Source organism: Nocardioides sp. YR527, assembly GCF_900101045.1.
Classification (GTDB): Bacteria; Actinomycetota; Actinomycetes; order Propionibacteriales; family Nocardioidaceae; genus Nocardioides.
This window is the reverse complement of record NZ_FNFN01000007.1, coordinates 225,996-324,488: the sequence shown is the minus strand read 5'-3', so window position 1 is coordinate 324,488 and position 98,493 is coordinate 225,996. Positions and strand designations below refer to the sequence as shown.

General features: G+C 70.2%; 87 protein-coding genes (1 of these 87 cut by a window edge). 61 read left to right on the top strand and 26 right to left on the bottom strand.

The features are described from left to right. Positions 1-171: 171 nt before the first annotated feature. The 4 genes from BLT25_RS22565 to BLT25_RS22550 all read left to right on the top strand — a co-directional run bounded on the left by BLT25_RS22565 (position 172) and on the right by BLT25_RS22550 (position 3,751). A complete protein-coding gene (locus tag BLT25_RS22565) occupies positions 172-975 on the top strand; it encodes a biotin--[acetyl-CoA-carboxylase] ligase (protein WP_256328739.1) in 804 nt (267 codons plus the stop codon). Between the two features lie 24 nt (positions 976-999). Beyond that, positions 1,000-1,950, top strand: a complete 951-nt coding sequence (locus tag BLT25_RS22560; protein ID WP_091050793.1) for an adenylate/guanylate cyclase domain-containing protein — start codon at positions 1,000-1,002, stop codon at positions 1,948-1,950. 249 nt (positions 1,951-2,199) lie between these two features. Then, positions 2,200-2,499, top strand: coding sequence for a winged helix-turn-helix domain-containing protein (locus BLT25_RS22555; RefSeq protein ID WP_229788189.1), 300 nt, complete (start codon positions 2,200-2,202; stop codon positions 2,497-2,499). Positions 2,500-2,593: 94 nt separating this feature from the next. Further along, entirely contained in the window at positions 2,594-3,751 is a 1,158-nt protein-coding gene (locus BLT25_RS22550) for a 5-(carboxyamino)imidazole ribonucleotide synthase (protein WP_091050789.1), read from the top strand. A gap of 182 nt (positions 3,752-3,933) precedes the next feature. Here BLT25_RS22550 and BLT25_RS22545 read toward each other — a convergent pair whose 3' ends face one another. The 4 genes from BLT25_RS22545 to BLT25_RS22530 are packed head-to-tail and all read right to left on the bottom strand — an operon-like array spanning position 3,934 to position 10,859. Continuing rightward, positions 3,934-6,654, bottom strand: a complete 2,721-nt coding sequence (locus tag BLT25_RS22545; protein ID WP_091050787.1) for a DEAD/DEAH box helicase — start codon at positions 6,652-6,654, stop codon at positions 3,934-3,936. A 59-nt stretch (positions 6,655-6,713) separates the two neighbouring features. Further along, positions 6,714-7,376: an ATP-binding cassette domain-containing protein gene (locus tag BLT25_RS22540; RefSeq protein WP_091050785.1), complete on the bottom strand. Its 663-nt coding sequence runs from the start codon at positions 7,374-7,376 to the stop codon at positions 6,714-6,716. Further along, on the bottom strand, positions 7,369-8,202 hold the full coding sequence (locus tag BLT25_RS22535) for an ABC transporter ATP-binding protein (RefSeq protein ID WP_256328738.1): 834 nt from the start codon (positions 8,200-8,202) through the stop codon (positions 7,369-7,371). The genes BLT25_RS22540 and BLT25_RS22535 overlap by 8 nt, the downstream gene beginning before the upstream one ends. Positions 8,203-8,207: 5 nt before the next feature. Next, positions 8,208-10,859 (bottom strand): FtsX-like permease family protein, encoded by a 2,652-nt coding sequence (locus tag BLT25_RS22530; protein WP_091050780.1) that lies wholly within the window; start codon positions 10,857-10,859, stop codon positions 8,208-8,210. An 89-nt stretch (positions 10,860-10,948) separates the two neighbouring features. Here BLT25_RS22530 and purE point away from each other — a divergent pair, with 89 nt between their 5' ends. Next, positions 10,949-11,443, top strand: coding sequence for a 5-(carboxyamino)imidazole ribonucleotide mutase (gene purE / locus BLT25_RS22525; RefSeq protein WP_091050777.1), 495 nt, complete (start codon positions 10,949-10,951; stop codon positions 11,441-11,443). A gap of 3 nt (positions 11,444-11,446) precedes the next feature. Here purE and BLT25_RS22520 read toward each other — a convergent pair whose 3' ends face one another. Continuing rightward, a complete protein-coding gene (locus BLT25_RS22520; RefSeq protein ID WP_091050858.1) occupies positions 11,447-11,929 on the bottom strand; it encodes a DUF2000 domain-containing protein in 483 nt (160 codons plus the stop codon). A 110-nt stretch (positions 11,930-12,039) separates the two neighbouring features. On the opposite strand from BLT25_RS22520, the gene BLT25_RS22515 reads away from it, so the two are divergent. Next, positions 12,040-12,489 (top strand): Lrp/AsnC family transcriptional regulator, encoded by a 450-nt coding sequence (locus BLT25_RS22515; protein ID WP_091050776.1) that lies wholly within the window; start codon positions 12,040-12,042, stop codon positions 12,487-12,489. A gap of 2 nt (positions 12,490-12,491) precedes the next feature. Here the strand turns inward: BLT25_RS22515 and BLT25_RS22510 are convergent, their stop codons facing one another. Then, a complete protein-coding gene (locus BLT25_RS22510) occupies positions 12,492-12,944 on the bottom strand; it encodes a CoA-binding protein (protein ID WP_091050773.1) in 453 nt (150 codons plus the stop codon). An 84-nt stretch (positions 12,945-13,028) separates the two neighbouring features. Between BLT25_RS22510 and BLT25_RS22505 the strand changes: the two genes are divergently transcribed. Both BLT25_RS22505 and BLT25_RS22500 read left to right on the top strand, forming a co-directional pair. Next, on the top strand, positions 13,029-14,201 hold the full coding sequence (locus BLT25_RS22505) for an acyl-CoA dehydrogenase family protein (protein ID WP_091050772.1): 1,173 nt from the start codon (positions 13,029-13,031) through the stop codon (positions 14,199-14,201). A gap of 123 nt (positions 14,202-14,324) precedes the next feature. Then, positions 14,325-14,846 (top strand): GNAT family N-acetyltransferase, encoded by a 522-nt coding sequence (locus BLT25_RS22500; RefSeq protein WP_091050769.1) that lies wholly within the window; start codon positions 14,325-14,327, stop codon positions 14,844-14,846. A 579-nt stretch (positions 14,847-15,425) separates the two neighbouring features. On the opposite strand, the gene arfB is transcribed toward BLT25_RS22500, so the two are convergent. Both arfB and BLT25_RS22485 read right to left on the bottom strand, forming a co-directional pair. Continuing rightward, on the bottom strand, positions 15,426-15,851 hold the full coding sequence (gene arfB / locus BLT25_RS22490; protein ID WP_091050767.1) for an alternative ribosome rescue aminoacyl-tRNA hydrolase ArfB: 426 nt from the start codon (positions 15,849-15,851) through the stop codon (positions 15,426-15,428). Positions 15,852-15,874: 23 nt separating this feature from the next. Next, a complete protein-coding gene (locus tag BLT25_RS22485; protein ID WP_091050765.1) occupies positions 15,875-16,906 on the bottom strand; it encodes a LacI family DNA-binding transcriptional regulator in 1,032 nt (343 codons plus the stop codon). Positions 16,907-17,010: 104 nt separating this feature from the next. Between BLT25_RS22485 and BLT25_RS22480 the strand changes: the two genes are divergently transcribed. From BLT25_RS22480 to BLT25_RS22440, 9 genes are all read left to right on the top strand, one after another. Continuing rightward, the gene (locus BLT25_RS22480; protein WP_218131448.1) at positions 17,011-18,252 is read left to right on the top strand and encodes an amino acid ABC transporter substrate-binding protein; all 1,242 of its coding nucleotides are present in this window, start codon (positions 17,011-17,013) and stop codon (positions 18,250-18,252) included. A gap of 4 nt (positions 18,253-18,256) precedes the next feature. Continuing rightward, positions 18,257-19,141 carry a branched-chain amino acid ABC transporter permease gene (locus BLT25_RS22475; RefSeq protein ID WP_091050763.1) on the top strand — a complete coding sequence of 295 codons (885 nt, stop codon included), beginning with the start codon at positions 18,257-18,259 and terminating at the stop codon, positions 19,139-19,141. Next, complete coding sequence (locus tag BLT25_RS22470) at positions 19,125-20,216, top strand: branched-chain amino acid ABC transporter permease (protein ID WP_256328737.1); 1,092 nt, start codon at positions 19,125-19,127, stop codon at positions 20,214-20,216. The genes BLT25_RS22475 and BLT25_RS22470 overlap by 17 nt, the downstream gene beginning before the upstream one ends. Continuing rightward, positions 20,213-20,959: an ABC transporter ATP-binding protein gene (locus BLT25_RS22465; RefSeq protein ID WP_091050760.1), complete on the top strand. Its 747-nt coding sequence runs from the start codon at positions 20,213-20,215 to the stop codon at positions 20,957-20,959. The genes BLT25_RS22470 and BLT25_RS22465 overlap by 4 nt, the downstream gene beginning before the upstream one ends. Beyond that, positions 20,952-21,710 carry an ABC transporter ATP-binding protein gene (locus tag BLT25_RS22460; protein ID WP_091050758.1) on the top strand — a complete coding sequence of 253 codons (759 nt, stop codon included), beginning with the start codon at positions 20,952-20,954 and terminating at the stop codon, positions 21,708-21,710. Before BLT25_RS22465 ends, BLT25_RS22460 begins: the two co-directional genes overlap by 8 nt. A 14-nt stretch (positions 21,711-21,724) precedes the next feature. After that, positions 21,725-22,444, top strand: coding sequence for a hypothetical protein (locus tag BLT25_RS22455; RefSeq protein WP_256328735.1), 720 nt, complete (start codon positions 21,725-21,727; stop codon positions 22,442-22,444). A gap of 31 nt (positions 22,445-22,475) precedes the next feature. Continuing rightward, positions 22,476-24,806 (top strand): PQQ-dependent sugar dehydrogenase, encoded by a 2,331-nt coding sequence (locus BLT25_RS22450; RefSeq protein WP_091050755.1) that lies wholly within the window; start codon positions 22,476-22,478, stop codon positions 24,804-24,806. A 117-nt stretch (positions 24,807-24,923) separates the two neighbouring features. Next, positions 24,924-25,559: a hypothetical protein gene (locus tag BLT25_RS22445; protein WP_143033829.1), complete on the top strand. Its 636-nt coding sequence runs from the start codon at positions 24,924-24,926 to the stop codon at positions 25,557-25,559. Further along, the gene (locus BLT25_RS22440; protein WP_091050749.1) at positions 25,556-26,731 is read left to right on the top strand and encodes a PrsW family intramembrane metalloprotease; all 1,176 of its coding nucleotides are present in this window, start codon (positions 25,556-25,558) and stop codon (positions 26,729-26,731) included. Before BLT25_RS22445 ends, BLT25_RS22440 begins: the two co-directional genes overlap by 4 nt. Positions 26,732-26,746: 15 nt before the next feature. Here BLT25_RS22440 and BLT25_RS22435 read toward each other — a convergent pair whose 3' ends face one another. Beyond that, positions 26,747-27,433 (bottom strand): GTP pyrophosphokinase, encoded by a 687-nt coding sequence (locus BLT25_RS22435; RefSeq protein ID WP_091050747.1) that lies wholly within the window; start codon positions 27,431-27,433, stop codon positions 26,747-26,749. A gap of 233 nt (positions 27,434-27,666) precedes the next feature. Between BLT25_RS22435 and BLT25_RS22430 the strand changes: the two genes are divergently transcribed. The 10 genes from BLT25_RS22430 to BLT25_RS22385 all read left to right on the top strand — a co-directional run bounded on the left by BLT25_RS22430 (position 27,667) and on the right by BLT25_RS22385 (position 37,174). Beyond that, complete coding sequence (locus BLT25_RS22430) at positions 27,667-29,322, top strand: enoyl-CoA hydratase-related protein (protein ID WP_091050745.1); 1,656 nt, start codon at positions 27,667-27,669, stop codon at positions 29,320-29,322. A 73-nt stretch (positions 29,323-29,395) separates the two neighbouring features. Then, positions 29,396-30,544, top strand: a complete 1,149-nt coding sequence (locus BLT25_RS22425) for a phosphotransferase family protein (protein WP_091050743.1) — start codon at positions 29,396-29,398, stop codon at positions 30,542-30,544. Further along, complete coding sequence (locus tag BLT25_RS22420; RefSeq protein ID WP_091050740.1) at positions 30,541-31,689, top strand: Rv3169 family protein; 1,149 nt, start codon at positions 30,541-30,543, stop codon at positions 31,687-31,689. Before BLT25_RS22425 ends, BLT25_RS22420 begins: the two co-directional genes overlap by 4 nt. Before the next feature lie 23 nt (positions 31,690-31,712). Continuing rightward, positions 31,713-33,152, top strand: a complete 1,440-nt coding sequence (locus tag BLT25_RS22415) for an aldehyde dehydrogenase (protein ID WP_091050737.1) — start codon at positions 31,713-31,715, stop codon at positions 33,150-33,152. A 112-nt stretch (positions 33,153-33,264) separates the two neighbouring features. Continuing rightward, a complete protein-coding gene (locus BLT25_RS22410; protein WP_091050735.1) occupies positions 33,265-34,326 on the top strand; it encodes an ABC transporter substrate-binding protein in 1,062 nt (353 codons plus the stop codon). After that, positions 34,326-35,177, top strand: coding sequence for an ABC transporter permease (locus BLT25_RS22405; RefSeq protein ID WP_091050732.1), 852 nt, complete (start codon positions 34,326-34,328; stop codon positions 35,175-35,177). Before BLT25_RS22410 ends, BLT25_RS22405 begins: the two co-directional genes overlap by 1 nt. Continuing rightward, positions 35,150-35,902: an ABC transporter ATP-binding protein gene (locus BLT25_RS22400; protein WP_091050730.1), complete on the top strand. Its 753-nt coding sequence runs from the start codon at positions 35,150-35,152 to the stop codon at positions 35,900-35,902. The genes BLT25_RS22405 and BLT25_RS22400 overlap by 28 nt, the downstream gene beginning before the upstream one ends. Positions 35,903-35,952: 50 nt before the next feature. Next, positions 35,953-36,270: an ArsR/SmtB family transcription factor gene (locus BLT25_RS22395; protein ID WP_091050727.1), complete on the top strand. Its 318-nt coding sequence runs from the start codon at positions 35,953-35,955 to the stop codon at positions 36,268-36,270. Continuing rightward, on the top strand, positions 36,267-36,791 hold the full coding sequence (locus BLT25_RS22390) for an SRPBCC domain-containing protein (protein ID WP_091050724.1): 525 nt from the start codon (positions 36,267-36,269) through the stop codon (positions 36,789-36,791). Before BLT25_RS22395 ends, BLT25_RS22390 begins: the two co-directional genes overlap by 4 nt. After that, positions 36,791-37,174, top strand: coding sequence for a VOC family protein (locus tag BLT25_RS22385; protein WP_091050722.1), 384 nt, complete (start codon positions 36,791-36,793; stop codon positions 37,172-37,174). Before BLT25_RS22390 ends, BLT25_RS22385 begins: the two co-directional genes overlap by 1 nt. A gap of 57 nt (positions 37,175-37,231) precedes the next feature. Here the strand turns inward: BLT25_RS22385 and BLT25_RS22380 are convergent, their stop codons facing one another. Next, positions 37,232-38,320 (bottom strand): LCP family protein, encoded by a 1,089-nt coding sequence (locus BLT25_RS22380; protein WP_176884174.1) that lies wholly within the window; start codon positions 38,318-38,320, stop codon positions 37,232-37,234. 248 nt (positions 38,321-38,568) lie between these two features. Between BLT25_RS22380 and BLT25_RS22375 the strand changes: the two genes are divergently transcribed. Next, entirely contained in the window at positions 38,569-39,324 is a 756-nt protein-coding gene (locus BLT25_RS22375; RefSeq protein WP_091050718.1) for a sensor histidine kinase, read from the top strand. Then, positions 39,308-39,985 carry a response regulator transcription factor gene (locus BLT25_RS22370; RefSeq protein ID WP_256328734.1) on the top strand — a complete coding sequence of 226 codons (678 nt, stop codon included), beginning with the start codon at positions 39,308-39,310 and terminating at the stop codon, positions 39,983-39,985. The genes BLT25_RS22375 and BLT25_RS22370 overlap by 17 nt, the downstream gene beginning before the upstream one ends. 19 nt (positions 39,986-40,004) lie before the next feature. Here the strand turns inward: BLT25_RS22370 and BLT25_RS22365 are convergent, their stop codons facing one another. From BLT25_RS22365 to BLT25_RS22350, 4 genes are read right to left on the bottom strand one after another with little or no spacing between them, the layout of a single operon-like run. After that, complete coding sequence (locus BLT25_RS22365) at positions 40,005-40,625, bottom strand: acyltransferase (RefSeq protein ID WP_091050713.1); 621 nt, start codon at positions 40,623-40,625, stop codon at positions 40,005-40,007. Positions 40,626-40,685: 60 nt separating this feature from the next. After that, positions 40,686-41,717 (bottom strand): TolB-like translocation protein, encoded by a 1,032-nt coding sequence (locus BLT25_RS22360; protein ID WP_091050710.1) that lies wholly within the window; start codon positions 41,715-41,717, stop codon positions 40,686-40,688. Continuing rightward, the gene (locus BLT25_RS22355; protein WP_091050708.1) at positions 41,714-42,955 is read right to left on the bottom strand and encodes an MFS transporter; all 1,242 of its coding nucleotides are present in this window, start codon (positions 42,953-42,955) and stop codon (positions 41,714-41,716) included. Before BLT25_RS22355 ends, BLT25_RS22360 begins: the two co-directional genes overlap by 4 nt. Before the next feature lie 4 nt (positions 42,956-42,959). Next, positions 42,960-43,631 carry a hypothetical protein gene (locus BLT25_RS22350; RefSeq protein ID WP_091050706.1) on the bottom strand — a complete coding sequence of 224 codons (672 nt, stop codon included), beginning with the start codon at positions 43,629-43,631 and terminating at the stop codon, positions 42,960-42,962. A 164-nt stretch (positions 43,632-43,795) separates the two neighbouring features. On the opposite strand from BLT25_RS22350, the gene BLT25_RS22345 reads away from it, so the two are divergent. From BLT25_RS22345 to BLT25_RS22325, 5 genes are all read left to right on the top strand, one after another. Then, positions 43,796-45,364, top strand: a complete 1,569-nt coding sequence (locus BLT25_RS22345; RefSeq protein ID WP_091050703.1) for a class I adenylate-forming enzyme family protein — start codon at positions 43,796-43,798, stop codon at positions 45,362-45,364. A gap of 1 nt (position 45,365) precedes the next feature. Continuing rightward, positions 45,366-46,112 (top strand): hypothetical protein, encoded by a 747-nt coding sequence (locus BLT25_RS22340; protein WP_091050701.1) that lies wholly within the window; start codon positions 45,366-45,368, stop codon positions 46,110-46,112. Position 46,113: 1 nt separating this feature from the next. Continuing rightward, positions 46,114-46,548 (top strand): holo-ACP synthase, encoded by a 435-nt coding sequence (locus BLT25_RS22335; RefSeq protein ID WP_091050699.1) that lies wholly within the window; start codon positions 46,114-46,116, stop codon positions 46,546-46,548. After that, a complete protein-coding gene (locus BLT25_RS22330; protein ID WP_143033828.1) occupies positions 46,541-46,942 on the top strand; it encodes a VOC family protein in 402 nt (133 codons plus the stop codon). The genes BLT25_RS22335 and BLT25_RS22330 overlap by 8 nt, the downstream gene beginning before the upstream one ends. Before the next feature lie 374 nt (positions 46,943-47,316). After that, a complete protein-coding gene (locus tag BLT25_RS22325) occupies positions 47,317-48,591 on the top strand; it encodes an HNH endonuclease signature motif containing protein (RefSeq protein WP_091050694.1) in 1,275 nt (424 codons plus the stop codon). A 1,156-nt stretch (positions 48,592-49,747) separates the two neighbouring features. On the opposite strand, the gene BLT25_RS22320 is transcribed toward BLT25_RS22325, so the two are convergent. The 4 genes from BLT25_RS22320 to asnB are packed head-to-tail and all read right to left on the bottom strand — an operon-like array spanning position 49,748 to position 53,759. Continuing rightward, complete coding sequence (locus BLT25_RS22320) at positions 49,748-50,083, bottom strand: ArsR/SmtB family transcription factor (RefSeq protein WP_091050691.1); 336 nt, start codon at positions 50,081-50,083, stop codon at positions 49,748-49,750. Between the two features lie 4 nt (positions 50,084-50,087). After that, positions 50,088-50,729: an SRPBCC family protein gene (locus tag BLT25_RS22315; protein WP_091050689.1), complete on the bottom strand. Its 642-nt coding sequence runs from the start codon at positions 50,727-50,729 to the stop codon at positions 50,088-50,090. A 16-nt stretch (positions 50,730-50,745) separates the two neighbouring features. Next, positions 50,746-51,747: an NAD(+) synthase gene (nadE, locus tag BLT25_RS22310; protein ID WP_176884171.1), complete on the bottom strand. Its 1,002-nt coding sequence runs from the start codon at positions 51,745-51,747 to the stop codon at positions 50,746-50,748. Positions 51,748-51,758: 11 nt separating this feature from the next. After that, positions 51,759-53,759 (bottom strand): asparagine synthase (glutamine-hydrolyzing), encoded by a 2,001-nt coding sequence (gene asnB, locus BLT25_RS22305; RefSeq protein ID WP_091050685.1) that lies wholly within the window; start codon positions 53,757-53,759, stop codon positions 51,759-51,761. Positions 53,760-53,971: 212 nt separating this feature from the next. Here asnB and BLT25_RS22300 point away from each other — a divergent pair, with 212 nt between their 5' ends. From BLT25_RS22300 to BLT25_RS22240, 13 genes are all read left to right on the top strand, one after another. Then, positions 53,972-54,238: a phosphopantetheine-binding protein gene (locus BLT25_RS22300; RefSeq protein ID WP_091050683.1), complete on the top strand. Its 267-nt coding sequence runs from the start codon at positions 53,972-53,974 to the stop codon at positions 54,236-54,238. A gap of 52 nt (positions 54,239-54,290) precedes the next feature. Further along, the gene (locus BLT25_RS22295) at positions 54,291-54,890 is read left to right on the top strand and encodes a serine O-acetyltransferase (protein WP_091050680.1); all 600 of its coding nucleotides are present in this window, start codon (positions 54,291-54,293) and stop codon (positions 54,888-54,890) included. A gap of 45 nt (positions 54,891-54,935) precedes the next feature. After that, positions 54,936-55,781 (top strand): glycosyltransferase family 2 protein, encoded by an 846-nt coding sequence (locus BLT25_RS22290; protein ID WP_176884168.1) that lies wholly within the window; start codon positions 54,936-54,938, stop codon positions 55,779-55,781. Positions 55,782-55,843: 62 nt separating this feature from the next. Then, complete coding sequence (locus BLT25_RS22285) at positions 55,844-60,571, top strand: DUF4082 domain-containing protein (protein ID WP_256328733.1); 4,728 nt, start codon at positions 55,844-55,846, stop codon at positions 60,569-60,571. An 82-nt stretch (positions 60,572-60,653) separates the two neighbouring features. Next, positions 60,654-61,724 carry a Gfo/Idh/MocA family protein gene (locus BLT25_RS22280; RefSeq protein WP_091050674.1) on the top strand — a complete coding sequence of 357 codons (1,071 nt, stop codon included), beginning with the start codon at positions 60,654-60,656 and terminating at the stop codon, positions 61,722-61,724. Beyond that, on the top strand, positions 61,721-62,722 hold the full coding sequence (locus BLT25_RS22275; RefSeq protein WP_091050671.1) for an NAD-dependent epimerase/dehydratase family protein: 1,002 nt from the start codon (positions 61,721-61,723) through the stop codon (positions 62,720-62,722). Before BLT25_RS22280 ends, BLT25_RS22275 begins: the two co-directional genes overlap by 4 nt. Further along, positions 62,719-63,870: a DegT/DnrJ/EryC1/StrS family aminotransferase gene (locus BLT25_RS22270; protein WP_091050848.1), complete on the top strand. Its 1,152-nt coding sequence runs from the start codon at positions 62,719-62,721 to the stop codon at positions 63,868-63,870. The genes BLT25_RS22275 and BLT25_RS22270 overlap by 4 nt, the downstream gene beginning before the upstream one ends. Continuing rightward, entirely contained in the window at positions 63,867-64,493 is a 627-nt protein-coding gene (locus BLT25_RS22265) for a NeuD/PglB/VioB family sugar acetyltransferase (protein WP_091050668.1), read from the top strand. The genes BLT25_RS22270 and BLT25_RS22265 overlap by 4 nt, the downstream gene beginning before the upstream one ends. After that, positions 64,493-65,542 carry a glycosyltransferase family 2 protein gene (locus BLT25_RS22260; RefSeq protein ID WP_143033827.1) on the top strand — a complete coding sequence of 350 codons (1,050 nt, stop codon included), beginning with the start codon at positions 64,493-64,495 and terminating at the stop codon, positions 65,540-65,542. Before BLT25_RS22265 ends, BLT25_RS22260 begins: the two co-directional genes overlap by 1 nt. Continuing rightward, the gene (locus tag BLT25_RS22255; RefSeq protein ID WP_091050662.1) at positions 65,539-67,005 is read left to right on the top strand and encodes an oligosaccharide flippase family protein; all 1,467 of its coding nucleotides are present in this window, start codon (positions 65,539-65,541) and stop codon (positions 67,003-67,005) included. The genes BLT25_RS22260 and BLT25_RS22255 overlap by 4 nt, the downstream gene beginning before the upstream one ends. Beyond that, on the top strand, positions 67,002-68,120 hold the full coding sequence (locus tag BLT25_RS22250; protein ID WP_091050660.1) for a DegT/DnrJ/EryC1/StrS family aminotransferase: 1,119 nt from the start codon (positions 67,002-67,004) through the stop codon (positions 68,118-68,120). Before BLT25_RS22255 ends, BLT25_RS22250 begins: the two co-directional genes overlap by 4 nt. Continuing rightward, complete coding sequence (locus tag BLT25_RS22245; protein ID WP_091050658.1) at positions 68,117-69,376, top strand: rhamnosyltransferase WsaF family glycosyltransferase; 1,260 nt, start codon at positions 68,117-68,119, stop codon at positions 69,374-69,376. The genes BLT25_RS22250 and BLT25_RS22245 overlap by 4 nt, the downstream gene beginning before the upstream one ends. Positions 69,377-69,385: 9 nt before the next feature. Next, on the top strand, positions 69,386-71,158 hold the full coding sequence (locus BLT25_RS22240) for an asparagine synthetase B family protein (RefSeq protein ID WP_143033826.1): 1,773 nt from the start codon (positions 69,386-69,388) through the stop codon (positions 71,156-71,158). On the opposite strand, the gene BLT25_RS22235 is transcribed toward BLT25_RS22240, so the two are convergent. Further along, complete coding sequence (locus tag BLT25_RS22235; protein WP_091050653.1) at positions 71,142-71,849, bottom strand: hypothetical protein; 708 nt, start codon at positions 71,847-71,849, stop codon at positions 71,142-71,144. The two genes, BLT25_RS22240 and BLT25_RS22235, sit on opposite strands and share 17 nt — an antisense overlap. A 172-nt stretch (positions 71,850-72,021) precedes the next feature. Here BLT25_RS22235 and BLT25_RS22230 point away from each other — a divergent pair, with 172 nt between their 5' ends. Together BLT25_RS22230 and BLT25_RS22225 are read left to right on the top strand one after the other, a co-directional pair. Continuing rightward, positions 72,022-72,810, top strand: a complete 789-nt coding sequence (locus BLT25_RS22230) for a hypothetical protein (RefSeq protein ID WP_143033825.1) — start codon at positions 72,022-72,024, stop codon at positions 72,808-72,810. 6 nt (positions 72,811-72,816) lie between these two features. Continuing rightward, positions 72,817-74,199 (top strand): O-antigen ligase family protein, encoded by a 1,383-nt coding sequence (locus BLT25_RS22225; protein ID WP_143033824.1) that lies wholly within the window; start codon positions 72,817-72,819, stop codon positions 74,197-74,199. Here the strand turns inward: BLT25_RS22225 and BLT25_RS22220 are convergent. Beyond that, positions 74,134-75,726: a DUF4082 domain-containing protein gene (locus BLT25_RS22220; protein ID WP_176884163.1), complete on the bottom strand. Its 1,593-nt coding sequence runs from the start codon at positions 75,724-75,726 to the stop codon at positions 74,134-74,136. The two genes, BLT25_RS22225 and BLT25_RS22220, sit on opposite strands and share 66 nt — an antisense overlap. Positions 75,727-75,934: 208 nt before the next feature. On the opposite strand from BLT25_RS22220, the gene BLT25_RS22215 reads away from it, so the two are divergent. After that, a complete protein-coding gene (locus tag BLT25_RS22215; protein WP_091050643.1) occupies positions 75,935-76,600 on the top strand; it encodes a methyltransferase type 11 in 666 nt (221 codons plus the stop codon). After that, positions 76,597-78,180 (top strand): acyl-CoA ligase (AMP-forming), exosortase A system-associated, encoded by a 1,584-nt coding sequence (locus tag BLT25_RS22210; protein ID WP_091050640.1) that lies wholly within the window; start codon positions 76,597-76,599, stop codon positions 78,178-78,180. Before BLT25_RS22215 ends, BLT25_RS22210 begins: the two co-directional genes overlap by 4 nt. Positions 78,181-78,200: 20 nt before the next feature. Here BLT25_RS22210 and BLT25_RS22205 read toward each other — a convergent pair whose 3' ends face one another. Then, positions 78,201-78,866: a polysaccharide deacetylase family protein gene (locus BLT25_RS22205; protein ID WP_256328732.1), complete on the bottom strand. Its 666-nt coding sequence runs from the start codon at positions 78,864-78,866 to the stop codon at positions 78,201-78,203. Positions 78,867-78,988: 122 nt separating this feature from the next. Here BLT25_RS22205 and BLT25_RS22200 point away from each other — a divergent pair, with 122 nt between their 5' ends. Genes BLT25_RS22200 through BLT25_RS22185 form a run of 4 tightly spaced genes read left to right on the top strand, consistent with a single transcriptional unit; the run spans position 78,989 to position 82,271 of the window. Then, positions 78,989-79,927: a glycosyltransferase family 2 protein gene (locus tag BLT25_RS22200; RefSeq protein ID WP_091050635.1), complete on the top strand. Its 939-nt coding sequence runs from the start codon at positions 78,989-78,991 to the stop codon at positions 79,925-79,927. Next, positions 79,924-80,778 carry a GNAT family N-acetyltransferase gene (locus tag BLT25_RS22195; protein WP_143033822.1) on the top strand — a complete coding sequence of 285 codons (855 nt, stop codon included), beginning with the start codon at positions 79,924-79,926 and terminating at the stop codon, positions 80,776-80,778. Before BLT25_RS22200 ends, BLT25_RS22195 begins: the two co-directional genes overlap by 4 nt. Then, positions 80,778-81,977, top strand: coding sequence for a pyridoxal-dependent decarboxylase, exosortase A system-associated (locus tag BLT25_RS22190; protein WP_218131446.1), 1,200 nt, complete (start codon positions 80,778-80,780; stop codon positions 81,975-81,977). Before BLT25_RS22195 ends, BLT25_RS22190 begins: the two co-directional genes overlap by 1 nt. A gap of 27 nt (positions 81,978-82,004) precedes the next feature. Beyond that, positions 82,005-82,271, top strand: a complete 267-nt coding sequence (locus BLT25_RS22185) for a phosphopantetheine-binding protein (protein ID WP_091050629.1) — start codon at positions 82,005-82,007, stop codon at positions 82,269-82,271. 175 nt (positions 82,272-82,446) lie between these two features. On the opposite strand, the gene BLT25_RS22180 is transcribed toward BLT25_RS22185, so the two are convergent. Then, entirely contained in the window at positions 82,447-83,832 is a 1,386-nt protein-coding gene (locus tag BLT25_RS22180; protein ID WP_091050626.1) for an AMP-binding protein, read from the bottom strand. 123 nt (positions 83,833-83,955) lie between these two features. On the opposite strand from BLT25_RS22180, the gene BLT25_RS22175 reads away from it, so the two are divergent. Further along, positions 83,956-85,296 carry a glycosyltransferase family 4 protein gene (locus BLT25_RS22175; RefSeq protein WP_176884161.1) on the top strand — a complete coding sequence of 447 codons (1,341 nt, stop codon included), beginning with the start codon at positions 83,956-83,958 and terminating at the stop codon, positions 85,294-85,296. A gap of 136 nt (positions 85,297-85,432) precedes the next feature. After that, a complete protein-coding gene (locus tag BLT25_RS22170) occupies positions 85,433-86,530 on the top strand; it encodes a DUF1972 domain-containing protein (RefSeq protein ID WP_256328731.1) in 1,098 nt (365 codons plus the stop codon). Positions 86,531-86,536: 6 nt separating this feature from the next. Here BLT25_RS22170 and BLT25_RS22165 read toward each other — a convergent pair whose 3' ends face one another. Continuing rightward, on the bottom strand, positions 86,537-87,727 hold the full coding sequence (locus BLT25_RS22165; protein ID WP_176884159.1) for an MFS transporter: 1,191 nt from the start codon (positions 87,725-87,727) through the stop codon (positions 86,537-86,539). 695 nt (positions 87,728-88,422) lie between these two features. Here BLT25_RS22165 and BLT25_RS22160 point away from each other — a divergent pair. Further along, a complete protein-coding gene (locus tag BLT25_RS22160) occupies positions 88,423-89,502 on the top strand; it encodes an HNH endonuclease signature motif containing protein (protein WP_256328730.1) in 1,080 nt (359 codons plus the stop codon). A gap of 405 nt (positions 89,503-89,907) precedes the next feature. Here the strand turns inward: BLT25_RS22160 and BLT25_RS22155 are convergent, their stop codons facing one another. Both BLT25_RS22155 and BLT25_RS22150 read right to left on the bottom strand, forming a co-directional pair. Then, a complete protein-coding gene (locus BLT25_RS22155; protein WP_091050619.1) occupies positions 89,908-91,809 on the bottom strand; it encodes a glycosyltransferase in 1,902 nt (633 codons plus the stop codon). After that, on the bottom strand, positions 91,806-92,573 hold the full coding sequence (locus BLT25_RS22150) for a CDP-alcohol phosphatidyltransferase family protein (RefSeq protein WP_091050617.1): 768 nt from the start codon (positions 92,571-92,573) through the stop codon (positions 91,806-91,808). Before BLT25_RS22150 ends, BLT25_RS22155 begins: the two co-directional genes overlap by 4 nt. Before the next feature lie 171 nt (positions 92,574-92,744). On the opposite strand from BLT25_RS22150, the gene BLT25_RS22145 reads away from it, so the two are divergent. Together BLT25_RS22145 and BLT25_RS22140 are read left to right on the top strand one after the other, a co-directional pair. After that, positions 92,745-93,866: a glycosyltransferase family 4 protein gene (locus BLT25_RS22145; RefSeq protein WP_176884156.1), complete on the top strand. Its 1,122-nt coding sequence runs from the start codon at positions 92,745-92,747 to the stop codon at positions 93,864-93,866. Next, complete coding sequence (locus tag BLT25_RS22140; protein ID WP_256328729.1) at positions 93,863-95,344, top strand: lipopolysaccharide biosynthesis protein; 1,482 nt, start codon at positions 93,863-93,865, stop codon at positions 95,342-95,344. The genes BLT25_RS22145 and BLT25_RS22140 overlap by 4 nt, the downstream gene beginning before the upstream one ends. Here the strand turns inward: BLT25_RS22140 and BLT25_RS22135 are convergent. Then, positions 95,331-96,416 carry a right-handed parallel beta-helix repeat-containing protein gene (locus BLT25_RS22135; protein ID WP_091050614.1) on the bottom strand — a complete coding sequence of 362 codons (1,086 nt, stop codon included), beginning with the start codon at positions 96,414-96,416 and terminating at the stop codon, positions 95,331-95,333. The genes BLT25_RS22140 and BLT25_RS22135 overlap by 14 nt on opposite strands. Positions 96,417-96,616: 200 nt before the next feature. On the opposite strand from BLT25_RS22135, the gene BLT25_RS22130 reads away from it, so the two are divergent. Beyond that, positions 96,617-98,493, top strand: partial view of a phage tail protein gene (locus BLT25_RS22130; RefSeq protein WP_091050612.1) — the 5' portion only. 421 nt of this gene lie beyond the right edge of the window; 1,877 of the gene's 2,298 nt are visible here — the first part of the coding sequence; the start codon lies at positions 96,617-96,619; its stop codon lies beyond the right edge, outside the window.

The following is a 98,493-nucleotide window of genomic DNA, read 5'->3' as shown; positions in this document are numbered from 1 at the left end:
TGCTTCTCCACCGCCTTGGCCGAACCAGCATGGACGGCCTCGTCAAGACGACGCTCCAGCTCGGCCAGCTTCCCGGCAGTCGTGTGCAGATCGATGACTGGCTCGTTGCTCGGTTCGGCACTCACGTCGGCTCCTCTGGACTTCGTGCGGTCTGGGGGCCAATCTAATCCCGTGCCACCTTCTGCGATGCGACGCCCGTCACTTGACCGCTCCCGGCTCGATGCGCTGCCGGGCGGGTGGCGCGTCGAGATCCTCGACCAGACGCCCACGACCAATGGCGTGCTTGCCGAGCGTGCGCGCGCAGGCGAGGAGCCGGGCCTGGTGATCACCACCGAGCACCAGACCGCCGGTCGCGGGCGCCTCGACCGGGGGTGGACCACTCCGGCGCGATCAGCGCTGACGGTCTCCGCACTGCTGCGGCCCTCGCCCTCGATCCCGGTGGAGCGGTGGCCTTGGCTGCCGCTGATGACCGGTGTTGCGGTCGCGTCGGTGCTGCGGACGAAGGGGTACGCGGCCGGGCTGAAGTGGCCCAACGACGTCCTCATCGAGGGTCACAAGGTCTGCGGGATCCTGATCGAGCGGATCGAGACGACCGAGGGCGCGGCCGCCGTGATCGGGTTCGGGCTCAACACCTCGCTGACGCGCGAGGAGCTGCCGGTCGAGACCGCCACCTCGTTGGAGCTGGAGAGCGGGGCGCCCGTCGACCGCACCGAGATGCTCGTCGCGCTGCTGGAGGAGCTGGGGGCTGCGTACGAGATCTGGGGGTCGGATCCCGACGACCTCGCTCGCCGCTACCGGGAGCTGTCGGTGACCATCGGCGAGCAGGTACGCGCCGAGCTTCCGGGCGGGGAGGTATGGGAGGGCGTGGCCACCGAGATCGACGACTTCGGCCGGCTGGTCATCGCGACCGACGCCGGGCCGAGGGTGGTCGGCGCGGGCGACGTCATCCACGCCCGGCTCCGCGGGCAGGCGTGACGTACCGAATGGCATGATCTGTTCGTGGCGAAATCGAAGCAGCCCGTCAACCTGACCTCGGCGGAGGTCGCCGAGAAGGCCGGCGTGAGCCTGGACCAGGCGAAACGTCTGTGGCGTGCTCTCGGGTTCCCGGAGATCGGGGACGACGAGGCGTTCTTCGACGAGGCGGACGTGCAGGCCCTGGCCAAGGCCAACGAGATCGCCGGCAACGGGCTGGTCAGCTTCGACCTGGTCGTCAACCTGACCCGCGGCATCGGGCAGTCGATGGCGCGCCTGTCCGACTACGAGGTCTCCGCGCTGCTGCACCACGTCGAGACCCAGAACGAGGACGACCGGACGCCCGCCGAGCTGCTGAAGGCGACCGTCTCGGTCTCCGAGCAGTTCGAGAGCGCCTTCGAGGAGATGATGATCTTCGCCTGGCGCCGGCACACGCGCGCCGCCCTCGCCCGGGCCGAGGCGTCGGTCGCGGGCCCCGAGGAGCAGCTGGGCACCGTCTGGCAGACGGTCGGGTTCGCTGACATCGTCTCGTTCACCGCGTTGTCGAACACGCTGACCGAGGAGAAGATCGGCGACCTGGTCGAGCTCTTCGAGTCGCGGTGTGCCGACGTGGTGGCGACCTGGGGCGGCCGGATCATCAAGTCGCTGGGCGACTCGGTGCTCTTCGTCAACGACGACCCACTGCAGGCCTATGGCACCGCCGAGGGGATCATCAACGTGATCGGCCGGGATCCGCGGATGCCGGACGTACGTGTCGGGCTCGCCTCCGGCAACGTCGTCTCGCGTCTCGGAGACGTCTTCGGGCCGCCCGTGAACATGGCCGCACGGCTGACCGCCGTCGCTCGCCGCAACCGGATCATCGTCGACGAGGCGACCGCAGGGACGATGCCCGCGGACGAGTTCGAGACCCGGCGTCTGGCCGCTCGACCGGTGCGAGGTTTCGGGATCGTGGAGCCCGTCGCGGTCCGTCGTGTCTGAATCGTGACCTTCGAGGGCGCTGCTGACCTGCGACTTCGCAGATCTGTTCACATTCCGTTGTAATTAACAGTCGATCAACGCGGGGTGGCGACTGCTTTACCTGGCCATGCCTTCGTGGGCATGGTTGAGTGCGCTGTTCGGGGGCGCACGTTTGGCATGCCCAATTCGTTGCACCTTGGCATGAAGATGTCAGTGGCAATATCGTGCAATCCTTTGCCAAGGGCTCTTTACCTCCCTAATGTCGGTCTCATGATCGAGGTACAGGAGATCAAGCTCGACCCGGAGACCCGGCGAGCATGGCGGAACGATGAGGAGCTGACGCTCTCTCGCAAGGAGTTCGACCTGGTCCACGCCCTGATCAAGAGGGCTGGCAACGTCGTCTCCCGCGACGAGTTGATGAGGGACGTGTGGAACGCGACCTTCTACACATCGTCGAAGACCATCGACGTGCACCTGGGATGGGTGCGTCGCAAGCTGGGCGACGACCCCCGGAAGCCCCATCTGATCACCACTCTGCGCGGCAAGGGCCTGCGCTTCGAGAAGGCCTGACCTTCGTCCAACTGCCGGGGGTCAGGTTTCGCGGATTGCGTGAGGGGGATCCGCGAAATCGGCCCCGGCGGGGCAGTCTCATTACGCTGTCGTCGTGACCCTCGCACCGACACTCGCGATCATCGGCGGCGGCCAGCTGGCCCGCATGATGGCCCAGCCCGCAATCGCGCTCGGCCTCCCGCTCCGGCTTCTCGCCGAGGGCGAGGGCGTCTCGGCCGCTCAGGTCATCCCCGACCAGATGGTCGGCGACTACCGCGACCTGGACACGTTGAAGAAGGTCACCGAGGGCTGCGAGGTGGTCACCTTCGACCACGAGCACGTCCCGACCGAGCACCTGCACGCGCTCGCGGCCGCCGGAGTGGCGGTCCGCCCCGGCCCGGAGGCCCTCGTGCACGCCCAGGACAAGGGCGTCATGCGCGCTCGGCTGACCGAGCTCGGTATCCCGTGCCCGCGCAACGCCATCGTGTCGTCCACCCCCGAGGTCGAGGCGTTCGGGTTCCCGTGCGTCCTCAAGACCACCCGCGGCGGCTATGACGGCAAGGGCGTCTGGGTCGTACGTGACGTCGCCGATGTCGCCGAGCCGCTCCGTGTCGCCGAGGAGGCGGGCGTCCAGGTTCTGGCCGAGGAGCTCGTCGACTTCCGCCGGGAGCTGTCCGCGATCGTCGCCCGTTCGCCGAGCGGCCAGGCCGCTGCGTACCCGGTCGTGCACACCTACCAGGAGAACGGCGTCTGTAAGGAGGTCATCGCTCCGGCGCCCGACCTCTCGCCCGAGCTCGCCGTCGAGGGCGAGCAGATCGCGCTGCGTATCGCCGGTGAGCTCGGTGTCGTCGGCATCCTGGCGGTCGAGATGTTCGAGACCGTCGACGGCCGGCTGCTCGTCAACGAGCTCGCCATGCGCCCCCACAACACCGGCCACTGGACCCAGGACGGCGCCGTCACCTCTCAGTTCGAGAACCATCTGCGTGCGGTCATGGACCTGCCTCTCGGCTCTCCCGCGCCCCGCGCGACGTGGTCGGTGATGGTCAACATCCTCGGCTCGACCCGGGACAACGTCGGCCGCCTCTACGACGGCTACCCCCACGCCATGGCCCGCGACCCCCACCTCCGCGTCCACCTCTACGGCAAGGAGATGCGCCCGGGTCGCAAGGTCGGCCACGTCAACGTCTACGGCGACGACCTCGACGACTGTCTCGAGCGCGCCCGCCACGCCGCCGACTGGTTCCAGGGCGACCTCGGCAACGACTCCGACTGACCGTCGAGGCGTCACCCCCGATGGCCGAGGCGTCACGCCCGCCGGTCGAGAGGTCGCTCGGGTCGGCCGAAGTGGCACCGACTGCCGTCTCGGCCGACGGGCGTGACGCCTCAGGCGACGTACCTGACGCCTCGACCGTCCTGGCTGACGCCTCGATCGACGTGCCTGACGCCTCGGCCGGGTCAGAGGCCTAGGCGCTGGCGTTCGGTGGCGACGACGTCGCGGGCGATCTCGGCGTCGGAGGCTTCGGTGGCCAGGGCGGTGGCGGCGTCCTCGGGGTGCGAGGTCTCGTACGCCTCGGGGCTGCTGGCGGCGGTGGCGCTGACCCGGGCGAAGTCGTCGAAGAGCTCGGCCTTGGCCGCGAGGATGTCGTGGACGCGCTGGTCGACGCCGACCTCGGAGAGCAGGCGGTGGACCTGGACGGACTGGAGCTGGCCCATCCGGCGGGCGCGGGCGATGGCCTGCCACTCGATGGTCGGCTTGAGCTGGGGCTCGCAGATGACCACGACCGACGCCGACTGGATGTTGAGGCCGACCCCGCCGGCGACGATCTGGGTGACCAGCACGGCACCGTGGCCGGCCGCGGAGAACTCGTCGACCATGTGTTGGCGCTCCTCGGCGGGCACCGACCCGGTCAGGGGCCCGAAGACCTCGCCCGGCAGCAGCGTGACCAGGTCATCGAGGACCTTCCTGAAGTGGGAGAACACGATCACGCGGCGGCCGTTCTCCTCGGCCTCGCCGACGATCTCGACCAGCCGCTCGACCTTCGCCGACGAGATGCCCTGAAGCATCGCGGCCTGCCGCATGGCCATGAAGTTTCCGTCGCGGACGCACTCGGCGTACGCCCTCTCGTCGGCGGCCGAGAGCGGCAGCCAGTCCTCGACCTCGACGAGGTCGGGCAGCTCGGTGAGCACGTCCTCCTGGTTGCGGCGCAGGTAGACCGGGGCGACCTGCTTGCGGAACCGGTGGGGGTTGAACTCGTCGGCGGAGAGCAGCAGGTCGGGGCGGAGATAGGAGACCAGGTTGCGGAACTCGTCGATGCGGTTCTCCATCGGCGTGCCGGTGAGCAGGATGGCGCGCTCGGAGGCGTCGAGGACGCGGCGTACGCGTTCGGTGCGCTGGGTGCGTGGCGACTTGATCATGTGTGCCTCGTCGACCACGACGCAGGCGACCTCGACCTGGTCGAGGAACGGCTGGATCGCGTTGAGCGTCTCGTAGGTGGTCACCGCGACGCCGCCCTGCTCGACCCAGATCTTGGCGGCCTTCAGGCGGCGGTTGCCGTGGAGGCGGTGGGGGATCAGGGTCGTCTTCGAGTCGGTCTCGCGCACCCAGTTGGTGACCACGGCAGCGGGGCAGACGACCAGCGTGTGGGACGCGCCCATCGCGTGCAGATGGGCGAGCACGGCCAGCGACTGGAGCGTCTTGCCGAGCCCCATCTCGTCGCCGATGATCACCTTCATCTGCACCAGCGCGAAGCGGACGCCGAAGTGCTGATAGCCGCGCAGAGACGCGGTCAGGTTGTTGGTGCGCAGTTCCTGGGCCCGGACCGCCTCGATGATCTCGGCCGACAGGTCGCCGTGGATCTTGTCCTCGTCCTCGGTGAGGAAGCCGAGCTCGGAGAGCATCGCGTAGTAGTCGGCCGGCCGCTTCTCGAAGTCGTCCCACGGGTCGGCGGGCCGGTTGCCGGGACGGATCCGGCGGGCCATCTCGGCTCGGTGGGCGATCGCCCGCAGCGCGCCCTGGAAGTCGTCGAGGCTGGCCGCGTTGGCCAGGATCAGATGGAACCTGGCGCCGCTGTCGAGGGACCGGGTCAGCGGCCGCAGCGACTGGACCAGGGCGAGCTCCGCCCCCGCGTCCTTCGTACGCCTCCCGGCCTCCCACTCCGCCAGCCGCGCGAGCAGCCTGGTGGCCGCCGGGGTGCGGCGCTCGTGGTCGATGGCCAGCGGCATCTCGTCGTAGGTGCGCTGCCACAGCGCCTGCGCCGCCTCCTGCATCCGCATCGCGGTGGCCGGCCCGACGCCGGGAAGCTCTCGCAGGTCAGAGGTGGGATGGATGACCTCGTGGACGGTGCGGATCCCGGCGTCGAGGAGGGGCTCGATGCGTACGAGGTCGGCGAGATCGTCGACCGGCAGCGACCTGACCGCGGTGTCGGTGTCCGCGCTCCGGACCGCGTTCGCGGCGTCGGTCGCGGCACGGCGCGCGGGTTCCTCGGAGCGCCTGGCCTCGTTGAGCGTCTCGCCCTCGTTGCGCAGCACGAGGACGCCCTTGCGCGGCGCCAGCACCGCCTCCGAGCCCAGTCCCGCGAGCGCATCGAGGAGGCCGACGCTCGGCAGCAGCGCCTCGCGGATCCGTACCCGGCGGCGCGCCGGGAGCCCGGCCAGCTGGTCGAGCCGAGTCGGAGCCTGGACCTCGCTCGCCCACTGGTGGAGGTCGAGGATCCGCCGTCCTGCCAGCTCCGCGTCCTCGCGTCGGTTCCCTCGGACGAACAGCCGCCGGGCGCCGGACGCCCTCCTCGCTCGCGCCACGTCCTCCGTGGCGCCGGTCAACATGGAGACGAGCTCCTGAGTGGTCTCCTCGACAGGGTCGAGCGCGTGCCGCCGCGCGATCGCGGCCAGCCGCGGTCCGTCGTTCCGGTCGAGCCCGATGCTGCGCCAGGCCACCTGGGCCGCGCGCTTCAGCTCGGCCGCGCTCTCCCGGTAGTGGTCGACCGCCTCGGCCGCCTCCTGCTCGATCTCGGCCCGCGCGCGCGTCGCCGCGGCCGCCTGCCGGGACCAGGACGCGACCTGTCGCACCCGGGACGGCAGCGCCTTGCGCTCCGCCTTGGTCAGCCCGGTGAACCGCTCGACCGCGGTCGGGTTCGGTGGCGCGCTGACGACGACATCGGTGCTCGTAGGTCGGTCCATCTGCCTTTGTGGGGTCGGTGGGGGAGAGTGGCCAGCACACTAGCGGGCAGGACCGACAATCAGATGACAGGCAGAGGTCGGGGCCATGATGCGACCCCCTCGTCGAGCGCCAGCTCGGCGTCGGCCTCGGCCGCCGCCTCCGGGTCGTGGGTGGCGAGGACGACGATCGCGCCGCGGGCCGCCTCGGCGCGGAGCGCGGCGATCATCCGCTCCCGGTTGCCGGCGTCGAGGTCGCTGGTGGACTCGTCGGCGAGGATCACCGCGGCCCGCATCGCGAAGGCTCGAGCGAGCGCGACGCGCTGCTGCTGGCCGCCGGAGAGCTCGTCGACGAGATGGCGGCCGGACTCCTGCAGGCCGACCAGCTCCAGCGCCGCCCGGGTCCGGGTGCGTGCCTCGGCGGCCGTGGTGCCGAGCGCGAGCAGCGGAACAAGGACGTTCTCGGTGGCGTTGAGCGACCCGGCCAGCCCGTTGCCCTGCGGGATCAGCGCGACGCCGAGCCGCGCGGCCGTGTCCCGCCCGTCGAGCCGAGCCCCGTCCAGGCTCACGGTGCCCTCGGCCGGTGCGATCGCGCCGCCGAGCGCCCACAGCAAGGACGACTTGCCGGCTCCCGACGGGCCGGTGACGGCGAGCACGGTGCCCGGGGCCACCCGCAGGTCGAGCGGGCGCAGCGCGACCAGTTCGTCGTACGCCACGCTCAACCGCTCCGCGACCAGATCACTCATCCTCGGCACCTTCCCGTTCCGGAACCAGCTCGTAGTGCCCATCGACCGGATGGAACCGGACCAGCGTCCCCGGCGGCAGGTCGTCGCGTACGTGGCCCGGCAGCGGCAGGAACCCGTCGGCCGTCACCACTGCGTACTCCTCGCCGCTACGGCCCTCACCACCGATCCTGCCGTCGCGGATGGTCACGGTCCGGGGGAGGAAGGCGGCGACGTGCGGGTCGTGGGTGACCAGCACGACCGTGGTCCCGTGGGTGCGGTTGATCTCGGCCAGGCGCTCGAGGACCAGGTCGCGGGCGCCGTGGTCGAGCTGGCTGGTCGGCTCGTCGGCGAGCACCAGCCCTGGACGCGTGCCGAGCGCGACCGCCATCGCCACCAGCTGCAGCTCACCGGGGGTGAGCCGGTCGAGCGGGCGATCGGCCACAGCCGGGATGCCGAGCTCGTCGAGCACGGCCTCCGGCGGGGGCAGGTCGAGGCCGGCCCGGCGCGCGGTGTGCTGCGCGAAACGTACGTTGGCCGCCGGGGTGGCATAGGGCAGCAGGTTGCGTGCGGCGCCCTGCAGGATCAGCGACACCCGGGTCGCCTGGAGCCGGTCGAGCTCCTTGGTCGAGGCGGCCGAGACCTCGTGCTCGCCGACGAAGATCTTGCCGGCGCTGGGCCGGAACAGACCCGCGAGCAGACTCATCAGCGTCGACTTGCCTGCTCCCGACGGCCCGAGCAGACCCATCAGCTCGCCGGCGCGGACATCGAGGTCGACGCCGGAGAGCGCGGCCACGTCATGGCCTTCCGCGTGGTAGATGTGCACCAGTCCGTGGGTGCGGATGGACATTCCGTTCATGCTGCTTCCCGGAGTCGGTCGAATCGAACCATGGCAGCCACCGCGTGGCCGAGGAGCGCCGCGGCCGCGCCGAGCACGATCAGGCACCCGATGGTGGTCATCGCGACCGCAGCCCAGGGGATGCTCAGATCGGTGACGTCGACGTCCGGTGGTACTGCGAGCAGCGGGACGTCGGGCAGGGTGAGTGCGGCGCAGATCGCGCCGCATCCGGCACCGGCGAGGACCCCGACGAGCACCGGAAGCAGTCGGGCGTAGGTGGGAATGCCAGCGACCGTACGCTGGTCGACGCCGGCCAGCCTCAGCGCCGTCAGATCCAGGGCCAGGACGCGCCAGCCGGTGACGGTGAGCACCGTCAGTGCGACCACCGCGAGGAGCACAGCGGCGAATCCGACCACGACTCCGAGCCAGAGGCTCCACGACGGTATCGAGGCATCCAGGCTGTGACGTACGCCGGTCAGGGTGCGGGTGTCAGCGGCGAACACCCCCTCGCTCGCGAGCGTGTCCACGACCGTGTCGACGAACGCCGGGTCCTCGGTGGCGAACCAGAGCGCGATGCTGGACTCGTAGTCGGGCGTGGCGAGTTCCGTGGCGGTGGAGAGGTCGACCACGGTGACGTTGGGGCCGTCGCCGGGGATCCGGTCGGCCACCGCGACCCGGGTGGCCTTCTGGTGGACTCCGTCGACCCCGAGGACCGTCACCTCGCCGGCCCCTTCCTCGGCCGGCGTGCCGGCAGTGATGGTCGGGACCGGCTCCCGTGAGGACCCGGCAGAAAGGGCCGACCAAGCCTTCTGGCTGGGCGCGCCGTCGGCGAAGAGCGCGATCCGGCTGAACGCCTCGGGGTCGACCGCGAGGGTGGAGATCTGTCCGCTGGATGAGGCGGTGCGTACGACCGGAGTCACCCGCTTCCCGTCAGGATCCAGATCGGCCAGCACCGTCTCGACCACCTGCAGTCGGCTGTCGGTCAGGGAGGCGCTCTGCACCTGAACCACCACAGGTGCCCCGATGGCCTGCTCAGCGGCGAGCTCCCGGTTGCGGTCGCCGACCACCAGCCCGCAGACCGAGAAGACCGCGAGCGAGCCGGCGACGGTGGCCAGAGCGACGGTGCGCCGCGTCATGATGCTCCGCGAGGCGTCCAGCAGCGAGACCCCGGCCCGCAACCGGCCTTGGTGCAGGAGCGTTCCACCCAGCCGGGCGGCAACCGGAGGAAGTAGATGGGCGAGCACCAGACCGACGAACACCGAGAGCAGGGCCGGTGCTGCCAGAGCCAGGGCACCGGTGAGGCTGCCGGTCGCGAAGGCGACCACGCCGGCACCGGAGACGGCGATCGCGATCGCGTCGCCGACTCCCAGGCGCCAACCAGGGCGACGGCCACCGGTCCGGTGCAGGAGGGTGCCGAGTGGTTCGCGAGCGACCCGGACCACGGCGACGTACGTCACCAGCACCAGCATCGCCACCGCGATGAGGACGGCGGCGACGAGACTGCGAGGCAGCTCGAACGGTGGATCGCCCGGCAGGACGAGAGCGCGCGCCGGCCACGCGCCGAGCAGCGCGATCACCACACCCGGCACGACGCCGAGCAGCACTGCCGGAAGCAGCTCGCGCATCAGCAACGTCCTGGCGCCCGCGGTGCCGCGGCCGCGCAGGCGGGCGACCACGACCTCGGAGCGGCGTTGGTCGGTGGCCGCGAGCAGCATCAGCCAGAGCACGATCACGCCGAGGAGCCCGAGCTGGCACAGGAGCAACGGGACGGTGGTGCGGCTCTGCTGGATCTGCGCATCGACCCGATCGGCGAGCGCCGGGAGCGACGAGACGATCCCGGAGGACGGGTCGCCGGCATCCGGGGAGCCGCCGACCGTGCCCGAGGAGTCCTCCTCGAGCGTGGCGCTGAGCTGGACCAGGTCGGTCTTGAGAGCAGCGAGCTCGTCGACCCCGACCTCATCCGTACGCAGCCGATACCCGACCCACGCGTGCTCCCGGGGCAACACGGGTGTGGGCGTCGAGAACGTCGACTGGTCCGTCAACCAGGCGTCGTGCCGCGGGAGGTCGCTGGCGGCGACTCCTGCCCGACCGTCGAGCTGTAGTCCCTGCCACCAGTCCGGGTCGGCGGCACGGTAGATGCCGACGATCTCGTAGTGGACGATCTCCGGTTCCGCGTTGTCGACGGTGGCCAGCAGCGAGGCTGCCTTGGCCTTCACGACCGTCCCCACGGTGAACCCGTACTCCTCGGCCTCGGCCTCGGTGACCATGATCTGTCGGCTGGCGGCCGGGCAGGAGCCGACCGCGATGTCGACGTGGTCGCACTGGCCGGCACGCCACCACAGCTCACCTTCGACAGGGGCGACCCGATCCAGGTCCAGCCTCGTGGTCGCCGTGCTCCCCAGCACGGGCTTCTGGAACAGATGCTCGGTGCTGGGAAGGAGCCCGACGAGTTCGCCCGGCTCGGTGCGCCGAAGGGACCATTCGGCGTCCGGACCGTAGATCTGCAGGTCGCGCAGCGCGCTCGGTGCGTCCTCGAGCGCCACCGCGACCGCCGCCTGCTGCATCGCCCGGTCATAGAGGGGAGCGAACGCCGCACACGTCGTGACCAGGGCGGACAGGAGCGCGATGACCACGACCTGGCCGGCGCGGTATCTCAGGGCCGACAGCATCGGGTCACGATGTCGCAGGTCGGCGGTCGCGCGAAAGTTAAATACGGGCCGATCCGTCTCTCCGGGCCGGGCGCGCCTAGCCTGTCACCATGAGTGCACGCGTGGGAATCGTGATGGGGTCCGACTCCGACTGGCCGACGATGAAGGCCGCGGCCGAGCTCCTCGACGAGTTCGGGATCGAGTGGGAGGCCGATGTGAAGTCGGCCCACCGGATGCCCCAGGAGATGCTCGACTACGGCCGCGAGGCTGCCGGTCGAGGGCTGTCGGTGATCATCGCGGGCGCCGGCGGTGCCGCGGCGCTTCCCGGGATGCTCGCGAGCGTCACCCCGCTGCCGGTCATCGGCGTCCCGGTGCCGCTGAAGTACCTCGACGGCCTCGACTCGTTGATGTCGATCGTCCAGATGCCCGGCGGCATCCCGGTGGCCACGGTCGCCATCGGCAACGCCAAGAACGCCGGCATCCTCGCCGCCCGCATCCTCGGGGTCAGCGACCCCGAGCTGCAGCAGAAGCTGGTGGCGTACGAGAAGTCGCTGGCCGAGCTCGCCGCGGCCAAGGGCGAGGTCGTACGCAACGCCACCTCCTGACCCTCAGGGCAGGAGCGAGAGCCCCTTGACCAGCTTGTCGATGATCCGACGGGGGCCGAAGAGGCTGATCGCGCAGTAGGACAGGTCGGCGCCGCGACTGTTCCCGACGGCGAACAGGTAGTCGTCGTACACCCTCGTGTGCTGCGCCTGCGTGGGCATGTCGACGACGGCGACGCCGGGCTGCGCGATGGCCTGCCGCCGCAGGTCGGTCAGCCGCTGGGCCGGAGCGCCCAGCACCGTGCAGCCGATCCAGGGCAGGCCCGGGTGGGTCGACTCGTCGGCGTCCACCGCGTCCTGCCCGAGGAGTCCGGACGTACGCTGCGTGGTCGCTCCGGCGACGCAGACGGCCGCGTTCACGGCACGCCCGGCCGGAAGGTCCTGGTCGACGACGACCACCCACTTGAAGGGCGCCTCGCGGGTGCTCATCGACTGGTCGATCTCGTCGGGAGCGAACCCGATCCGCGCCGCCTCGACACCTGTGCTCATCATTCTGACTCCTGTCATTCGACAACTGATCCGGAGCCAAGTCTTGGGAATGTCAGGACAGATCGCAATCGGACCGTGCAATGTCAGACGGATCGACTAATCTGGCGTGCATGGACGAAGTCGACCGTCAGATTCTGGCCGCCTGGACGATGGATGCACGGCGGAGCCTCCGGGACATCGCCGCCGAGGTCGGCGTCTCGGCGACCACCGTGCACGACCGCGCGCGGGCGATGCAGCGGCGTGGGCTCATCCGCGGTGCGTACCTCGATCTCGACCTCCGTCAGATCGACCGCGGCGTGCAGGCGCTCGTCGCCGTCCGCATCCGGCCGCCCTCGCGCGCCAACATCGAGTCGTTCCGCGACTGGGTCGGCGGGCTCCCGGAGACGGTCGGCGTCTTCGTCACCTCCGGGCGGATGGACTTCATCGTCCATGTGGCGGTCCCCGACAACGACGCGCTCTACGCGTTCGTGATCGACCGGCTCACCTCACGAGCCGAGATCGCGGACGTGGAGACCTCGGTGATCTACGAGCACCTGCGGACGATGGCGTTCGAGTCGTAGCCCTACGTCAGGGCGCCGGCCCGGGCGCGCTGGAACCAGATCTTGCTCGGGCAGGTGTCCATGACCATCGGCACTCCGGCCGCGGTGGTGCGTTCGAAGGCCGACTCGTCGACCACGCCCATCTGGAACCAGACGCCACCGGCGCCGATCGCCACGGCCTCGTCGGCGAACTGGCCGGCGGCCTCGGAGCGACGGAAGACGTCGACGACATCGATCTTCCCGACGGCCGCGGCGGCGTCGGCCAGGGTCGCGTAGACCTTCTCGCCGAGCACCTCCTTGCCCTCCGCGGCGGCACCGGGGTGGATCGGAATGATCCGCTTGCCGTGCTGCTGGAGCTCCTGGGCGATCGAGTAGGCCGTACGCCACGGATCGCCCGAGAGGCCGACGACCGCCCAGGTCTCGGAATCGTCGAGAAGCTTGTCGATGGTGTCCTGGTCGAGCCACGCAACGGTCATGTAGTGCCCAACAACAACGTGGCGCAGCGGATTCCGTGACTCGTCGACTTACTGGCCAGTAGCAAAAGGCATAGACTCCGGGACATGAGTGCCGAGTACCCGTTGTTCGCCCTCTCCGAGGAGCACCAGGAGATCCGCAAGGCCATCCGCGAGATCTGCGACGCCAAGATCGCTCCGGCCGCCGCCGCGGTCGACGAGGAGGCCCGCTATCCCCAGGAGGCGCACGACGCGTTGGTCGAGACCGAGTTCTTCGCGCCGCATGTGCCGGAGGCGTACGGCGGTGTCGGTGCCGACGCGCTCGCGACCGTCCTGGTCATCGAGGAGATCGCGCGGGCGGACGTCTCGGCGTCTCTCATCCCGGCCGTGAACAAGCTCGGCTCGCTGCCGGTGCAGATCGGCGGCTCCGAGGAGCTGAAGAAGAAGTACCTGGGCAAGCTCGCCGCCGGTGAGGGCAACTTCTCCTACTGTCTCTCCGAGCCCGACGCGGGCTCGGACGCCGCCAACCAGAAGACCCGCGCGGTCCGGGACGGCGACTTCTGGGTGCTCAACGGTGTGAAGCGCTGGATCACCAACGCAGGCGTCTCGGAGTACTACACGGTGCTGGCGCTGACCGACCCCGAGAAGCGCTCCAAGGGCATCTCCGCGTTCGTGGTGGAGAAGTCCGACGAGGGCGTCTCCTTCGGCGCCCCGGAGAAGAAGCTCGGCATCAAGGGCTCCCCGACGCGCGAGGTCTACTTCGACAACGTACGCATCCCCGCCGACCGGCTCATCGGCGAGGAGGGTCTCGGGTTCACCTATGCGATGCAGACCCTCGACCACACCCGGATCACGATCGCGGCCCAGGCCGTCGGTGTCGCGCAGGGCGCGCTCGACTACGCGCTCGGCTACATCAAGGAGCGCAAGCAGTTCGGCAAGCCGATCGCGGAGTTCCAGGGCGTGGAGTTCATGGTCGCCGACATGGGCATGAAGATCGAGGCCGCCCGCCAGCTCACCTACGCCGCCGCCGGTCGGTCCGAGCGCGGCGACAAGGACCTCACCTTCTTCGGGGCTGCTGCGAAGGCGTTCGCGAGCGATGTGGCGATGCAGGTGACCACGGACGCCGTGCAGCTGCTGGGTGGCTACGGGTTCACCCGTGACTATCCGGTGGAGCGGATGATGCGCGATGCCAAGATCACCCAGATCTACGAGGGCACCAACCAGGTCCAGCGCATCGTCATGGCTCGCCAGCTCCTCGCCGGCATCCAGTCGACCCTGTGACCGATCGGTGCACTCGGCGCCCGTCGCCGAGTGCACCGATCGTTCATGTGCACGCTCCATGCATGGTTGATCTCCTCAAAGGTGCACGGATCGTGCACGGTGGTCAGCGCTATCGTCTGCTGCATGAGGAACGACGGGTTTCGGCTTCGTGAGTGGGAGGAGTCGGACGCGGCGGTCCTGCTCGCTGCGTACGACGGGGTCGGCATGGAGACCGAGCGGCCGGCGGATGTCGCCACCGTCGCGGACGCCGAGCGGTTGATCGCCGACTGGGCCGAGGATGCGGTGGCGGACCGGGGCTACACCTTCGCGGTGGTCGACGGCGACGAGATCGTCGGGCAGATGCGGGTCACCACCCAGCTGCGTGTCCATAGCATCGGCTGGATCTCCTACTGGACCCTCGAGAAACACCGTGGGAGGGGCGTCGGCAGCACCGGCCTGAAGCTCCTGTCGACGTACTGCTTCGACGAGCTCGACCTCTTCCGCCTCGAGACCGGCCACCGGCTCGACAACCCCGGATCGTGCCACGTCGCCACCGCCGCCGGCTTCCTCGTCGAGGGCCGCGAACGCCAGAAGCTGATCTACGACGGCATCCGCTACGACACCGAGACCCACGCCCGCCTGGCCACCGACCCCGACCCCGCCTGACGCCGAGACGTCACGTACGTCGGTCGAGACGTCGCCTGCGCTGGGCGAGAGGTCGCCTGCGCTGTCGAGACGTCGCTCCGGTCGGTCGAGACGTCACTCGGGTTGGTCGAGACGTCGCTCCGGTTGGTCGAGACGTCGCTCCGGTTGGTCGAGACGTCGCTCCGGTTGGTCGAGACGTCGCTCCGGTTGGTCGAAGCGTCGCTCCGGTCGGCCGAAGCGTCATCTTGCGGAATCGAGATGTTCTTGGTGACGTCTCGGCCGACGTACGTGACGCTTCGACGGCCGTACGTGACGCTTCGCGCAACGGGGCTGACGTCTCGACCGGCGGGGCTGACGCTTCGACCGACGGGGTGTCGTCTCGCCCGACGTACGTGACGTCTCGCCCGACGTACGTGACGTCTCGCCCGACGTACGTGACGTCTCGCCCGACGTACGTGACGTCTCGCCCGACGTACGTGACGTCTCGCCCGACGTACGTGACGTCTCGCCCGACGTACGTGACGTCTCGCCCGACGTACGTGACGTCTCGCCCGACGTACGTGACGTCTCGGTCGACGGGGGTGACGCCTCGACGGGATGTCAGTCCTGGACTCGACCGCGGAGCTGTTTGGTCTGGCCGCGCTGGCGTTTGGCGTCGAGGCGGCGCTCCTTGGAGCCGCGGGTGGGCTTGGTGGGGCGGCGGGGCGGGGGTGGGGGTGCGAGGAGCTGGCGGATGCGGTCGGCGAGGCGCTCACGGGCGGCTACCCGGTTGCGGTGCTGGGAGCGCTGCTCGTGGGAGACGACGACGAGCGGACCCGGGGAGCGGGTGAGGAGGCGGGCGCGCTGACGCTCGTCGAGAGCGACGGAGGCGGACGGGTCCCAGGAGAGCTCGACGCGGGAGTCGGTGGTGTTGACCGACTGCCCGCCGGGTCCGGGCGAGCGGGAGAAGCGTTCGACCAGCTCGGTGTCGGGGATGACGAGACCCTCGGGCAGCCCGGGGCCCGGTGGTACCCGAAGATCCTTCACTCCAAGAACCCTAGACCGCCGGGCTACGGAACGGCGGGCCCGGTCGAGTCGCGCACCACGAGCTCGGCGGGGACCCGCTGTCGCCGCGCGCGCGAGCCGGGCTCCTTCAACGCCAGCGTCAGCGCCCGGGCTCCCATCTCGGCCATCGGCAGCCGGACGGTGGTGAGTCCGGGGGAGAGGTCCTGGGCGACGGCGACGTCGTCGAACCCGCTGACCGAGACCTGGTCCGGCACCGAGACCCCGGCGCTGCGCAGCTGCGAGAGACACCCGATGGCCATGTCGTCGTTGAGGGCGATGACAGCGGTCGTACGCGGGTGGTCGGCGAGCATCCGGCGGATGCACTCGCGCCCGCCCTCGCGGGTGAACGGCCCCTCGAGGACGGGTACGTCACCCGCGTCGAGCCCCGCCGCCGAAAGCGCGTCGCGCACCCCGTCGAGACGGTCGGCGACGGTGGTCAGCTCCAGGGTGCCCGAGACGACCACGATGCGCCGGTGGCCCAGGCCGAGGATGTGCTCGGTGACCGCGCGACCGCCGGGGCGGTTGTCGGGCAGCACGCTGTCGACCCCGAGGTGGTGTCGACCGACGACGGCGACGCGCCCACCGGCTTCCGCGTAGCGCTGCACCTCGAGCCGCATCGGTGCCTCCACCGAGGCGTCCACGAAGCCCGACCCCGCGATCAGGATCGCGCCGACGCGGTTGGCCACCAGGCTGCGTACCTGATCCACCTCGGCCTCGGGGTCGCGACCGGTGTGGCAGATCTGCACGGTGCGCCCGTGTTCGGCGGCGAGGCTGAGCACGCCGCTGGCGATCTCGGAGAAGTAGGGGTCGCCGATCTCGTGCACGACGAGCCCGATGGTCGCGGTCGATCCGCTGGCGAGCGAGCGGGCATGGAGGTTGGCGACATAGCCGAGCTCGCGTGCCGCCTGGCGGACCTTCTCGGCCACCGAGTCGCTGACACCGGGGGTTCCGGAGAGCGCGCGGGACGCGGTGGCGATCGAGACGCCGGACGCATGCGCGACGTCGATCAGGCGGGGGGAGCGGTTGGTTCGGACCATCGATGCCCCTTGTCGTCAGGAATGTGACTCTTGCCACACTAAGCGAGAGTCGGTAACGTCATCGTAAACGCTTACGTAAGCGCTTTCGTAGAGGAGACCCGCAGATGCGCTTCACGAAGACCCCCACCGCGAGCAAGCGGTCCAGAGCAACCCTGGCTGCCGCGGCGGCCGTGACTCTCGCCTCCACCCTCGCCGCCTGTGGTGCAGCCGAGGAAGGAGGCGGTGACGACGAGATCGTGATCGGCATCTCGCTGCCCCTGACCGGCGACTTCAGCGAGCCCGGCAAGGGCATCCAGCGCGGATACGAGGCCTGGGCCGAATACGTCAACGACAACGGCGGCCTGCTCGGCCGTGACGTACGACTGGAGATGCTCGACGACCAGTCCAGCGCCGAGCGTGTCGCCGCCGACTACGAGAAGCTGATCAACCAGGAGCAGGTCGACCTGGTCGTCGGCCCGTTCTCCACCCGCCTGGTGATCCCGGCCGCTCAGGTCGCCCAGGACTACGGCTACCTCTTCGTCGAGCCTGCCGGCGCGGCGCCCGAGGTCTTCGAGGAGGGCTTCGAGAACCTCTTCTACGCCGCCCCCGCCGTCGCCGACGACCACTACAAGCTCCTTGCCGAGCACATCCTGGCGATGCCGGAGAGCGAGCGACCCAAGACCGCTGCGTACGCCTCCATGGACGACCCGTTCGCCCAGGGCACCGCCTACGGGCTCAAGGACGCGCTGGAGGAGGGCGGCATCAAGACCGTCGCGGACGAGGTCTACCCGCCCAACACCACCGACTTCAGCAGCATCGCGGCCAAGATCGCCGACACCAAGGCCGACATGGTCGTGGGCGGCAGCCAGTACCAGGACGGTGTCAACCTGATCGTCGCGCTGCAGCAGCTCGACTACCAGCCCAAGCTGGCCGCGTTCTCGACCGCGCCGACCGAGACCGAGTTCGCCGAGGCGATCGGCGACAAGACGCAGGGCATCATCGCGCCCACCGGCTACACCACGAAGGCGGACTACCCCGAGAACCAGGAGTTCGTGAAGTTCTACGAGGAGAAGCACGGCGAGGCGCCGGGTGAGGACGAGGCCAACGCCTGGACCACCGGTCAGGTCGTCGCGGCAGCGGTCGAGGCGGTCGAGTGCGCCGAGCCCGACCCCGACTGCCAGTCCAAGCTGATCGACTGGCTGCACGAGAACGAGGTCGAGACCGTCGTCGGGCCGCTGAGCTGGGACGACAAGGGTCGCCCGCAGAGTGCCCACATGATCCAGCAGTGGGTGGACGGCGAGATCAAGATCGTCCTGCCCGAGGACCAGGCCGAGGCCGAGTTCGTCTACCCGAAGCCGGCGTGGTGAGCCGATGTCGGGTTCACTCCTTCTGCAGAGCCTGATCCTGGGGCTGCTGCTCGGAGGCCTCTATGCCCTGCTCGCCGCCGGCCTGACGCTCTACTTCGGCGTCATGCGGGTCGTGATGATCGCCCACTCCGCGTTTCTGATCCTGGCTGCGTACCTGGCCTGGTTCTTCACCACGCAGACCGGGCTCGACCCGCTGCTCTCGCTGATCATCACGGTGCCGCTCTTCTTCGCGGCCGGCTACGGGATGCAGCGTGCGCTGCTCTCGCGGCTGCGGCCGGCGACACTGACGATGATGTCGGTGCTGCTGACCTTCGCGATCGCGCTGATCATCGAGGGTGGCCTCGGCTACCTCTTCTCCGGCACCCAGCGGCGGATCCAGCTCGGCTACTCCAGCGCGAGCCTGGAGCTGTGGGGAGCGCGGATCGCGGTGGTCAAGCTGGTCGCCTTCGGGTTGGCCGCGGTCTCGCTCCTGGCTCTCTACCTGCTGCTCAAGAAGACCCGCTTCGGCCAGGCACTGCGGGCCACGATCCAGCACCGCGAGGCCGCCCAGCTGCTCGGCATCGACACCGACCGGATCGCCGGCTTCGGCTTCGGGCTCGGCCTGGCGACCGCAGCGGTCGGTGGCACCGCGCTCGCGCTCGACGCCACCATCTACCCCTCGCTGCACTGGCACTGGATCGGACCGCTGATGGCGATCATCGTGATCGGCGGCCTCGGGTCGATCCCCGGTGCCGCCGTCGCGGCGATGCTCCTCGGGGTCACCCAGGCCCTCCTGCAGATCCCGATGGGCACCACCTGGGCGCAGACGGTCTTCTACCTCGCCCTCTTCGCCACCCTCATGTTCCGCCCCCAGGGTTTCTTCGGAGGTCGCCTTGCTCAGCGCTTCTAGGCACAAGACTGCGACACACCAAGCAGGCCGTACGTCCCAGGGCCGCTCCGTCCTGCTGACCAAGCTCGTCGTGGCCGCCGTCCTGCTCGGCCTCGTGCTCGCCTTCCCGGCGCTCGCGCCGGACCCGTTCATCCTGTCGGTGGGCGTGGTGATCGCCAGCTACGCCGCGCTCGCGGTGGCGTGGAACTTCGTCGGCGGGCTGACCGGCTACATCTCGCTGGGGCACGCCGCCTACTCCGGGCTGGGTGGCTACGGCACCGCGCTGCTGGTGACCGAGGCCGGCGTGAACCCGTGGGTCTCGATGGTCGTCGCGGCCGTGCTCGTGGGCCTGGCCGCCGTGCCGATCGGGATCGCGTCCCTGCGGGTCCGGGGCGCCTCGTTCGTGATCGTCTCGATCGCGCTGGTGCTCATCCTGCTGCTGGTCGCACAGAGCTGGGCCGAGGTGACCGGCGGGTCGAACGGGCTGCGGGTGCCGCGGCCGTTCGGCACCGACGTACTCCGGCCCGAGCAGCACGAGCGGTTCTTCTATCTGTTCGTGGCGCTGACCCTGGTCGCCCTCGTGCTGTGGTGGGTGATCGACCGGTCGCGGCTCGGCACCGGGCTCAAGGCGATCCGGGAGGACGAGGACAAGGCCCAGGCGCTGGGTGTTCCCACGTTCGCGTACAAGCTGGTCGTCTTCGTCGTCTCGGCGTTCATGACCGCGATGGCGGGAGGGATGTACGCCCTCTGGTTCGGCTCGCTCGACCCGATCTTCCAGTTCTCGATCCTGACCGGCTCGTACCTGGTGCTGATGTCGCTGCTCGGCGGCGTACGCAGCCTGCTCGGTCCGGTCGTCGGCGCGGTGATCGTGGGATATGCGGTCGAGTTCTTCAAGAACCAGTACGGCGACAGCCAGATGCACCTGGTCGCGCTCGGGGTGCTGCTCGCCCTGGTCGTGCTCTTCATGCCCGACGGGGTCATCCCCTGGGTGAGCGCGCAGCTCGGCCGGTTCCGCCCCGGTGACACCTCGATCCGTGAGGTCGACGCCGCCCAGCTGGCCGAGGAGCGCAAGGCGCTCGAGGAGGCGAAGTCATGACCGATCTGAACAAGCTCGGTTTGGAGACCAACGGACTGACCAAGGCGTTCGGCGGCGTACGCGCCGTGGACGGCGCCACGGTCAGCTTCCAGGAGGGTAAGATCAACGCGCTGATCGGCCCCAACGGGTCGGGCAAGACCACCTTCTTCAACTGCGTGACCGGGATGATCCGGCCCGACTCGGGCACCGTGACCTATCAGGGCCGCGACGTGACCGGCCACGCACCTCACCGGATCGCGCGGGCCGGGCTCGGGCGCAGCTTCCAGCTGTGCCGGATCTTCCCGCGGATGACCGTGCTCGACAACGTGCTCGCCGGGGTCCGGTCCGCGGGGCTGGTCCACCGGCTGCGCGGGGCGCACAACCCCGACGACATCGCTCGAGCGCGAGAGCTGCTGGCCCGGGTCGGCATCGAGCACCTCGAGCGCAGCGAGGCCCGCGACATCTCCTACGGGCAGCAGAAGCTGCTCGAGCTCGCGGGGGTGCTGATGGCCGAGCCCGACACGATCATGCTCGACGAGCCCGCCGGCGGCGTGAACCCGGCCCTGATCGGCCGGATCGCCACGCTCGTACGCGAGCTCAACGCCGAGGGCCGCACCTTCGTCATCGTCGAGCACAACATGGAGCTGGTGATGAGCCTCTCCGACCATGTCGTGGTCTTCGACCGCGGCCGCCCGATCGCCTCCGGTGCGCCGGCGGACGTGCAGAACGACCCACGAGTCCTGGAGGCCTACCTTGGTGTCTGAACCTCTCCTCGCGCTGCGCGACATCGAGGCCGGCTACGGTCGTGCCGCGCTGGTGCTGCGAGGCCTCACCGTCACCGTTCCCGCAGGTCAGATCGTCTGTCTGGTCGGCCCGAACGGGGCCGGAAAGTCCACCGTGCTCAAGGTCGCCAGCGGCATGCTGACCCCGCGCTCGGGGACCATCACGGTCGCCGGCAAGGACGTCACCCGCAACGGCCCGCAGCAGATGCTGCGGGCAGGCATGGCCCACGTCCTCCAGGGTCACTCGGTCTTCAAGGAGATGACCGTGGCCGAGAACGTCGGCCTGGGCGCCTACACGGTGCGCGACGCCGCCGCGATCCAGGAGCGGACCGACTTCGTGAAGACCCTCTTCCCGGTCGTCGCCGAGCGCTGGAACACCCTCGCCGGCGCGCTCTCGGGCGGGCAGCAGAAGCAGGTCGAGTTCGCCCGCTCGCTGATGGTCAGCCCGAAGGTCGTGCTGCTCGACGAGCCCAGCATGGGCCTGGACCCCAAGACCACCGCGACCGTGTTCGAGCAGGTCGTACGCATGCGCGATGCCGGCCTGGCGGTCCTGCTCGTCGAGCAGAACGCCCGGCGGGCCCTGGAGTCGGCGGACCTGGGGTGCGTACTCGATCTGGGGAAGGTGCACATCTCCGGTCGGGCATCCGACCTGCTGGCCGATCCACGGATGGCGGAGCTCTATCTCGGGGGAGCCGCAACGACCTCAGCAGGGGCCACCGACGGTCCCGATTAGGGGAAGGAAGCACCATGAGATGGAACAAGGGATCGACGCTGAACCGAATGGTGGGGCGAGGCGTACGCGCCGGTGTCGTCGCCCTCGCAGTGGCTCTGGCCACTCCGCTCGCCGGAGCCCAGGCCCATAGCACCGAAGGCCCCGGCCTGGCCGTGGTCAAACCCAGAGCCAGCCTGGCCGACTGGGACCCGGTGACCGATGACAAGTGGGCCTTCGAGAAGGGTCAGGTGATCCTGACCGAGCCCGGGACAGCACAGCCCGGCCCGCGGCGCCCCTTCGAGTACGCCGTGGTGACCAAGGGTCCCGAGCTCGGCTCGCTGACCTACCGCGCCGAGGTCCGCATCGACGAGGCCGTCCAGGTCACCAACCGAGACGTGATCCTGGTCTGGAACTACCAGTCCCCGACGCGCTTCTACTACGCCCACCTCTCGACCGACAACACCATCTACCCCCACAACGGCATCTTCGTGGTCAACGACGCCGACCGGCTGCGCATCGACCACCAGTGGAACGGCACCGTCGGTGCCGCACCGTCGATCACCGATGCCGAGTGGCACGACGTACGACTCGACTACAACGCCCGAACCGGCGCGATCGCGGTCTACCTCGACGGTGCCGACGAGCCCCGGATGACCGCCACCGACACCACCTTCGCCGGAGGCCGCTTCGGCTTCGGTTCCTTCGACAACTTCGGCCGCATCCGTGACGTCACCGTCGCGGGCCTACGGCGCTGAACCCTCGGTAACTCGGTAAGGAGAAGAACCCATGGAAACCTCACGTCTATGGGGCAGACAGGCACGCGCCGGCATCGCCGTCGGCGCCATGCTCGCCGCGCTGCTCACCCCCGCACTCTCTGCCAACGCCGCCATCCCTGGTAGCGAGCCCGTCCCCGACCCCATCCCCGAACAGCCCGTACGCAGCAGCCTCGGCCTCGTGCTCGAGGAGGTCGCCCAGCTCCCCGAGACCGAGCCCTACCCGGCGCCCACCGACCAGCGCCTCGTACGTCACAACCGCATCAACTTCATCGGCGAGGTCCCCGACGGCTCGGGCCGGATGTACGTCCCCGACCTCAACGGGCCGATGTACCTGCTCGACCGCGGGCAGCAGCACGAGTACCTGAACCTCAAGGACCACTTCGTCGACTTCTGGTCCGGCGCGGGCCTGGGCAGCGGGGCCGGGTTCATCACCTTCCACCCCGACTTCGAGAAGAACGGGCTCTTCTACACCACCCACACCGAGCGCTTCGGTGGCTTCGCCAAGACGCCCACCTTCCCGTCCCAGACCAATCCCGGCTCCGGGCGGACCGTCAGCGTCGTGACCGAGTGGCACGCCACCGACCCGACCGCGGACACCTTCGAAGGCACCAGCCGTGAGGTGATGCGGATCGACTTCGCCGGCCAGATCCACGCCATCCAGCAGATCGACTTCAACCCGACCGCCGAGCGCGGCGACGAGGACTACGGGCTGCTCTACATCGCCTCCGGCGACGGCGGCAACGGGGTGAAGAGCGACGACCCGCAGAACCTCGCCAACCCCTTCGGCAAGATCCTGCGGATCGACCCGCTCGCCCGCGACGGCCGCAACGGGGCGTACGGGGTGCCGGACAGCAACCCGTTCGTCGACCGGGAGGGTGCGATCGGCGAGATCTGGGCGTACGGCATGCGCGACCCGCACCGGTTCTCCTGGGACGTCGAGAAGGGCACCCTCCTGCTCGGCCACATCGGTCAGCACGCGATCGAGGGCGTCTACGACGTACGGGCCGGGGACAACCTCGGTTGGAGCGAGATCGAGGGCCGGCTGCTCTACGACAACACCGACGAGTGCGCCCTCTACACGGTGCCCGACGACTACGACATGTCCGGCTACACCCTTCCGGTGGCCTCCTTCGACCACGACCCGCCCGCCAACTACTCCTGCACCTCCGACAGCGGTCACGCGGTCAGCGGTGGCGTCGTCTACCGCGGCCGGTTCGACGACCTCCGCGGCAAGTACGTCTTCGGTGACCTGGTCAACGGTGAGGTCTACTGGACCGACGCCAAGCAGATGCGCCGGGGGAGCAGTCGCGAGGCGACCCTGCACCAGATGCAGCTCTTCGACACCTCCGGCAAGCGGCTCTCCATGCAGGACTTCGTCGACGACCCGCGCGTCGACCTGCGCTTCGGCACCGACTCGCGCCGCAATCTCTACCTGCTGGCCAAGGCCAACGGGAAGATCTGGAAGGTCGTGAACACGGTGCACAAGCCGTGGCCGGGCGAGGTCGTGCCGTCGCTGCGCGAGGACCTGGTCAGCTACTACGACTTCGAGCACCCCTTCGCCCCGGGGTCGCGCGAGGAGGACCAGGGATACTCCCGGACGCTGCTGAACCAGGTCAACGGCGGCAACGCGATGCAGGTGGGTGATTCGGCGTACCGGACCAGCAACAACGCCCTGCAGACCCAGCAGGTCAACCCTGAGGTCAACGGCAACGACGACTGGAAGGCAGGTACGTGGAACCAGAACGGGGTCGCGTCGCTGGCGCCGTTCGCCGGAGCCGAGCAGATCACCCTGGCCGGCTGGTTCAAGGTCGACATGGACGGGCCCGCGCTCAACTCGCTGACCGCCGATCCCACCGACCGGTTCAACGCGATCGGGCTCTCCGGGATCTTGTCGGGCAACTCCGACGGCCACGGCGTACGCGCACTGCTCGAGCTCATCAACGTCGACGGCACGCTGCGCCTGGTTGCGCTCGGACGCCGGCTCGACGAGGGGGCCTCGCAGACCTTCGCCGCCTCGGCGGACTGGCAGACCCTGCTGCCACGAGGTCAGTGGGTGCACCTGGCGGCGACGTTCGACTACACCACGGGCAAGATGGCGCTCTACCGCAACGGCAAGGCCGTCGACGGGTTCTACACCACCGCCGGTGACCCGTGGCAGGTCGACGGCACCGGCACCTCCGACACGTTGCCGCGCGGCTACAAGGTCGGCGGATCCTTCCCGCAGGACACCGTCGAGCGGAACCCCTGCAACTGCCGGATGGACTCGCTGATGTTCCTCGACCGGGCGATCACCCCGGACGAAGCGCGGGCCCAGTACCAGCGGTTCGTCAACGGTCGCTGACCCCGAAGGGCTCGACCCGGACGGACACCGTCCGGGTCGAGCCCGGCCTCGGCACGGGCCCAACCCCTCTGTACACAAACTCCGACAACCTGCCGCAAACCTGGCTAGGCTTCCGGCGTGCCCACCGTGGAAGCACCACCTGACTGGGTCCCCGTCGAGCGCCGTTGGCTCGGGATGGACCGCCGAACTCTTCTTCCTGCCGGCGTCGTGGCGCTGCTGGTCGCCTTCGCCTTCTGGGTGCTGCCCGGCGTCGACAGCCGTGTCGCCGTGGACGACCCGATCAAGGCCGGCGACGTCATCCAGGTCGGTCGGTGGGTCGAGTTCGACCCGGCGGTCGGCTGGAACCTCGAGTCCGGGCTGCGTTCCGGGACCGCGACCTCGGGGACCTACCCCGACTCGGCGACGCTGACGAAGGGCGGTATCACCCTCACCGTGACGACCGGGGACTTCGACGGGACGGCGACCGCGCTGCTGGCCCAGCTGCGGAAGAACAACGACAAGCTCGGCCCGAACGCGCTCGACCTGCAGAGCGGGACGGCGGCCACGTTCCGTACCGCCGGCGAGATCACCGGGGTCATCGCACGCTTCTCCACCACCACCGTCGAAGGACTCCTCGGGGCACTGGTCAGCGATGGACGGGGAATCGAGGTCACCGTCTACGGCCCGGTGGACATGGCGAGCGACCGCCGCCTGGAGAACCAGATCGTCGCCATGCTCGAATCGGTCCGGCTCGTCGATGGAGAGGCCTCATGAGCACCACGTCCACCACCGAGCCCGACCTGCTCCAGGCCCGCGACACGGCCATCGCCGAGGTCGGGTGGGGCCAGAGGGTGAGCTGGCTGCAGCCGCGCAACGCCTGCTTGTGGGTCTTCGTCGCCGTGATCGCCTACGGCCTGTGGTACACCGTCAGCACGGTGCGGACCGAGGCTCCGATCTACGGCACCCCGCTCGGCATCGCCGCGATCATCTTCAGCCTCTACGCGGTGCTGTTCTGGTGGTTCACCACGCACATCGACCGTTACTCGAGACAACCCCTCGACCTACGGATCGCCGCCTTCGTCTGGGGTGGCTTCGGTGCCACCTGGACGATCGCGATCCACGCCAACACGGCGCTGATCCACCTCTACGCCAAGTGGGTCGGCCCGGACTTCGCCGTCGCGTGGGGAGCCGGCCTGGCCGCGCCGTTCGTCGAGGAGTCAGCCAAGGGCGCCGGCGTGCTGCTGCTGATGTTCATCGCACCACGGGTGATCCGGACGGCCTTCGACGGGTTCGTGGTCGGCGCATTCGTCGGTCTCGGGTTCGAGATCATCGAGGACATCCTCTACGCGATCAACGCGGCCTCGGAGAACTTCGGCGTCGACCCGGTCGGGTCGAGCCTGAGCACCGCGGTGCTCAGGTTGGCGACCGGGTTCACCTCCCACATCCTGTACTCAGCGCTCGTCGGGGCCGGGATCGTCTACCTGATCGGCACCGTCGCGGAGAAGCGCCGGATCGGACGCGGGCTCGTGCTCGTCGCCGCCGCGGTCGCCCTGCATCTGGTCTGGGACAGCACCACCGCGATCACGCAGGGCAACGGCCCCGCGACGATCGCGCTGCTGGTCATCTCGGTCGTCGTCGCCCTCGCGATCGCGGTCACGGTCTTCCATCTCACCGTCGGCACCGAACGTGAGGCGATGCGCGACCTGATGTCCCCCGAGGTCGCCAACGGCACCATCACGGTCGAGGAGCTCGATGCCCTGGCCGGGTCCTACCGGCAGCGCCGGGCATATCGCAGGGGCGGCCACGGCGATCGCCGACACCGGAGGCATCGGCTCGAGGCGGCGCACGACCTGGCCGACGAGCTCGGTCGGTCCCGCGGGGTCGAGACCGACCGCGTCGCGTACGCCCGCAGCGAGCTCGCCCGGCACAGCCCGGCCGCCCCCTGAGTCAGCCGGCGTACGTCAACGCACGCTGATGCCGTGGACCTCGCTCCGCAGCCGGGCCATGGTGGCGTCGAGGTCGGCCGCGGTGCGTGCCGCGGCGCCGAGCTCGTCGCGCAGGGTCGTGGGGACGGTGCCGTCGTACTTGTAGTAGATCGAGTGCTCGACGCTGGCCCAGAAATCCATTGCGATCGTGCGGATCTGCAACTCGACCGGTACGTCCACCACGCGGTCGGAGAGGTAGACCGGCACCTTGATGATCAGGTGGAGGCTGCGGTAGCCGTTGGCCTTCGGGTCGGCGATGTAGTCCTCGACCTCGACCACGTCGACATCGGACTGGCCGCCCAGCATCTCCATGATCCAGTAGACGTCGGAGACGAACGGGCACACGACCCGGATCCCGGCGATGTCGCGGATCTGCTGCTCGAGCGCCTCGAGGGTGAGCGGGCAGCCGATCTTGCGCGCCTTGGCGAGCAGGCTGTCGGGCGACTTGAGCCGGGTGCGTACGTGCTCGATCGGGCTGTGGTCGTGGGCGTGCTCGAACTCCTCGCGCAGGATCGCGATCTTGGTCGAGACCTCGTCCATCGCGAACTTGTAGCGCATCCGGAACCCGGCCAGCTCGCGCACCGTCTCACGGGTCATGTCGTCCGCGCTCGCTTCGACGAGATCGACCAACCCGTTGCGCGGGTTGTCGTCGACTGTGGTCATTGTCCCCCTCCTGACAGAGCCATCTTTACAGGCGGCGGCAAGACGCCGGCGCGGTGTCCGGCCCGAGACCGGGGCGAGCGGCCCTGAGGTCACCGGGGCTTCGGTCCCTCTTCTGGACACCGACGTGCACATGGCTCGGCGCGCTCGATACAGTGACACCCCTCGGGGGATAAATACCCCTCGGGGGATACGAGGTCTGTTCGGGCTACTGACTAGAAGGACACTTCCCCCACATGCGCATTCTTCTGCTCGTCTCCGCATTCAACGGTCTGACCCAACGCGTCTGGTGCGATCTCAAAGAGGGCGGCCACGACGTCGGTGTCCTGCTGGCACCGGTCCACGACGACTCCTCCCTGGTGGCGGCGGTCGACGCGATCGAGCCCGAGCTGATCCTGTGCCCGTTCCTCAAGCACCGCGTGCCGGAGGCGGTCTGGGGCCGCTACCCGACGGTGGTGATCCACCCCGGACCGGTCGGGGACCGGGGCCCGTCCTCGCTCGACCACGCCACTCTCGACGGGCGTGAGCGCTGGGGCGTGACCGCGCTGTCTGCCGTCGAGGAGATGGACGCCGGCCCGGTCTGGGCGACCCGGACCTTCGCGATGCCGGAGGTCCCGATCGCGAAGAGCGCGCTCTACAACGGCCCGGTCGCCGACGCCGCGATGGACTGCGTCGCGGACGTCCTGCGGATGGTCGCCGCGGGGGAGAAGCCGAGGCCTGCCGAGGAGTGGGCTGCTGAGGTCGAGGGCACCGGTGAGCTGCCGCTGCTGCGCCGCACGGCCTTCGAGATCGACTGGTCCGCACCCGCCACGGAGGTCGCCCGGCGGATCGCGGCGGCCGACGGCGCCCCGGGTGCGCCGGCGACCATCGAGGGAAAGACCTACTGTCTCTTCGACGCCGCCACGACCCCTGAGGACCATGGCGACGTGGCTCCGGGCACCGTGGTCGGGGTTGACACCGACGTGGTCGCGATCGCCACCGGCGATGGCACCCTGTGGGTCGGCTACGCCGCCACGCTCGAGAAGAAGCGCGGTCCCAAGCTTCCGGCCGCCTGGGTGCTCGACACCGGGCACCTGCCATACCGGAGGATGCCGGACGAGCTGGCCGAGACGACCTACGAGCGCGACGGCGACGTCGGCTACCTCACCCTCCGCTCCTACAGCGGTGCGATGCACACCCAGCAGTGCCGCCGGATGACCGACGCTGTCCGCAAGGCGCTCGTCGAGGACACCACGGTCCTGGTCGTACGCGGCACCGAGCACGCCTTCTCCAACGGCATCCACCTCGGCGTCATCGAGGCGGCCCAGGATCCGGCGGCCGAGGCCTGGGACAACATCCGGGCCATCGACGAGCTGTGCGTGGCGATCGCCGAGGCCGAACAGCTGACCATCGCCGCGTTCACCGCCAATGCCGGTGCCGGCGGCGTGATGGCCGGACTCTGCGCCGACATCACGGTCGCGCGCGCCGGCGTCGTCCTGAATCCCTACTACGACATGGGCATCTTCGGCTCCGAGCTGCACACCTGGGGCCTGCCGAGCCGGGTCGGCACAGAGAAGGCCGACGAGCTGCTCGGCGCGAAGCTGCCGATCTCGGCGGCCGAGGCCGCGCGGATCGGCATGGTCAGTGACCTCGGTCCGCGCGACGCGGCCGAGTTCGACGGCTGGCTGCGCGACCTCGCTCAGGGCCTCGCCGAGCCCGAGGCGTACGTCCCGGCCCTGGCGGCCCGCGAAGCGCGCCGCGCCGGCGCGATGCCGATGTCCTACTACCAGAGCATCGAGCTGGCCGAGATGGCTCGCGACATCTTCGACGACCGCTTCGGGTTCGCCGCGAAGCGGAAGGCGTTCGTCACGAAGGCGGCGCCGACCGAGACGCCGGCCAAGATCCTGTTCTGACTGTTGACAAACTAGAACGTGTTCCACCAACCTGAGGCGTGTGATCTGACTCACACGCCTCTAGGAGGAGCACGTGACCCAGGCGCCCCCGCCGCCCGAGATGACCTTCCAGAAGTCGGGCCGCGACCCCGCGGCGATCGGCGCCAGGCTGGAGCAGTGGCTGACCACCGCGCTCCCGCCCGGCGCCGACCCCGAGGTCACGATCCTCGGTGGCATCGACGCCAACGGGCTCTCCAGCGAGACCGTCCTGCTCGATGTCGCCTCGACCATTGCCGGAGACAGGCGGGCGACGGCGTACGTCCTCCGGGTGGCGCCCCGCCCCGAGGACATCCCGGTCTTCGCGACCTATGACCTGCAGGCGCAGTACGACGCGATGCGCCTGGCCGGGTCGCTGTCGCCCGTGCCGGTGCCGGAGGTCGGCCTCGCCGAGATGAGCGGCTCGATCCTCGGGACCCCGTTCTTCCTGATGAAGCGGGTCGAGGGGGTCGTCCCGCCCGACGTGATGCCCTACAACTTCGGCGACAGCTGGCTCTTCGAGGCCTCGTCCTCGGAGCGGGCTGCGCTCCAGCAGCGCTCGGTCGAGGTGCTCGCCGGGCTCCACTCGATCCCGGACGCCGCGTCGCGGTTCGGCTTCCTCGATCCGGCCGCGGCCGGCCACTCCGGAGAGACGCTGATCGCCCGCAACCTGGCCAAGACCCGGGCCTGGTACGCCTTCGCCTCCACCGCCGAGGAATGGGGCGGCCGCTCGCCCCTGGTCGAGCGCGGTCTGGCCTGGCTCGAGGCCAACCTCCCTCACGACGTCGGCGAGCCCGTCCTGTGCTGGGGCGACGCCCGGATCGGCAACATCATCTACCGCGACTTCGCGCCGGTGGCCGTCCTCGACTGGGAGATGGTCAGTCTCGGGCCCCGTGAGATGGACGTGACCTGGATGATCTTCGCCCACCGCATCTTCGAGGACCTGGCCGCCATGCTGGAGCTGCCGGGGATGCCGGACTTCCTGACTGCCTCCGAGGTCAAGGAGGCCTATGTGGCGGCGACCGGTGTCGAGCTCGGCGACCTGACCTGGCACGAGGTCCATGCGGCCGTCATGTGGGGGATCATCTATCTGCGGATCGCGGCGCGGCAGATCCACTTCGGTGAGATCGAGGCGCCCGAGGATCCGGAGTCGACGCTCTACCACCGGGCGATGTTCGAGGCGATGCTGGCCGAGGTCGGCGCATGAGCGGGGCTCATGGCGAGTATGTCGGGGTCGGCCCGCTCGACGAGTATCCCATCCACCAGCTCCCGCGGCCGGTGGCCTGGGCGGGGAGCAGCGACCGCAACTTCTACGACCGCTGCTACCTCAACGCCCACGACCGCACCGGCGACTTCTTCCTCATCACCGGGATGGGGTTCTATCCCAACCTCGGCACCAAGGACGCGTACGTCCTGCTCCGCCGTGGAGACGAGCAGACCGCCGTGCACCTGGGCGACGGCGCCGACCCGCGGGGCGGTGACCGGATGGGGCAGGAGGTGGGTGCGTACCGGATCGAGGTCACCGAGCCGCTGCGGAAGCTCCGGCTGGTGATGGAGGAGACGCACGGGATCGCCCTGGACCTGCGGTGGGAGGGGTCGTTCGAGGTGGTCCAGGAGCAGCCGCACCTGATGCGTCAGGGGGCTGCCACCGTGCTCGACGCGCAGCGGTTCGCGCAGGTCGGGACCTGGGAGGGGGTGATCGAGGTCGACGGCGAGAGGATCGCCGTCGACCACGATCGCTGGGTCGGCACCCGGGACCGGTCCTGGGGGATCCGCCCCTCCGGCGAGGGACTGCCGCCGGGCAAGCCCGCCGACCCGGAGTTCGAGGGGATGTGGTGGCTCTACGTCCCGCTGCGGTTCGACGACTTCGCCGTCGTCCTGATCATCCAGGAGACCCCCGACGGGCATCGGGTCCTCAACGACTGCACCCGGGTCTTCGCCGATGGCCGGGTCGAGCAGCTCGGCTGGCCGCACGTACGGATCCACTACCGGGACGGGACACGGCTCCCCGAGGGCGCGACGATCACGTGCACGACCCCGGACGGGAAGCAGCTCGTGCTCGAGGTCTCCTCGCTGCTGGGTGCGCCGATCCATGTCGGCGGCGGCTACGGCGGCGACTCCGACTGGGCGCACGGGGTCTGGAAGGGCGCTGGGTTCACCGAGCGGCTGACCTACGACATGACCTCGGCGGAGGTCACCGGCAGGGTCCCGTTCGGGGTGATCGACCATGTCGGGCGCGCGGTCGCGCACGGTCCCGGCGCTGATGGGGTCGAGGGCTGGGGGCTCTTCGAGCACGGAGTCCTCGGCCGTCACGACCCCTCCGGCTTCGCCGACTGGCTCGACCGGATCTGACTCGACCGGACCTAAGGAGAACGATGAGCTACGACCACGACGCACTCTTCATCGGCGGGACCTGGACCAAGCCCGCGACCGACGCGACGATCGAGGTGATCTCGCCGCACAGCGAGGAGGTGGTGGCGCGGGTCCCGGAAGCCTCGGTGGAGGACATCGACGCCGCCGTCGCCGCGGCGCGCACGGCGTTCGAGGAGGGCCCGTGGCCTCGGATGTCGCCGGAGGAACGGATCGAGATCGTCCAGGCGCTCTCAGGCCTCTATGCCGGAAGGCTCGGCGAGATGGCCGAGGTGATCACGGCCGAGATGGGCTCGACGATCTCGTTCAGCAACCTCGCCCAGGCGCCTGCGCCGTGGATGCAGATCGAGGCTTTCCTCGCCATCGCGCGAGAGTTCCCCTGGGAGTCCCGGCGGCCGGGCTCGTTCGGCTCGGACGTCGTCGTACGTCACGAGCCGGTCGGCGTCGTCGCCGCGATCGCGCCGTGGAACGTCCCTCAGTTCACCGTGCTGTCCAAGCTCATCCCGGCGCTGCTGGCCGGCTGCACGATCGTGATCAAGCCCGCTCCGGAGACCCCGCTCGACACCAACCTCCTCGCCGAGATGCTGATCGAGGCCGGGGTGCCCGAGGGCGTCGTCAGCATCGTCGCCGCGGGGCGCGAGGTGGGCGAGCACCTGGTCACGCATCCCGGCGTCGACAAGGTGGCGTTCACCGGGTCCACCGCGGCCGGCCGGCGGATCGGCGCGCTGTGCGGCGAGCGGCTCAAGCGGGTCTCGCTCGAGCTCGGCGGCAAGTCGGCCGCGATCGTCCTCGAGGACGCGGACCTGGCGGCCACGCTGGAAGGGCTCAAGTTCACCGCGCTGATGAACTCCGGTCAGGCCTGCGTCGCCCAGACCCGGGTGCTCGTCCCGCTCGAGCGCCATGACGAGATCGCCGGCGCGCTGGCGGAGACTGTCGCGTCGATGAAGGTCGGCGACCCGTCCGACCCGGCGAGCGAGATCGGGCCGATGGTGGCCCGTCGCCAGCAGGAGCGGGTCGAGAAGTACATCGCCCTCGGCCAGGAGGAGGGTGCCCGCCTGCTCGCCGGCGGCACCGGTCGTCCGGCCGGTCTCGACACGGGTTGGTACGTACGCCCGACCGTCTTCGCCGGCGTCGACAACCGGATGCGGATCGCCCAGGAGGAGATCTTCGGCCCGGTCCTCTCGGTGATCCCCTACGGCTCGGTCGAGGAGGCCGTACGCATCGCCAACGACTCCGACTACGGGCTGGCGGGGACGGTGTGGACCGCCGATCAGGAGGCTGGGCTCGATGTCGCCCGCCGGGTGCGGGCCGGGACGTACGGAGTGAACACCTACACGATGGACTTCGCGGCACCCTTCGGTGGATTCAAGGCCTCCGGGATCGGGCGGGAGTTCGGGCCGGAGGGTCTGGCTCAGTACACGGAGCTGAAGTCCGTCTACCTCTGATCCCTGGCCGCGTCTCGTTCTCCGGCAGGCATGTCTCAGGATCCGAGCCGTGCTTTTATAGCTAATCTCTACTGACTTACTCTGGTTTGGACGGACCAACCAGAGGAGAGCCATGATCCGCCCCACCCCACCGCGCCTGACCGCCATCGCCGCCGTTCTCTCGACCCTGCTCCTGGGGCTGACGGCCTGCGGCGGCGCCGATGCGTCCAGTGCCTCCAGGCTCGCCGCCGACGCGGCGCTCCCCGAACAGGTCCCGGAGGGGACCGTCCTGCGCCTCGGCCTGCCGCCGATCGAGGTGGCGCTCAAGGCGTCCGGCCTGATCGACGAGGTCGAGGGCTACGAGATCGAGTGGGCCAACATCTCCGGTGGTCCGAAGAGCATCGAGGCGTTCCGCGCCGACGCGCTGGACGCGAGCTACGTCGCCGACATCCCGCCGCTGTTCGCGACCTGGACCGACACCCCGGTCAAGATCGTCGCGGTCACCGAGAACCCGGACCCGCTCGAGAACCCGATCTACGAGCTCGGCATCGCGCCGAAGTCGAAGGTCGAGACGCTCGCCGACCTCGAGGGCAAGAAGATCGCCTACTCTCCCGGCCAGGCCCAGGGCGCGCTGGTCCTCAAGACGCTCGCGGCTGCCGGGCTCACCCAGAAGGACGTCGAGCTCGTCGAGATCCAGAGCGTCGACGACACCTTCTCCAACGCACTGGCCTCCAACCAGGTCGACGTCGCGCCGCTCGGTGGGCCGCAGCTGACCTCCTACCTGGCCAAGTACGGCCGCGACGGCGCCACCTCGATCCGCACCGGCATCCGCGACGACGCGACCCTGATCTACGGGCCGGAGGAGACCTTCGAGGATGCCGGCAAGGCGGCTGCGTTCAAGGACTTCCTCGCGCTGTGGGTCAAGTCCGAGAAGTGGGTCGACGAGCACCCGGACGAGTGGATCCAGGCCTACTACGTCGACCACGAGGGGCTGACCTTCGAGGACGGCAAGAAGGTGTTCGAATCGTCGGGGCAGACGGTCATCCCGGAGAGCTGGGACGAGTTCATCGAGCGTCACCAGGAGACCGCGGACATCCTCTCGGAAGAGCAGAACCATCCGGAGCTGGATGTCACCGAGCTCTACGACCGCCGCTACGAGAAGGTCATCGCCGAGGCGCTGAAGGACGGTCAGTGATGGCCACCGCAGCAGTCGAGGCGCCGATCACCGGCGTCGTTCCCGGAAAGGCCACCGACGAGCGGGTCGTACGCCGCCGCCTCGGGCCCGGGCCGCGGGTCCCCGGCACGCTGTGGATCGGTCCGGTCCTGCTCCTGGGGCTGTGGTTCCTCGCCTCGGCGACAGGAGTGCTGGACCCTCGGACCCTGTCCGAGCCGTGGGTGGTGGTCGAGACCGCTCAGCGGCTGATCGCCGACGGACGGCTTCCCGAGGCCCTGGCGACCTCGGCCTACCGGGCCGCGCTCGGGCTGGTGATCGGGGTCGTCGTCGGGCTGGCGCTCGCGCTGGTCTCCGGGCTCAGCCGGGCCGGGGAGGCGTTGATCGACGGTCCGGTACAGGTCAAACGGGCGATCCCGAGCCTGGCGCTGATGCCGCTGCTGATCCTGTGGCTGGGGATCGGGGAGCCGATGAAGGTGATCACGATCGCCCTCGGCGTACTCATCCCGATCTACATCCACACCCACAACGGGCTGCGTGGCATCGACAGCCGCTACGCCGAGCTCGCCGAGACCGTCGGCCTGGGGCGCGGGGCGTTCGTCCGGCATGTCGTGCTGCCGGGCGCGACGCCGGGGTTCCTGCTCGGGCTGCGGTTCGCGGTGCTCAACGCGCTGCTGTCGCTCGTGGTCGTCGAGCAGGTCAACGCGACCAGCGGCATCGGCCACATGATCACCCTCGCGTCCAGCTACGGCCAGACCGAGATCATCGTCGTCGGCCTGGTCGTCTATGCCCTGCTGGGCCTGGTCGCCGACGGCATCGTCCGCTTCACCGAGAGGAAGGCACTGGCATGGCGACGCACGCTGGAGAGTCACTGACCGTATCCGCAGGACCCGCCGTACGTGTCGAGGGGCTGCGCCGCAGCTTCTCCGAGGCCGGCGGGGTGCTCAACGGGCTCGACCTCACGATCGGCGCCGGCGAGTTCGTGGCGCTGATCGGGCGCTCGGGCTCCGGGAAGTCCACGCTGCTGCGGGCCCTGGCCGGTCTGGATCGCTCCGTTGCGGGCTCGGGTGTCGTGGACGTACCCGAGCGCGTCTCGGTGGTCTTCCAGGACTCCCGGCTGCTGCCGTGGCGACGGGTGCTGGACAACGTGACCCTGGGCCTGACCGGGTCGGATGCTCGGGAGCGAGGCCTCGAGGCGCTCTCCGAGGTCGGGCTCGAGGGCCGCGACAGGGCCTGGCCGCACGAGCTCTCCGGTGGTGAGCAGCAGCGCGCGGCGCTGGCGCGGTCGCTGGTCCGCGACCCGCAGCTGCTCCTCGCCGACGAGCCGTTCGGAGCCCTGGACGCGCTGACCCGGATCAAGATGCACAAGCTGCTCGAGAAGCTGTACGCCGCTCACAACCCCGCCATCTTGCTGGTCACCCACGACGTCGACGAGGCGATCGCGCTCGCCGACCGGGTGATCGTGCTGGTCGACGGCGTCGTCGGCTCGGACATCCGGATCGACCTGGGCTCGAAACGGAGCCCCGGCGATCCGCGGTTCGCCTCCCTGCGGGCCCAGCTGCTGACCGAGCTCGGCGTGGTCGAGGAGGAGGTCGCCTGACGATTGAATGTACCCTTGTGGTTACGTAGCAGAGTGGTTACATTAGTCGCATGAACGCTGTCCTGCACGCGTTGGCGGACGAGAGTCGACGCACTGTTCTGGAGATCCTCCGCGACCGCCCGGCGACCGCGGGAGAGCTGGCAGAGGCTCTCCCGATTGCCCGCCCGGGCGTGTCCCGGCATCTACGCGTGCTGCGTGAGGCCGGCCTGGTAGAGGTTCGCCAGGACGCGCAGCGCCGGATCTACACACTTCGGCCGGAGGCGCTCGTCGAGGTCGACGAGTGGCTTGCTGACTACCGCCAGCTCTGGGAGAACCGGCTCGGCGCCCTGCATACCGAGATCGCACGAGGAAAGAAGGCACGGCGATGACCACGATCGCGACGATGCGGATGCTCGACGAGACTGCTGGAGCGGTCCGGGTCGAGGACCTCTACGACACCGACATCCGCGACCTCTGGCAGGCGTGTACGACGCCCGAGCGGCTGGCCCGCTGGATCGCCCGGGTTGACGGCGACCTGCGGCCGGGCGGAACGATCCAGGTCGCCTTCACGAGCAGCTGGACCGGTCCGGCGCGCATCGAGGTGTGTGACGCGCCCTGTCACCTGCTGTTGACGACGGAGCCGGACACGGACGACGAGGGGGAGATCGAGGCGTGGCTGACTGAGGAAGGCTCCAAGACTCGGCTGGTGGTCGAGGAACGCGGGCTGTCGATGCGGCATCTCCCGTTCCATGCCGCTGGGTGGCGAGTCCATCTCGAGGATCTCGGTCGGTCGCTGGAGGTCGAGGTTCCGGTGCACCCCGAGGGTTGGAGCTCGGAGGCCGGGGCGCCGGGCTGGAGGGAGCGCTGGGAAGCGCTCACGCCCGTTTACCAGCAGATGGAGATCGGGTGATGTCGGACCGGATCAGGCTCAGCCTGACGACGGTCAACGCGCCCGACGCGATCGCACTGGCGCGGTTCTACGCGGAGATCACCGGCGGGGTTGCGAACGGTGGCGAGGGCTGGGCGCTCGTGGAGGGGACGAACGGGGACATCGGTTTCCAGCAGATCGATGACTACCAGCCACCCAAGTGGCCGGACGGCGAGGTGGGGATGCAGATGCACCTCGAGTTCCTCGTCGACGACCTGGAGGCGACCGGAGCTCGGGTGCTGGCGGCCGGCGCCACCCGGTTCGAGCATCAGCCCAACGCCGACCACTGCTTCGTGTACGCCGACCCGGCCGGGCATCCGTTCTGTCTCTCGATGTGGGGAGCCCCGCGAGTCGGCTCATCTTGACCGAAAACCTTGCCGAGTCGGCTCGTTACAACGAGCCGACTCGGCAAGGTTTTTCGTTCAGCGGACGACGTCGGGGGTGAGGAGGTCCTGGTTCGCCTCTGACCACTCGGCCATGCGGTCCTCCCCGACCGCGCGCCACAGGTCGCGGTCGCGGGAGGGGTCGAGATGCACGACTGACTGGTCTCCGACCATGCCGGTGCCATCGGTGGGGACGGTGAGGTAGCTGATGTCGCCGGTGCGCAGGTTGCGGAGGGAGGCGGCGAGCTTGGCCATCTGGATGGTGGACCAGTCGTCGTCGACGGAGGCGTGCTTCGAGAAGAGCGAGAAGAGGTCGAGGACATGGTCGGGGCTCTTGCGCAGCTCCTGCTCGAGGGTCTGCTCGAGGAGGGTCCGCAGGAATGCCTGCTGGCGGGCCACACGGTCGAGGTCGCCGTCCTGGAGGCCGTAGCGCTGGCGTACGTAGAGGAGAGCCTGCTCGCCGTCCAGGTGGTGGGTGCCGGCCTCCCAGCGGACGCCACGGGCGGAGTCGTAGACGGTCTTCGGGATGTAGATGTCGACGCCACCGATCGCATCGGTGAGAGCCTTGAAGCCGTCCCAGTCGATGACGGTGAGGTGGTCGATGCGTACGTCGGTCATCTTCTCGACGGTCTCGACCGTGAGGTTGGGGCCACCGAAGGAGTAGGCCCAGTTGACCTTGCCCTTGCCGTGGCCGGGGATGTCGACCCAGGAGTCGCGCGGGATCGAGATCACCGAGGCGGAGTCGCGGTCGCCGTCGATGTGGACGAGCAGCATCGTGTCGGAGCGTGCCTCCCCGGGCTGCCAGCCGGGAGCCTCGGCTCCGGTGGTGGGTGCGTCGGACCGGGTGTCGGTGCCGAGGACCAGGATGTTCATCGCGTCGGCGGCCGACCCGGAGGTCGGCTTGGCGGGCCGGTCGGTGAGGCCGGTGAACGTGTCGGGCAACCGCTGGAGCTTTCCTTCCACCGTCGCCTGGAGCCACAGGATCCCGGTCAGGGCAGCGGCGCAGAGCAGCAGGAGACACACCAGCAGCCCGATCAGGGGCTTGCGGGCACGACGCCATCCGCGCGCGGGGGGCGGGTCCGCTGGATCCGGCTGCGACGGCACCGGCGGATGATCGAGGATGGCCACCCGAGTATGGGACCCGGGACTCCCTCGATATGGAGCCCAGATGCTCGCCATTCCTCAATTTGAGGCACCACTCGGTAACGGCCGGTAACCAAAAATAGGTAGGCGATCCGTCCCCCGGATCGAGTGAGTACAGTCCTTTTGCCGTACGGCGCTGTTCATGTCGGACCTTCAGGTCCGCACGTGTTTCATGCCGCCGGGCTGCGTCTTGGGAGGGCGTGGCACGAGGATGACCAGGGAGAGCTGTGCCAATGTCAAGAGTCGGTCGGGATGAACGTGCCCGGCTGCACGAGGCTGCCTCGACGCTGGCCGGGATCCGGGCGGCGACCACGCTGCTCAGCTCCTCCGGCGCGATCGGTGAGGAGCGACGGGCCGCGATGACGGCGATGGTGCAGAGCGAGCTCGAGCGGCTGGAGCGGATGGTCCGCCGGCAGCAGGATGTCGCGACGCCGGTGGTCCCGGAGCCGCGGTCCGATGAGCTCCGTGCCAGCGACATGCGTGCCGAGGTGATCGACCTCGACTCCGTGGTGGCCACCATGGTGCTCGCTCACGAGGCCAGGGGCACCGAGGTCGTGTGGCGCCCCAGCCGGATGCTGGCGCTGGGCGACTCCGACCAGCTGACCGAGGCACTCAACGTGCTGCTCGACAACGCCGCCGCCCACGGGAGCGGATCCGTCCGGATCGAGGTACGTGCCGCCGAGCCGGCGAGCACCTCGGTCGAGATCGCGGTGACCGACGACGGGCCCGGGGTCGCGCCGGAGCTGCGCCGGCGGATCTTCGCCTGGGGCGTCAGCCGGCCGGGCTCCACGGGTCAGGGCATCGGCCTCCATGCCGCGCGGGACCTGATGGAACGCCAGGGTGGCTACCTCGAGCTGCTCGAGGCGAGCGAGCGCACCACCTTCGTCCTCGGCATCCCGATGCTCGGCTGTGCCGATGGCGGGGCGGGCGACGGGGCCGACCGGCACGACACCCCGACCCAGGGAGGTCGCCATGGTGTCGCCGCGTAAACGGGTGAAGGTGGGCATCGTCGAAGACCACACCCTGTTCGCCGAGTCGCTCGAGCTGGCCCTCACCTTCGAGGGCTACGACGCCCGCCGCATCGACCTGCCCGAGGAGCCGCCCTCGGAGGCCAAGCTCACCTCGCTGATCATGCGGACCCAGCCACGCATCGTCCTGCTCGACCTCGACCTGGGCCAGCACGGTTCGGGCGTACGTCTCATCGCTCCGCTCGCCCGGGCCGGTGCCGACGTCGTCGTGGTGACGGGCTCGACCGACCAGACCCGCTGGGGGCACGCTCTGCACGTCGGGGCCCGCACGGTGCTGTCCAAGTCGGTGCCGCTCGGCGAGATCCTGGGCACCGTACGCAGGCTCAACTACGGGCTCAGCGTGCTCGACGTCGACGAGCGTGAGCGCCTGATCCGGGCGTGGGTGGGTCAGGAGCAGGGCGTCTTCGAGATCCGCCGCCGGCTTTCCCAGCTCTCCCCGCGGGAGTCGCAGGTGCTCGAGCACCTGATGGACGGATTCACGGTCGGCGAGATCGCCAAGCTTCGCGTCGTGTCCGAGGCGACGGTGCGCACCCAGGTGAAGTCGATCCTCGCCAAGCTCGGCGTCTCCTCGCAGATCGCGGCGGTCAGCATCGCCCACAAGGCCGAGTGGCGGGCCGCCTGAGGTTCAGTCGACCGGCTCGTCAGATCGCGATCAGGCCGTCGTCCTCGTTCGTGCCGCGCAGGACGTAGAGGGTGCCGGTCTTCGGGCAGCGCCAGGCATCTCCCTGGGCGACCAGCGGTGCGCCCGCGTGCCCGACCCACCCCATCCGCTGTGCCGGGACCCCGACGACCAGCGCGTGGTCGGGTACGTCGCGGGTGACCACGGCCCCCGCCGCGACCATCGCCCAGGCACCGATCGTGACCGGCGCGATGCAGACGGCTCGGGCGCCGATGCTGGCACCGGTGCGTACGGTCACACCGACCGCCTCCCAGTCCTCGCCGTCCTTGAGGGTGCCGTCCGGGTTCACGGCGCGGGGGAGGTAGTCGTTGGTGAACACCACCGCCGGCCCGACGAACGCGCCGTCCTCGAGCACCGCCGGCTCGTAGACCAGGGCATGGTTCTGGATCTTGCAGCGGTCTCCCACCACCACCCCGGGACCGACGTACGCTCCCCGGCCGATGATGCACTCGCTGCCAATCCGGGCGTGCTCGCGGACCTGGGCCAGGTGCCAGACGAGGGTCCCGGCGCCGATCACGGCACGGTCGTCAACGTTCGCGCTGGGTTCTATCCGGGGCGCGGCGTGAGTCTCCTCAACGGTCATCCGCACAGCAAAGCGCGACCCGGACGGCGTGTGTGCCGGACCCGGGATGGAGTACCCGATTCAGCGTAGAACCGCGGGCGAGGCCGCTTCCGGGATGAGCACACGAGGGGTCGCGGAGGCCGAGGTGTCGAGCGCCCAGACGTCGTCGACCGGCTCGCCCTCGCGCTCCAGGCCGTAGAGGACGGTGTCGTCGTCGAGCCACTCGATCTGGTCGTCGATGCTGTGGGTCTCCCCGGCGAGAACTGTGCGCCGACCGGTGGCCAGGTCGAGGACCGCGGGCGTCCACCGGGTGCCCGCCTTGTCGGCCTCCTTGAACGCGATCCGGGTGCCGTCGGGGGAGAGCGACGGGCACTCGACGTGGTCGGCGACGGTCGTCAACGAGCGTTCGGTGAGGTCGCCACGGGCCAGGTAGGTCCGCCCGCCCGTGGCGACGGTGGCGTAGAAGGTGCGGTCGTCGTCGGCGAAGGTGATGCCCCAGATGTTGCGGTCGACCGGGGAGACCTCGCGGCCGTCGACGACCAGGCTGAACTTCTCCAGGTCGCCGTAGCTCGCTCCACCGACCCGGCGGATGAGGGTGCGCGTCGAGAATCCGCTGACCATGTAGGAGTCGCCGTTGACGAACACCGTCGAGGAGACCAGCTGCCCGTCCGGCGAGATCCGGGTGCGGCTGGGCAGCCCGGGCAGGTCGGTCCCGTCGACCTCCCGCCACGCCTTCCCAGGGGTCGAGGTCGCCAGGTCGGTCGCCCGGTAACGGCTCACCACGCCCTGCTCGGTCGCCAGGCAGGAGACCGACCGCGCCTGCGCGTAGACCCGGTCGCAACTCAGGTCGGTGAGCGCCCGGGCGCCGCCGGGATCGTCCAGTGCCACGGCGCCGACGTGGCCGTAGTCGGCGTCACGACCGGTGTGCCGGAAGAGGATCCTCGGCCCCTTCTCGATCTGCGTCATGGAGGTGGTCGTCGCCTCGGTCGCCCGGGACGTACGCCGGTCGTTCTCGGCGATCGCGGAGAGGGCGTACGCCGTCACGCCGGCCGTGACGAGCACGACGATCGCCCCGAAGATCGCGGTGCGCCGCTTGGCCCAGAACGTCGTCATCGCACCGCCCTGCGCATCACGGCGAGCCCGGCCGGGATCGCGGCGAGCAGCACCGCGCAGACCGCGAGCATCGCGATCCGGGGGCCGACGGCGTACCAGAGCAGGCCGAAGCCGGTCGCTGCGACGAGCCGAGCCAGCGCGACCGCGGTCTGGGCGGTGGCGATGCCGCTGGCGCGTACTTCCTCCGGGACCAGCTGCCCGGCGACCGCGGCGAGGGTGCCATCGGTCGCGGCGTAGAAGACGCCGAGGAGGAGCACCGCGGCGCACGTCGTCCAGAGCGCGCCCGACCCGGTCGCGGCGCACAGGTAGGCGGCCGCGAGCGGAAGGTGACCGAGCACGAGGACCTTGACGCGCCCGACCCGGTCCGCGAGCCTGCCCATCGGCACGGCCAGCGCGAGGTAGGCGAGGTTGGTCCCGACGTAGAGGACCGGGAACCACTGCGCCGCGAAGCCGCCGGTCTCCAGCAGCGCCAGGTAGACGAACCCGTCACCGATGGTGAGCAGGGCGAGCACGCCGGACACACCGGTCACCCGCGCGAGACCCGGCGTGAGCACGGTGCGCCAGCGCACCTTGGGGCGCGGCTCGCCGCGGCGAGGGGCGGTCCGGCGGACGGCGCCGGTGCGGAACGGCACGAAGCACGCCATCGTCGCCACCCCGAGCACCGCGAAGCCGAGCGAGACGACCAGCACGGTGTCGTAGCCGTCGGCGATCCGCCACAGGATCACGAACGCCAGCAGCGGTCCGAGCGTGGCCCCGATCGTGTCCAGCGCCCGGTGGACGCCGAAGCTGCGGCCGAGGTGCGCCGGGTCGCTGGAGGCGGCGATCATCGCGTCGCGTGGCGCGGTGCGTACGCCCTTGCCGACCCGGTCCAGCGAGATCGCCGCCGAGATCGTCCCGAAGCCGCCCGCGAAGATCAGCCCGAGCCGCGCGACCGCGCTCATCGCGTAGCCGGCCAGTGCCACCGGCTGCGGCCGGTCGGTGCGGTCGGCCGCCCACCCGGCCGCGATCCGCACCAGCGAGGAGACGCCCTGATAGAGCCCGTCGATGAGTCCGTACGCCACCGGCGAGAGCCCGACGACCGCGGTCAGGTAGAGCGGCAGGATCGCCGAGACCGACTCCGAGGAGATGTCGGTCAGCAGGCTGACGATGCCGAGGGTGACGACGGTCCGGGAGACCCGCCCGCCGGACTGCCGCGGCTCGGCACTCGTGGTGGGACGGTCGCTGAGAGACAGGTACACCGGCTCAGGTCTTCGTGTGGAGGACGGAGTAGAGGCTGAAGTCGACGTTGCGGCGCCCGGTATGGGTGATCGTGACGCTCACCGTCTCGTCGCCACGCTTCAGCGAGATCGCGGGTGTGTTCTCGACCGACGTCGCCGTGACCTCCTTGAAGCCGTGCTGCGCGAGACGGGTCCTGAAGTGACGCAGTACGTCGCAGGGTCGCCGGCAGGTCGCGGTCAGCGCCACCTGGAGCGCGCCCTTGGTGGGCGAGACGCTGGAGACGGCGACCGTGGTCTTCGACGGCGGTTCGAGTGCCGTCGGGTAGCCGGCCACCAGGGCGCTCTTGCGGACCGCCTGCTTGGGCAGCGGCTCCGAGATCAGCGCCGCCGTCTTCGTACGTGGCTTCTCGGTGAGGCCGGGCAGGCCCGACTCGCCCGACCCGCTCGGTGTCGAGGCCGCCTCCGGCAGCGCCTCGCTCGCGGGTTCGGGATCGGACTCCGACTTCCGCCCGGAACCGGACCCGGCGCTCGAGTCCGAGCTCGGATCGGCTCCCGGCGAGCCGGACCGGGACGACGAGGTCGAGCCGTTGCCGTCGGTGCCGGAGGAGGAGTCGTCGAAGCGTCCTGGCATCCAGAAGATCGCGACGCCGACGAGCACGCCGAGCAGCACGAGCATGAGGAGGCGCTTGAGGTTCACGAGACCAGTCGACGCGTAGCAGAGTCGAGTCGGGACCGATGGGTGGGTCGCGTACTCAATTTCAGGCAGCCTGTCGAGCGGCCCACCACCGGTCGAGGTGGGGCGTGCGACGTTGCCATGGCCGGGAACGGTCCCGGCCGAAGCATCCCGGGGGACGGGCCACGTTGAACACTGCCGACTTTCTTCTCGAGCACGCGCCCGAGGATTCGATCGCGCTCGCCGAAGCCGGTCGCGAGTACACCTTCGAAGAGCTGCGAGCCAGCGTTTCCGTGCTCATGGGACGGCTCTCCCACCTCGGACTGACCCCGGGTACGCCGGTCGGGATCCTGGCGCCCAACGGGCTGTTCTGGACCTCGGCCTATCTCGCCGCGCTCCGGATGGGGCTGGTCGTGGTGCCGTTGGCCGTCACGCTGCCGACCGAGGAGGTGGTGGCCCGGGCACGCTGGGTTGGTGCCGACGCGCTGCTGGTGGGCCGCGCCCAGGCCGCGGCGCTGAGGCTGAGCCTGCCCCGGAGCCTCCCGGTCGTGGTCGAGCGGAAGGAGCGGCTGGTCCCGAAGCAGCGATCGACGTCGGTCGAGCCGTCCGGCGGGGTCGAGGTCGACCCGGACCAGGATGCGCTCTACATGTTCACCTCCGGCACCACAGGCGACCCGCGCGCGGTGCGGATCACCCACCGCAACATCCAGGCGAACACGACCTCGATTCTCGACTACCTCGACATCACGTCCGAGGACCGGATGCTGGTCGTGCTGCCGTTCACCTACGTCTTCGGGCTCTCGCTCCTGCACACCCATCTGCGCGCCGGTGCCGCGATGATCATCCAGCCGACGTTCGTCTTCCCGCAGGCGGTGGTGGACCGGATGACCTCCGAGCGCTGCACGGGGTTCGCCGGGGTGCCGTCGACCTTCGGGACGCTGCTGCGCAACAGCACCTTCGGCACCACGGCCGTACCGACGCTGCGGACGATCCAGCAGGCCGGTGGCCGGCTGGCCCCGGCCCTGGTGGAGCAGTTGGCACGCGCGCAGCCGCAGGCGCGGGTCTTCGTGATGTACGGCGCGACCGAGGCCACCGCTCGGCTCTCCTATCTCCCGCCGGAGGAGCTCTCCCGGCGGCCCGGGTCGATCGGCCGGGGCATCCCGGGTGTGGACCTGCGGGTCCTCGACCGCGACGGAGTGCACGTCGCCCCGGGCGAGGTCGGCGAGATCTGGGCCAGCGGCGCGAACATCTCGCCCGGCTATCTCGACGACCCCGAGGCGACGGCACGCAAGATGCCGGGCGGGATGCTGCGTACGGGAGACCTGGCGAAGGTCGACGAGGACGGCTACATCTACGTGGTCGACCGGGTCGAGGACTTCATCAAGTCGCGGGAGCACCGGATCGCCAGCCAGGACGTCGAGTCCGTGGTGCTCGACCTGCCCGACATCGTCGCGGCGGCCGCGGTCGGGCTGCCGGATGACGACGCAGGGGAGCGGCTCGAGCTGGTGGTGGTTCGCCGGCGCGGGTCCGGCCTGCGGGTCGCCGACGTCATCGCGCACTGCCGCGAGCAGCTCTCGAAGCACATGGTCCCCGAGGTGGTCCGCATCGTCGACGCGCTGCCGTTCAACGCGAGCGGCAAGGTGATCAAGCAGGACGTACGCGCGATGTGCCTGAGGTTGGCCGAGGGACTGTCCGGTGCGGGGGACTGCATCGCCGGTGTCGACGACGACAGTGGCGGTGGCGTCAAGGTGAGCTGAGATGGCGGAACGGATCGAGTCGATCGCGTGGCCCAGCGACGACGAGCTGCGGGCAGTGGGTGAGACCAGGGTGCTCTTCGGGCACCAGTCGGTGGGAGCGGGCATCCTCGACGGGGTCGCCAGGGTGTACGCCGATGCCTCCGTGCCTGCACCGGTCATCGCGGACATCTCCTCCGGTGAGGGCGCCCGGGGCGGAACGCTCATGCATGCCTACCTCGGGGTCAACGGGGAGCCGCTGAGCAAGTTCGCGGCGTTCGCGGAGCTGCTGGACACCCCGGTGGCCGAAGGGATCGACGTGGCGCTGATGAAGCTCTGCTACGTCGACATCACCGCCTCCACCGACGTGCAAGCCGTCTTCGACGTCTACAGGTCCATGATGGCCGACGTGGAGGCGGCGCATCCCGACGTACGTTTCCTCTATACGACCGCGCCGCTGACGGCGGATCGCGGATGGAGGTCCAGGATCAGGGCGCTCCTGGCTGGTGACGACAGGACGGGGCCGGCCGACAACGTCGCCCGCGAGCGCTACAACGCGATGGTCAGGCAGAAGTACGCAGCCTCCGGCCGTCTCGTGGACATCGCCGCGATCGAGTCCGCCGGTACGGGGGAGCGCAGCCAGGACGGCCACACCTACTACGTGCTCAACCAGCACCTGACCTTCGACCGCGGTCACCTCAACGAGGCCGGCTCGGAGGCGGTCGCCGCCGAGCTGCTGAAGACGGTCGCGACCTACAGCCCGGTCGCCTGAGATGCTGACGAAGAGCGACGGGTCCACGATGAGCCTGCAGGGGGTCGGGATCGACATCGCCGACATCAGGCGCTTCGCGAAGCTCCTGGGGATGCGTGGATCCGGAGTCGCGGCGCGATGGTTCACCGACGCCGAGATCGCCCAGTGCATGGCCGCCGCGGCCCCGGCCACCGCCTTCGCGATGAGGTACGCCGCCAAGGAGGCCGTCTGGAAGGCGCTCGGTCCCGGCGAGTGGTCCGGGCCGCTGCCGTGGCGCGGGATCACCGTCATCGAGGATCCTCCGGGGTCGCTCGAGGTCACCCTCTCGGGCCCTGCGGCCGATCTGGCGGCTCTGGCCGGAGTCACGGTGGTGCGAGTCACCACCGTTCCCGGGCCGTGGATGGCCATCGCCACCGCCGTCGCCGAAGGTGCCGCGACGCGAGGCGACGATGCCTGACCTCCGGCTCGACCACATCGGCATCCAGGTCCGCGACCTGCTCCGTACCGCCGAGGCCTTCGAGCGGCTCTTCGGCTACCGCCGCGTCACCGACCCGGTCGTCAACACCCGCCACGGCGTCCGCGGGGTCTTCCTGGAGAAGCCGGGCTCTCTCCCGCTCAAGCTGATCACTCCGGTGACTCCTGGGCCGCATGCGTACGGGCTCCATCACCTCGCCTTCATGGCTCCTGATCTGGAATCGACTCTCGTCGAGCTCGGGGCCGCTGGGGCTCACACGCTCAGTCCGCCTCAGCCGGGGGAGATGTTCGACGACGAGCTCATCGCTTCTGTCCGGGCTGCTGGGATCAATGTCGAGCTGGTTGCTGGGGGTCGGTGGAGGGGGCGGATCTCTTGAGGTTTTTTGGGGTTGGGGTGGGCCGCCGACCCTTGCTTTGAGGGTGTTCTCGATCTGATCCGGCGTCAAGGACGCCCTGCGGGCGCCGGCTTCGCCGGCCGCCTTCGGCGGTCCTGGACTCCGGACCAGATCGAGAAAAGATTTGGCTGGCTATCGGGGCGGCGGCCCGGGTGTGGCGCAGCGGAATCCTGTTGGGATCAGTGGGGCTTGTAGGGGTGGAGGGGTGGCCCTTCGGGCCACTTACCATCCACAGAAACGAGGCCGTTCGCTCACCGCGAAACTTGCCTCTGACCTGCACCTATAGGTGGCTAGGTATCCCCTCGCGGGCGTAGACTCAGACCCATCACAACACACCTCTGAAGGGAGGGATCACGATGAGTCTCGAGCACGACGTCGACCACTGGGGCAGCCACCCCGGCGATGCGATCGACACCGCTCTTGCTGCCATCGAGTCCTCCCTCCACGACCTGCTCGCCAGCGACCCCGCCTATTGGCGGACCTCGACCAAGAAGGACCTGCTGGCCCGTCTGGAGACGATCCAGGCCCAGCAGGCCGCCCTGAGATTGCGGGTCCTGGCCTCGTCCGGTGACATCGCCGAAGAAGCCGGCGACAAGGATGCCTCGGCCTGGATGCGTGCCGAGCTCTTGGTCGACAAGGCCGTGGCCCGGGCGCAGATCAAACTCGCTACCAAGATCACCCAGTACGAGCTCGTCGCCGACGGTCTCGCGGCCGGTGTCGTCTCCCCGGACAAGGCCCGGGTGATCACCACGGCGTTGGACAAGATCGAGGCCGACCCGGTCGCCACCACCGAGGACCTGGCCCTGGCCGAGAAGCTGCTGGTCGACTACGCCACCCGGCTCACCGCGAACGAGTTGGCGATCGTCGGTCGGAAGATCCTGGCCGAGATCGACCCCGCCCGGTTCGAAGACGCCGAAGCCCAAGCCCTCCTCGCCGAGGAAGAACGCGCCCACCAGAAGACCGCACTCCGGGTCTGGGACAACCACCACGGCACCGTCGGGTTCGACGGGGTGCTTCCGACCTCGGTCGGGATGCGGTTCAAGCGGCTGGTCGAGGCCTACGCCCAGCCCCGCAAACAACAGCTTGTCGAGAAGGGCGCGGGACTGCCGCCCTGGGAACGGTTGATGGGCCAAGGGTTCTCCCGGCTGTTGGAGACCATCGACCCCGCCGCCCTGCCCCGCCACGGCGGCGATGCGACCACCGTGAACGTGGTGATCTCGCTCGAGGAGCTCCGCAAAGACCTCGGCACCGCGACCCTGGGCTACGACGAGACCAACGGCACCACCATCACCGCGGCTGAGGCGCGTCGGATGGCGTGCAACGCGACCATCATCCCGTGGGTGCTCGGCGGTAACGGTGAGGTTCTCGACGCAGGCCGGGCGAGCAGGTTCTTCCAGCCGATCCAGCGCAAGGCACTTCGACTGCAGGCCAAGTGCTGCCAAGCCGAAGGGTGTGACATGCCACCCGAATGGTGCGACGCCCACCACCTCGACCCCTGGGCCGCCGGCGGCAAGACCAACCTGAAGGACGGGGCGTTGCTCTGTCTCCACCATCACCGCCTGGCCCACACCCCGGCCTACACCCATGAACGCCTACCGGACGGCACCATCCGATTCACCCGCCGCCCCTAAACCACGTCGGCTAACGGCAACCCCATCAAGCCACGATCGTGGCACCGCTGATACCTGGCTTCGGCTCCAACCGAGGCCGCATCCCGCCGACCCGAGTCGGTGCGGCCGCCTCGTCAAGAGCGACTCTGGTCTGCGTGTCCTTCCGGGGCGGAAAGTACGCATGGGTGGCCCCTGGGGCTGAGCGCCCAGTCTCCGACTTGCCCTGCCCCATGCACTCAGCCGACGCGGTCGCTTCGGCCAGCACTCCAGCCGACCCGGTCGCCCCGGTCGTCCGGGTCGGCACATCCGAGTTGTCCCGTTCGCTGGCCGGCGGGTCGCTGCTGGCGGGGTCGCCCTGGTTGGTGCATCTGGGTTGTTGCGTTCGCTGGCCGGCGGGTCGCTGCTGGCGGGGTCGCCCTGGTTGGTGCATCTGGGTTGTTGCGTTCGCCGGTCAGCAGGTCGCTGCTGGCGCGGTTGCCCTGGGTGGCCAACATGGTCGACGTGGATGCGCCGTCAAGCGCGCCACGGTCTGTGAGACTCACTCAGGTCGGAACGTGCGAATCATGACGACTCCTCAGGGGAACAGGTCTCTGCGTCGGCGCGACTACCCGGCCGATGTGCTCGGGTCGCGTGACACTTTCGGTAGGAACCTGCGCACCGCCAGATGCTCGCGGGTGCGGCCGCCTTGGTGCCCTAACTCCGCGACCCTGGTGCCCTTGATCTGACGCATCGCCGAGGGCCGAGGGCGAACGCATCGCCGGCGCGCACCTTCCTGCCCGGCCAGCGAACTACTGTCCCGGTCCTCACGGGATCGTGGGCAGTGGAGGGTTGTGAAGCCCTTCGTCGTGCGGCGACGCGAGCTGCCCCAACCACCGGCGCCAGAGCCCGACCTTGTGAATGGTTCACAAGGTCGGATCCTCTGTCCTAGCCGCGCACGAAGCGCGAGCGGACCTGAGAGACGTCAGCGACCACGGCTCCCAAGCCCCTACCCAGCCAAAGGCTTCCGCGCCAGACCCTGCCGCCGACCCGATAGCCAGCCAAAATTCTCGACGGAGCCCGGTGTCAAGGATCGCCGAAGGCGACCGGCGAAGCCGGCGGCCGCAGGCCGTCCTTTACTCCGGGGTTCGGCGAGAACACCCTCAGTAACGGGTCGGCGGCCGATCCCTGACAACCGCCTTCAGTCCTCCGTAGGACCCTGCCGACGCCCACGCCTGATCTCGGTGTCGAGCGCATCGAGGTGCTGGGTCCAGAAGCGGCGGAAGGGGCTGAGCCAGGCGTCGACCTCGGCCATGGGGCCGGTGTCGAGGGAGTAGATGCGGCGGGTGCCGTCGGGGCGTACGTTGGCGAAGCCGTGTTCGCGCAGGACCTTGAGCTGCATCGAGACGGCGGGTTGGCGGATGCCGAACTCGGCCGAGATGGTCTCGACGATCTCGCCCGAGGTGAGGTCGTCGTCGGAGAGGAGCTCGAGGATGCGGCGGCGTACGGGGTCGCCGAGGACGTCGAAGGCGTGCAAGTGGCTAGTCCGGCATCGCGGTGTAGGCGGCCACGCAGCGCTCGCCGGCGGCGCGGGCCTGGTCGGGGGAGGTGCCGAAGGCGATGTCGGCCTCGACCCAGGCGGCGGCGGAGCCCTGGGTGTGCTCGATCATCGCGGGCAGCGCGTCGGGGGACATCGGGTCCATCTTCTCGGCCTCTGGGGCGGAGAGGTGGAGGGCGAGGCCGAGCAGCATCTGCTCCCAGCCGATGCCGACGGCGCTGGGGCCGAACTCCTTCCACTGCTCCGGGGGGACGGGGGCGGAGTGCTCGAGGCGGAGCAGCGTGCGGCCGCCGGCGGCGGTCAGGGTCGCGTCGACCCAGGACATCATGTCGCCGTAGGCCCAGGTGATCGAGAGCAGCTTCGGGCGGTCGCAGGCGAGGATCTCGCCGCCGGCGTTGCCCTCGAGCTGGTAGCGGCCGCCGACCTCGAAGTCGCCGGTGACCGGCATCAGCCAGCGCGGGATGCGCTCCTTGGCGGTCAGCGCGTCCCAGACCTCGTCCGGGTCGGCGTCGTAGCTGCGCTCGACGACGAGCACGCGCAGCTCCTCGCCCCCGCGGGTCGTGGTGGTCAGGGCGCGGTTCACGGCACCGAGGTGGTCGGCAGGAATGAAGGGTGGTGTGTTCATGCCTGCCGACATTATATCAAGAACTCTTGATATTCAACGGAACCTCGTCGACGAGCACCGGGGCGGCGTGGAAGTAGGCGGTGGTACGCCGCTTCTGCTCGATGTCGCGGTAGACACGCTCGACCTGCTCGACGGTGAGGCCGGTGGCCTCGGCGACCTCGATGGTCGGCACTCCGTGGTTGAGCCCGTAGAGACACAGGTCCATCCGCTGGTAGGGCAGCGAGAAGTAGAACTCCTCCTGCGACTGCTCCAAGGAGTAGGTGTCGGTGGTCGAGGGACGGGCCTGGATCTCCTCGGGCACACCGAGGTGGGCGGCCATCGCGTAGACCTGCGACTTGTAGAGATGCGCGATCGGCTTCACGTCGGCGGCGCCGTCGCCGAGCTTCACGAAGAAGCCCTGGTCGTACTCGAGTCGGTTCGGGGTGCCGGCGACGGCGTAGTTGAGCCGGTCGGCGTGGAAGTACTCCAGCGCCTTGCGGGCACGCTGCTTGAAGTTGGTGGCCGCGACGATCTCCAGGTAGGCCTCGGTCGTCAGCCGGTGGGTGCTCTGGACGCCGGACGGGTCCTCGACGACGACCGAGAAGAGCCGGAACGCGTCGGAGTCGACCACGCTGGGCAGTACGATCTTCGACTTCCACCCCGGCCCGTACGCCGGCACGACCCGCCGGATCGCGTCGTCCCGCCGCTGGTAGGCGCCGAGGCCGACCAGGACCGGGGAGATGTCCTCGAGCACCGAGTCGATCCCCAGGGCATCGGTCAGCTTCGTGCTGAACCCGATCGTGTCGTCGGAGGACTCCTGCTCGGGCATGTGCAGGGCGAAGACCCGCTCCGGGCCGAGCGCCTTGACCGCCAGCGCGGCGACCACGCTGGAGTCGATCCCGCCGGAGACGCCGAGCACGATGCCCTTGCGCTTGTTGGCCACCAGGTAGCGGCGGATCGACTCGCCGATCCGGGTCGCCTCCGCCTCCTCGTCGAAGCGGAGCGTCTCCAGTCCGTACGCTGCGTTCTGGCTTGTCATGGCTGTTCTGTTCATGGCTGGGCCGGGTTCCTTCCGGTGGGCTCGAGAGTGCGTTCGAAGACGGTCAGCGGCTCGGGTGGTACGGCCGCCCCGGTGACCGGCCCCGCGAGCAGCTCGCTGTGCAGCAGCTGGGTGGACAGGACGGCGACCAGCCGCATGTTGTCGGTGTTGCCGAGACGGCGCCCGCCCGTCCGCCGGGCCTTCTCCAGCAACCGCTGGACGAGCTCCGGCCGGAAGATCCCGGCGGCCTCCAGCGCGGAGCCGGAAATGACGTCGAAGACCCAGTCCGGGGTGCCGCCGGCGAAGAAGGCCGCGGCGTCAGGCGCCCGATAGGGCTGCTTGGGGCGCCGCAGGATCTCCTCGGGCACCAGGTCGGCGAAGGCGACCTTCAGCAGGTGCTTCTCGTCCATCCCATGGATCTTGTGGTCGGCCGGGACCTGGGAGGCGAGCTCGGCGACGTGTGGGTCGAGGAACGGGAACCGGCCCTCGACCGAGTTGCCCATCAGCATCCGGTCGCCCTGGGAGGCCAGGATGTAGCCCGGCAGCAGGGTCGTCATCTCCAGCCACTGTGCCCTCGACAGCGGGTCCCAGCCCGCCTGCTCGGCGGGCATCGCGGCGAGGACGTCGTCGGCCGGGACCCGATCGCCGGCCCGACGGACCTCGGCGGTCAGCATCGAGCGCAGCACGGCCGTCGCATCCCAGCGGGGTCGATGCGAGATCGCCGGGTCGCCGGCGACGAGGTTGCGGCCGAAGAAGCTCTTGGCGAAGGCGGGGGCCTGGTGCGGAGATCGCTTCATCCACGGGTAGAGCTGCTCCACGGCTGCCTCGGCGGCGGCCGGGTCGCGAGTCCACAGCTCCCGGATCCGCCCCTCGCGGAAGATGTCGTACCCGCCGAGCACCTCGTCGCTGCCCTCACCGGTCACCACCACCTTGAAGCCCGACTCGCGCACGAGGCGGGAGAGCAGGAACATCGGCGCGGGGCCGGTACGCAGCAGCGGACTCTCGGCGTGACGTACGACCTCGGGGAAGACATCGGCGATATCGCGCTCGCGGACCACGACATCTTGATGAACCGTGCCCAGCTGCTTGGCCATGAGGGTCTGGTAGCTGCCTTCGTCGAACTCGTCGTCGGCGAAACGCAGCGAGAACGTGTGCAGCGGAACGTCCGTGAAACCTGCGATCGCGCCCGCGGTGACCGCGGAGTCGATCCCGCCGGAGAGGTACGCGGCCACAGGCACGTCGCTGCGCTCGAAGCGCAGCCTGGTGGCGGCCACCAGCCGCTCCCGCAGTTCCTCGGCGTTGCCCCTCAGGTCGGTGCGCTGCTCGCTGCCGCGGGCGGGGAAGGTCGGGGCCCAGTAGCGAACGCAGTCGGTCGCGACCCCGTCCCGAAAGGTCAGGTAGCTGCCGGGCGGCACCTGCTCGATCCCGCGAAAGACCGTCTGCGGTGCGACCGTGGACCACAGCGTCAGCACCTGGTCGATCCCGGCCGGGTCGAGCTCGCGCGGCACGTCCGGATCGGCGAAGAGCGCCTTCACCTCCGAGGCGAACAGCAGCCTTCCCCCGGACCGCGTGTAGTAGAGGGGGCGTACGCCGAACCGGTCCCGGGACAGCACCAGGTCACCGGTGCGCCGGTCCCAGATCGCCAGCGCCCACTGGCCGTTGAACCGGTCGAAGCAGCCCGGTCCCCACTCCTCCCAGGCGTGCACGATCACCTCGGTGTCGCTACGGGTGCGGAAGCGGTGACCTCGGGCACGGAGGTCGGCGGCGAGCTCGACATGGTTGAAGATCTCGCCGTTGAAGGTGACCCAGACCTGTTCGTCCTCGCCGCACATCGGCTGTATGCCGCCGACCGTGTCGACGATCGCCAGCCGGGTGTGGCCGAGGGCGACCCGCTCGTCGCGGTAGTAGCCGCTTCCGTCGGGTCCGCGGTGCGCCAGGGCAGCCAGCATCCGGCGGACGAGGCCGGGGTCAGGCGCCTCGGCGGCGGAGTGGACTCCGCAGATTCCGCACATGGCTCTCCTCGGTAGATGTCTGCGCGTCTGAGCGCCAAGGCTTGTCGGCGGATGCGGGAGAGCGGGCTCCTACCGAGGCGTTTATCACCCAATGTCGGCATGTTTCGTGCCGGTCGGGGCGCTGGGCCGACGCCGCCTGCCAGAACAGTGGGCGTGAATGGACGTGGCCGGCCGGTCCGGCACCACGAAGGTGACCAGGGAGAGAGCAGAAGATGTCAGACGTACAGCGAACGATCGAGGCGTTCATCCTCGACAGCCTCCTGCTGGGCGACGAGGAGCGGCTGCCGGCACCGACGGACTCGCTGGTGGAGTCCGGGGTGATCGACTCGACCGGGATCCTGGAGCTGATCGAGTTCCTCGAGGAGGAGTTCCAGATCACGGTCACCGAGGCCGAGACCGTGCCGGCGAACCTCGACGGTGTCGCCAACCTGGTGGCCTACGTGGCCGAGAAGACGACGGCGGACCGCCTTGCTGGTTAGGCCTGATCCTGTAGGTCGGGGAGACGGCGACTTCGCCGTCGACCTGGCCAAGATGTACACGATCAACCTCGGCAGCAGGCACCCGTCCCTGCTCGCCAAGGTCCGGTTCTGGCTGACCGACTACGAGCTCCACTGCGTGGCCTGCTACCGCTTCGGGCACTGGGTCGGGGGGCTCCGCGAGCGGCGCCCGGTGCTGGGAGTGCTCGGCCTGGGCGTCTTCTGGTTCTGGAACCGGCACAACATGCGGATCCATCACACCGAGATCGGCCGCCGCGCCGACATCGGCCCCGGGCTGCTGGTCATGCACCGCTCCGGGATCATGATCGGGCCGGTGGTGATCGGCAGCAACTGCGTGCTCCACCACAACGTCACCATCGGACAGCGGATCGCGGCCGGTGACCACGGCGTACCGGCCATCGGGGACGACGTCTGGATCGGCCCGGGTGCGGTGATCTCCGGTGCGATCACGGTCGGGGACGGCTGCACCATCTCCGCCGGGACGGTGCTGTCCAAGGACGTGCCGCCGCGCAGCCTCGTCGGAGGAAACCCCGGCCGGGTGATCGCCCGGGACTACGACAACGCCAACATGATCAACTTCGTCGTTCCCGGCCGGCCCGCGGAGCAGCCGTCACCGATATTGGGTGATGAGTGAGCCCGGCCGATCGGGGGCTGCTCGAGGGCGGCGATGCTCCGGGGCATGGAGCGTTCCCCGACAGCAGCGAGCGTCGTCGTGCCTGCGCACGACGAGTCGGCTGGACTGCGTGGAAACCTGGCCGCGCTGCTCGAAGGTGTCCCGACGGGCACCTTCGACGTGGTGGTGGTCTGCAACGGCTGCACCGACGACACCGTCACGGTGGCGCGGTCAGTCCCGGGCGTACGTGTCCTCGAGACCTCGTCCGCCTCGAAAGCGCTCGCCGTCGAGCTGGGCAACGCGGCCACCTCGGTGTTCCCTCGGATCCATCTCGATGCGGACGTACGCCTTCCCGGTCCCGACGCGCTGCGCCTGGTCGCTGCCGTGGCGGAGCCGGGGGTGCACGCCGCCGGGCCGTCCCGTGAGGTTCCGGCGGGTTCCTCGTCGTGGCCGGTGCGGGCCTACTACCGGGTGTGGGAGAGCCTCCCGAACGTACGCAACGGCCTGTTCGGTCGCGGCGCGTTCTGTCTCTCCGCCGAGGGCCAGGCCCGGGTGGACGCCCAGGTGCGGCTCATGAACGACGACCTGGTGGTCTCCGAGGCGTTCGCGCCGCAGGAGCGCCGGATCGTCGCGAACGCCGTGGTGGTGGTGCAGCCGCCGCGTACGGTCGCCGACCTGGTCCGTCGCCGGACCCGGGTGGCGACCGGCAACAACCAGGCGGACCAGCATGCGGCCCGCCACGCATCGACATCCGTCTCGGACCTCATCAAGCTCGGGCTGCGTCAGCCGTCGGTCGGCCTCCGGGTGCCGGTCTTCCTGACGATCACCGTCATCGCGCGCCGGCTCTCCCGCAGAGCCGTCCGCGCCGGCGACTACACGACCTGGCTACGTGACGAGAGCTCGCGAGCCTGAATCCCTGAAGGAGCACGAAGCACATGCTGCATCCCAGATCCGGGGGCCGCAGGCTCTTGGCCGTGTTTCTCGGAGCCGTCCTGATCCTCACCGGTCTCACGGCCACCACCGCGACGACTGCCCAGGCCGCCGGCGACCCCTGTGGTCCCGGTGGCAACAAGATCGCCTGTGAGAACTCCAAACCGGGCTCGCCGCCGAGCGAGTGGGACATCGACGGCGCGGGGGCTGACTCCATTCAGGGATTCGCCACGGACATCAGTGTCAATGTCGGCAACCCGATCGACTTCAAGGTCGACACCGACGCCAGGGCGTACACGATCACGATCTACCGCACCGGGTGGTACGGAGGCGACGGTGCCCGGCGGATCACCTCGGTCACGCCGTCCGCGTCCCTGCCGCAGACCCAGCCGAACTGCATGCGCGAGTCCGCCACGGAGATGGTCGACTGCGGCAACTGGGGGATCTCCGCCACCTGGCAGGTGCCCGCCGACGCGGTCTCGGGTGTCTACGTCGCGCTGCTCCACCGCGCCGACACGAACGAAGCCAGCCACATCACCTTCATCGTCCGCGACGACGCCAGCCGCTCGGATGTGGTCTTCCAGACCTCGGACACCACCTGGCAGGCGTACAACCTCTACGGCGGGTCGAGCTTCTACCAGGGTGGGGCGAACGGGCGGGCGTACAAGCTCAGCTACAACCGGCCCTTCGTGACCCGGCACAGCCCGGCGCGGGACTTCTACTTCGCCAACGAGTTCCCGCTGGTGAGGTTCCTGGAGCGGAACGGGTACGACGTCAGCTACATCGCCGGGGTCGACACCGACCGCCGCGGCGGGCTGCTCACCAACCACAAGACCTTCCTCTCCGTCGGCCATGACGAGTACTGGAGCGGCGCCCAGCGGGCCAACGTCGAGGCCGCTCGTGATGCCGGGGTGAACCTGCAGTTCCTCAGCGGGAACGAGGTCTACTGGCGCACCCGCTACGAGTCCTCGCAGCTGGGTGAGTCCGGGAAGCGGTCCTACCGCACGCTGGTCACCTACAAGGAGGCCTGGGGCGCCTCGGACCCCGCCGATGAGTCCACCTCGACCTGGCGAGACCCGCGCTACGCGCCGAAGAGCCAGGGCGGCGGGCTGCCGGAGAACGCCCTGACCGGCACCATCTTCATGTCCAACAACACCAACCTGCCGCTGACCGTCACCCGGGAGCAGGGCAAGCAGCGGCTCTGGCGCGACACCGGCCTGAACCAGATGAGCGGTGCCACCACGGCGCTGGCTCCGCACACGGTGGGCTACGAGTCCGACGAGGCCCAGGACAACGGGTTCCGTCCGCCCGGCCTGATCCGGGCCTCGGAGACGACCGGGTTCATCGAGGGCCAGTACATGCACGACTTCGGCAGCAGCGTCGGGGACGGGACGACCACCCACTCGATCACGCTCTACCGCGCTCAGAGCGGCGCGCTGGTCTTCGGGGCCGGCACCGTGCAGTGGACCTGGGGCCTGGACGCGACCCACGACAGTCCCTACAACGACGACGCGACCAGCCCGGCGATGCAACAGGCGCAGATCAACCTGCTCGCCGACATGGGCGCCCAACCGACCACGCTCATGGCCGGCATGCAGGCGGTCACGGCCTCGACCGACACCACTGGTCCGACGGTCTCGATCAGTACGCCCGCGGCGGGATCGACCCAGGCCAACGGGTCCAAGGTGACCCTGACCGGCACCGCGACCGACACCGGCGGAGTCGTGGCCGGCGTGGAGTACTCCACCGACGGCGGCACCAGCTGGCACCCCGGCAAGGGCACCTCGGCGTGGACGGTGGAATACATCCAGCCCGGCGTCGGCAACACCTCGGTCAGGGTCCGGGCGGTCGACGACAGCGCCAACATCGGCGCGACGGCAACCCGTACGTTCAACGTCTCCTGCGGCTGCAGCATCTTCGGTGAGACCGCGATCCCGACCACCTGGACAGCCGTGACCGGCCCGGCGACACCCTCGGCCGACGACCCCAGCGCTGCCGAGCTCGGCCTGCGTTTCACCCCTCTCTCCGACGGGTACGCGGCCGGCGTGCGCTTCTACAAGGGCGCGGGGAACACCGGCACCCACACCGGCTCGCTGTGGAGCACCAGCGGCGAGCGGCTCGCCCAGGTCACCTTCAGCGGGGAGACCTCGGGCGGCTGGCAACAGGCACTGTTCACCAGCCCGGTGGCGCTGAGTGCGGGCACGACGTACATCGTCTCCTACACCGCTCCCAACGGGCGCTACGCCGTGCAGCCGTGGGCCTTCGCCGCGAAGGGGATGGAGGCGTACCCGCTCGAGATCGCGGGTGGCTACGGGGCTCAGCCTGCGGGCGTCTACGCCAACCCCGGGACCTTCCCGGCCAACTCGCACCAGAACTCCAACTACTACGTCGACGTGGTCTTCACGACCACGGACGACTCGCCGCTCTCCGCGATCAGCCCATGGCCGTTGGCGGACTCGTCCTCGGTCCCGCGGTCGACGACCATCAGCGCCCGCTTCTCCAAGCCGGTGGTGGCCTCCTCGGTCCAGGTCTCGGTCAAGGACGCCGTGGGAGCGACGGTGCCCGGTTCGACCAGCTATGACGCCACCACCAGGACGGTCACGTTCACGCCCTCGAACACGCTCGCCGGCTTCGTGAAGCACACCGTCACGCTCGCGGCCACCGACACCCAGGGGACCCCGCTCACCGGCGGCAAGACCTGGTCGTTCACGACCGCGAAACCGCCGGCGACACCAGGAGTGTGCCCGTGCTCGATCTACAACGACGATGACGTGCCGACCATCCTGGAGGACTCCGAGCGGGCCTCGCTCACCCTGGGTGTGCGGTTCCGCCCGACTGTCACCGGAACCGTCACAGGTGTCCGGTTCTACAAGGGGGTGAACAACACCGGGTCGCACACGGGCACACTGTGGTCGAGCAGCGGTCAGGCGTTGGCCCAGGGCACCTTCACCGGGGAGAGCACCTCCGGCTGGCAGACGCTCACCTTCACCCAGCCGGTCGCGGTCCAGGCGGGGGTGGACTACGTCGCCTCGTACCACACCAACGGGTCCTACTCGGCGACGCCGAACGCCTTCGCCGCCTCGGACCTCTCCAAGGGGCCGATCTCGGTCAGCTCGACTGCCGGGGCCTATACCTATGGCGAAGGATTCCCGGGCAACTCCTCGGCCTCCAGCTACATGGTGGACCTGGTCTTCCAGAAGGGGGCGCCGACGCTGACGGTGACGGCACAGAGCCCGGCTCCGGGTGCGGTCTCGGTGCCGCGCGGCACCAACATCACGGTCGGTTTCTCGAGCGCGATCACCTCCGGCTACCAGATGAACGTCTCGGGCCCGAGCGGGCCGATCGCGGGGACGTCGTCGCTGAACCAGGCCGGCAACGAGATCACCTTCGATCCCACCGATCTGCTCCCCTCCGATGCGAACGTCTCGGTCAGCCTGACCGGGGTGACCTCTGTCGAGGGGGCCACGCTGGCTCCACAGAGCTGGACGTTCCGCACCCGGGCCCAGTCGGCGACCAGCCAGTCGCTCTTCGGTGCCCAGGTGCCGCAGCAGCTGGCTGTGAGCGATGCGTCCCCGGTGGAGGTGGGCACCGCCTTCACCTCCGCACGGGACGGCCAGGTGACCGCGATCCGGTTCTACAAGGGGACGGGCAACAACGGCACCCATGTCGGGTCGCTGTGGTCCGACTCCGGCACCCGGCTGGCCTCGGTCACCTTCGTCGGCGAGACCGCCTCGGGCTGGCAGGAGGCGACGCTCTCCAACCCGGTCCCGGTGACGGCGGGGGCGACGTACGTCGTCTCCTATCTCGCTCCGCAGGGTCACTACTCGGGCACCCCCGGGTTCTTCAACACTGCCTGGACCTCGGGTGACCTGACCGCGCCGGCGACCAACAACGGCCGCTATCTCTACGGTGCCGCGGGTGGGTTCCCCACGTTCAGCTATGGCGCGACGAACTACTTCGTCGACGTCGTCTTCGAACGGGCAGCAGCGACGATGAGCGTCACCGGGCGTGATCCGAGCCCGGGCGCGACCGGCGTGGACACCGGGGTCGATCCTTCGATCACGTTCTCGGCGCCGGTGGCGAACGGCTGGAGCATGTCGGCCACCGCCAACGGGTCCTCGGTGGCTGGTTCGGCGGCGCTGAGCAGCGACGGACGTACGCTGCAGTTCACGCCGTCGGCCGCGCTGCCGGCCGGGGCGACGGTGTCGGTGAGCGCCTCGGGAGTGGTCTCGACCGACGGGGTGAGCCTGCCGACGCAGACATGGTCGTTCACGACGGCCGCGGCCGTCGTGAACGAGGTCTCGCTGTTCACCGGGGTCACGCCACAGACGGCGGCGACCTTCGACCTGATGCCGATCGAGGTCGGCACCGCCTTCTCGACCTCGGTGGCGGGCTCGGTGACCGCGATCCGGTTCTACAAGGGCACCGGCAACTCCGGCACCCACACCGGCTCGCTGTGGAACTCCGCGGGCACCCGGATCGCCCAGGTGACCTTCACCAACGAGACCGCGACCGGCTGGCAGACCGCCACGTTGCCGACGCCGGTCGCGCTCACGCCGGGGGCGACGTACGTCGTGTCCTACTACGCCCCGAACGGGCGCTACGCATCTACGCCCGCCGCCCTCACACAGTCGCGGACGGTCGGCCCACTGACGGCACCGGGCGGAGCCAACGGAAGGTATCGGTACGGGACCGGAGGGGGGCTCCCGAACCGATCCTGGAACTCCACGAACTACTTCGTGGACGTGAGGTTCCGCCCGGCGTCACCATAAGCCGGGGGAGACGGTCCCTAATTGGGGGGATAGGTGGGGCGAGGCTCTTCGGAGCCTCGCCCCTCGCGGATTCCATGGCCACATGACTGATGGGGAACCGCTCGGTGTGGCAGTGGTCGGGGCCGGGTACTGGGGGCCCAACCTCGTCCGAAACTTCCGGAACGCACCGGACTGGGCGCTGGTGGCGGTCGTCGACCTGGACATCGCGCGGGCCCAGGAGGTGATCGGGGGCGGCACGGACGTGCTGGCCACGACCGACCTCGACGAGGTCCTCGCGCGCGAGGACGTGGACGCGGTGGCGATCGCGACGCCGGCGGGCACGCATCGGCACCTCGTCGAGAGGGCGCTGCGGGCCGGGAAGCACGTGCTCGTCGAGAAGCCGCTGGCCGACGACGTGGAGTCGGGACGGAGCATGGTCGAGGCGGCGCGCGCCAACGATCTCGTGCTGATGGCCGACCACACCTACTGCTACACGCCGGTCGTGCAGAAGATCCGCGAGCTGGTCGAGGACGGGTCGCTCGGCGAGATCCTGTTCGTCGACTCGGTGCGGATCAACCTCGGGCTGGTGCAGCCCGACGTCGACGTCTTCTGGGACCTGGCCCCGCACGACCTCTCCATCCTCGACTTCGTCCTGCCCGGCGGGCTGCGCCCCACCGGGGTCGCCGCGCACGGCGCCGACCCGCTCAAGGCGGGCAAGGCGTGCGTCGGCTACCTGACGCTGCCGCTGGAGGGCGGGGTGATGGCCCACGTCCACGTCAACTGGCTCAGCCCCACCAAGATCAGGCAGATGGTGATCGGCGGGAGCCGGCGTACGTTGGTCTGGGACGACCTCAACCCGCAACAGCGGCTCAGCGTCTTCGACCGCGGCGTCGACCTGGTCCAGCAGAGCGTGGACATCGCCGACCGCGCCACCGCGACCATCGCCTACCGGCTGGGTGACACCTGGGCACCGGCGCTGCCCGAGTACGAGGCGCTCTCCCGGATGGTCGGCGAGTTCGCCGAGGCGATCCGCGACGGCCGTACGCCGCGCACCGACGGGGCCGCCGGGCTCCGTGTCCTCTCCGTCCTGGAGGCGGCCCAGACCAGCCTCCGAGCCCGTGGCGCCCTCGTCGAGGTGGCCGCCGAGACCCCGACCCTGGAGCTGATCCGATGACAACTCTCAACGGCGCGAACGTCCTGGTCACCGGAGGTGCGGGCACGATCGCCTCCACCATCGTCGACCAGCTGCTCTCGGAAGGCGTGGGCCATGTCGACGTGCTCGACAGCCTGATCCGGGGACGCAAGGCCAACCTCGACGACGCCCTCGCCTCCGGCCGGGTCACCCTGGTCGAGGGCGACATCCGCGACCGCGACCTGGTCGGCGACCTCACCGCTGGCAAGGACCTCGTCTTCCACCAGGCGGCCATCCGGATCACCCTGTGCGCCGAGGAGCCGCGGCTGGCCAACGAGGTGCTGGTCGACGGCACGTTCAACGTGGTCGAGGCCGCGGTCTCCGCGGGCGTGGACAAGCTGGTCTACGCCTCCTCGGCCTCGGTCTTCGGGCTCGCCGAGGAGTTCCCGACGCCGGAGGGGCACCACCACAACAACAACGACACCCTCTACGGCGCCGCGAAGTCCTACAACGAGGGGCTCGTGCGGTCCTTCCGGGCGATGCACGGGCTCGACTACGTCGGGCTGCGCTACTTCAACGTCTACGGGCCCCGGATGGACGTGCACGGCGCCTACACCGAGGTGCTGGTGCGCTGGATGGAGCGGATCGCCGACGGCAAGCCGCCGCTGATCTTCGGCGACGGGCGCCAGACGATGGACTTCGTCTGCGTTCCCGACATCGCTCGCGCCAACATCCTGGCCGCCGCCTCCGGCGTGACCGAGGGCGTCTACAACATCGCCTCCGGCACCGAGACCTCGTTGCTGGAGCTGGCCGAGGCGCTCGTCCGCGTCATGGGGTCCGACCTCGGTGTCGAGCACGGTCCCGAGCGAGCGGTCAACGGGGTCACCCGCCGACTCGCCTCGATCGATGCCGCCCGCGCCGACCTGGGCTGGGAGCCGACGATCGGGCTCGAGGAGGGGCTGCGGCAGCTGGTCGAGTGGTGGACGCCGCTGCGCTCCGAGATCGCGGCCGGGCGGGCTCTCCAGGGCGGTACGTCATGAGCCGGATCAACGTCATGCAGCCCTGGCTGGGCGAGGAGGAGGTCGCGGCGGTCACCGAGGTGCTCCGCTCCGGCTGGGTCGCCCAGGGGCCGCGGGTGGCCGAGTTCGAGCGCCGCTTCGCGGACTCGCAGCAGGCTGCTCACGCGGTCGCCACCTCGAGCTGCACGACGGCGCTCCACCTGGCGCTGGTCGTGGCGGGGGTGACCCGCGGGGACGACGTCGTCGTCCCGTCCTTCTCGTTCATCGCGACCGCCAACGCGGCGGTCTACGTCGGCGCCCGGCCGGTCTTCGCGGACGTCTCGCCGGTCACCGGGAACCTCACCGCGGAGACCGTTCGGGAGGCCCTCACGCCGCGGACGACCGCGGTGATCGTGGTCGACCAGGGCGGGGTGCCGGTCGACCTGGACGCGATCCGGGAGGTCTGCGACCCGCTCGACATCGTGGTCATCGAGGACGCCGCCTGCGGCGCCGGGTCGACCTACCGGGGTCGCCCCGTCGGCGCCGGCGCCGAGATCGCCGCCTGGTCCTTCCACCCGCGCAAGATCCTCACCACGGGCGAGGGCGGGATGCTCACCACCTCGCGCGAGGACTGGGCCGCACGGGCCCGCACGCTGCGCGAGCACGCGATGAGCGTCTCCGCCGCCGACCGGCACGCCAGCCTGGTCTCGCCGCCGGAGTCCTACGACGAGGTCGGCTTCAACTTCCGGATGACCGACCTGCAGGCCGCGGTCGGCCTGGTGCAGCTGTCCCGGCTGCCCGAGGTCGTGACCCGGCGCCGCGAGCTCGCTGCGGGCTATGCGAAGGCGGTCGCCGAGATCGACGGGCTGCGCGCGGTCTCGGACCCGTCTTGGGGCACGTGCAACTTCCAGTCGTTCTGGGTCGAGGTGGTCTCGACAGGCTCGACCACCGGGCGGTACGGGATGGACCGCGAGGGGCTGCTGAGTGCCCTGGCAGAGGCCGGGATCTCCGCGCGACGCGGGATCATGGCGGCGCACCGGCAGCCCGCGTACGTCTCGGACGGGGTCGTGCTGCCTGCCACCGAGCATCTCGCCGACTCCACGCTCATCCTGCCGCTCTTCCACCAGCTCTCGGACTCGGAGCAGGCGCGAGTCATCGGCGTGCTCCGACAGGGGGGAGTACGCCGATGACCACGCTCGTTCTCGTCGCCGCCAGCGGGCTGGCCGGGGAGGTGGCGGCCGCCACCACGGGCTACGACCAGATCGTCGCGGTCGACGACGACCGCGAACGATGGGGGACCATCGTCGGCGGGGTCGAGGTCATCGGCCCGGTCGAGCTGGTCTCCGACAGCGGCACCGACCTGGTCGTCTGCGCCGGATCGGGCCGGATACGCCGCCGGCTCATCGGGCGGCTGCTCGACTACGGGGTGACCCCGGAGCGGTTCGCGACCGTCATCCACCCCGACGCCTCGGTCGCCCACGGGTGCGAGGTCGGACGGGGCAGCATCCTGCTCGCCGGTGCCCGGCTGACCTCGCAGGTCTCGGTCGGCCGGCATGTCGTGGTCATGCCCAATGCCGTCCTCACCCACGACGACATGGTCGGGGACTTCGCCACGCTGTGCGCCGGTGTCGCGCTGGGTGGGGAGGTCGTCGTCGGCGAGGCCGCCTACCTCGGGATGAACTCCTCGGTGCGCCAGCGCGTCGCGGTGGGCGTCGATGCCGTTCTCGGCATGGGGGCCGTGCTCCTCGCGGACCTGCCCCCCGGCGAGACGTGGGCCGGCGTTCCCGCCCGCCCCGTCCGGGTGCCGGTCTGATGCGCCGGTTCGAACGCCCGCGACCGCTGCGGACGCGCCCGTCGGTCAGTGTCGTGATCCCTTGCTACAACTATGGGCGCTATCTGCCTCAGGCGGTCGCGGGTGCCCTCGCCCAGGACGGCGTAGACGTCGACGTGCTGATCGTCGACGACGCGTCCCCGGACGGCAGCGCCGATGTCGCACGCTCGCTGGCCGCCGCGGATCCACGCGTCGACGTGCTCGTCCACGAGCAGAACGCCGGGCACATCCAGACCTACAACGACGGGCTCTCCCGGGTGCGCGGGGACTATGTCACCCTCGTCTCCGCGGACGACGTGCTGATGCCCGACGCGCTCACCCGTGCGGTCGCGCTGATGGAGCACCATCCCCGCGTCGGCCTGGTCTACGGGTACGCCCGCTCGTTCACCGACGAGCTCCCGGTCGGGCCGAGGCGGACCCGCAGCTGGTCGGTCTGGTCGGGAAGGGACTGGCTCGGCACCGCGGCGCGGCAGGGTCGCTGCTTCCTGGTCAGCCCCGAGGCGGTGATGCGCCGCGAGGCGCTCGAGCAGACCGACGGCTACGACCCTCGGCTGCCCCACTCGGGCGACTTCGACATGTGGCTGCGCACCGCTGTCCGCTGGGACGTCGGCAGGGTGGACGGACCGATCCAGGCGGCCTACCGCGTCCACGACGCCAACATGCACCTGACCGAGTACGCGGGCTGGCTCACCGACCTGCGCGAGCGTCGGCGCACGTTCGACATCCTCTTCGAGGAGCGCGCACCGGACGTCGCCGAGGTCCAGAGCCTGCGGCCGTACGCGATGCGGGCCCTGGCGAAGGAAGCGCTGGTTCGCGGCCGGGAGGTCGCTCACGGCGACTCCTCGATCCTCCTCGACCACCTCCGCTTCGCCGCCGAGACGCACTCCGCCATCCGGAGCACCAGGGCCTGGGGACGCGCCTGGGCCGATGCCACGGAGGGCCGGGTGCCCGGTCCGGCACCGTGGAGCCGCGCGACGGCGAAGGTCCGGCACCACCTGCGGTGGAGGTTCGAGCGCAGGTACGGCACATGACCACGACGACCTCTCATGGGACGGTGGCCGGGCGAGTGAGCCGCGGCCTCTGCTGGGGGCTCGGCGGCACCATCGCGATGCGGGTCGGCAGCGTGCTGTTCGGGATCCTCGTCGCCCGGCTGGTCGCGCCGGCGGAGTTCGGCGTCTATGCGGTGGCGCTGACGGTCTGGGCGATCCTGAGCACCCTGGCCGACCTCGGGCTCGGCGCCGACCTGGTCCGCGCGCCCGACATGGAGCCCCGGGCGCCGACCGTGGCGAGCATCGGCCTGGGCGTGAGCGTCGCCCTCGGCACGACGATGGCCCTGGCCGCCGAGCCGATCGCGCTCGCCTTCGACAGCCCGGAGTCGGTCGGCGTGATCAGGCTGATGGCGGTGAGCATCGCCGTCTTCGGCTTCACGATCGTTCCCTCGGCGCGACTGACCAGGGCCTATCGGCAAGGTGCCCTGTTCGGCATCAACGCGCTCGGCCTGCTGGCCTCGGTGGTGGTCGCCCTCGGCCTGATCCTGGGCGGTGTCGGCGCCGAGGCGCTCGCCTGCGGCCAGATCGCCTGCCAGAGCGTGATCGCGGTGGGCCTGTTCATCGTCACCCGCACCGTGCCTCGGCTGGGGTTCGATCCTGCGCTGGCCAGGGAGTCGCTCGCGTTCTGTCTCCCGCTGGCCGCCGCGAACCTGCTCTCCTGGCTGCTGCTGAGCCTCGACAACCTCATCGTCTCCCGCACCCTCGGCCCCGAGCAGCTCGGGCTCTACGTGCTGGCGTTCAACATCTCGTCCTGGCCGATGAGCGCGCTCGGAGCCGCCATCAGGGTGGTGGCACTGCCCGCGTTCTCCCAGGCATCCTCACCACAGGTCCGCAACCGTGGCCTGGTGCTCTGCATCGCGCCCCTGACCACCGTGGCCACCCTGGCCTCGCTCGGCCTCGCCGGGGCGGCCGTCCCGCTGGTCACCCTGGTCTACGGCGAGCGCTGGGAGCCGGCGGCCGCCGCGCTCACCGGGCTCGCGGTGTTCGGAGGTGTCCGGGTCGTGCTCGACCTGGTGGCCACCTTCCTGGTCGCCGCGGGGGAGACCCGAGCCGTCCTCGTCGTGCAGGTCGCGTGGGTCGTGGCGATGGTGCCGGCGATGATCGTCGGCGTCGCCCGCTGGGGCCTGGCCGGCGCCGGCTGGACCCATGTCGTGGTCGTCGCGGTCGTGGTGGTGCCGCTCTACCTGCGTGCGCTCGCCAAGGTCGGGGTCCGGCCCGGAGACCTCCTCCGACCGGCGGCGGTCCCGCTCCTCGCGGCCGTCCCGGCTGCCATCGTCTGCGGCTGGCTCGCCGGCCTCGGGAGCAACCGGCTCCTCACGCTGGCCGCCGTCGCCGTCGCCGTCCTCCTGCTCTACGCACTGCCGCTGCTGCGGTGGTGGCGCGCGCGATTCACCCAGCTTCGCCGGCTCGAGCCGGCCCCCGTCCCGGAAGGAACCCCGTCATGACCGCGAACCCACGCCCGAGCGTGCCCTTCGTCGACCTGCGGCCCCAGAACGAGGCCATCAACGACGAGGCGGTGAGCGCGTTCGCCGAGATCTGCGAGAGCGGCGCGTTCGTCCTGGGGCCGCAGGTGCGGCGCTTCGAGGAGGAGTACGCCGAGTTCGCCGGCGTCGAGCACTGCATCGGCGTCGGCAACGGCACCGACGCGCTGGTGCTCGCTCTGCGCGGCGCGGGCATCGGGGCGGGCGACGAGGTGATCGTCCCCGCCAACACCTTCGTCGCCACTGCCGAGGCGGTCGCGATCGCCGGAGCCGACCTGGTGCTCGCCGACTGCGACGAGGACTTCCTGATCGACCCCGCCGACGTCGCCCGCCGGGTCACCGGCCGCACCCGAGCGGTCATCGGGGTGGATCTGTACGGGCAGGTGGCGCCCTTCGAGCGGCTCCGCGAGGCGGTGGGTGATGACGTACTCCTCCTGGAGGACGCGGCCCAGTCCCAGGGAGCCAGCCGGAACGGCCGCCCGGCGGGGTCCTTCGGCGTGGCTGCCGGGACCAGCTTCTACCCGGGCAAGAACCTCGGCGCGTACGGGGACGCGGGAGCGGTGACCACCGGGTCGGCGGAGATCGCCGACCGGGTCCGTGCCCTGCGCAACCACGGCGGGGTGGCGAAGTACGAGCACCTCGACGTCGGCACCAACTCCCGTCTGGACTCGGTCCAGGCGGCCGTCCTCTCGCTCAAGCTCGAGCGCCTCAAGGGCTGGAACGCCGAGCGGGACGAGGCCGCGCAGCGGTACGCCACGCTGCTCGCCGACGTGCCGGAGGTGGTCCTGCCGCGGGTCCTGCCGGGAAACCAGCACGTCTGGCACCTCTACGTCGCCCGGGTCGCCGACCGCGACCGGGTGCTGGGTGACCTCCTGGAGGCAGGGGTCGGTGCCGGCATCCACTACCCGGCGCCGGTGCACCTGTGGCCGGCCTTCTCCTGGCTCGGACACGGCGCCGGCTCGTTCCCGGTCGCGGAGGCGCTCGCGCGCGAGATCATCTCGCTGCCGATGTTCCCGGGCATCACCGCGGAGCAGCAGGAGATCGTCGCGGATGCTCTCGGCAGAGCGGTGCGGCAGTGAGCGGCGGCGTGCTCGGCGGCATCGCCGGGAAGCTCCGGCGCGAAGGGCCACGCGGGGTGGTCCGCCGCGCCGTGCGGCGTGCCTATCAGCAGCTCGACGCACACACCCTCGACTTCGGCCTGCTGCCCGAGGACATCGCCGACTCCACGCGTCTGGAGCTCGGTCCGGTGCCGCCGGTGCCGCGCGGGCGACCGCTCGTGGTCGGCTGGCTCACCACGCCGCCGGCGGCCGGCTCGGGCGGTCACACCACGATGTTCCGGATGGTGGAGGCGCTGGAACAGGCCGGCCACCGCTGTGTCGTCCTGCTCTACGACCGGCACCACGGCTCGGCGGCCGCTCAGGCCGAGGTGATCCGCGACTGCTGGCCGGGGGTCCGGGCCGAGGTCCGTTCGGTCGACGAGGGGTTCGACGGGCTGGACGCCTGCGTGGCGACCGGATGGGAGTCGGCCCACGTGCTCGCCGTCCGGCCCTCGCGGCCGCTGCACCGGCTCTACTTCATCCAGGACTACGAGCCGCTCTTCTCGCCGCACGGCTCCGAGTACGAGCTGGCCGCCGACACCTACCGGTTCGGGTTCACCAACATCGCGTTGGGGGAGATGGTGCACCGCCGGCTGCGCGAGGACCTGGGCGTCTCCTCGGAGCTGGTGCCGTTCTCCTGCGACACCTCCGTCTACTCGCTGCACAACCAGGGCCGGCGCTCCGGCGTCGTCTTCTACGCCAAGCCGGGCCTGGCGCGGCGCGGCTATCTGCTCGGCACCCTCGCGCTCGCGGAGTTCCACCGGCGGCACCCGGATCAGCCCATCCACGTCTACGGTTCGCCGGTGCCCGAACTCAGGTTCCCGGTGGTCCACCACGGCCGGCTCACTCCCGAGGAGCTGAACGCGCTCTACAACCGGTGCGTCGCCGGCCTGGCGATGTCGTTCACCAACATCTCGCTGGTCGCCGAGGAGATGCTCGCCGCGGGCTGTGTGCCGGTGGTCAACTCCTCGCCCGATGCTCGTGCAGACCTGGACAACCCACACGTCGGCTGGGCGTCCCCGACACCGGGAGGCATCGCCGATGCCCTGTTCGAGGCGGTCGGGGCGGCCGACGTCCCGGCCCGGGCGGCGGCCGCCGCCGGGAGCGTACGCACCGACAACTGGGCGCGCACACGCGACGGCGTACGCCGGATCATCGAGGACACGGCCAGGGGCGGTGCTCCCGTGGATTGGGTACGCGTGGCTGGAGGCGCCGGCGCCACCAGCAGCCCTTCCTAGGGTTCTTGCATGACGTCCTCACCGCCAGGTTTCGCGGCAGTCTCCGCAGGCGTCGGCCGGAGCGCGCCGGCCTTGGCGGCAGCGGTCGTGTCCGTCGCACCCGAGGCGGCCTGCGGCGGCACCCGGTCCGGGCTCCAGACCGCGACCTGGGGAGCGTACGAACCGCTGGCCGACGGCCGGACGCTGGTCCTCACCCGCGAGCTGAGGCGACGGAACCTGGGCGTCGATCCCGAGGACGTGGCCCGGATGCTCGCCGGCAGAGACCGGAAGGCGCTCGCGGAGATGCTGCCGACGTTCGGCGCCGTGCAGCAGGCGGGGAACGCCATCACCGCCACGACCGACGCGCTCGGGTTCCGTCACCTCTACTACCGCGTCGGCGACGGCTGGGCGGCGGTCTCGACGTCGGCACGGGTGCTGGCGGCACTGGCGCCGACGTCGCTGGACGACGAGGGTCTCGCCGTGCAGAGCCTGCTCGGTTGGCAGCTGCGTGGGCGCAGCCTGTTCGAGTCGGTGACGAAGGTGCCCGCCGGCCGGTCGGTCGAGCTCCGCGACGGCCTGCTCGGCCTGGACGCCTTCACCGACGAGCCGGACGAGGAGCGCATCGGCCTCACCGAGGGGGTCGCCTCGATGAGCAGCATGCTCCGCGGCTACCTGGACGCCTACCTCGACGACCACCCCGACGCGATCCTCCAGCTCACCGGCGGCCAGGACTCGCGGCTGCTCCTCTCCGCGATCGACCCGCGGCGTCGCCGCGGGCTGAGGGTGGTGACGCTGGGGCGGCCCGACTCTCCTGACGTACGGATCGCCGCGGGCCTGGCAGATCGCCATGGGATGAGCCACGAGATCATCGGCGTGGACGGCCTCGACACGCTCGACCCCGAGGAGGCGTACGCACGATGTGCGGCTGCCGCCGGTGCGATCGAGCTCGGTGCGGACCCGCTGGCGTGGGCGGCCCTGGACTTCGCCGAGGCCCGGGCGATGCCGGGTCCGCGGATCTCCGGCCTCGGTGGAGAGGTGGCCCGGGGCTTCTACTACCTCGGCCGCGACGGTGACGGCCCGGTGACGCAGGCACGGGCGCGGCGCCTCGCCGACTGGCGGATGTTCGTCAACGAGGCCGTCGAGTCCTCGGCGCTCCGGCCGGCCTTCCGGGAGCGGGCGCGCGAGATCGCCCACGCCGAGGTCCTGGCCGCCCTCGCCGAGAGCGGGCGCTCGTGGTTCGAGGCGACGGACGACCTCTACCTCGGCCAGCGGATGCAGCACTGGGCAGGAGCGACCGAGTCGCCGGTGAGCGCCCGTCGCCGGATCGTCAACCCGATGCTCGACGATCGCTGGATCGCCACCGTCCGGGCTCTTGCGTCCGCGGACAAGATGGGCTCCCGGTTCCTCGCCCGGCTCCAGGTCGAGCTCGATATCGAGCTGGCCCGGCTACCGCTCGAGGGGCGCCCCTCGCCGGCGACGTACGTCACGCCCGGATGGCGCAGCTCCTGGCGCCGAGGCGCGACGATGATGACCAAGGCCGGTCGCAAGCTGGGCCAGCGAGTCCGGCGACGCGGTCGGCCACCTGTGGGCGGCGAGATCCTGGCCGACGGGGTGGTGACCTACTGGCGGATCCACCCGGAGACGGTCTCCGGCCTCGCGGAGACCGAGGTCGTGGAGCCGAGCTGGCTCGACGACGTCCTGGTGGGCCGGCACGATCCGGGGCCCGGCACCGTCGCGTTCCTGCTCAACCTCTCCCTCGCCGCCGGCGCGGTGCGCCACTCCGGGGTCACCGCTGCGAGATGAGTTCCCGGTCGGGCCGGAGGGTCGAACCGCTGTGATCACGGGCCTGCGTCCGGCGCGCGGCACGGACGCGGGAGAGACGCTCGATCCAGATGACCGCCACGACGGTGAGCGATCCGCCCAGCAGGGCGAGCCCTGCCGCCGTACGCGACCTGCTGCCGCTGATCTGCTGGACGACCACGTCCTCAGGCGCCATCTCGGTGGACATCCGCGACGCCTTGCGGACACCCAGCTCGTCCTGTCGACGTTGGAGGATGCCGTCGAGGTCCCGGGCGATCCGGGCGGCCTCCTCCTCGACCCGATCCGCGTCCGGGTCCACGACCTGCACGTCGATCACCGGGTTGCTGTAGATGGGGAGCCACTGGTTGCCGACGTTGCGCATCCGGACCCGCTCGCCCTGGTCGAGGCCTTCGCCGTAGAGGGTCGTCTCGGTGGTGCTCATGTTGAGCGGGTGGCGGCCCTGGTTGTACTCCTCCACCAGCAGGCCCGCCATCGGCACCATCCCATAGGGGTCCTCGCGGAGGGTGTTCGGGTTCACGGACTCCTTCGGCGGGAGCAGCACCACCTCGAACTGGGTGAAGTAGACCGGCGGCCGGTCGAGCAGCACCACCGCGCCACCCAGCGTCAGCAGCGCGCAGACGACCACGACGTACCACCTGCGCAGCAGCAGGCCGACGAGTTCGAGGGCTGTCACAAGCCTCACCCTGTGCGCGAGCGCCGATGGGCGGCGGGATCGGTGCGGTCGGTACCTCGTCTTGGGTATGACGTGGTGGGTGCGCCTCGGAGGAAGCCGGAGAACCTGACGATGGCTGTGCCCGGGCACGCGGATGCCTTCAGCCACTCTCTAGCGAAAGCGACCGGAACACATGGAACTCAGCGCGGTGTGGGGGGCCCTGGCGCGCCGCTGGTATCTCGTGATCGTCACCCTGGGGCTGACGGTCGTCGCCGTCGTGGTGATGATGGGACGGGTGGGTCCCTCCTACACGGCTCAGGGGACCCTGCTCCTCTTCCCGCCCGATGGGACCACCCGAGCGGGCGAGAAGATCGAGGGCAACCCCTATCTCTCCCTGGGCGGGCTCAACCCGGCCCGCGACATCCTCATCCGCGCGATGACCTCGAAGACGGCTCGGGCCGAGCTCGAGGAGAGCCATCCGGACGTGAGCTATGAGATGTACGCCGACATGGCGGTGAGCGGGCCGATCGTCGTGGTCGATGTGACCGGCGCCAGCGAGGAGGACACGATCGGTGCTCTGAACGACCTGTTCGACGCCGCGCCGGGGGTGCTCGTCGGCCTGCAGTCCGACCTGGGGATCAAGCGCCGTGAGTACATCTCCATCCAGAAGCTCACCATCGACGAGACCGCGGAGAAGGTCACCAAGGACCAGCTCCGTGCCGGGATCGTCGGCGGTGCGGGCGTCTTGGTGGTCGGGCTCCTCGGCATCGGGCTGCTGGACGGGCTGCTGCTCTCGCGCGGCCGTGCCAGGCGCCAGGAGGAGGACGAGTCGCACGGAGCAGGCGACGTCGGCGATGACCGCGCCGGCCCCAGAATCGTGGAGCCCCTGGACTCCGACGGCTGGGAGAGGCCACCGCCCCGGAACGGATTCGCCCAGGTCGTACCGCATGACGAGCAGTCGTCAGCGGTGCAACGCAGGTGAGGGACGATGCGGACGGCCCCGCTCACCGGACTGCGTAGTCCCGGCGAGCCGAAGGTAGGTGTGTCCCGGTCGATCGACGCCGCGGCCATCTTGACGGTCTACATCGTCGTACTGCTCTCGATCCGGTCCGTGCTCGTCGTCCCGGCGCTGGGCACGGCCGGCGCGCCCGCGACGATCGTCGCGATCGGGGCGTTCCTGTGGTGGGTCTGGTACCACGTCCAACGGATCCATCGGATCGATGTGGGAGTCCAGCCGCTACGCATCGCGATCCTGGGGCTTCTCCTGGCCGTGATGGCGTCGTACGTGCTGGCGATGTCGGCGCCGATGCCCGGCAACGAGCTGACGCCCGCCGACAGCGGGCTGCTCAAGATGATCGGTATGGCCGGTCTGGCCATGGTGGCGGCAGAGGGGATCTCGTCGCTCGACCGGCTGCACGCGGTGGTGCGCCGGCTGGTGATCGGGATCGGGTTGGTGGCGGTGCTCGGCCTGCTCCAGTTCGTGACCCGGCAGGCCTTGGTGGACCGGATCAGCATCCCCGGACTCTCCGCCCGTGGCATCGAGATCGGCCTGTACGAACGCAGCGGCATGCCACGGCTCAGCGGGACCTCGACCCACCCGATCGAGTACGGCGTCATCTTGTCGATGGTGCTGCCGCTGGTGATCGTGTACGCCCTGCACGCACCCACCCGGCGATGGCTCTACCGCGCCGTCCTGGCCGTTGTCGCGATCGCGATCTTCATGGTGATCTCGCGCTCGGCGATCCTCTGCACCGCCGTCGCGATCCTGGTCCTCGCCCTCCGTTGGCGTTGGCGCATGCGCCTGGTCGCACTCGGTTGCCTGGCCGCGATCTCGGGTCTGGTCTATCTCGTGGTGCCGGGGATGCTCGGTGTCCTCACCGGGCTGTTCGTCGGCGCCGGCGACGACGCCAGCGTGGCGTCTCGGACGGACGCCTACGGGGTGGCGCTCCAGTTCATCGCGCGTGACCCGTGGCTGGGCCGCGGGCCCGGGACGTTCCTGCCGCAGTACTGGATCCTGGACAACCAGTACCTGGGCCACACGATCGAGACCGGGCTGATCGGGATGGCTGCGCTGCTGGCGGTCATCCTGGTCGCGGCGTTCATGGCTCGCAGCGCTCGGAAGGCAGCGACCACCGACTTCGACCGCGAGCTCGCGCAGGGGCTGCTCGCCGCTGTCCTCGCCGGTGCGACCGCGATGGCCTTCTACGACCTGTTCGCGTTCCCGCAGTCCTCCGGCTGCTTCTTCCTGGCGGTCGGTCTCGCCGGTGCCCTGCACCGCCTGGTCAAGCAGGAACCCATGGAGCTGTCACCCGGGATTCACGACGCCGCCGTCCGACCAGACGTTGCCCTTCCAGACGTTGCCCGGCGCTGAGGAGTCGAAGGAGGCGATCGGGAACCAGTAGCCGCAGTTCGGTCGCGCGGCGGTGCGCTGGAACACGTTGTCGATGAAGCGGATGTGGTTGGTGCCGCCGTAGGCCTTGCCCGACGACGAGCCGCCGTAGGCACAGGTGCCGCCTGTCGTCACCAGGAACATGTTGCGCTCGATGAGGTTGTTCTCCACGGTGGCGAAGTCCCCGTACCCGGTCAGGCCCGCCGAGCAGCCGGCGTCGGGCGGGACGTCCGGTGCGTCGCAGGTGATCGTGTTGTGGCTGATGACACCCCCCGAACCCATCCGGATCCCGGACTCGTGGGCGACGCCGGTCACGTCGGTGAACTGGCCGTGCACGTAGGAGTCCCGCACGGTGCAGTCGCGCCAGCAGTTGATCGAGCGGTTGCCTCCGGTGACCTCCACCCGCAGGGCCGTGAAGCCGACGTTGCCGATGCCCGTCCCTCCTCGGTTGCCGATCCGGACCTCGCTGTCGGCGATCGTGAACCCGAGCCCGTTGGACCCCTCGTCGTTGTAGACGGTCCCGTTGATCACCGAGTTGCGGATCGTGACGTCGGCCGCGCGTACGTTCAGCGTGCAGTTCACGATCTTGCCGTCGATCACGGTGCCGGGCTTGGTGATGTTGCACGGTCCCGCGTAGGGAGTCAGCCGTACGCCCGCGGGCACCCCGGTGGTCGCCGGGTTCGGGAACCCGTCGGGTATCGAGGTCGGGGGCGTCGGGCCGCCGGTGACCTCCGGTGACGACGAGCTCGGAGGCGGCGTGGTCGGGGTCGCGGGAGCCGACTTCGATGGGGGCGAGCTCGGGGACGGGCTCGGTGAAGCGGTGGACGGGCCGGCCGACGGGGAGGTCGCCGAGGACGGGGACGACGACGGCGAGGGCGAGGGCGACCCGCCGGAGCCGGTCGGGCGCACCACGATGTCCACGGCGTAGCTGTTGGCTCCGAAGGTCTGGGTAGGGAAGGAGCCGGGCCGGTAGGAGTAGACCCCGGCGTTGACCCCGGCGGTGATCGGCCCCCTGGAGACCGGCTTGTCGAAGTAGCTCTGGTCGGTGGAGTAGCGGCCCTTGGGCGCGGTGTAGGAGACGACGTAGTCCCGGCCGGGTCGCAGGATCACCGTGCGGTCGAACTCGGCCACCTGGAGGCCACGCCGAGGCTTGTCGCCGAACCGTGCGGTGGCGAGCTCACGACCCCGCCCGGACCACAGGGTGCCCGTGTGCGGCCCGGCGTTCGCCGAGCTCTTGTAGAACTGGACCGCGACCGCCTCGGCGGGCTCGGTCACACGGAAGCGCAGGCCCACCTCGACCGGACGTCGATCCGGGTCGGTCACGATCGCGGGGACCGCGTCGTCGGGGAGCAGGCTGACCGCCTTCGCCTGGCTCTGCGAGATCGGCCAGATCGTCCAGGCGACAATGGCGACGACCGTGATCAGGGTGCTGCCGACGAGAAGGATCGGTTTTCGGGCATGGCCTCGAGAGCCAGTCGGACCGGACGTTCGACTTGCCGAGGTTTGCATGTGGTTGCACCGTTCAGGTCTAGGCAGCACCGTTGCGATACCGACCCTGCACAGATGCGGAGCGTTCGGGCATCCACCAGAATCGGTATGTCGGCCATGTTTCTCGGGGCGATCACCTGTCCGGACAGCGCGACCGCTCCTACCTGATACGGGGGATCCGGGTTCGGGGAGCCGTTCGCCGGGCGGCTGCGCCGTTGACGATTGTCGGGTGAAGCTCGAGCTCCGATCCCGACTGGTGGACTCTCCCGCGTCCTTGGGCGCCACGCTTCGGCTGCGTCGCTGGGAGAGGTTCACGACGCTCTTCCCCGACATCGCCGACATGAAGGTGCTCGACGTCGGCGGCACCACCGAGTCCTGGCTGCGGGCACCCGTACGCCCTGCGCACGTCGTCGTGCTCAACCTCACCGAGCCGGGGGCCGGCAAGGAGGGCTGGTTGACGCCGGTGACCGGCGACGCCTGCGACGCACGCGGTGCGTTGGAGGGTGCGGGGGCGCCGGTGGCGTACGACCTGGTGTTCTCCAACTCCCTGCTCGAGCACGTCGGCGGCCACGCCCAGCGCTCCAGGCTGGCCGAGCAGATCCGTCAGGCCGCGCCACGGCACTGGGTCCAGACGCCCTACCGGTACTTCCCGATCGAGCCGCACTGGCTCTTCCCCGGGATGCAGTTCCTTCCGATGGCGCTGCGGGCCCGGGTCGCCGAGCGCTGGCCGCTGGTCCACACGCTTCCCGCATCCCGGGCCGAGGCGATGGCCGATGTGCAGTGGACCGAGCTGGTCGGGATGACCGAGATGCGCTCCTACTTCCCCGACTCCGAGATCCTCCGGGAGCGGCTCCTCGGTCTGACCAAGTCGATGATCGCGGTGCGGACGCGATGAGGACGGTGCTCCACTCCCTGTTGCGTGAGCACGCCGAGGCGCGCCCTGACGCCCCTGCGCTCTCCTACAAGGGCAGCACGCAGAGCTACGCCGAGGTCTGGGCCTCGGCGTGCGCGATCGCCGCCGGACTCGGCGATCTCGGCCTGGCCCGGGGCGACCGCTGCGCGATCTTCCTGGAGAAGCGGCCCGCGACGGTCGCCTCGATCTTCGCGGCCACGGCCGCGGGCGGCGTCTTCGTGCCGGTCAACCCGCTGCTCAAGGCCGGCCAGGTCGCTCACATCCTCGAGGACTGCTCGGTCAAGGTGCTCATCACCTCGAAAGAGCGGCTGGTTCTGCTCCGCGAGGAGCTGAAGCGGTGCGAGGCGCTCGAGCACATCGTTCTGGTCGGCACCGGGGCCGGCACCGTGGTCCCTGACGAGATCGCGCTCGACGTCGCGGTGCACGCCTGGGACGAGGTGTTCCCGGCCGGCGCCTCCGCGCCTGCCGACGCGACGATCGACCAGGACCTTGCCGCCATCCTCTACACCTCGGGCAGCACCGGGAAGCCGAAGGGCGTGGTGCTGAGCCACCGCAACCTCGTGGCCGGCGCCGAGAGCGTCAGCAGTTATCTCGGCAACGGGCCCGAGGACGTCATCCTCTCCGTGCTCCCGCTCAGCTTCGATGCCGGCCTCAGCCAGATCACCACCGCCTTCGCGGTCGGAGCACACGTGGTGCTGATGAACTATCTGCTGCCCGGCGAGGTTCCTGCGCTGTGCGCCGAGTACGGCGTGACGGGGCTGACCTGCGTACCGCCGCTGTGGCTGCAGCTGGCCGGCGTCGAGTGGCCACCGGAGGCGCGGGAGCGCCTGCGCTACTTCGCGAACACCGGGGGCCGGATGCCGCGGGCCACGCTGCAACGGCTCCGCGAGCACTTCCCGGCGGCGCAGCCCTTCCTGATGTACGGACTGACCGAGTCGTTCCGCTCCACCTATCTCGACCCGGCCGAGGTCGACCGCCGGCCGGACTCCATCGGCAAGGCCATCCCCAACGCGGAGGTTCTCGTCGTACGCCAGGACGGGACGCCGTGCGAGCCCGGCGAGGAGGGGGAGCTGGTCCATCGCGGCGCACTGGTGGCCCAAGGCTACTGGGGCGACTCCGCGCGGACCGCCGAACGGTTCCGGCCGCTGCCGCGGGAGCAGGCCTCGTGGCGTACGCCCGAGCTGTGCGTGTGGTCCGGGGACCGGGTGGTGGCGGACGAGGAGGGTTTCCTCTACTTCGTCGGGCGCCTGGACGACATGATCAAGACCTCCGGTTACCGGGTCAGCCCGACCGAGATCGAGGAGGTCGCCTACGACACCGGCCTGGTCCGCGATGCGGTGGCGCTCGGCCTGCCCGACGACCGGCTCGGGCAGCGGATCGTGCTGCTGGTGACGCCTCCCGCCGGTCGGACGGAGATCGAGGCCGACCGGCTGCTGACCGCGCTGCGCCGTGCGATGCCGCCCTACATGGTTCCCTCGACCATCGACGTACGCCCGGAGCTTCCGCGCTCCCCGAACGGCAAGTTCGACCGGGTCCTGATCCTGAGCGTGCTGACGTCGTGAAGCTCAGCCCGTCCTGAAGGTCAGCGCAGCCGCTTGACCAGGCCTGCCGCCTGGCGTTCCACCCTCTTGGCGATGCCCTGTCCGTTCAGGATCTGGCTGCGTACGCTGGCCCCGTCGTCGTTCGCGGTGACGCTGAACCTCGGCTGCAGCCAGGCGCCGGCCACCGCGTGAGCGCGGTCGCTGGAGTAGACGTGCTCGTAGCCCAGACGGCGCAGGTGGCGCAGCGTGGTGCGGTCGTAGCGGCCGAGCGGGAGCGCCGCCTCGTCCACCGTCTCGCCGGCCGCCATGGTGATCTGCTCGCGGGCCTGGATCAGCTCGCGGCGTACGCCCGCGGGATCGAGGCCGCGCCAGCTGACATGGTCCATGCCGTGGGTGCCGATCCGCATGCCCGCCACCCGGAGGAGCCGGATGTCGAGGCGGTCGACGCTTCCCGGCTTCCCCAAGCGGCCCGCCAGCACGAAGAAGGTCGCGCTCAGGCCGCGGGCCAGCAGGCCCGGCAACCCGATCGCGACGTCGGAGTGGTTGCCGTCGTCGAAGCTGATTCGCACCTCGGGGCGGCCGGCGACGGCATCGAGGATGTCCTCGTAGGCGTCCTGGCTGATCCAGTAGCGGTCCTCACCCGGCTCCAGCTCGCGCTCGGGCTCGCCGATGCCGTGGAAGCAGATGTTGGTCACGTGGGCGGGCATGTTCTCCACGCTAGGGATCCGGAGACCGCGCCGGGCCCGCCTTTGCGAAGGCCTACCTCATACGGGGGATCTGCGGTCGGGAGGCGGTTCCGGCGGGGGTGGACCCCGTTGAGACTCGTGATGTGTCGCTCCCGATCCGAACCATCGCAGTCGTGGTGGTGACCTATAACAGTGCTCACCTGCTGGCCGATCTCGTCGGCTCTCTGCCGGGTGGGCTGGCCGGCCTCGGGTGGCGGTTGGTGGTCGTCGACAACGCCTCTGCCGACGACACCGTGGCGACCGCGCACCGCATGGCGCCGGACGCGACCGTCGTCGAGACCGGTCGCAACGGCGGCTACGCCGCCGGGATCAACGCGGGTGTCGCGGCAGCCTTCGCAGCGGATCCGGACGTCGACGCGGTGCTGGTCCTGAACCCGGACGTACGCCTCGAGCCGGACTGTGTCGCGGCGCTCGCGCGTGAGCTCGTGCCCGGGGTCGGCGTGGCCGTGCCCCGGCTGGTCGACGCCGAGGGCCGGCTGATCGAGTCGATGCGTGGCGCCCCGAGCCTGGTGCGGGCCTTCGCCGACGCCGTGGTCGGCGCCAACCGCGCCGGCCGCGTCCGGTGGGCGGGGGAGGTCGTGGTCGACCCGGCCGAGTACGACCGCGGCCAGGACACCGACTGGGCCGAGGGGTCGACGCAGCTGATCAGCGCCGAGTGCTGGCGGGCCTGCGGCCCCTGGGACGAGTCCTACTTCCTCTACTCCGAGGAGACCGAGTTCCACCTGCGCGCTCGCGACCGGGGCTTCCGGGTGCGGTTCGTGCCCGCCGCGCGCGCCGTCCACCTCGGCGGCGAGTCCACCACCTCACCGGGGCTGTGGGCACTCCTGGTCGCCAACCGGGTGCGGCTCTTCACGGTCCGCCGCGGGCGGGTGCAGGGGGCCGCGTACTGGCTGATGGTGCTGGCCCGCGAGTGCAGCCGGGCGCTGCTGGGCAAGCAGACGTCGCGACGTGCCGTCCGCACCCTGGTCAGCCCCCGCCGGATGAGCGCCCCGCGTGGGCCCGAGTGGGTGGCGAGCGCATGAAGGCCCTGCTCGCCCCGATCACAGCCGACGACCTCCCGGCAGTCTCGACGTTCCTGCACGAGCAGCTGAACCCGCGGGTGCAGGAGCTGGAGTGGACCCACGCCCTGCGGGTGCCCTGGGACGTACCCCAGCCCAACCACGGGTTCTTCCTCGCCGAGGGGGAGCGGGTGGTCGGGGCCTACCTCGCCTACTACTCCGACCGGAGGGTCGGCGCGGAGACGCTCCAGGTCTGCAACCTGGGCGCCTGGTGCGTGCTCGACAGCCACCGTCATCAGGGGCTGCGGCTGCTGACCACGCTGCTCAAGCAGCCCGGCTACGAGTTCACCGACTTCTCGCCCTCCGGCAACGTGATCGCGCTCAACCGGAAGCTCAAGTTCACCGACCTGGACACGACCACCTCGCTGGTGCCCGCGGTGGCGCTGCCGGGGCGACGCGGGGTGCGGGTGAGCAGTCGTCCCGACGTACTGGACTCGGTGCTGCAGGGCGAGGAGCGGGACCTCTATGCCGACCACCGTGCCGCGGCGGCGGCCCGGCACGTGGTGCTGAGCGCGGGCTCCGAGCACTGCTACGTCGTGGCCCGCAAGGACACCCGCAAGGGCGTACGCGCCTTCGCCTCGGTCCTCTACGCGAGCAACCCGGAGCTGCTCCGGCGGCACGCGCCGCGGCTGGCCTCGCACCTGCTGACCCAGCACGGCGCCGCGGCGACCCTGGTCGAGCACCGGGTCGCGGGAGGGGCGCCGGGCGGTTCCTACCGGCTCTCGCGGTCGCGGCCGAAGATGCTGCGCAGCGAGGCCCTCGACCCCGCGCGGGTCGACTACCTGTACAGCGAGCTGACATGTCTGGAGTGGTGATGACCGACGTTGGTGGACCGGCTGTCGGGGGCGTGCCGGTGGGACGGCTGGCCGAGCGGGTCGGCTCGACCCCGTTCTTCGCCTACGACCGGGCCGCGATCGACGCCCGGGTGGCCTCGCTGCGGGCAGCGCTTCCCGGTGACGTGCACCTGAGCTATGCGGTCAAGGCCAACCCGATGCCCGCGGTGGTCCAGCACCTGGCTCGGGCCGTCGACGCGCTCGACGTCGCTTCGGGGGCCGAGATGCGGGTGGCGCTCGACACCGGGATCTCTCCGGGAGAGGTGAGCTTCGCGGGTCCGGGGAAGTCGCTCGGAGAGCTGTCCCAGGCCGTCGCGGCCGGGGTGCTCGTCGAGATCGAGTCGCCGCTGGAGGCCGACCGCCTGGTCGAGGCCGCCGAACGGCTCGGGATCCGGCCGCGGGTCGCGGTCCGGGTCAACCCGGACTTCGAGGTCAAGGGCTCGGGGATGCGGATGGGCGGCGGCGCCCAGCAGTTCGGGGTCGACGCCGAGACGGTGCCGATGCTGCTCAAGACGCTGCACGACCGCGACGTCGAGGTGGCCGGTTTCCACGTCTTCTCAGGCTCTCAGAACCTGCACGCCTCGATCCTGGCGGAGGCTCAGGAGCGCACCGTCGACCTCGTCCTGCGGCTGTCCGGCGACCTCGCGGAGCCGATGACGTACCTCAACATCGGCGGTGGCTTCGGCATCCCCTACTACACCCAGGATCAGCCGCTCGACCTCCCGCTGGTCGGCGCGCGGCTCGAGGAGCTGCTCGCCACCCGCGTACGTCCTGCGCTGCCGTCCGCGCAGGTCGTCATCGAGCTCGGCCGCTATCTCGTCGGCGAGGCCGGGGTCTATGTGACCAGGGTCGTCGACCGCAAGATCTCGCGCGGCAAGACCTTCCTGGTCGTCGACGGCGGCATGCACCACCAGCTCGCCGCCTCGGGCAACTTCGGCCAGGTCATCCGTCGCAACTACCCGATCTCGGTCGCCGTGGCCGGTGATGGCGAGGCTGCGGTCGAGACCGTGCAGGTCGTCGGCTGCCTGTGCACGCCCCTGGACCTGCTCGGCGACAAGGTGAGCCTGCCGCGTGCCGAGGTGGGCGACCTGGTCGTCGTGCACCAGGCCGGGGCGTACGGCCTCACCGCCAGCCCGACCGCCTTCCTGAGCCACCCAGTCCCGCTCGAAGTTCTCGTCTGAAACCCGATCTGTAACCCAAGGAGTCCCATGACCATCGACACGACCGACGCGACCCTCGTCAGCGTCGCCGAGGCGATCACCGAGGTGATCGGCCCCGACCACAGCGCCGGCACCCTGGCCGCGGACACCCTGCTCTTCGGCTCCCTGCCCGAGCTCGACTCGCTCGCCCTGGTCGAGCTGATCACGGTCCTGGAGGACCGCTTCGGCTTCGAGATGGACGAGGACGACATCAACGCCGAGGTCTTCGAGTCCGTCGGGTCCCTGGCCGACCACGTGCGCGCGCAGGTCGGGTGACCGCTGATCCCCGTTGGTCGAGGGCCACTTCGTTCAGACCCTCGCGCCAGCGAGCGTGTCGAGACCAACACGGTCCCCTCCGCGCTCGCCAGGACCGTGTTGGTCTCGACACGCCTCCGCCTAGCGGCTCCGGCGGCTCGACCAGCGGGGCGGTCAGCGACGGCGACCCACAGGGTCAGCCAGCGGTCGAGACCAGCGCCTGAGCGGCGGCGTGGTCGATCTTGCCGTTGCCGGTGCGGGGGAGCTGGGCGACGGGGACGAGTACGTCGGGGACCGAGTCGGGCCGCAGCACCGTCGGCAGCCGGCGGCGGAGGTCGTCCAGGTGGGCCTCGGGACCCTCGACGAGGCTGACCAGGGCGCCCTCGGGGGTGGCGGCCGTGAAGGTGGCCAGGCCGAAGGCCTGCTTCACCTCGGCGTCGAGCGCGTCCAGGTCGACGAAGCTCGCGCTGCGCTTCACCCGGCGGCCCGCGCGGCCCAGGCAGAAGAGCTCCTCGCCGCGCCGGGCCCCGACGTCGCCGGTCAGCACCCGCTCCGGCCCGTCCCAGCGCGGGAACTCACCGCTCGGGGAGCCGAAGAGATAGCCGCCGGGTAGGTGGGGCGACTCGATGGCCAGCATCTCGCCCGCCGACCCCATGGACGTACGCCACGCCCCGACCGCCCCGCGCCCGATCCCGACCGCGCCGTGGACCGCCGGCAGGTCGTCACCGGCCTCGAACCGGGCGGCGCTGGCGAACCCGATCGTCTCGCTGGTGCCGTAGGTGTTGACGACGGTCGGGACGCCCAGGTCGAAGACGCGCTGCGCGTCGGCGGCGGAGAGCCGGTCACCGCCGGAGCCCCACACCCGCAGGCTCCGCGGGGCCCCGTCGACCCGCTCGGCGGCAGCGAGGTCGATGAACCGAGGGGCGAGTCGCAGGTGTGTCGCCTCGACCCGGGCGCAGAAGCCGAGCGGCCGGAGCCGGTCGCCCAGCGATCCGGACAGGTGGAGGGAGGAGCCGGCGGCCAGGGCCACGAGCAGGTTGGTCATCGCCAGGTCGTAGGAGAGGTGCGAGACCTCGGCCCAGGCCGAGGAGGCGTCGAGATCGAGCGCGGCCGCCCCGTGCGGGACGAAGGCGTCGATCCCGGCCCAGGAGGAGAGCACGCCCTTGGGGCCGCCGCCGGTGGAGCCGGAGGACATCGCGACGTACCCGGCCTCCAGCGGCTCCCGGGACGAGGACGATGACGACGCGACTGCCCGGATCCCCGAGCGGTCGAGCACGACGTCGGGATGGAGCGCCTGGAGGAGGGACCGGCGGTGCTCCTCGGACGCCGACGGGTCCACGAAGCAGACCGAGAGGTCGCCGAGGATCGCGGCGACGAGCGCCACCACCGCGTCGGTGGACAGCGGCAGCGACACCGCGACCAGCGGCTGCGGGCGACCGGCGGCCGCGACGAGGGCGAGCCGCAGCTCCTCGGCCGCGCCGACCAGCCCGTCCGCGCCGACCGACGTGCGCCGGTCCGCGATCACGGCGTGCGACCGGGGTCGGGTGCGTACGGAACGGATGCGCTCGGCCAGCGGGTTCACACCAGGCGACGCTAGGAGCCGTGAGGCCCTGCGGCACCCGCGTCACCGCTCACGATCCCCGGATTCGGGGATATGCCGGGCGTCCCCGCCGAGGGGGTCTCCGGGCTCCTCAACGCTGCTCATATGGTCAACGCAGCCCAGCAGAGACAAGGCGTCGCAAAGACGCACGTGCTGATCATCGTGCAGAACCTTCCTGTGCCGCTCGACCGACGGGTCTGGCTGGAGTGCCAGGCACTGGTCGCCCGGGGTTACGAGGTCAGCGTGATCTGCCCGAAGGGCCCCGGCGATCCCGGGCGCCAGCAGCTCGGCGGCGTACGCATCTACAAGTACCGGCCCGCGCCGCAGGCCCGCGGCGTGCTCGGCTACCTGCTGGAGTTCGTCTACTGCTGGATCCGCACGGCGCTGCTGGCCAACAAGGTCTGGCGGGACCGCCCGTTCGCGATCATGCAGGCGTGCAACCCGCCCGACACCTATTGGCTGCTCGCCCGCATCTGGAAGCGCCGTGGCGTCGAGTTCGTCTTTGACCAGCATGACCTCAACCCCGAGCTCTTCCTCTCCCGCTTCGGTGCGCCGACGTCGCTGTCCGGCCGCGCCCAGCTGGCCGCGCTGCGCTGGCTCGAGAAGCAGACGTACGCCACCGCCGACAAGGTCATCTCGACCAACGAGTCCTACCGGAAGGTCGCGATCACCCGCGGCGGGATGGCGCCCGCGGACGTGACCGTGGTCCGCAGCGGACCGGACACCTCGGTGATGCGCCCGGTGCGGCCCCACGACGCCGTTGCCCTGGACAATGGCACGGGCAGGCGCCACACCCTGGTCTACCTCGGGATCATGGGTCCGCAGGACGGCGTCGACACGGTGCTGGAGGTGATGGAGGAGCTCGTCCACCGGCGCGGCCGCACCGACGTCGACGCCGTGCTGATGGGCTTCGGCGACTGCCTCGAGGACCTCAAGCGCCGCTGCACCGAGCTCGGCCTCGACGACGTGGTCACGTTCACCGGGCGGGCCGGCTCCGCGCTGATCGCCGAGCATCTCAGCGCCGCGGCCGTCGGGCTGTGCCCGGACCTGAAGACGCCGCTCAACGACGTCTCGACGATGAACAAGACGATGGAGTACATGGCGTACGCCCTGCCGTCGGTCTCCTTCGACCTGGTCGAGACCCGGGTCTCCGCCGAGGACGCGGCGCTCTTCGTGCCGTCCGGGGACGTGGCCGCGTTCACCGACGCGGTCGAGTCGCTTCTGGATGACCCCGAGCTGCGGGTCGAGCTCGCCCTGCGGGCACGGGAGCGCGCGGCGAAGGTGCTCGACTGGGGCCCGCAGTCGGCGGCGTACGTGCAGGTCTACGACTCCATGTGCGCGATCGGGGAGGCGCCGGCGGCGGTGGACGGGTTCGAGTACGTCGATCTGGACGACCCGGACGCGCTGCGCCAGTTCGTGCTCACCCGAGGGCCCGCGGTGACGTAACCGATTTCGGGTATATGAACCCGACTTCTGGACCGTGATCCCCGCGGATCCTCTTGGATGGCTCCTTGTGCTGAAAATAGGGGCCTCTGGCTCCTAAAAACTAGGAGTCAACCCCCACGTGACCCCAACTATAAGAATGCTCGGGACCCGCGGGGTCCCGGCTGCTCACGGCGGCTTCGAGACCGCTGTGGAGAACATCGGGCTCGACCTGGTCGACCGCGGCTGGCGAGTCGTCGTCTACTGCCAGGACGACGAGCCCACCGCGGACCTGCGGATCGACTCGTGGAAGGGCATCGAGCGCGTCCACGTGCCCGCCCGGCACGACGGCCCGCGCGGGACGATCGAGTTCGACGTCGGAGCGGTGCGGCACGCCGCCCGCGAGGCCGCGCAGGACGGCAGCGTGTGCGTGACGTTCGGCTACAACACCGGCGCGCTCAACTCCGTGCTGCGCTCTCGCCGCGTCCCCAACATCATCAACATGGACGGCATCGAGTGGAAGCGGGCCCGTTGGTCCGGCCCGGAGAAGGCGTTCCTGTGGACCCAGGAGCGGGCCGCCTGCTGGCTGGGCGACCACCTCATCGCCGACCACCCCGAGATCGCGCGCCACCTGGCGACCCGGGTGCCGGCAGAGAAGATCACCACGATCGCCTACGGCGCGCCGCGGGTTGTCGACGCGCCGGTCCGGGCGGTGCTCGAGCACGGGCTGGAGCCGGGTTCGTACCTCACCCTGGTCGCCCGGCCGGTGCCGGAGAACAGCATCCTCGAGGTCGTCCGGGCCTTCTCCAGCCGGCGCTGGGGCCGGAAGCTGGTCGTGCTGGGGTCCTACGACCCGGCTGATGCCTACCAGCGCGCCGTCCTGGAGGCGGCCGGCGACGAAGTGGTCTTCCTCGGCGCGATCTACGACACCGACATCGTCTCGGCCCTGCGCTACCACTCCGTGGCGTACGTCCACGGCCACCAGGTCGGGGGCACCAACCCCTCGCTCGTCGAGGCGCTCGGCTGCGGCAACGCCGTGATCGCACACGACAACCGCTACAACCGCTGGGTCGCCGACGCCGCCGCCCTCTACTTCTCCGACGAGGCCGGCATCGTCACCGCGCTGGAGCGGCTGCTGTCCGAGCCCGACCTCGCGGCGTCACTCTCCTCGGCCGCCCGGGCCCGTCATTCCGCCGAGTTCACCTGGAGCCGGATCACCGACCAGTACGAGCAGCTCATCCGCGCCCACATGCGCTGATCTCTTCTAGACATCGGTCGGGACATCCGCGGTCCGCGGCGCTTCCTCGCGGGCGGTGTAGGCGCGGTAGGCGATCACGCAGGCCACGGTGAGGACGGCGGCGGTCGCGGCGCAGACGGTGAACAGGGTGTGCCATTCGTCGTGGTCGGCCGCCGGGCCGGCGACGACGGCCGCGACGGAGCTGCCGATGAAGAGCGAGGCGGCGAAGCAGGCGACGACGGTGCCGCGCGCCTCGGGGACGATCGAGGTGGCCCAGGTCTGCAGCGAGGTGTGCAGAAAGGCCCAGGTGATCCCCAGCATCACCACGATGCCGATGATGGTGGTCACCGAGACGCGCATGGTCGCGGCGGCGTACCCGGCGGTCAGGGCGACGCCTCCGATCCCCATCAGCGCCCAGCGCGGGAGCCGCCGGGTCAGAGCCTTGAGCACCTGCGAGGAGAGCAGGACCGCGATGCCGTACGCAGCGGCCGCCAGCCCGGCTCGCGCGGCGTCGACGCCCTGCGCCTGGAGCGCCGGTGCGAGAAGGGTGAGGACCCCCAGGACGAGGCCGCCCTCGACGAAGACCAGCAGCCCGACCACGATCACCCAGCGGTTGCTCAGCGCGGCCCGGAACGAGGCTGCGACTCCGCCGCCGGTGGTTCGTGGCGGCTCGGCGAGCTTCCTCAGACCCCAGGCGCTGACCAAGGCCACGACCGCCGGCACCGCGAACACGACCCGCCACCCCGCCAGCTGTCCGGTGATCCCCGCCGCGGCGGCGGCCAGCGCCGTACCCACCGCCATCGCGGCCATCAGGTCGGACAGTGCGCGCTGTCGGTGGGCGTCGGAGACGGTGTCCCCGACGTACGTCAGTGAGGTCGGCACGATCGCCCCGAAGAACGCTCCCGCGACGACCCGCATCACGACCAGGGTGATCAGGTTTGGGGCTGCCGCCGAGACGAGTCCGGCGATGCCGGCTCCGACCAGCGCGCCCTGCATCAGCCGCACCCGGCCGAATCTGTCCGAGAGGGCACCCCACAGCGGCTGGCACAGTCCGTACGCCAGGTAGTAGCCGCTCGCGATCGCCACCGCCTGCCCCACCGAGACCTCGAACGTCGCGGCGACGAGGACCAGGATCGGGCTCACGACGAATCGGTCGAAGCTGCTCACGAACGAGGCTACCGAGATCCAGAACGGTGGGCGTGTGGGGTCTGGGGGCACGTGTTCAGGTTAGTAAAGACCTGGCGTCTCGGTGGTCGAGCCGCCGGAGCCGCTAGGCGGAGGCGTGTCGAGACCGACACGGTGCCTTCGCTGGTTGGGCGTGCCGGGACCCCTCCCTGCCGGAACGTTTCGCTCGAGGGTGGCGTGGGCCGCCGACCCTTGCTTGGAGGGTGTTCTCGATCTGGACCGGCGTCAAGGACGGGCCTTCGGCCCGCCGGCTTCGCCGGCCGCCTTCGGCGGTCCTGGACTCCGGACCAGATCGAGAAAAAACTTGGCTGGCTATCGGGGCGGCGGCCCGGGTGTGGCGCAGCGGAATCTTGCTTGGGACGGGTGATGTTGATGGGGTGGAAGGGTGGCCCTTCGGGCCACTTACCATCCACAGATACGAAGCCGTTCGCTCGCCGCGAAAACAGCACGTGAACTGGGAAAATAGGTGTTCAGACAGATATAGAGGGCGTAGAATAGAGCCCATCACAGCACACCTCTGAGAGAGGAACGGCGATGAGTCTCGGCCGCTCGATCGACCCGTGGGGCACCAACCCTGGCGACGCGATCGACGCCGCCCTTGCCGCCATCGAGACCGCCCTCCAAGAACTCCTCGCCACCGACCCGGCCTATTGGCGCACCGAGCAGAAGAAGGACCTGCTGGAACGGTTGGAGAAACTCCAGGCCCAACAAGCCGCTCTGAACTTCGGGTGCTCGCCTCTGCCGGCGATATCGCCGAGGAGACCGGCGCTAAGGACGCATCCGGGTGGATGCGTGCCGAGCTGTTGGTCGACAAGGCCGTGGCTCGCTCCCAGATCAAGCTTGCGGCTGCGGTCACCAAGTACGACCTCGTCGCTGACGGCCTGGCTGAAGGCGTGGTGTCCCATGACAAAGCACGGGTGATCACCCAGGCACTCGACCAGATCGAGACCAACCCGGTCGCCAGTAGTGAGGACCTGGTGTTGGCCGAGAAGCTCCTCGTGGACTACGCCGGTCGTCTGACCGCCAACGAGCTCCGCATCGTCGGGAAACGGATCCTGCGTGAGATCGACCCGGCCCGGTTCGACGACGCCGAAGCCCAAGCCCTCCTGGCTGAAGAGGAGCGTGCTCAGCAGAAGACCGCGCTGCGGGTCTGGGACAACCACGACGGCACCATCGGCTTCGACGGCGTCCTGCCGACCTCGATGGGGACGCGGTTCAAGCGGCTGGTCGAGGCCTACGCCCAGCCCCGCAAACAGCAGCTCGTCGGCAAGGGTGCCGCGTTGCCGCCGTGGGAGCGGCTGATGGGCCAAGGCTTCGCCCGCCTGTTGGAGACCGTCGACCCCGCCGGGCTGCCCCGCCACGGCGGCGACGCGACCACCATCAACGTGGTGATCTCCCTCGAGGAGCTCCGCAAGGACCTCGGGATTGCCACCCTGGGTTATGACGAGACCAACGGCACCACCATCAGCGCGGCCGAGGCACGCAAGTTGGCGTGCAACGCCACGATCATTCCCTGGGTGCTGGGTGGCGACGGTGAGGTCCTCGATGCCGGCCGTGCAAGTCGGTTCTTCCAGCCCATCCAGCGCAAGGCGCTGCGGCTCCAGCAGAAGTGCTGCCAAGCCGAGGGCTGCGACATGCCACCGGAATGGTGCGATGCCCACCACCTCGACCCCTGGGCCGCCGGCGGGAAGACCGATCTGAAGGACGGGGCGTTGTTGTGTCCGCATCATCACCGCCTGGCCCACAATGCGGCGTACGTTCATGAGCGGTTGCCGGACGGCACCATCCGGTTCACCCGCCGCCCCTAATCGGCCGGGTGCGGAATCCAGTTCACCGGTCCTGCCCGTCGGGCCTGACGACCCCCACCGTCGACCGGTCTCGGCTCTCGCTGAAGGGAGCGTGTCCTGGTGCCCAACCAGCTTTTCGGCCACCTTCTCGACTCCACGCGCGCCGTTCCCTGATGGCGGGAACACTTCCCCACCGCAGCGGAGGTTCCCCACACTCCGGAGCATGGGGAACAACGGCCCGCTTGTGAACCATTCACAAGGTCGCGCCCACTGCCGTAGGCACCCACGAGGCACGATCCGCCGGCTCACGACCAGCCCACGGCCCCAAGCCCGTGCCCCAACTGAATCCGCTGCGCCAAACCCCAACCACCCAGCAACAGCAGTCGACGTACAACCTGTGTGATCGCCGACCAGGAGAGACGTGACCTAGGGATACAACGACGCCCGAAACACCGCAGCATGGAGCGCAGCAGACTCCGGCCACTCCCGCGCCGACAGATCAGGACGACCAGCCGGCGGATTGGCGGCGACGGCCTTCAGCGCACGCTCCAGGTCCTCGATGCCGAGGCCGCCTTCGAAGAGGTGGAGCCAGCCTTCGCCGACCTCCTCGACCAGCAGACGGTTGACCTCGTTGTCGGGGGCCAGGACCGGGGTGTCGAGGGAGAGGGCCAGCAGCAGGGCTCCGGAGTTGTGCATCGCCCGGTAGGGCAGCACCACCAATGCGGCAGCGGCGATCTCGGCGGCGAGGGTGGCGTCGTCGGCGTAGCTCAGGTCGGCGCTGACCCGTGCGTCGGCGGCTGCCGCAGCACGGACCTGGTCGGCGAGGGCGGGGTCGGAGGGGGAGCCGACGAGGCGTACGTCCAGGTCTGCCTCGGGGCTGTCGGTGACCGCCTCCAGGAGCTGCTCGACACCCTTGTACGGCTTGATCAGGCCGAAGTAGAGCACCCGCCTGTCGACGGTCTCGACGGGCTCGGCGAACGCGTCGACCACCGGCTCGAACCAGTCGCGGTAGTGGGCGTGGACGATCGTCGAGGTCGGTACGTCGAGAGGGGGAGCGGTCTGGTCGGTGAGTCGGATGACGTGCCTGGTGCGCCGCTCGAGGGCGTCGAGGAGCCGGTGGTCCCAGCGACTCAGGCCGTCGGGTCGGACGAGGTTGTGCCAGGTGCGTACGACCGGGGTCCGGGTCAGCCGGAGCCGGGTGATGAACGCGGTGGTGAGCAGGCGGCGGGCCAGCCGGCGCAGCGGCGTACGCGCCGAGGTCAGCAGCAGCTCGGGCCAGTGCACGTGGAAGACGTCGTAGCGGCCCGCGACGGCCCGGGCGAAGCTGAACAGCACGACCTCTGTGTCGTCTCGCCGTCCCAGGGTCTCGACGAGCTGGACGATGTAGGGGTTGGTCGTCGCGCGCAGCTCCCGGACCGACTCCAGGACCCGGACCGGCCGGTCACGGCGCCCGTCGCGCAGCCCACGGAGAACCGCGGAGACCGGTCGCACCGGGCGCAGGAGCTGGCGGCGGCCACCCCGCATCAGGATCTCGTACGCAGCCCCGACCGCCCCACGACGCCAGGCCTGCTCCCGCTCCCGGCTGAGCCAGGTCCGGGCGAACAGGGCACGGTTGCGGATGTTGAAGTAGTAGTAGGCCGGCGACTTGGCGCGGGATCCCTCGGCGCGCTGGGTGCCGCCGCCGGCGTGGACCGCCGTGGCCCCGTCGACGACCGCGACCCGGCCGCCGAACGCCCGGACCCGGGCGCACAGGTCGACATCCTCCCAGTAGAGGAAGTAGCGCTCGTCGAACCCGGCCAGCCGCTCCCACAGCTCACGCGTGACCGCGAAGCAGGCGCCGGTGACCCAGGGCAGCGTCTCGGCGCCCGGGTGCTCCGCGCGGCGCCGCCAAGGACGCATCGCCCCGGTGTCCAGGTCGAGATCGATGCCCGCAGAGGCGACCGACCCGTCCGGGCCGAGCACCGTCGGCCCGGCGAGCAGGAGCGGCTCGGCCTCGACCGCGGCCACGAGGCGTACGGCCGACTCGGCGCCGATCGTGGCATCCGGGTTGACGAAGAGCAGCACCTCGGCACCCTCGGCCAGCGCGGCCGCGGCACCGAGGTTGCAGCCGGCGCCGAAGCCGGTGTTGGTGCCGGGGAAGACACCGGTCCAGCCCTCGCGCTCACAGAGCCGGCGTACGGCGGTCCGGTGGGTGTCGGTCGAGTGGTTGTCGACCACGACGATCCGGGCGGGCCGGAGCGCGGCGGCGACCTGGGTCGCGTGCCGCTCCAGCAGTGCGGGATCGCCATAGCTGACCACCACCACGGCGAGCCGGGAGAGCTCGCTCACGACGAGACCTCGACCGAGCCGTCGAGGACGCGCAGCTCACGCCACCACTTGCGCAGCGCGATGGCCAGCGCGGCGGCATTGCAGACGAAGACCAGGGCGTAGACCCAGGAGAAGACCACCCCGAAGCCGAGCAGCACGAACATCCAGCACTGCGCGCCGTAGTCCATCGGCAGCAGCGCCCACTTGCGCAGCGGGTTCTCGTGGACCGCCACCGGCGACCCGGGAGGATCGGTCAAGGGAGCCGGCCGCAGGGTGGGCATCAGGATCAGCCCGAAGTACGTCACCACAGCAACCACCTCGAAGCCCAGCGGCACCAGCAGCCAGCCGTCGGTGACCGGACCGAAGCGATACCAGGACACGAGGACCGCCAGATGCAGGCTGGCCGTCTTGAAGCAGTCGATGGTGTGGTCGAGCCACTCACCCGAGCGCGACCCACCACCACGCAGCCGGGCGAGCTGGCCGTCGGAGGAGTCGAGCACGTAGCCCGCGGCCAGCAGCCCCGCGACCAGGACCCCGCTCCACCAGCGCGGCTCGACCAGCGCGAGCACCGCCAACCCGGCCGCGGAGAGCGTCGCGCTCAGCGCGGTCACCTGGTTGGGGCTCGCCCCGAGGGTGTGCGCGGCCGCGGCGACGACCCGGCCGGCGGGCCGGTTCACGAGCCGCGAGTAGGCCGCGGTGTTGAGCGAGGGCTTCTGTGCCTGAGCCAGCGCCTCCAGATGTGCACGGAACCCGGCTGGGGCGCGTTCGGCGCCGGTCGCGGCCATGCTCGATCCTGCTTTGCTCATACGTGCACACGTGGGGGAGGGGAGTGACATCGGGACCCTAGACGACCCGCGATCGTTCGAGGTCGCCGAGACCGTCCGCTCCCCAGATCTGGGTAGGACTTTGCCAGGACCTTCGGCCCGGGCCGTCCCGGTGACATACGGTTGCCCATCATGCGTTTGTTGGTCGCCCACCCGTCGCCGGACGTCTACGGCTCCGATCTTCAGCTGGTCGAGACGGTGCGTGGGCTGCACCAGGCGGGACAGCGGGTCACGGTCGTCGTACCCGAGCGCGGACCGCTCCTCCCGCTGCTCGAGGCCGCCGGTGCGAGCGTCGAGGTGATGACGTTCCCGGTGCTGCGCAAGGCCTACCTCAGCCCGACCGGCCTGGTCCGGCTGCTCGCGGCGCTGACGGTCTTCTGGGTGCGCGCGGCGCGGCTGTGGCGGCGGGTCCGCCCGAGCCGGCTGCTGGTCAACACCGTCACGATCCCGTGGTGGATCGTCGTCGCCCGCGCGGCCCGCGTGCCCGTGGTCTGCCACGTGCACGAGGCCGAGGACGACCAGCCCAAGCCCGTACGCCTCGCCCTGACCGCTCCGCTCCTGCTGGCCACCCGCGTGGTGGCCAACTCGCGGGCATCCCGGGATGTCCTCGCCCGGACGCTGCCCGCGCTCGGACGGCGTACGACCGTCGTCTACAACGGGGTGCCGGGGCCTGAGTCCGTCGCGGCGGCGCGAACCAGGACCCCGAACGGCCCGCTGCGACTGGCGCTGGTCGGGCGGCTCTCGCCGCGCAAGGGGACCGACGTGGCGCTCGAGGCGCTCGCCGAGGTGCGCCGGCGGGGGATCGACGCGCGGCTGCGGGTGTGCGGGTCGGTGTTCGCGGGCTATGAGTGGTTCGAGCAGGAGCTCCGCGACCGGGCCGAGGCCGGCGACCTGGCCGGCAGCGTCGACTTCCTGGGCTACGTCGCCGAGCCCGCGCGTGAGCTCGAGCAGGCCGACGTCGTACTGGTGCCATCGCGGGTCGAGCCGTTCGGCAACGTCGCGGTCGAGGCGCTGCTCGCCGAGCGGCCGCTGGTCGCGAGCCGCGTCCAGGGCCTGGCCGAGATCGTGACCGAGGGTGAGACCGGACTGCTCGTGACTCCCGGCGACGCGCACGAGCTGGCGACCGCGATCCAGCGGCTCGCCGCCGACCCCGCCCTCGCCGCCGAGCTCGCCTCCACGGGCCGCAAGGACGCCGAAGAGCGCTTCGGTGCCGAGCGCTACCGCGACGAGATCGCCGCCGAGGTCCTCGGGTGAAGGTGATCGACAACCCCCACTCCGGACTCGGCAGAAGCGCGACGCGCGGCGGTCTGGTCGTACTCGGAGGTCAGGGCGTACGCATCCTGGTCCAGGTCGCCTCCGTGGTCGTCCTGTCCAGGCTGCTCAGCCCGCGCGACTACGGCCTGGTCGCGATGGTGCTGGCGGTCATCGCCTTCGCCGAGATCTTCCGTGACCTCGGGCTATCGACGGCCGCCGTCCAGGCCAAGGTGCTCACCCGCGTGCAGCAGTCGAACCTGTGGTGGCTCAACACCGGCATCGGCGCTGCGCTCGCGCTGATCGCGGTCGCGGTCGCACCCCTCATCGCAGCCCTCTACGACGAGCCCGCGCTGACCTCGCTGACCATCGCGATGGCGGGCATGTTCTGGCTCAACGGCATGGCCGCGCAGTATCGCGCGGACCTCACCCGCCGGATGCTCTTCACCCGTCTGGTCGCGGCCGACACCGCCGGGCCGCTGCTGGCGCTGGGGGTGGCGGCGTACGCGGCTGCCAACGGCGCCGGCTACTGGGCCCTGGTCGTCCAACAGCTCGTCCAGAGCGCGGCCGGGCTCGTCGTCGCCGGGGCCTGCGCGGGATGGCTCCCCGGCTGGCCGCGGCGTGGCGGCGAGATCGGCGGGTTCTTGAGGTTCGGCTGGTCCCTGGCGAGTACGCAGCTGATCAACTACGCCGCCAACAACATCGACTCCGTGCTGATCGGCACCCGTCTGGGCGCCCACCAGCTCGGCACCTACAACCGCGCCTGGCAGCTGCTGATGACGCCGCTGGGTCAGCTGCGCAGCCCGACCACGACGGTCGCGCTGCCGGTGCTGAGCCGCATCCGCGACAACGCTGCGCTCACCCAGCGCTTCGTCGAGCGCGGCCAGCTCGCGCTCGGCTACAGCCTCGGCGCCGGGTTGGGTCTGGTCGCCGGCGCCGCGGTCCCGGTCTGTGCGCTCTTCCTCGGTCCCGGCTGGGACGTCGCCGGGGTCTTCGCGCTGCTCGCCTGCGGCGGTCTGTTCCAGACCCTGGCCTACGTCGGCTACTGGGTCTATCTCGCCCACGGGCTGACCACCGAGCTGCGCCACTACACCCTGGTCGCCTCGGCCCTGAAGGTCATCTGCATCCTGGTCGGGGTGCGCTACGGGATCACCGGCGTCGCGGCCGGCTACGCGATCGCGCATCTGCTCGAGTGGCCGCTGTCGCTGTGGTGGCTCTCCCGCCGCACCCAGCTCCACGTCGGCCGGCTCTACCTGGGCGCGGCCCGCATCCTGCTGGTCGCGGGATCGGTCGCCGCGGCCGCCTACGCCACCGCCGCCGCTCTCCACGGGCTGAACCCCGCGGTGACGGTGCCGGTCTGCGTGCTGGCCGGGATCGCGGCGTACGCGGTCATGCTGCTGGTCCCCTCGATCCGCCGCGACGTGATCTCCCTGGCGGAGACCGTGCGAGGCGCGATCGAGGACCGCCTCAGCCGCGGCTGAGCGCGACCGGGCGGCCGGTGTCGTCCCAGACGTTGCCCGAGTGGGTGACGTTCGTCGAGGACGGGTGGATGATCGCGCAGCCGTCGATCCGCTGGTCGCTGAGGAACCGGTTGTCGCGGATCACGAGGCCGTCGACCGGGCCGCGGCCCTTCTCGGAGATGTTGACGGTGCAGCCGCCCCCGCCGAGGAGGTTGTCGCGGATCGTGACCCCGTCGACGTCGCTGATGCTCTGGGTGATCATGACGCCGGCGTTGTAGGCGCCGGTGAAGCGGTTGCCCGCGATCGTGATGTTGCCGCCGCCGATGATCTGGATCGAGTCGTCGTGCGAGGCACCGCCGCCTTGGTAGGGGTCGCTCCCGAAGTGATAGTTGTGGTGAAACCAGTTGTCGCGCACGGTCACGTTGCTGCCGGTGATGTGCACCTGGTCGGTGACGTGGTGGATCTCGGAGCTCTGCAAGGTGAAGTCGTGGCCGACCACGCCGTTGACCCCCGGCGCGGCGTTCGCGGCGAGCACCTCGACGTTGCTGACCAGCATCCCCGCGCCGCTGTCGTTGTTGTTGGAGATCCCGGCCGTCTCGGACCCGGTCGGCACGATCACCCGGGTGTTGCGGATCGTCACGTTCGGCGCCTCGACGCTGACCCGCCCGTGCACCTCCAGCCCGTCGACGACCTTCCCGGCGGTCCGGATCACCAGGTCGCCCCGGTGGACGCGCAGCTTCTTGTTCGCAGGTACGCCGGCTCCCGGAGTCGCAGCCAGCGGCTCGGCCTCGACGGGCTCGTCCGGACGGTCCCCGGAACGGTTCGGCTGCGCCGACTCGGTCGACCGCTTCCTCGGCTTCGGGCTCGCCGACGGGCTCGGGATGCGCGTGGAGGAGGCGGACGGGGAGACCGACGGCGACGGCGACACGGTCGCCGGGCCGCCGAAGTCGTCGGGCGGCAGATCGCCGTAGCTCCTCTCCGCACGCGGTGCGCGGTCCTGCGCGGCACCTGTGGTCAACGCGTAGGTCGAACCCAGTGCGACCACGGTGAGGACCGCGGAGATGCCGAGGCGGATCGGGGACGGGACAGCCAAAGACGTACGCCTTCCTGTGGACTGGGCAGCCTACTGACGGTGCCGGAGTCTGCACCAGGCAGTTTGCGCGGGTTGGGCTCCTGGGTCCAAGACATACCCGATTCAGGGGATGGAGTGTGCGATTGACGGGCGGATGACCACAGGTGTCCGCGACACTGCCGTGTCGCGGCCGAGGTGGCCGCCTTGTGCAGGGATGGATGATGACGCGGATTCACGAATGGCGTCTGCTGGCGGCCGGGGCGGTCGCAGCTGTTCTCGGGGTGAGCAGCCTGGTCATGTCGGGAGGGGCGACGGCGGACACGGCTCCGGTCGACCCGGAGCTGCCGGAGACGGTCTCGGCGGACGTACTTCCGACGGTGCAGATCGACGGGGTCGCCTGGAAGCAGGTGATCGTCGGCGACATCGTCTACGTCGGGGGCAGCTTCACCTCGGCTCGTCCGGCGGGCGCCGCGGCCGGCACCGACGAGACGCCGCGGACCCACCTGCTGGCCTACCGGCTCTCCACCGGTGAGCTGATCGACGGCTTCGCGCCGACGCTCAACGGCCAGGTCAAGGACATGGCGCTCTCGCCCGACCAGTCCCTGCTCTACCTCGCCGGCAGCTTCACCCAGGTCAACGGCGTCAACCGCTACCGCGGCGCCGCGATCAACCTGGCCACCGGCGCGCTGACGAGCTTCCGGCCGATCTTCAACTCGACGACCAACGCGGTCGCGGCCACCGCCGACGCGGTCTTCTACGGAGGGGTGTTCACCTCCGCCGACAACACCGCGCGTACGAAGGTGGCCGCCGTCCGACCGAACGACACCGGCACCCAGCTGCTGTCGATGAACCCGACGGTCTCCAACGGCTCCGTGCAGGACCTGGTGGTCTCGCCCGACGGTGCCGACATCGTGATCGGCGGCAACTTCACCAAGGTCAACGGTTCCTCCAACCCGGGCTATGGACTGGCCCGGATCAAGGTCGCGACCGGCGCCTCGATGTCGCTGCCGGTCAACTCCGAGGTCCGCAACGGCGGATCCAGCTCGGCGATCCTCTCCCTGGAGAGCGACGGCACCAGCTTCTACGGCACCGGCTACCACTACGGCGGCGGCGGCAATGTCGAGGGCTCCTTCAAGGCCGACTGGGCCGCCGGGAAGCTGACCTGGCTCGAGGACTGCCACGGCGACACCTACGCCATCTGGCCGACCGACGACGTCGTCTACCAGGCCAGCCACAAGCACTACTGCGGCAACTCCGGCGGCTTCCCGGAGACCAGCCCGCGCAGCTTCCAGCACTCGACCGCGGTCACCCAGGACGTACGCGGCACCAACACCCGCGACATCTACGGCTACCCCGACCACCCCGGCACCCCGCGACCGGAGTTCCTGGAGTGGTACCCGAAGTGGACCCCCGGCACCTTCACCGGCGCCAACCAGGCGCCGTGGACGGTGGCGGCCAACGACGACTACGTCGTCTACGGCGGAGAGTTCCTCAAGGTCGACGGGGTGGCTCAGCAGGGGCTGGTGCGGTTCGCCGTCAAGGACATCGCGCCCAACGAGGTCGGCCCGGGCCTGTCCGGCGCGGAGTTCGGCCTCACCGCGACCTCGCCCGCCGACGGTCAGGTCCGGCTGACCTGGCCGGGCAACGCGGACAAGGACAACGCGACCGTGACCTACAAGGTCTACCGCGGCTCGACCGACGTGGCTCCGATCCACACCAAGCCGGTCACCGCGGCCTTCTGGAAGCAGACCACGCAGAGCTTCCTCGACATCGAGGCGCCGCCGGGCACCACCCAGAGCTACCGGGTCGTCGCCGAGGACGCGTTCGGCAACCAGTCGCCCACCGAATGGGTCACTGTCGACGTCGACGGCGAGCCCGTCCCGCCGGCCGAGGGCACCATCGCGGAGGACACCTTCGAGCGTGCCGAGACCAGCGGCTGGGGCACCGCCGAGACCGGTGGCACCTGGGCGCGCAGCACGGGCGTCGCCGGCAACTTCTCGGTTTCCGAGGGCCGCGGCTGGCACTCGGTCGCTCCCGGCGGCACCACCGAGTCAAGGCTCGGCGAGGTCTCCGCGACCGATGTCGACGCCACCGTCAG

What these genes read in the sequence shown, in the direction of transcription:
- asnB (WP_091050685.1), bottom strand. Translation starts at nt 53,759, where the DNA reads ATGTGCGGAATCTGCGGAGTCCACTCCGCCGCCGAGGCGCCTGACCCC.
- BLT25_RS22250 (WP_091050660.1), top strand. Translation starts at nt 67,002, where the DNA reads ATGACCGCGAACCCACGCCCGAGCGTGCCCTTCGTCGACCTGCGGCCC.
- BLT25_RS22545 (WP_091050787.1), bottom strand. Translation starts at nt 6,654, where the DNA reads ATGGACCGACCTACGAGCACCGATGTCGTCGTCAGCGCGCCACCGAAC.
- BLT25_RS22505 (WP_091050772.1), top strand. Translation starts at nt 13,029, where the DNA reads ATGAGTGCCGAGTACCCGTTGTTCGCCCTCTCCGAGGAGCACCAGGAG.
- BLT25_RS22415 (WP_091050737.1), top strand. Translation starts at nt 31,713, where the DNA reads ATGAGCTACGACCACGACGCACTCTTCATCGGCGGGACCTGGACCAAG.
- BLT25_RS22315 (WP_091050689.1), bottom strand. Translation starts at nt 50,729, where the DNA reads ATGAACACACCACCCTTCATTCCTGCCGACCACCTCGGTGCCGTGAAC.
- BLT25_RS22455 (WP_256328735.1), top strand. Translation starts at nt 21,725, where the DNA reads ATGAGATGGAACAAGGGATCGACGCTGAACCGAATGGTGGGGCGAGGC.
- BLT25_RS22290 (WP_176884168.1), top strand. Translation starts at nt 54,936, where the DNA reads ATGGAGCGTTCCCCGACAGCAGCGAGCGTCGTCGTGCCTGCGCACGAC.
- BLT25_RS22535 (WP_256328738.1), bottom strand. Translation starts at nt 8,202, where the DNA reads ATGTCCATCCGCACCCACGGACTGGTGCACATCTACCACGCGGAAGGC.
- BLT25_RS22365 (WP_091050713.1), bottom strand. Translation starts at nt 40,625, where the DNA reads ATGACCGTTGAGGAGACTCACGCCGCGCCCCGGATAGAACCCAGCGCG.
- BLT25_RS22420 (WP_091050740.1), top strand. Translation starts at nt 30,541, where the DNA reads ATGAGCGGGGCTCATGGCGAGTATGTCGGGGTCGGCCCGCTCGACGAG.
- BLT25_RS22325 (WP_091050694.1), top strand. Translation starts at nt 47,317, where the DNA reads ATGAGTCTCGAGCACGACGTCGACCACTGGGGCAGCCACCCCGGCGAT.
- BLT25_RS22405 (WP_091050732.1), top strand. Translation starts at nt 34,326, where the DNA reads ATGGCCACCGCAGCAGTCGAGGCGCCGATCACCGGCGTCGTTCCCGGA.
- BLT25_RS22270 (WP_091050848.1), top strand. Translation starts at nt 62,719, where the DNA reads ATGAGCCGGATCAACGTCATGCAGCCCTGGCTGGGCGAGGAGGAGGTC.
- BLT25_RS22185 (WP_091050629.1), top strand. Translation starts at nt 82,005, where the DNA reads ATGACCATCGACACGACCGACGCGACCCTCGTCAGCGTCGCCGAGGCG.
- BLT25_RS22195 (WP_143033822.1), top strand. Translation starts at nt 79,924, where the DNA reads ATGAAGGCCCTGCTCGCCCCGATCACAGCCGACGACCTCCCGGCAGTC.
- BLT25_RS22295 (WP_091050680.1), top strand. Translation starts at nt 54,291, where the DNA reads ATGTACACGATCAACCTCGGCAGCAGGCACCCGTCCCTGCTCGCCAAG.
- BLT25_RS22385 (WP_091050722.1), top strand. Translation starts at nt 36,791, where the DNA reads ATGTCGGACCGGATCAGGCTCAGCCTGACGACGGTCAACGCGCCCGAC.
- BLT25_RS22225 (WP_143033824.1), top strand. Translation starts at nt 72,817, where the DNA reads ATGCGGACGGCCCCGCTCACCGGACTGCGTAGTCCCGGCGAGCCGAAG.
- BLT25_RS22530 (WP_091050780.1), bottom strand. Translation starts at nt 10,859, where the DNA reads ATGCTGTCGGCCCTGAGATACCGCGCCGGCCAGGTCGTGGTCATCGCG.
- BLT25_RS22265 (WP_091050668.1), top strand. Translation starts at nt 63,867, where the DNA reads ATGACCACGCTCGTTCTCGTCGCCGCCAGCGGGCTGGCCGGGGAGGTG.
- BLT25_RS22400 (WP_091050730.1), top strand. Translation starts at nt 35,150, where the DNA reads ATGGCGACGCACGCTGGAGAGTCACTGACCGTATCCGCAGGACCCGCC.
- BLT25_RS22395 (WP_091050727.1), top strand. Translation starts at nt 35,953, where the DNA reads ATGAACGCTGTCCTGCACGCGTTGGCGGACGAGAGTCGACGCACTGTT.
- BLT25_RS22540 (WP_091050785.1), bottom strand. Translation starts at nt 7,376, where the DNA reads ATGAGTGATCTGGTCGCGGAGCGGTTGAGCGTGGCGTACGACGAACTG.
- BLT25_RS22465 (WP_091050760.1), top strand. Translation starts at nt 20,213, where the DNA reads ATGACCGATCTGAACAAGCTCGGTTTGGAGACCAACGGACTGACCAAG.
- BLT25_RS22205 (WP_256328732.1), bottom strand. Translation starts at nt 78,866, where the DNA reads ATGCCCGCCCACGTGACCAACATCTGCTTCCACGGCATCGGCGAGCCC.
- BLT25_RS22150 (WP_091050617.1), bottom strand. Translation starts at nt 92,573, where the DNA reads ATGGCCGCGACCGGCGCCGAACGCGCCCCAGCCGGGTTCCGTGCACAT.
- BLT25_RS22500 (WP_091050769.1), top strand. Translation starts at nt 14,325, where the DNA reads ATGAGGAACGACGGGTTTCGGCTTCGTGAGTGGGAGGAGTCGGACGCG.
- BLT25_RS22210 (WP_091050640.1), top strand. Translation starts at nt 76,597, where the DNA reads ATGAGGACGGTGCTCCACTCCCTGTTGCGTGAGCACGCCGAGGCGCGC.
- BLT25_RS22555 (WP_229788189.1), top strand. Translation starts at nt 2,200, where the DNA reads ATGATCGAGGTACAGGAGATCAAGCTCGACCCGGAGACCCGGCGAGCA.
- BLT25_RS22390 (WP_091050724.1), top strand. Translation starts at nt 36,267, where the DNA reads ATGACCACGATCGCGACGATGCGGATGCTCGACGAGACTGCTGGAGCG.
- BLT25_RS22260 (WP_143033827.1), top strand. Translation starts at nt 64,493, where the DNA reads ATGCGCCGGTTCGAACGCCCGCGACCGCTGCGGACGCGCCCGTCGGTC.
- BLT25_RS22255 (WP_091050662.1), top strand. Translation starts at nt 65,539, where the DNA reads ATGACCACGACGACCTCTCATGGGACGGTGGCCGGGCGAGTGAGCCGC.
- BLT25_RS22340 (WP_091050701.1), top strand. Translation starts at nt 45,366, where the DNA reads ATGGCGGAACGGATCGAGTCGATCGCGTGGCCCAGCGACGACGAGCTG.
- BLT25_RS22515 (WP_091050776.1), top strand. Translation starts at nt 12,040, where the DNA reads ATGGACGAAGTCGACCGTCAGATTCTGGCCGCCTGGACGATGGATGCA.
- BLT25_RS22485 (WP_091050765.1), bottom strand. Translation starts at nt 16,906, where the DNA reads ATGGTCCGAACCAACCGCTCCCCCCGCCTGATCGACGTCGCGCATGCG.
- nadE (WP_176884171.1), bottom strand. Translation starts at nt 51,747, where the DNA reads ATGACAAGCCAGAACGCAGCGTACGGACTGGAGACGCTCCGCTTCGAC.
- purE (WP_091050777.1), top strand. Translation starts at nt 10,949, where the DNA reads ATGAGTGCACGCGTGGGAATCGTGATGGGGTCCGACTCCGACTGGCCG.
- BLT25_RS22190 (WP_218131446.1), top strand. Translation starts at nt 80,778, where the DNA reads ATGACCGACGTTGGTGGACCGGCTGTCGGGGGCGTGCCGGTGGGACGG.
- BLT25_RS22335 (WP_091050699.1), top strand. Translation starts at nt 46,114, where the DNA reads ATGCTGACGAAGAGCGACGGGTCCACGATGAGCCTGCAGGGGGTCGGG.
- BLT25_RS22410 (WP_091050735.1), top strand. Translation starts at nt 33,265, where the DNA reads ATGATCCGCCCCACCCCACCGCGCCTGACCGCCATCGCCGCCGTTCTC.
- BLT25_RS22475 (WP_091050763.1), top strand. Translation starts at nt 18,257, where the DNA reads ATGTCGGGTTCACTCCTTCTGCAGAGCCTGATCCTGGGGCTGCTGCTC.
- BLT25_RS22435 (WP_091050747.1), bottom strand. Translation starts at nt 27,433, where the DNA reads ATGACCACAGTCGACGACAACCCGCGCAACGGGTTGGTCGATCTCGTC.
- BLT25_RS22510 (WP_091050773.1), bottom strand. Translation starts at nt 12,944, where the DNA reads ATGACCGTTGCGTGGCTCGACCAGGACACCATCGACAAGCTTCTCGAC.
- BLT25_RS22450 (WP_091050755.1), top strand. Translation starts at nt 22,476, where the DNA reads ATGGAAACCTCACGTCTATGGGGCAGACAGGCACGCGCCGGCATCGCC.
- BLT25_RS22440 (WP_091050749.1), top strand. Translation starts at nt 25,556, where the DNA reads ATGAGCACCACGTCCACCACCGAGCCCGACCTGCTCCAGGCCCGCGAC.
- BLT25_RS22240 (WP_143033826.1), top strand. Translation starts at nt 69,386, where the DNA reads ATGACGTCCTCACCGCCAGGTTTCGCGGCAGTCTCCGCAGGCGTCGGC.
- BLT25_RS22275 (WP_091050671.1), top strand. Translation starts at nt 61,721, where the DNA reads ATGACAACTCTCAACGGCGCGAACGTCCTGGTCACCGGAGGTGCGGGC.
- BLT25_RS22430 (WP_091050745.1), top strand. Translation starts at nt 27,667, where the DNA reads ATGCGCATTCTTCTGCTCGTCTCCGCATTCAACGGTCTGACCCAACGC.
- BLT25_RS22375 (WP_091050718.1), top strand. Translation starts at nt 38,569, where the DNA reads ATGTCAAGAGTCGGTCGGGATGAACGTGCCCGGCTGCACGAGGCTGCC.
- BLT25_RS22280 (WP_091050674.1), top strand. Translation starts at nt 60,654, where the DNA reads ATGACTGATGGGGAACCGCTCGGTGTGGCAGTGGTCGGGGCCGGGTAC.
- BLT25_RS22480 (WP_218131448.1), top strand. Translation starts at nt 17,011, where the DNA reads ATGCGCTTCACGAAGACCCCCACCGCGAGCAAGCGGTCCAGAGCAACC.
- BLT25_RS22220 (WP_176884163.1), bottom strand. Translation starts at nt 75,726, where the DNA reads ATGCAAACCTCGGCAAGTCGAACGTCCGGTCCGACTGGCTCTCGAGGC.
- BLT25_RS22230 (WP_143033825.1), top strand. Translation starts at nt 72,022, where the DNA reads ATGGAACTCAGCGCGGTGTGGGGGGCCCTGGCGCGCCGCTGGTATCTC.
- BLT25_RS22370 (WP_256328734.1), top strand. Translation starts at nt 39,308, where the DNA reads ATGGTGTCGCCGCGTAAACGGGTGAAGGTGGGCATCGTCGAAGACCAC.
- BLT25_RS22330 (WP_143033828.1), top strand. Translation starts at nt 46,541, where the DNA reads ATGCCTGACCTCCGGCTCGACCACATCGGCATCCAGGTCCGCGACCTG.
- BLT25_RS22360 (WP_091050710.1), bottom strand. Translation starts at nt 41,717, where the DNA reads ATGACGACGTTCTGGGCCAAGCGGCGCACCGCGATCTTCGGGGCGATC.
- BLT25_RS22520 (WP_091050858.1), bottom strand. Translation starts at nt 11,929, where the DNA reads ATGAGCACAGGTGTCGAGGCGGCGCGGATCGGGTTCGCTCCCGACGAG.
- BLT25_RS22145 (WP_176884156.1), top strand. Translation starts at nt 92,745, where the DNA reads ATGCGTTTGTTGGTCGCCCACCCGTCGCCGGACGTCTACGGCTCCGAT.
- BLT25_RS22175 (WP_176884161.1), top strand. Translation starts at nt 83,956, where the DNA reads ATGGTCAACGCAGCCCAGCAGAGACAAGGCGTCGCAAAGACGCACGTG.
- BLT25_RS22170 (WP_256328731.1), top strand. Translation starts at nt 85,433, where the DNA reads ATGCTCGGGACCCGCGGGGTCCCGGCTGCTCACGGCGGCTTCGAGACC.
- BLT25_RS22300 (WP_091050683.1), top strand. Translation starts at nt 53,972, where the DNA reads ATGTCAGACGTACAGCGAACGATCGAGGCGTTCATCCTCGACAGCCTC.